This is a genomic window from Streptomyces sp. NPDC007901 (genome assembly GCF_042959465.1).
Lineage (GTDB): Bacteria > Actinomycetota > Actinomycetes > Streptomycetales > Streptomycetaceae > Streptomyces.
In genome coordinates this window covers 128,389-221,428 of record NZ_JBIBKW010000018.1, presented here as the reverse complement: position 1 = coordinate 221,428, position 93,040 = coordinate 128,389, and the positions used below count along the sequence as shown (strand labels likewise).

69 protein-coding genes, 1 other RNA gene and 1 pseudogene are annotated in these 93,040 nt (G+C 71.4%); 41 read left to right on the top strand and 30 right to left on the bottom strand.

The annotated features are described in order from the left end of the window. Positions 1–155: 155 nt before the first annotated feature. Genes ACFZDK_RS41680 through ACFZDK_RS41660 form a run of 5 tightly spaced genes read right to left on the bottom strand, consistent with a single transcriptional unit; the run spans position 156 to position 5,805 of the window. Positions 156–1,466, bottom strand: coding sequence for a DUF58 domain-containing protein (locus ACFZDK_RS41680; RefSeq protein WP_390980681.1), 1,311 nt, complete (start codon positions 1,464–1,466; stop codon positions 156–158). Then, positions 1,466–2,455, bottom strand: a complete 990-nt coding sequence (locus tag ACFZDK_RS41675) for a MoxR family ATPase (RefSeq protein ID WP_359221085.1) — start codon at positions 2,453–2,455, stop codon at positions 1,466–1,468. The genes ACFZDK_RS41680 and ACFZDK_RS41675 overlap by 1 nt, the downstream gene beginning before the upstream one ends. Continuing rightward, the gene (locus ACFZDK_RS41670; RefSeq protein ID WP_390980678.1) at positions 2,455–3,654 is read right to left on the bottom strand and encodes a DUF4350 domain-containing protein; all 1,200 of its coding nucleotides are present in this window, start codon (positions 3,652–3,654) and stop codon (positions 2,455–2,457) included. Before ACFZDK_RS41670 ends, ACFZDK_RS41675 begins: the two co-directional genes overlap by 1 nt. Further along, on the bottom strand, positions 3,651–4,436 hold the full coding sequence (locus ACFZDK_RS41665; protein WP_390980676.1) for a DUF4129 domain-containing protein: 786 nt from the start codon (positions 4,434–4,436) through the stop codon (positions 3,651–3,653). The genes ACFZDK_RS41670 and ACFZDK_RS41665 overlap by 4 nt, the downstream gene beginning before the upstream one ends. Positions 4,437–4,440: 4 nt before the next feature. After that, positions 4,441–5,805 (bottom strand): hypothetical protein, encoded by a 1,365-nt coding sequence (locus ACFZDK_RS41660; RefSeq protein ID WP_390980674.1) that lies wholly within the window; start codon positions 5,803–5,805, stop codon positions 4,441–4,443. A 140-nt stretch (positions 5,806–5,945) separates the two neighbouring features. Here ACFZDK_RS41660 and mtnA point away from each other — a divergent pair, with 140 nt between their 5' ends. The 7 genes from mtnA (at position 5,946) to ACFZDK_RS41625 (ending at position 15,127) form a co-directional block, all read left to right on the top strand. Continuing rightward, positions 5,946–7,067, top strand: a complete 1,122-nt coding sequence (mtnA, locus tag ACFZDK_RS41655; RefSeq protein WP_390980672.1) for an S-methyl-5-thioribose-1-phosphate isomerase — start codon at positions 5,946–5,948, stop codon at positions 7,065–7,067. 306 nt (positions 7,068–7,373) lie between these two features. Beyond that, the gene (mtrA, locus tag ACFZDK_RS41650; protein WP_150136091.1) at positions 7,374–8,063 is read left to right on the top strand and encodes a two-component system response regulator MtrA; all 690 of its coding nucleotides are present in this window, start codon (positions 7,374–7,376) and stop codon (positions 8,061–8,063) included. A 1-nt stretch (position 8,064) separates the two neighbouring features. Next, on the top strand, positions 8,065–10,119 hold the full coding sequence (gene mtrB, locus ACFZDK_RS41645; RefSeq protein ID WP_390980669.1) for an MtrAB system histidine kinase MtrB: 2,055 nt from the start codon (positions 8,065–8,067) through the stop codon (positions 10,117–10,119). Continuing rightward, positions 10,109–11,947, top strand: a complete 1,839-nt coding sequence (locus ACFZDK_RS41640; protein ID WP_390980667.1) for an LpqB family beta-propeller domain-containing protein — start codon at positions 10,109–10,111, stop codon at positions 11,945–11,947. Before mtrB ends, ACFZDK_RS41640 begins: the two co-directional genes overlap by 11 nt. 314 nt (positions 11,948–12,261) lie before the next feature. After that, a complete protein-coding gene (locus tag ACFZDK_RS41635) occupies positions 12,262–13,164 on the top strand; it encodes a ComF family protein (RefSeq protein WP_390980665.1) in 903 nt (300 codons plus the stop codon). Positions 13,165–13,479: 315 nt separating this feature from the next. Continuing rightward, the gene (gene hpf, locus ACFZDK_RS41630; protein ID WP_390980663.1) at positions 13,480–14,172 is read left to right on the top strand and encodes a ribosome hibernation-promoting factor, HPF/YfiA family; all 693 of its coding nucleotides are present in this window, start codon (positions 13,480–13,482) and stop codon (positions 14,170–14,172) included. Between the two features lie 205 nt (positions 14,173–14,377). After that, on the top strand, positions 14,378–15,127 hold the full coding sequence (locus ACFZDK_RS41625) for a response regulator (protein ID WP_390980661.1): 750 nt from the start codon (positions 14,378–14,380) through the stop codon (positions 15,125–15,127). Positions 15,128–15,148: 21 nt separating this feature from the next. Here the strand turns inward: ACFZDK_RS41625 and ACFZDK_RS41620 are convergent, their stop codons facing one another. Continuing rightward, entirely contained in the window at positions 15,149–16,339 is a 1,191-nt protein-coding gene (locus ACFZDK_RS41620; RefSeq protein WP_390980659.1) for a DNA glycosylase AlkZ-like family protein, read from the bottom strand. An 80-nt stretch (positions 16,340–16,419) separates the two neighbouring features. Then, positions 16,420–16,995, bottom strand: a complete 576-nt coding sequence (locus tag ACFZDK_RS41615; RefSeq protein ID WP_390980657.1) for a GNAT family N-acetyltransferase — start codon at positions 16,993–16,995, stop codon at positions 16,420–16,422. Positions 16,996–17,318: 323 nt separating this feature from the next. On the opposite strand from ACFZDK_RS41615, the gene secA reads away from it, so the two are divergent. After that, positions 17,319–20,165 (top strand): preprotein translocase subunit SecA, encoded by a 2,847-nt coding sequence (gene secA / locus ACFZDK_RS41610; RefSeq protein WP_390980655.1) that lies wholly within the window; start codon positions 17,319–17,321, stop codon positions 20,163–20,165. A 249-nt stretch (positions 20,166–20,414) separates the two neighbouring features. On the opposite strand, the gene ACFZDK_RS41605 is transcribed toward secA, so the two are convergent. Then, positions 20,415–20,876: an Rv3235 family protein gene (locus ACFZDK_RS41605; RefSeq protein ID WP_390980653.1), complete on the bottom strand. Its 462-nt coding sequence runs from the start codon at positions 20,874–20,876 to the stop codon at positions 20,415–20,417. Between the two features lie 325 nt (positions 20,877–21,201). Between ACFZDK_RS41605 and ACFZDK_RS41600 the strand changes: the two genes are divergently transcribed. The 3 genes from ACFZDK_RS41600 to ACFZDK_RS41590 all read left to right on the top strand — a co-directional run bounded on the left by ACFZDK_RS41600 (position 21,202) and on the right by ACFZDK_RS41590 (position 27,820). After that, positions 21,202–21,714, top strand: coding sequence for a DUF6912 family protein (locus tag ACFZDK_RS41600; RefSeq protein ID WP_390980651.1), 513 nt, complete (start codon positions 21,202–21,204; stop codon positions 21,712–21,714). 76 nt (positions 21,715–21,790) lie between these two features. Next, the gene (locus ACFZDK_RS41595) at positions 21,791–22,456 is read left to right on the top strand and encodes an HAD family hydrolase (protein WP_390980649.1); all 666 of its coding nucleotides are present in this window, start codon (positions 21,791–21,793) and stop codon (positions 22,454–22,456) included. 426 nt (positions 22,457–22,882) lie between these two features. Next, positions 22,883–27,820: an NAD-glutamate dehydrogenase domain-containing protein gene (locus ACFZDK_RS41590; RefSeq protein ID WP_390980647.1), complete on the top strand. Its 4,938-nt coding sequence runs from the start codon at positions 22,883–22,885 to the stop codon at positions 27,818–27,820. A 232-nt stretch (positions 27,821–28,052) separates the two neighbouring features. Here the strand turns inward: ACFZDK_RS41590 and ACFZDK_RS41585 are convergent, their stop codons facing one another. Both ACFZDK_RS41585 and ACFZDK_RS41580 read right to left on the bottom strand, forming a co-directional pair. Further along, on the bottom strand, positions 28,053–28,922 hold the full coding sequence (locus ACFZDK_RS41585; protein WP_390980703.1) for an ATP-binding cassette domain-containing protein: 870 nt from the start codon (positions 28,920–28,922) through the stop codon (positions 28,053–28,055). Positions 28,923–28,944: 22 nt separating this feature from the next. Next, on the bottom strand, positions 28,945–29,862 hold the full coding sequence (locus tag ACFZDK_RS41580; RefSeq protein ID WP_390980645.1) for an ABC transporter permease: 918 nt from the start codon (positions 29,860–29,862) through the stop codon (positions 28,945–28,947). A gap of 375 nt (positions 29,863–30,237) precedes the next feature. Between ACFZDK_RS41580 and ACFZDK_RS41575 the strand changes: the two genes are divergently transcribed. The 3 genes from ACFZDK_RS41575 (at position 30,238) to ACFZDK_RS41565 (ending at position 32,309) form a co-directional block, all read left to right on the top strand. Beyond that, positions 30,238–30,864 (top strand): TetR/AcrR family transcriptional regulator, encoded by a 627-nt coding sequence (locus tag ACFZDK_RS41575; protein WP_359221027.1) that lies wholly within the window; start codon positions 30,238–30,240, stop codon positions 30,862–30,864. 80 nt (positions 30,865–30,944) lie between these two features. Continuing rightward, positions 30,945–31,322: a DoxX family protein gene (locus tag ACFZDK_RS41570; RefSeq protein ID WP_390980642.1), complete on the top strand. Its 378-nt coding sequence runs from the start codon at positions 30,945–30,947 to the stop codon at positions 31,320–31,322. Positions 31,323–31,385: 63 nt separating this feature from the next. After that, positions 31,386–32,309 (top strand): RNA polymerase sigma-70 factor, encoded by a 924-nt coding sequence (locus ACFZDK_RS41565; RefSeq protein ID WP_390980640.1) that lies wholly within the window; start codon positions 31,386–31,388, stop codon positions 32,307–32,309. A 24-nt stretch (positions 32,310–32,333) separates the two neighbouring features. Here ACFZDK_RS41565 and galE read toward each other — a convergent pair whose 3' ends face one another. Together galE and ACFZDK_RS41555 are read right to left on the bottom strand one after the other, a co-directional pair. Further along, entirely contained in the window at positions 32,334–33,314 is a 981-nt protein-coding gene (gene galE, locus ACFZDK_RS41560; protein ID WP_390980638.1) for a UDP-glucose 4-epimerase GalE, read from the bottom strand. Between the two features lie 31 nt (positions 33,315–33,345). Further along, the gene (locus ACFZDK_RS41555; RefSeq protein WP_390980701.1) at positions 33,346–34,563 is read right to left on the bottom strand and encodes a glycosyltransferase 87 family protein; all 1,218 of its coding nucleotides are present in this window, start codon (positions 34,561–34,563) and stop codon (positions 33,346–33,348) included. A 370-nt stretch (positions 34,564–34,933) separates the two neighbouring features. Here ACFZDK_RS41555 and ACFZDK_RS41550 point away from each other — a divergent pair, with 370 nt between their 5' ends. Next, positions 34,934–36,499 carry a glycosyltransferase family 39 protein gene (locus ACFZDK_RS41550; RefSeq protein ID WP_390980636.1) on the top strand — a complete coding sequence of 522 codons (1,566 nt, stop codon included), beginning with the start codon at positions 34,934–34,936 and terminating at the stop codon, positions 36,497–36,499. On the opposite strand, the gene ACFZDK_RS41545 is transcribed toward ACFZDK_RS41550, so the two are convergent. Further along, entirely contained in the window at positions 36,496–36,996 is a 501-nt protein-coding gene (locus tag ACFZDK_RS41545; protein ID WP_390980634.1) for a MarR family transcriptional regulator, read from the bottom strand. The genes ACFZDK_RS41550 and ACFZDK_RS41545 overlap by 4 nt on opposite strands. Before the next feature lie 133 nt (positions 36,997–37,129). On the opposite strand from ACFZDK_RS41545, the gene ACFZDK_RS41540 reads away from it, so the two are divergent. Further along, positions 37,130–37,546 (top strand): organic hydroperoxide resistance protein, encoded by a 417-nt coding sequence (locus ACFZDK_RS41540; protein WP_355717165.1) that lies wholly within the window; start codon positions 37,130–37,132, stop codon positions 37,544–37,546. Here the strand turns inward: ACFZDK_RS41540 and ACFZDK_RS41535 are convergent. From ACFZDK_RS41535 to ACFZDK_RS41495, 9 genes are all read right to left on the bottom strand, one after another. After that, positions 37,533–39,107, bottom strand: a complete 1,575-nt coding sequence (locus tag ACFZDK_RS41535; protein ID WP_390980632.1) for a hypothetical protein — start codon at positions 39,105–39,107, stop codon at positions 37,533–37,535. The genes ACFZDK_RS41540 and ACFZDK_RS41535 overlap by 14 nt on opposite strands. Positions 39,108–39,196: 89 nt before the next feature. Further along, the gene (locus tag ACFZDK_RS41530; protein WP_390980630.1) at positions 39,197–40,468 is read right to left on the bottom strand and encodes a hypothetical protein; all 1,272 of its coding nucleotides are present in this window, start codon (positions 40,466–40,468) and stop codon (positions 39,197–39,199) included. 20 nt (positions 40,469–40,488) lie between these two features. After that, positions 40,489–42,678: a CDP-glycerol glycerophosphotransferase family protein gene (locus ACFZDK_RS41525; RefSeq protein ID WP_390980628.1), complete on the bottom strand. Its 2,190-nt coding sequence runs from the start codon at positions 42,676–42,678 to the stop codon at positions 40,489–40,491. A gap of 2 nt (positions 42,679–42,680) precedes the next feature. Beyond that, positions 42,681–44,873 (bottom strand): CDP-glycerol glycerophosphotransferase family protein, encoded by a 2,193-nt coding sequence (locus ACFZDK_RS41520; protein WP_390980626.1) that lies wholly within the window; start codon positions 44,871–44,873, stop codon positions 42,681–42,683. Between the two features lie 124 nt (positions 44,874–44,997). Further along, positions 44,998–47,256: a CDP-glycerol glycerophosphotransferase family protein gene (locus ACFZDK_RS41515; protein ID WP_390980624.1), complete on the bottom strand. Its 2,259-nt coding sequence runs from the start codon at positions 47,254–47,256 to the stop codon at positions 44,998–45,000. Positions 47,257–47,411: 155 nt separating this feature from the next. Further along, a complete protein-coding gene (locus tag ACFZDK_RS41510) occupies positions 47,412–48,251 on the bottom strand; it encodes an ABC transporter permease subunit (RefSeq protein WP_390980622.1) in 840 nt (279 codons plus the stop codon). Next, positions 48,248–49,579 (bottom strand): ABC transporter permease subunit, encoded by a 1,332-nt coding sequence (locus ACFZDK_RS41505; protein ID WP_390980620.1) that lies wholly within the window; start codon positions 49,577–49,579, stop codon positions 48,248–48,250. Before ACFZDK_RS41505 ends, ACFZDK_RS41510 begins: the two co-directional genes overlap by 4 nt. Before the next feature lie 7 nt (positions 49,580–49,586). After that, positions 49,587–50,966, bottom strand: a complete 1,380-nt coding sequence (locus tag ACFZDK_RS41500) for an extracellular solute-binding protein (RefSeq protein WP_390980618.1) — start codon at positions 50,964–50,966, stop codon at positions 49,587–49,589. 140 nt (positions 50,967–51,106) lie between these two features. Then, positions 51,107–54,748, bottom strand: coding sequence for an FHA domain-containing protein (locus ACFZDK_RS41495; RefSeq protein WP_390980615.1), 3,642 nt, complete (start codon positions 54,746–54,748; stop codon positions 51,107–51,109). 429 nt (positions 54,749–55,177) lie between these two features. On the opposite strand from ACFZDK_RS41495, the gene ACFZDK_RS41490 reads away from it, so the two are divergent. The 4 genes from ACFZDK_RS41490 to ACFZDK_RS41475 all read left to right on the top strand — a co-directional run bounded on the left by ACFZDK_RS41490 (position 55,178) and on the right by ACFZDK_RS41475 (position 60,447). Next, positions 55,178–56,890: a protein kinase gene (locus ACFZDK_RS41490; protein ID WP_390980613.1), complete on the top strand. Its 1,713-nt coding sequence runs from the start codon at positions 55,178–55,180 to the stop codon at positions 56,888–56,890. A gap of 111 nt (positions 56,891–57,001) precedes the next feature. Further along, on the top strand, positions 57,002–58,234 hold the full coding sequence (locus ACFZDK_RS41485) for a protein kinase (RefSeq protein WP_390980611.1): 1,233 nt from the start codon (positions 57,002–57,004) through the stop codon (positions 58,232–58,234). A gap of 174 nt (positions 58,235–58,408) precedes the next feature. After that, positions 58,409–59,515 (top strand): peptide chain release factor 2, encoded by a 1,107-nt coding sequence (prfB, locus tag ACFZDK_RS41480; protein ID WP_355717195.1) that lies wholly within the window; start codon positions 58,409–58,411, stop codon positions 59,513–59,515. Positions 59,516–59,838: 323 nt separating this feature from the next. Then, complete coding sequence (locus ACFZDK_RS41475) at positions 59,839–60,447, top strand: hypothetical protein (RefSeq protein ID WP_390980609.1); 609 nt, start codon at positions 59,839–59,841, stop codon at positions 60,445–60,447. 92 nt (positions 60,448–60,539) lie between these two features. On the opposite strand, the gene ACFZDK_RS41470 is transcribed toward ACFZDK_RS41475, so the two are convergent. Next, entirely contained in the window at positions 60,540–60,734 is a 195-nt protein-coding gene (locus ACFZDK_RS41470) for a hypothetical protein (RefSeq protein ID WP_355717199.1), read from the bottom strand. Positions 60,735–60,981: 247 nt separating this feature from the next. Here ACFZDK_RS41470 and ftsE point away from each other — a divergent pair, with 247 nt between their 5' ends. The 5 genes from ftsE (at position 60,982) to ssrA (ending at position 64,998) form a co-directional block, all read left to right on the top strand. After that, positions 60,982–61,671 (top strand): cell division ATP-binding protein FtsE, encoded by a 690-nt coding sequence (gene ftsE / locus ACFZDK_RS41465; RefSeq protein WP_059203505.1) that lies wholly within the window; start codon positions 60,982–60,984, stop codon positions 61,669–61,671. Between the two features lie 47 nt (positions 61,672–61,718). Beyond that, entirely contained in the window at positions 61,719–62,636 is a 918-nt protein-coding gene (gene ftsX, locus ACFZDK_RS41460) for a permease-like cell division protein FtsX (protein ID WP_355717202.1), read from the top strand. A gap of 68 nt (positions 62,637–62,704) precedes the next feature. Beyond that, positions 62,705–63,874, top strand: coding sequence for a S41 family peptidase (locus ACFZDK_RS41455; RefSeq protein WP_390980605.1), 1,170 nt, complete (start codon positions 62,705–62,707; stop codon positions 63,872–63,874). Between the two features lie 83 nt (positions 63,875–63,957). Then, positions 63,958–64,500 (top strand): SsrA-binding protein SmpB, encoded by a 543-nt coding sequence (gene smpB / locus ACFZDK_RS41450; RefSeq protein WP_390980699.1) that lies wholly within the window; start codon positions 63,958–63,960, stop codon positions 64,498–64,500. A gap of 111 nt (positions 64,501–64,611) precedes the next feature. Further along, positions 64,612–64,998: a transfer-messenger RNA gene (gene ssrA / locus ACFZDK_RS41445) on the top strand. A 433-nt stretch (positions 64,999–65,431) separates the two neighbouring features. Here ssrA and ACFZDK_RS41440 read toward each other — a convergent pair. From ACFZDK_RS41440 to ACFZDK_RS41415, 6 genes are all read right to left on the bottom strand, one after another. Then, a complete protein-coding gene (locus tag ACFZDK_RS41440) occupies positions 65,432–66,442 on the bottom strand; it encodes a substrate-binding domain-containing protein (RefSeq protein WP_390980603.1) in 1,011 nt (336 codons plus the stop codon). After that, positions 66,442–68,694 carry an alpha-xylosidase gene (gene yicI, locus ACFZDK_RS41435; RefSeq protein WP_390980601.1) on the bottom strand — a complete coding sequence of 751 codons (2,253 nt, stop codon included), beginning with the start codon at positions 68,692–68,694 and terminating at the stop codon, positions 66,442–66,444. Before yicI ends, ACFZDK_RS41440 begins: the two co-directional genes overlap by 1 nt. Positions 68,695–68,705: 11 nt before the next feature. Beyond that, positions 68,706–69,530 (bottom strand): ABC transporter permease subunit, encoded by an 825-nt coding sequence (locus ACFZDK_RS41430; RefSeq protein WP_390980599.1) that lies wholly within the window; start codon positions 69,528–69,530, stop codon positions 68,706–68,708. Further along, positions 69,527–70,414, bottom strand: a complete 888-nt coding sequence (locus tag ACFZDK_RS41425) for an ABC transporter permease subunit (RefSeq protein WP_390980597.1) — start codon at positions 70,412–70,414, stop codon at positions 69,527–69,529. Before ACFZDK_RS41425 ends, ACFZDK_RS41430 begins: the two co-directional genes overlap by 4 nt. Next, on the bottom strand, positions 70,411–71,697 hold the full coding sequence (locus ACFZDK_RS41420) for an extracellular solute-binding protein (protein WP_390980595.1): 1,287 nt from the start codon (positions 71,695–71,697) through the stop codon (positions 70,411–70,413). Before ACFZDK_RS41420 ends, ACFZDK_RS41425 begins: the two co-directional genes overlap by 4 nt. 111 nt (positions 71,698–71,808) lie before the next feature. Beyond that, positions 71,809–73,212: an MFS transporter gene (locus ACFZDK_RS41415; protein ID WP_390980593.1), complete on the bottom strand. Its 1,404-nt coding sequence runs from the start codon at positions 73,210–73,212 to the stop codon at positions 71,809–71,811. Positions 73,213–73,296: 84 nt separating this feature from the next. On the opposite strand from ACFZDK_RS41415, the pseudogene ACFZDK_RS41410 reads away from it, so the two are divergent. The 10 genes and pseudogenes from ACFZDK_RS41410 to ACFZDK_RS41365 all read left to right on the top strand — a co-directional run bounded on the left by ACFZDK_RS41410 (position 73,297) and on the right by ACFZDK_RS41365 (position 85,060). Continuing rightward, positions 73,297–74,185, top strand: a pseudogene (locus ACFZDK_RS41410) (LysR family transcriptional regulator). Positions 74,186–74,377: 192 nt separating this feature from the next. Beyond that, positions 74,378–75,280, top strand: coding sequence for a hypothetical protein (locus ACFZDK_RS41405; protein WP_390980591.1), 903 nt, complete (start codon positions 74,378–74,380; stop codon positions 75,278–75,280). Continuing rightward, a complete protein-coding gene (locus ACFZDK_RS41400; RefSeq protein ID WP_390980589.1) occupies positions 75,280–77,499 on the top strand; it encodes a glycosyltransferase in 2,220 nt (739 codons plus the stop codon). Before ACFZDK_RS41405 ends, ACFZDK_RS41400 begins: the two co-directional genes overlap by 1 nt. Beyond that, entirely contained in the window at positions 77,496–78,692 is a 1,197-nt protein-coding gene (locus ACFZDK_RS41395; protein WP_390980587.1) for an acyltransferase family protein, read from the top strand. The genes ACFZDK_RS41400 and ACFZDK_RS41395 overlap by 4 nt, the downstream gene beginning before the upstream one ends. 240 nt (positions 78,693–78,932) lie before the next feature. Further along, on the top strand, positions 78,933–79,592 hold the full coding sequence (locus ACFZDK_RS41390; RefSeq protein ID WP_390980585.1) for a hypothetical protein: 660 nt from the start codon (positions 78,933–78,935) through the stop codon (positions 79,590–79,592). Beyond that, positions 79,580–80,623, top strand: coding sequence for a hypothetical protein (locus ACFZDK_RS41385; RefSeq protein WP_390980583.1), 1,044 nt, complete (start codon positions 79,580–79,582; stop codon positions 80,621–80,623). Before ACFZDK_RS41390 ends, ACFZDK_RS41385 begins: the two co-directional genes overlap by 13 nt. Before the next feature lie 328 nt (positions 80,624–80,951). Continuing rightward, positions 80,952–81,407 (top strand): hypothetical protein, encoded by a 456-nt coding sequence (locus ACFZDK_RS41380; protein ID WP_390980581.1) that lies wholly within the window; start codon positions 80,952–80,954, stop codon positions 81,405–81,407. Positions 81,408–81,638: 231 nt separating this feature from the next. Then, the gene (locus ACFZDK_RS41375; protein WP_390980579.1) at positions 81,639–83,006 is read left to right on the top strand and encodes a NarK family nitrate/nitrite MFS transporter; all 1,368 of its coding nucleotides are present in this window, start codon (positions 81,639–81,641) and stop codon (positions 83,004–83,006) included. A gap of 88 nt (positions 83,007–83,094) precedes the next feature. After that, positions 83,095–84,261: a uroporphyrinogen-III synthase gene (locus ACFZDK_RS41370; RefSeq protein WP_390980577.1), complete on the top strand. Its 1,167-nt coding sequence runs from the start codon at positions 83,095–83,097 to the stop codon at positions 84,259–84,261. Between the two features lie 310 nt (positions 84,262–84,571). After that, positions 84,572–85,060, top strand: a complete 489-nt coding sequence (locus ACFZDK_RS41365; RefSeq protein ID WP_390980575.1) for a helix-turn-helix domain-containing protein — start codon at positions 84,572–84,574, stop codon at positions 85,058–85,060. Here ACFZDK_RS41365 and ACFZDK_RS41360 read toward each other — a convergent pair. Then, entirely contained in the window at positions 85,011–85,544 is a 534-nt protein-coding gene (locus tag ACFZDK_RS41360) for a peptidoglycan-binding protein (protein ID WP_390980573.1), read from the bottom strand. The two genes, ACFZDK_RS41365 and ACFZDK_RS41360, sit on opposite strands and share 50 nt — an antisense overlap. 281 nt (positions 85,545–85,825) lie before the next feature. On the opposite strand from ACFZDK_RS41360, the gene ACFZDK_RS41355 reads away from it, so the two are divergent. The 6 genes from ACFZDK_RS41355 (at position 85,826) to ACFZDK_RS41330 (ending at position 92,810) form a co-directional block, all read left to right on the top strand. Then, positions 85,826–86,434, top strand: coding sequence for an ABATE domain-containing protein (locus ACFZDK_RS41355; RefSeq protein WP_390980569.1), 609 nt, complete (start codon positions 85,826–85,828; stop codon positions 86,432–86,434). A gap of 352 nt (positions 86,435–86,786) precedes the next feature. Beyond that, the gene (locus tag ACFZDK_RS41350) at positions 86,787–87,308 is read left to right on the top strand and encodes a sigma-70 family RNA polymerase sigma factor (protein ID WP_010039908.1); all 522 of its coding nucleotides are present in this window, start codon (positions 86,787–86,789) and stop codon (positions 87,306–87,308) included. Beyond that, positions 87,308–88,129, top strand: a complete 822-nt coding sequence (locus ACFZDK_RS41345) for a zf-HC2 domain-containing protein (protein WP_390980567.1) — start codon at positions 87,308–87,310, stop codon at positions 88,127–88,129. Before ACFZDK_RS41350 ends, ACFZDK_RS41345 begins: the two co-directional genes overlap by 1 nt. 60 nt (positions 88,130–88,189) lie before the next feature. Continuing rightward, the gene (locus tag ACFZDK_RS41340; protein ID WP_390980565.1) at positions 88,190–90,517 is read left to right on the top strand and encodes a UvrD-helicase domain-containing protein; all 2,328 of its coding nucleotides are present in this window, start codon (positions 88,190–88,192) and stop codon (positions 90,515–90,517) included. A 340-nt stretch (positions 90,518–90,857) separates the two neighbouring features. Further along, positions 90,858–92,261 carry a malic enzyme-like NAD(P)-binding protein gene (locus ACFZDK_RS41335; RefSeq protein WP_390980563.1) on the top strand — a complete coding sequence of 468 codons (1,404 nt, stop codon included), beginning with the start codon at positions 90,858–90,860 and terminating at the stop codon, positions 92,259–92,261. 267 nt (positions 92,262–92,528) lie between these two features. Further along, complete coding sequence (locus ACFZDK_RS41330) at positions 92,529–92,810, top strand: HU family DNA-binding protein (protein ID WP_046733427.1); 282 nt, start codon at positions 92,529–92,531, stop codon at positions 92,808–92,810. The last annotated feature ends 230 nt before the right edge of the window (positions 92,811–93,040 follow it).

Sequence of the window (93,040 nt, the reverse complement as noted above, 5' to 3'; positions counted from 1 at the left end):
TGGTACTGCAGGGGGGACCCTGTGGGAGAGTAGGACACCGCCGAACAAATTTTGGGAAAGGCCCACGCCGTATGGCGTGGGCCTTTCTGCATTTACGGGCTTGGTTTGGGGAGCAATCGGCAGGCCCATCCATCGGCAGGCCTGCCCGTTGCGACTCAGAGTCGGCCGGCCGCCTTCAACGCCAGATACGCGTCCGCCAGTGCCGGAGCGAGATCATCAGGGGTGGCGTCCACAACCGTCACTCCATGCCGACGGAGTTGCTCCGCGGTCCGGTGCCGTTCGCTCTGCGCCTGTGCCGCGGCCGCTGCTTCGTACACCGCGTCGACGTCTCCGCGAGCCGTTGCCATACGGGCGATGTGCGGGTCGGCCACTGAAGCGATCAGAACCGTGTGGCGTTGGGTCAGCTGGGAGAGCACCGGAAGCAGGCCCTGCTCGACAGGGGCTGCGTCGAGCGTCGTCAGGAGGACGAGCAGTGAGCGGCGCGGAGCCGTACGGAGTGCTGTGGCGGTGAGGCCGCGTGCGTCCGTTTCGACGAGCTCGGGCTCCAGCGTGGCCATCGCGTTGACCAGGGACGGAAGTACGTCGCCGGCCGAGCGGCCCTGGACGAGGGCGCGGACTCGGCGGTCGTAGGCGAGTAGGTCCACGCGGTCGCCCGCGCGTGAGGCGAGGGCGGCGAGAAGGAGTGCCGCGTCCATGGAGGCGTCCAGGCGTGGGGCGTCGCCGACCCGGCCGGCGGAGGTACGGCCGGTGTCGAGGACCAGAAGGATGTGCCGATCGCGTTCGGGACGCCAGGTGCGTACGGCGACCGTCGACTGCCGTGCCGTTGCCCGCCAGTCGATGGAGCGGGTGTCGTCACCGGGGACGTACTCGCGCAGGCTGTCGAATTCGGTGCCCTCACCTCGCGTCAGAACGCTGGTGCGGCCGTCTAGTTCACGCAATCGGGCGAGTTTCGACGGCAGGTGCTTGCGGCTGGTGAACGGGGGCAGAACCCGTACGGTCCAGGGCACTTTGTGGCCGCTCTGGCGGGAGAACAGGCCGAGGGGGCCGTAGGAACGGATCGTGACGCGGTCCGCCTGGCGGTCGCCGCGGCGGGTGGGGCGCAGGCGGGTCGTGACGCGTCGGCGTTCGCCGGGCGGGACGGTGAGGCGGTGGCGTGAGGCCTCGACCTCTGTGCCGGACTGCCAACTGCTGGGCGGCCAGCCGTCCCTGAGGCGGGCCCGGAGCGGGCGTCCGGACGGGTTGGTCACCGTCAGGGTGACGTCCGCGGTCTCGCCGAGGCGCGCGGATGTGTCACCGGAGCGGGTCAGCACGAGGCGTCGTACCGGTGCCGCCAGGGCGAAGTCGCAGGCGCAGGCCAGGGCCAGGGGGCCGTCGACCGCGAGGATGCCTGTCCAGCTGGGTCCCCACAGGCCGATGGGGATCGATCCGATTGCCGCGAGGAGGGCGGCGCGACCGGTGAGGGGCATCAGCGGGGGACCGGGACGTGGGCGAGGATCGCGTTGATGACGGAGTCGGCGGTCACGCCCTCCATCTCGGCCTCGGGGCGGAGTTGGACGCGGTGGCGGAGGGTGGGCAGGGCGAGGGCCTTGACGTCGTCGGGGATGACGTAGTCGCGGCCGGTCAGCCAGGCCCATGCGCGTGAAGTGGCCAGCAGGGCGGTGGCGCCGCGTGGGGAGACGCCGAGGGTGAGGGACGGCGACTCGCGGGTGGCGCGGCAGATGTCGACGACGTAGGCGGTGATCTCGGGGGAGACGGTCGTCTTGGCGACCGCGGCGCGGGCGGCTTCGAGGTGGGCGGGGCCTGCCACGGGGCGTACGCCGGCGGCGCGCAGGTCGCGCGGGTTGAAGCCTTCAGCGTGCCTGGTGAGGACGTTGATCTCGTCCTCCCGGGAGGGCAGGGGGATCGTCAGCTTGAGGAGGAAGCGGTCGAGTTGGGCCTCGGGGAGGGGGTACGTGCCCTCGTACTCGACGGGGTTCTGGGTCGCGGCGACCAGGAACGGGTCGGGGAGCGGACGGGGTGTGCCGTCGACCGTGACCTGGCGTTCCTCCATGGCCTCGAGGAGGGACGACTGGGTCTTGGGCGGGGTGCGGTTGATTTCGTCCGCGAGGAGGAGGTTGGTGAAGACCGGGCCGGGTTGGAAGGAGAACTCGGCGGTGCGGGTGTCGTAGACGAGGGAGCCCGTGATGTCGCTCGGCATGAGGTCGGGGGTGAACTGGACGCGCTTGGTGTCCAGTTCGAGTGCGGATGCGAGGGCGCGGACGAGCAACGTTTTGGCGACTCCGGGGACTCCTTCAAGGAGTACGTGTCCGCGGCAGAGGAGAGCGACGACGAGGCCGGTCACGGCGGGGTCCTGGCCGACCACGGCTTTGGCGATCTCGGCGCGCAGGGCTTCCAGGGAGGCCCGGGCGTCGGCCGGGTTCCCGGTGGTCCCGGCGTTGTCAGTGGTCGGGTCCATCATGGACGGCGTACCTCTCTTTCGAGGGCGTCGAGCTGGTCGGTGAGGGTGATCAGGGCCTCGTCGTCGCCGGGCGGCGGTCCGAAGAGGAGGGAGTGCAGGGTCTGTCCGTCGCCGTGGAGGTGGGCGGACAGGGCGGGGAGCAGGGCTTCGGGCGCGTGCGCCTGGGAGATCGGGACGCCTACGAGGGGGGCGAGGCGGGTGCGAGTGGTGGAGCGAAGAGCGGTGGCCGCGCGGTCGCGGGCGTTGGCCTTGCGGTAGAGGCGGGAGCGGCCTTCGACGGTTTCGGAGGCGCGGATCACCACGGGAAGTTTTTCGGGCACGAGGGGGCCGAGCCGGCGTGCTCGCCAGAAGACGGCGAGGCCCGCGGCGATGAAGAGCTGGAGTGTGCCCCAGAGCCAGCCGGAGGGGAGCAGGTCGAAGAGGCTCTTCTGTTCGCCGGTGCCGGTGGCCGAGGAGTCGGAGAGCGAGGGGAGGTACCAGACCAGATGCGGGCGCGAGCCGAGGAGTTGCAGGGCGAGCGAGGCGTTGCCCTGCTGGTCGAGCCGGTCGTTGAGGAGGATGTCGGGCGCGCCGAGGACTACGGTGTCGCCGCCTCCGGAGGCCGCCGGGACGCGGATCAGGGTGGCCAGGCGCTGGCTGGGGTAGCAGGAGTCGGCGTCGAGGTGTGTGGTGGTGTAGCGGATGCCGCCGGTGTCGGCGCTGCCCGCCCGCCGGGCCGCGGCCAGGTCGCAGTGGGGGTTCAGCGTGGACTTCAGGCTGGTGGCGGGGTCGGCGGTGACGCCGGGGGCGAGCCGTTCGACGGACGTACTCCCGGCGGCGACCAGGACGGTGCGGCCGCCCGATCCTGCGGTCGACGCCCTCAGCCGGGACTGCTGACGCGGGGTCAGCAGGTCGGGGACGGCGACGAGGAGGGTGGTGTCGCGGCCGGCCGCGGCGCGGGCCTCGGCCAGGGTGGTGACCACGCGGGTGTCCACGCCCCGGTCGGCGAGGAGTTCGGCGACGGCGCGGCTGCCGTAGGTGTCGGCGGAGCGCGGGTCGAGGTCGCCGTGTCTGCTGTCGGAGCGGATGACGGCGATGGCGACGGCCCCGGCCAGCAGGAGCACGACGGCGAGGACGATGCCCCGGGCGCGGGTCCACACCTGGCGGGTGGTGGGCGCGGTGGAGGTGGTGGCCGGGAGGGCTGTGCCGATGGTCATTCGGCGGCTCCCTGGCGGGTGTTGTGGGCCGTGCTGTGGGTGCTGCTGACGAGCATCGGCTTGGTGCGTTCCAGGTCGCGGTCGAGTTCGGCGATGCGCTCGTACGACGCCTGGGTCGCCCTGCGGCCGCCGTACGTGACGTCGTCGAACTCCCGGGCGGCGGCGCGCAGCCGGTCCGTGTGGACGGGCAGGGCGCGGCCGGCTTCGGCGGCGGCCTCGTCGGCGGTGCGGCCGGGGCGGACGTCGAGCAGGGCGCGTTCCTCCAGGGCGCGGACGACGGCGCGCATGCGTTCCTGGAGGGCCTGGTTCCAGTGGCCCTGGGCGGCATGGGCCTCGGCGGCCGCGCGGTGTTCGGCGGCGCTGCGGGGGCGGTCGTCGAACAGGGCGGCGGTGGAGGTGGGTTGGCGGTGCGGGGTGCCCAGCCGCCACCACAGGGCGCCCAGGACGGCGATGACGGCCAGGACCACGACGACGAGGCCCAGCGCGCCGCCGGGCGTCGCGGACGCGGCTGTGGAGAGCAGGCGGTCGACCCAGTCCAGGATGGCGTTCACGGCGCGCTGGAACAGCCCGGGATCGTTCTCGTGGTACATCCGCTTGGACAGCTCACGGCGCGCCGCCTCCCGCGCGGGGTCGCGCGGAATGGTCACCGGCGGCTCGTCGCCCGAGCCTGTCAGCGACAGCAAGGCCGTGTCCCGGGCACGCAGCAGGCCACGTACCGCCTCGTCGGCGGCGCGCGGCAGGGCCGCCGGTACCGCCGTGAGGACTTCCCCCGTCAGGCTCACCCCATCAGCTCCCCGGGACGGTGCCTGGGGCGGCGGTGCTGTACTCCTGGACGCCGGCGGCGCGGGCCAGTTCGAGGTCGAGGGCCTCGCGGCGGATGCGCTGGTCGATGTAGAGGAGCACGGTGACGCCCGCGTTGATCGGGAAGGTGAGCATGGAGCCGATCACCGAGCCGATTCCGCTGATGACGAGGAACGTCCAGCCGTAGTTGTCGTTGGTGCCCTGGAGGAAGCCGGAGAAGCCGTCGCCGCTGAGGAAGGCGGCGAGCACGGTGAAGGGGATCACGGCGAGCGACGACACGATGTTGGCGATGATCGTCGCCAGCAGCTGGATGCCGAAGACCCGCCACCAGGAGCCGCGGACCAGCTTGGCGGAGCGGCCCAGAGATTTGACGATGCCCTGCTTCTCCAGCATCAGCGCGGGCGAGGCCAGGGAGAAGCGGATCATCAGCCACACGGTGACGACGACGCCGGCGAGGATGCCGAGAACGAGCAGGGCGGCGATGGCGTCGCCCGGGCCGCCGACGATCGCGACGACGATGCCGGGCAGTGCGCCGACGAGCAGGACGCCCACCGCGATGAGGCCGGTCAGCACGATGAGGCCGAACAGCTTCATGACCTGCGAGCGGGCGTCGCGCCAGGCTTCGCCGGTGGTCACGGACTTGCCGAGCACGGCGCGGCTGGTGACGGTCGTCAGCAGGGCGGTCGCGATGATGGTGCCGACCAGGGAAATCAGCAGGACGGCGCCCGAGCTGAGCATGACCTCGCCCGCGGCGCGGGACACCTCGCTGAGGGAGGCGCTCGGGTCGTTGAGGGCGTCGGTGGTCTCGGTGTCGTTCAGGACGAGGCCCTGAAGGAGGATCACCGCGACCTCGGTGACGACGGCGACCGTCAGGGAGATGCCGAGGACCGTGCGCCAGTAGGTGCGCATGGTGGAGACGGCGCCGTCGAGGATCTCGCCGACGCCGAGCGGGCGCAGCGGGATCACGCCGGGCTTGGCGGCGGGCGGGGGGCCGCCCCAGCCGCCGCCCCAGGCTCCGTATCCGCCGGGCGGACCGTAGCCACCCGGGGGGCCGTAGCCGCCGGGGCCGCCGTAGCCCCCGTATCCGCCGCCGGGGGGCTGGCCGCCCCAGCCGGGGCCGGGGGGTGGGGGCGGCGGTTCCTGGCCTGGTGCCGGGGGGCCCGTGGGCGCGGACCACTGGCCGGGCGGTGGCTGCTCCTTGGACCACTTCGAGTCGGAGCCCTGTGGGTCCGTACCCGGCTGATCGGCAGGCCCTGCGGGAACGGTGCGGTCGGCAGGGGCGGACGCGCCGGGTTCCCGCCCGTCGGACGGGGCGGATCCGGGCGAGGCCCAGCCCGGAGTGTCGTTCATCGAAGCTCCTTCACGGTGCCCGTCCGCGGTCGCGGTGGCAGGTTGGCTGCCATCGTGCCATGGGGATGTCGCCCAGTGACCGGCCGCGGTAGAGGCTGCGTACCTTCAATTGTCTGGCGGATACGGGGCAGACTGACCGCATGGCTGATCAGTACGCGCAAACCGGCGAGGACAAGCGGCCGACGGGGATACCGGTGATCCGATGGGAGGAGCCGCCCGAAGGGCCCGTTGTGGTCCTTCTCGACCAGACCAGACTGCCGGCCGAGGAGGTCGAGCTGGTGTGCACGGACGCGCCGGCGCTGGTCGAGGCGATCCGTTCGCTCGCGGTGCGTGGAGCTCCGCTGCTCGGGATCGCGGGGGCGTACGGCGTCGCGCTCGCCGCCGCCCGGGGCTTCGACGTGGACGAGGCCGCGACGGCGTTGTCGAGCGCGCGGCCCACCGCCGTGAACCTGTCCGTCGGCGTGCGCAGGGCGGTGGCGGCGTACCGGTCCGCTCTGTCCGGCGGTGCGGACAACAGGGGGCCGGCCGCGGCGGCGCTGGGTGCGGCGCGGGCGCTGCACCGGGAGGATGCCGAGGCCAGCGCGCGGATGGCCGAGCACGGGTTCGCGCTGCTGGACGAGCTGTTGCCGGGCGGAGGGCATCGGATCCTCACCCACTGCAACACCGGTTCGCTGGTGTCGGGAGGGGAGGGAACGGCGTTCGCGGTGGCCCTGCGGGCGCACCGGGCGGGGCGGCTCAGGCGACTCTGGGTGGACGAGACGCGCCCGTTGCTGCAGGGCGCTCGCCTGACGGCGTACGAGGCGGCGCGCAGCGGTATGGCGTACACCTTGCTCACCGACAACGCGGCCGGTTCGCTGTTCGCGGCGGGGGAGGTGGACGCGGTACTGATCGGGGCGGACCGGATCGCGGCCGACGGATCGGTGGCGAACAAGGTGGGGAGTTATCCGCTCGCGGTGCTCGCGCGGTACCACCATGTGCCGTTCATCGTGGTGGCGCCGGTGACGACGGTGGATCCGGAGACGCCGGACGGAGCGGCCATCGAGGTCGAACAGCGCCCCGGATATGAGGTGACCGAGCTCACAGCGCCGCAGGTGCCGGTGGTGGGGGCGGGAGGCGGGATGCCGGTGGCACCCCTGGGGACCCAGGCGTACAACCCGGCGTTCGACGTGACGCCGCCGGAGCTGGTGACGGCGATCGTCACCGAGGAAGGCGCCGTCTCGCCCGTGACGGCCGAGGCTCTTGCCGAGCTGCGTGCCAGGTGACGGTCGGCTGACCCGGTGGGCGGCGGTCGCGCGGAAGATCCCGGTGCGTTCCGTAGGAAGGCGACAGGCCACCGGGTCCCACGGCGAGAAGCTCACGCCCCGTACCTCCCAGCGCCATGGGCGTAGCGTATTGCTGGCCACCAGCTGCGGCCAGGTCGTACCGCGAGCGGTCTCGGCCCGAGGGCGGAGAGCCGTTGCCGATATCGACGTCTGCGGACGGGGGCAGACAGTGACGGTCCCCTGCGACTATGGTCACTGGCCGGTGACCCTGATCACCTGCGCAACCTTCACTGTTATGAGAATGGGATGATGTCGTTTATGAAGGGACGAGTCCTTGTCGTCGACGACGACACCGCACTGGCCGAGATGCTCGGCATCGTGCTGCGTGGTGAAGGTTTTGAGCCGTCTTTCGTAGCCGACGGTGACAAGGCGCTGGCCGCTTTCCGTGAGACCAAGCCTGATCTGGTGCTGCTGGACCTGATGCTGCCTGGGCGGGACGGTATCGAGGTGTGCCGTCTGATCAGGGCGGAGTCCGGGGTGCCGATCGTGATGCTCACGGCGAAGAGCGACACGGTCGATGTGGTCGTGGGCCTGGAGTCGGGCGCGGACGACTACATCGTGAAGCCGTTCAAGCCGAAGGAGCTGGTGGCCCGGATCCGGGCCAGGCTGCGGAGGTCGGAGGAGCCGGCGCCGGAGCAGCTCGCCATAGGTGACCTGGTCATCGACGTGGCGGGGCATTCGGTGAAGCGGGAGGGGCAGTCGATCGCGCTGACCCCGCTGGAGTTCGACCTGCTGGTCGCGCTCGCCCGCAAGCCGTGGCAGGTGTTCACGCGCGAGGTGCTCCTGGAGCAGGTCTGGGGCTACCGGCACGCGGCGGACACCCGTCTTGTCAACGTTCACGTCCAGCGGCTGCGCTCCAAGGTCGAGAAGGACCCGGAGCGGCCGGAGATCGTGGTGACCGTCCGTGGCGTCGGATACAAGGCGGGACCCAGCTGACATGTCCGGGGACAGTGCCGCTTCGGCCCCCGGCCGGTCCGGGGACCGTCCGGAGCGGCCTGTCGGCGGAAAGAGGCCCGGCTCGCGCTGGCGGCTGCTCTTCGAGGGCGGACTGCTCCAGGGCGGCGTTCAGGGCAGCCCGGTCCTGCGTCTTTTCATGCGCTGGGTACGTCGGCCGCTGCTGCCGGTCATGCGGCTGTGGCGGCGCAACATCCAGCTCAAGGTCGTCGTCACGACCCTGCTGATGTCGCTGGGCGTCGTCCTGCTGCTCGGCTTCGTGGTCATCGGGCAGGTGCGCAACGGCCTGCTGGACGCCAAGGTGAAGGCCTCGCAGAGCCAGGCCACCGGTGGTTTCGCGGTGGCCAAGCAGAAGGCCGACGAGGCCGCGACCGGCACCGGCGACACCGCGGTGTCGGCGGACGGCCGGCAGTCGCAGAACGTCACCTCGTGGATGAGCGACCTCGTCGAGTCGCTCTCCAGCGGCGGCCAGGGCGCCTTCGACGTGGTCACCCTGCCCGCGGGCGACAACAACAGCGGCGGCGGACGCACACGTGCCTCCGGGCAGGTCGACCCGACGGCCAGCGTGCCCGACGACCTGCGCGCGCGGATCAACGGCAATGCGACGGCCGCGCAGAGCTATACCCGGATCATCTATACGGACGACAAGGACTCGCAGCCCGCGCTGGTCATCGGCAAGCAGGTCAGCGATCCGAACAACGATCCGTACGAGCTGTACTACCTCTTCCCGCTCACCCAGGAGGAGAAGTCCCTCAGCCTGGTCAAGGGCACGCTGGCGACCGCCGGGCTGTTCGTCGTCGTACTGCTCGGAGCGATCGCCTGGCTTGTTGTGCGCCAGGTCGTCACACCCGTGCGGATGGCGGCCGGGATCGCCGAGCGGCTGTCGGCGGGCCGGCTGCAGGAGCGGATGAAGGTCACCGGCGAGGACGACATCGCGCGGCTCGGCGAGGCCTTCAACAAGATGGCGCAGAACCTCCAGCTGAAGATTCAGCAGCTGGAGGACCTGTCGCGGATGCAGCGCCGGTTCGTGTCGGACGTGTCGCACGAGCTGCGCACCCCGCTGACGACCGTGCGGATGGCGGCCGACGTCATCCACGAGGCGCGCGAGGACTTCGACCCGGTGACCGCGCGGTCCGCGGAACTGCTCGCCGACCAGTTGGACCGGTTCGAGTCGCTGCTCGCCGACCTGCTGGAGATCAGCCGCTTCGACGCGGGCGCGGCGGCGCTGGAGGCCGAGCCGATAGACCTCAGGGAGGTCGTACGGCGGGTGGTCAGCGGTGCCGCGCCGCTCGCGGAGCGCAAGGGCACGCACATACGCGTGGTCGGCGATCTGCAGCCGGTGGTGGCCGAGGCCGACGCCCGGCGTGTGGAGCGGGTGCTGCGCAATCTCGTCGTCAACGCGGTGGAGCACGGCGAGGGCAAGGACGTCGTGGTCAAGCTGGCCGCGGCCGGCGGCGCGGTCGCGGTCGCGGTGCGCGACTACGGCGTCGGGCTCAAGCCCGGTGAGGCGACCCGGGTCTTCAGCCGCTTCTGGCGGGCGGACCCGGCACGCGCGCGTACCACCGGCGGCACGGGCCTGGGGCTGTCGATCGCCCTGGAGGACGCGCGGCTGCACGGCGGCTGGCTGCAGGCGTGGGGGGAGCCGGGCGGCGGCTCGCAGTTCCGGCTGACGCTGCCGCGGACCGCGGACGAGCCGCTGCGGGGCTCGCCGATACCCCTGGAGCCCAAGGACTCACGGCGCAACCGCGGACTCGACGACGCCGGTCTGCCGAGCGGCGGCGGCGACAAGCGGGCGACCGTGCCGGTGCAGCCCGGCGGCCAGACGTCGCCGTTGGCCCCCATGACGCAGCGGCTGGCCGGCGCGGCCCCCACCGCCGACCCGACCGCGCTGCCCGGCAACGGCGCGCGCGTGGTGCCCCGGCCCACCGGGGGCGCGCGGCGCCAGGAGGGCACGTCCGAGACCGGTGTCGCCGACGACGGGAGCGTCGCCGGGCCGGAGCAGTCGAACAAGCCAGGGGAGGCATTTCGTGGGCGCTGACCGCGAGGGGAGCGCCCGGCCCGGACCGGTGCGCGCGGTGGCGTACGCCGCCTGTGGGGCCGTACTGCTGGCGGGCTGCGCCTCCATGCCGGACAGCGGCGACCTGCGGGATGTCGAGTCCACGCCACGGCAGGACACGCAGGTGCGGGTCTTCGCCATGCCGCCGCAGCAGGACGCCTCGTCCACCGAGATCCTCCAGGGCTTCCTGGAGGCGCTGACCAGCGACGATCCGCACTACGACACGGCGCGCAAGTATCTGACCACGGCCGCCGCGAAGACCTGGCGGCCGGATCTGCGGGCCACGGTGCTGACGAACGGGCCCAGCATCCAGACCGCCGCGCGCCCGGTCGGCCGGGAGGACGAGGACAGCATCACCTACGCGCTCCAGGGCAGCCGGGTGGCCACCGTCGACGCGCAGCAGGCCTACTCGCCCGCCGACGGGTCGTACCGCAAGACGGTGCATCTGACGAAGGACGCCAAGAGCGGGCAGTGGCGGATCGACACGCTGCCGCAGGGTGTCGTGATGGGCAAGTCCGACTTCCAGCGCAACTACACGTCGGTCAACAAGTACTACTTCGCGTCGGACACCTCGGCCGCGGGAACCGGGCAGCCGGTGGCGGTCGCCGATCCCGTCTTCGTGCGCACCCGGGTGGATCCGACCACCCAGCTGGTGCGTTCGGTGCTCAACGGGCCCACCAGCTGGCTCGGCCCGGTGGTGTGGTCGAGTTTCCCGACCGGTACGGCGCTGAAGAAGGGCGTGTCCGGGCTGGTACCGGACGACCAGAACCGGCTCACCGTGCCGCTGAACGTCAAGGCGTCCCGGATCGGCACGGCCAAGTGCACCGAGATGGCGACCCAGCTGCTGTTCACGCTGCGGAACCTGACACCCACCGTGGACACGGTCGCGCTGCAGTCCGTCAACGGCGGTCATATGTGCGATGTCGGCGAGGAACAGGCCGAGACCACCGCCTGGCGCCCGTCCACCAAGCGGCCCGACTACCTGTACCTCCTCGACAGCAAGCACCGGCTGGTGCGGATGACGACCGGCGGTACGGGTACCAGTGCGGTCGCGGTACCGGGACCGTTCGGTGCGGGCACCAAGCCGCTGCGGTCGGTGGCGGTCGCCCGCGACGAGCGGACCGCGGCCGGGGTCACCAGCGACGGCAGGTCGCTGTACGTCACCTCGCTCGCCTCTGCGGGTTCGCTCGGGGACGCCGTGCTGACCAGCCACGGCGCGACCGAGGACGACCGGCTGACGGCGCCGAGCTGGGACGCCCGGGGTGACCTGTGGGTGGCCGACCGGGATCCCGCCAAGCCGCAGCTGTACATGCTGGCGCAGGGTGTGGGCCAGCCGCTGACCGTGCAGGTCCCCGAGCTGAACGGCCGTATCGAGGACGTGCGGGTCGCCGCCGACGGGGTGCGGATCGCGCTCGTCGTGGAGAAGGACGGCAAGCAGTCGCTGCTCGTCGGGCGGATCGAGCGCACCAAGTCCGATGACCAGCAGGAGGTTTCGGTCCTCGAACTGCGCTCCGCCACGCCCGGCTCCGAGGAGGTCACCGCGATGTCCTGGGCCGGGGACAGCACGCTCGTGGTGGTCGGTCGTGAGCAGGGTGGAGTGCAGCAGACGCGGTACGTCCAGGTCGACGGCTCCACGCCGGACGGTCCGGCGCCCGCCGCCCTCACGGGCGTCCTGGCGATCGCCGCGTCCGAGGACGACCGGGTGCCCCTGGTGGCCGACTCGCAGGACGACGGGATCGTCCGGCTGCCGTCCGGGGACCAGTGGCAGAAGCTCCTCAAGGACGGGTCGGCGCCGGTCTATCCGGGCTGAGTGCGGAGAGCAGTGTGAGCGGCCGTCCCGGTCCGGCGTCGAGCCGGCGGGGCGGCCGATTTGTCGTGTGCGGCGGGTCGTGTGCTTCGGTCGTGCGGGCCGGGACGTGTGGGCCGGGACGTGTGCGGCAGGCCGTCTACGTCGGGTCGTGTGCTTCGGGCAACCGTCGTTGAGGGTGCCCGGGCGGCCTCTCTTGGCGCAGCGCCGGTCTTCTCACTCGTGTGAGGGACGTGCTGTGCGGGTCGCGTGGAGTTGTCCAGAGGTGGTTGTCCACAGGGGTGGCCGGTCCGGCCGGGTGTTGGCACAGTGGGCACATGCGGGGGTGGTGGCAGGACCTCACCGACCTGGTGCTACCGGCCGAGTGCGGAGGCTGTGGGACGCCTCGCACGGTGCTCTGCGCAGAGTGCCGTGCCGCCCTGAGCGGGGCCGTACCGGGCCGGGTGCGTCCGGCGTCGGAACCGCCCGGGCTGCCGGCGGTGTACGCGGCGGCGCCTTACGCGGACGAGGTGCGGGCGGCTCTCCTCGCCCACAAGGAACGGGGCGCGCTGGCACTCGCGGGAGCCCTGGGCGCGGCGCTGGCGGAAGCGGTGCGGGCGGGGCTCCGGGAACACCGGACCGTGCGTGTCGTCGGCTCGTGGAGCGACCTGGCGGATCCGGAGGGTGCCCCGGCGCCCGGGCCCGTGCTGCTGGTCCCGGTGCCCTCCGCCCCGTGGGCCGTGCGGGCGCGGGGACACGACCCGGTGCGACGGATCGCGCTCGCGGCGGCGGCGGAGCTGCGGCGCACCGGGACCTCGGCCCGGGTGGCCCCGGTGCTGGGGCAGCGGCGGGCCGTGGCCGACCAGTCGGGGCTCAACTCCCGGCAGCGGCGGGCGAATCTCGCCGGTGCGCTGGAGGTGACGGCAGGCGGCGCGCGGCTGCTCGCGGGCGGCCGGGTCGTCCTCGTCGACGACCTCGTCACGACCGGCGCCACGCTCGCGGAGGCGGCGCGTGCGGTGCGGGAGGCGATGGGGCCCGGCGGGGCAGGAGAGGGGACAGCGGCTGTGTATCGGCGCGCGGCTTGGGAAGGAAGGGAGGAACGGACGGCCGGACCGAGGGAAGTACGAACGAAGTGGACACGGGACGCACCGGGAATGGGCCAGGGGAACGCCCCCACGTGGCCGCTCCGTGCGGCGGTGGTCGCGGCCGCACCGGATTCTTTCGAAATGAACCGGAACTGAGTGTGAACGTGCATCGTTGCAGCTAGTGACCGGACCAATCCACCTGAATGGAGGTACGCATCAGTAGAGGGTGACGACATCCGTCCGGGCGAGATATGTTCGGTTGTGAGGGAGAAAGCCGCAGGCCATACCTCCCGTATCCGAATGCCGTGCCGCGGGTTTTCCGTAATCATCGCGGTGCTGGGGTGCAGATCTTGCCCATGGGGGAGGAGGAGGTGAAGTCGCCGAGTCCGAGGCTCCGGGGTTCACCGGAGTTGGGTGCAAAAGGGAGATGCTCCGCCAGTGGAGCGGAGCGATCCGGGAACGGAGTTCTGCGTGGACATCGTCGTCAAGGGCCGCAAGACCGAGGTGCCCGAGCGGTTCCGCAAGCACGTGGCCGAGAAGCTGAAGCTGGAGAAGATCCAGAAGCTCGACGGCAAGGTGATCAGCCTCGACGTCGAGGTGTCCAAGGAGCCCAACCCCCGACAGGCCGACCGTTGCGACCGAGTGGAGATCACGCTCCGCTCCCGCGGTCCGGTGATCCGGGCGGAGGCAGCGGCCAGTGACCCGTACGCGGCGCTCGACCTGGCGGCGGAGAAGCTGGACGCACGCCTGCGCAAGCAGCACGACAAGCGGTTCTCGCGCCGCGGCGCACGGCGGATCCCGGCCGCCGAGGTCCCCGACCACGTCCCGGGCGCGGCGACGCTCAACGGGAACGGCAGCCCCGTCCACCCCGGGGACACGGACGGCGTGCCCACCACGAAGATGGGCTCCCTCGAGGTGCAGGGCGAAGGCCCCCTCATCGTCCGCGAGAAGACGCATGTCGCCGCCCCGATGACCCTCGACCAGGCTCTCTACGAGATGGAACTGGTCGGACACGACTTCTACCTGTTCGTCGACTCCGAGACCAAGGAGCCGAGTGTCGTCTACCGGCGGCACGCGTACGACTACGGCGTCATCCACCTCAACACGGACCCGATGGTCGCCCAGGCGCAACCGCCCGCGGCGGGAGGCACGCTGGGCGGCTGACCGGCTCGGCCGGCAGGTGAGCCTGTGCCCCTGGAAGCGCGTGTGCGCCCCAGGGGCATCGGTGTGCGACCACTTCGCGCCCCGCTCGGTCACCGCGTTGTCACCCGGGCATGGAATCATGGCCGCAACGGCCCAACCGGTGGGCCGCTGCCTTGGGTTGGCGATGGCACAGCACCACAGGCCACAGCCTTCAGGGGGAGGAACGATGGCGGACAGCTTCGGACCGATGCAGGACGGGGATGCCGACGGCGGCGTCGTCGGCATGGGCCCGGACGTGGGCGGTACTCCACGCAAGGAGCCGATCAGAGTCCTTGTGGTGGACGACCACGCCCTCTTCCGCCGTGGCCTGGAGATCGTGCTCGCCGCGGAGGAGGACATCCAGGTCGTCGGCGAGGCGGGCGACGGCGCGGAGGCCGTCGACAAGGCCGCCGATCTGCTGCCCGACATCGTGCTGATGGATGTCCGGATGCCCAAGCGCGGCGGAATCGAGGCCTGCACCTCCATCAAGGAGGTCGCACCCAGCGCGAAGATCATCATGCTGACGATCAGCGACGAAGAGGCCGATCTCTACGAGGCGATCAAGGCGGGCGCGACCGGATATCTCCTCAAGGAGATCTCCACCGACGAGGTGGCCACCGCCATTCGCGCGGTGGCCGACGGGCAGTCGCAGATCAGCCCGTCCATGGCGTCGAAACTCCTCACCGAGTTCAAGTCGATGATCCAGCGCACCGACGAGCGCCGGCTGGTGCCGGCGCCGCGGCTCACCGACCGTGAACTCGAGGTGCTCAAGCTCGTCGCCACGGGGATGAACAACCGCGATATCGCGAAGGAGTTGTTCATCTCCGAGAACACCGTGAAGAACCATGTGCGCAACATCCTGGAGAAGCTGCAGCTGCACTCCAGGATGGAGGCGGTGGTCTACGCGATGCGGGAGAAGATCCTCGAGATCCGCTGAGGCCGACGGCGTCGGCGCCGGTCAGCGGAGCGCGGCCATCAGCGCGCGGGTCACCTCGCGCAGGAGGGGCTCGCGCAGCTCGGGGGCGTCCACCCGCTCCACGCGGACCGTCGTGCAGTCCACCCAGCTCGCCGCCTCGACCAGCGCCTCCGCCACCGCCGGGACCGCCTTCGGGCCGTCCAGCGTGACCTGGCGGGCCACGAGGGTGTCGCTGCCCTCGCGCGCCGGGTCCACGCGGCCCACGAGACGGCCGCCGGCCAGCACCGGCATCGCGTAGTAGCCGTGCACCCGCTTCGGCTTCGGGACGTAGGCCTCCAGGCGGTGGGTGAAGCCGAAGATCCGCTCCGTGCGCGCCCGGTCCCAGATCAGGGAGTCGAACGGGGAGAGCAGGGTCGTACGGTGCCGGCCGCGCGGGGGCGTGGCGAGGGCCGCCGGATCCGCCCACGCGGGCTTGCCCCAGCCCTCCACCTCCACCGGGACCAGACCCGAGTCGGCGATCACCGCGTCGACCTGCTCGCCCTTGAGGCGGTGGTAGTCGGCGATGTCCGCGCGCGTGCCGACGCCCAGCGACTGCCCGGCCAGCCGGACCAGGCGGCGCAGGCACTCGGTGTCGTCCAGCTCGTCGTGGAGGAGCGCCTGGGGGACCGCGCGCTCGGCGAGGTCGTACACCCGCTTCCAGCCACGCCGCTCGACGCACACCACCTCGCCGTACATCAGCGCGCGCTCCACGGCGACCTTGGTGCCGGACCAGTCCCACCACTCGCTGGTCTTCTTGGCGCCGCCCAGCTCCGTGGCGGTCAGCGGGCCCTCGGTGCGCAGCTGCTTGATGACCTGGTCGTAGACGCCGTCGGGGAGCTCGTGCCCCCAGTGCGGGCGGTCGCGGTAGGCGCGGCGGCGGAAGGCGAAGTGCGGCCACTCCTCGACGGGCAGGATGCAGGCCGCGTGCGACCAGTACTCGAAGGCATGCGTGTCCGTCCAGTAGGCGGACTCGACCGTCCTGCGGCCGACGGCGCCGAGACGCGCGTAGGGGATGAGCTCGTGGGAGCGGGCGAGGACCGAGATGGTGTCGAGCTGGACCGCGCCGAGGTGGCGGAGCACGCCCCGGACGCCCGAGCGGCGGTCGGGAGCGCCGAGGAAGCCTTGTGCCCTCAGGGCGACACGGCGGGCTTCGTCCGCCGAGAGGGCGGCAGTGGGGCGCGGGAGGGTCGTCATGGCCCGGACGATAGAGGGTGGCACTGACAGTGCGGTGTGAGCTGGGACTACGGCTCGGACGTCAGCCTGCGAATCGGACGTCAGCCCTGCGAGGGGGCCGGCAGGTAGGGCGCGGCCGAGGGCAGGCCCAGGTCCGAGGGCAGCAGGGATCCCACCCAGCAGTCGCGTCGTACACCCTTGTTGTTGAGGGAGGAACGCAGTGTGCCCTCGATGGTGAAGCCGGCGCGTTCCGCGACCGCGCGGGAGGCGTGGTTGCCCACCTCGGCACGCCACTCGACCCGGTCGATCGCCATCCGCGTGAAGGCCCAGTGGGCGGTCGTGCGGGTGGCCTCGGTGGTGTAGCCGTGGCCGCGGTGCTCCTTGGCGGTCCAGAAGCCGACCTCGGCCGTGCCCAGGGAGCGCATGGTGAGGGCGAGCATCCCGGCCAGCTCCCCGGGTGTCAGGAAGACACCGAAGGTGAACATCGAACCCTCGGTCCAGCCGTCGGGGACCATCTGCTCGGTGAAGCTGCGGGCGTGCTCCGGGAGATAGGGCGAGGGGATCGTCGTCCAGCGCTGGATGTCGGGGTCCTGGACGGCCGCGTACACCGCGTCGGTGTCCTGCGGGCCGACCGCGCGCAGCAGCAGACGCGGGGTGGTGAGCGTGACGGGTTCCATCGGCCGATTCTGCTCGCCCGGGCGTCCGGGGCGCCACGTGTTTCGCGGTCTGTGAGCCCGTGATCACATTTCGCGCAATTCCTCGCCCCGGCGCGGCACTATCCGCGGGGCCCGGCCGTTGTCCTCGGTGAAGCGGCAGACAACCTGCGACCACCCGGACCGGTCATACGAAACGGGCTCACAGGGCCCGCTGGAAAGCGGCGGACGGTCGTCGGGTCGACAGGCCTCCCGGCGCGCCCGGGTCCTCGCATACGATGGCCGTTGCTCAGTACGTCCAAGGAAACCGACCGTCCCAGGCCCGACCGGCAAGGAGACAAACCCCCGTGTCCGTCCTCTCGAAGATCATGCGTGCAGGCGAAGGCAAGATCCTGCGCAAGCTGCACCGCATCGCGGACCAGGTCAACTCCATCGAAGAGGACTTCGTCGACCTCTCCGACGCCGAGCTGCGGGCCCTCACCGATGAGTACAAGCAGCGCTACGCCGACGGCGAGAGCCTCGACGACCTGCTCCCCGAGGCGTTCGCCACCGTCCGCGAGGCCGCCAAGCGCGCCCTCGGTCAGCGCCACTACGACGTGCAGATCATGGGCGGCGCGGCCCTCCACCTCGGCTACGTGGCCGAGATGAAGACCGGTGAGGGCAAGACCCTCGTCGGCACCCTGCCCGCGTACCTCAACGCGCTGGCCGGCAAGGGCGTCCACCTCATCACGGTCAACGACTACCTGGCCGAGCGCGACTCCGAGATGATGGGCCGCGTCCACAAGTTCCTGGGCCTCGAGGTCGGCTGCATCCTCGCCAACATGACGCCGGCCCAGCGTCGCGAGCAGTACGCGGCCGACATCACGTACGGCACGAACAACGAGTTCGGCTTCGACTACCTGCGCGACAACATGGCGTGGGCCCAGGACGAGCTCGTCCAGCGCGGCCACAACTTCGCCATCGTCGACGAGGTCGACTCCATCCTGGTCGACGAGGCCCGTACGCCGCTGATCATCTCCGGTCCGGCCGACCAGGCCACCAAGTGGTACGGCGACTTCGCCAAGCTGGTCCTGCGCCTGAAGAAGGGCGAGGCGGGCAACCCGCTCAAGGGCGAGGAGGAGACCGGCGACTACGACGTCGACGAGAAGAAGCGCACGGTCGCCATCCACGAGTCCGGCGTCTCCAAGGTCGAGGACTGGCTGGGCATCGACAACCTCTACGAGTCGGTGAACACCCCTCTGGTGGGCTACCTGAACAACGCCATCAAGGCGAAGGAGCTCTTCAAGAAGGACAAGGACTACGTCGTCCTCGACGGCGAGGTCATGATCGTCGACGAGCACACCGGCCGTATCCTCGCCGGCCGCCGCTACAACGAGGGCATGCACCAGGCGATCGAGGCGAAGGAAGGGGTGGACATCAAGGACGAGAACCAGACCCTCGCCACGATCACCCTGCAGAACTTCTTCCGCCTCTACAAGCGCCACGACCACAACGGCAAGGAACAGCCCGGTCTGTCCGGCATGACCGGTACGGCCATGACCGAGGCTGCCGAGTTCCACCAGATCTACAAGCTCGGTGTGGTGCCGATCCCCACGAACAGGCCGATGGTCCGCAAGGACCAGTCGGACCTGATCTACCGCACCGAGGTCGCCAAGTTCGAGGCGGTCGTCGACGACATCGCGGAGAAGCACGAGAAGGGCCAGCCGATCCTGGTCGGCACGACCTCCGTCGAGAAGTCGGAGTACCTCTCGCAGCAGCTCTCCAAGCGCGGCATCCAGCACGAGGTGCTCAACGCCAAGCACCACGAGCGCGAGGCGACGATCGTCGCGCAGGCCGGACGCCGGGGCGCCGTCACGGTGGCCACCAACATGGCCGGCCGTGGTACCGACATCAAGCTCGGGGGCAACCCCGAGGACCTCGCCGAGGCGGAGCTGCGTCAGCGCGGCCTCGACCCCGAGGAGCACATCGAGGAGTGGGCGCAGGCGCTGCCCGCCGCCCTGGAGAAGGCCCAGCAGGCGGTCAAGGCGGAGTTCGAGGAGGTCAAGGACCTCGGCGGGCTCTACGTCCTCGGCACCGAGCGGCACGAGTCGCGCCGGATCGACAACCAGCTGCGCGGTCGTTCCGGCCGTCAGGGCGACCCCGGCGAGTCCCGCTTCTACCTCTCCCTCGGCGACGACCTGATGCGCCTGTTCAAGGCCCAGATGGTCGAGCGCGTGATGTCCATGGCGAACGTGCCGGACGACGTGCCGATCGAGAACAAGATGGTCACCCGCGCGATCGCGTCCGCGCAGTCGCAGGTCGAGCAGCAGAACTTCGAGACCCGTAAGAACGTCCTGAAGTACGACGAGGTGCTCAACCGGCAGCGCGAGGTCATCTACGGCGAGCGCCGCCGCGTCCTGGAGGGCGAGGACCTGCAGGAGCAGATCCAGCACTTCATGGACGACACCATCGACGCGTACGTCGGCGCGGAGACCGCCGAGGGCTTCCCGGAGGACTGGGACCTCGACCGGCTGTGGGGCGCCTTCAAGCAGCTCTACCCGGTGAAGGTCACCGTCGACGAGCTGGAGGAGGCGGCCGGCGACCGCGCGGGCCTGACCGCCGAGTACATCGCCGAGTCCATCAAGGACGACATCCACGAGCAGTACGAGTCGCGCGAGACGCAGCTCGGCTCCGAGATCATGCGTGAGCTGGAGCGCCGCGTCGTGCTGTCGGTCCTGGACCGCAAGTGGCGCGAGCACCTCTACGAGATGGACTACCTCCAGGAGGGCATCGGCCTGCGCGCGATGGCCCAGAAGGACCCGCTGGTCGAGTACCAGCGCGAGGGCTTCGACATGTTCACCGCCATGATGGACGGCATCAAGGAGGAGTCCGTCGGCTACCTGTTCAACCTGGAGGTCCAGGTCGAGCAGCAGGTCGAGGAGGTCCCGGTCGAGGACACCGAGACGGTTTCCGACAGCGTCCAGGACGCGGTGCCGGCCCAGGCGGGCTCACGTCCGGAGATCCGCGCCAAGGGCCTGGAGGCGCCGCAGCGTCGGGGCATGCACTTCTCCGCGGCCACCGTGGACGGAGAGGCCGGTCTCGTCGAGGGCGACTTCATCTACGACGACGAGGAGCCGGCCCGCTCCGAGGCGGACGGCCTGACCCGCGCGGAGCGCCGCAAGCAGGCGAAGGGCAGCCGCCGCCGCAGGAAGTGACGGCGACGGAATCACGTCGGAAGGGCCGGTCACCCCGGAAGGGGGCCGGCCCTTCGGCTTGCCCGGCCCAGCCTTCTTCGGCTTGCCGGGCGGGCCTTCCGGGGCTTGCCCAGGGCCCCTCCGGGTTCTGGCCACGCCGGGCCCCCTCCCAGGCTTGCCGCGAGGCCCCCTTCGCGCTTGCCAGGCAGGCCCAGGCCCTCTTAGGTCTGTGTCCGGTCCCTGGAACCCCTGGGACCGGTCCGGCGCCCCCTAGCTGCCGTGTGGCGCTCGGGGGCCGCCCAGTTCCACCGCCGTGCAGCGCCAGCGCAGGTCCGCGCCCTGTTCGATGCGGAAGGCCATGGCGCGCAGCTGGTCGCCCGCGGCGATGCGGGCGAAGACCTCCAGGGCGCCGGCGCGGGGGACGTAGTAGCCGATGTCGCGGACGACCGGGTCGGCGCCGCGGGTGCGCAGGGGGCCGCGTTCGGCGAGGCGGGCCAGGTCGTCGTAGGCGGGACCCGCGGTGTGCCGGAGCATCCAGTGGACCGGTCGGCGGCCGCTGAGGACGGCCAGCAGGCGCTCCGCGAAGAGGTCCGTGGGGCGGGGGCTCGGCGGCGCCGCCGGAGGGGTGAGCGGCCGGCGGGACGAGGGCGCTCCGGGGCGGCGGGAGTCCCGGCGGCCGGGCGGGCGGGTGCCCGGGCGGAGCTGGCCGGTCCTGGTCATGACCTTGTTCATGGGGATCCCCGTTCGGCGAGCCCGGAGTACCGGGCGGTAACTTGCGGTCGGGGATCTTGTACGGGGCCGGGACGGCGGCAGCAAGGCGCCGGCGGCCCGTGTCGGGGGCCCGGGAATGTTCACCTATCCGAGTGATCGGGGGCGCCCGAACCCGGCCGGGCGGCGGGCGGCACCGGGTGAACCGGAGGGTGTCGGGTGGACGCTCCCGACGTCACCGCCCGGGACCCGAAAGGGGACGCCCGCACGTATCCTGAAGGCCCTCCGGGAGGCGCCACGACCTTCGGGGGACCCGCGGAGTCGAAGAGTCGAGAAAAGAGCGGCCAGCATGCGCGTCTATGTCCCCCTGACCCTCCCCGGGCTTGCCGAGGCGCACAAGACGGGCGAGCTGGGGACCGGTCCGTTCGTCGCCTACGCCGTCACGCCGGCGCTGCGCGAGTGGTACCTCTCCGACGACATGGAGGAGCTGGAGTACGCGGCCCTCAGCCGGGCCGCCCTGGCCTCGCTGCGGCTGCTGGCCGCCGAGCCGGGCGCGGCGCGGCGCCGGGTCGTGGTGGCCGTGGACGTCCCCGACGGCACGGCGGCGGCCGACCCGGACCGCGGGCTCGACCCGGCGGCGCTGGGCGAGGTGCGGGTGACCGGGACGGTGGCACTGGCCAAGGCGGCCGCGGTGCACGTCGACTCCGACGACGCGGAGGAGGACGTGACCGCCGCGGCCGGGGCGCTGGCGGCGGCGGACGGCGGGGACGACGACGCGCAGTTCGTCGTGGACGGGGCCGAGGACCATGAGCTGCTCTGGTACGCCACGCAGGAGATCCCGAACCTGATGGGGCTCGGCTGAGCCGATGGGGCGCGCGTGACCTGCGGTGATGTACCCGTGGTCTTGATTGTCAGTGGCGGCGGGTAGCGTTTTTTGCATGGGGAAGCACGAAAGCGCACACATTGTCTGGGACTGGAACGGCACGCTGTTCCACGACAACGACGCGATCATCGGGGCGACGAACGCGGCCTCGGCCGAGCTGGGCCTGGCGCCGATCACGCTGGAGCAGTACCGGGCGCTGTACTGCGTGCCGGTGCCGAAGTTCTACGAGCGGCTGATGGGGCGGCTGCCGACGGACAGCGAGTGGGAGGTCATGGACGAGATCTTCCACCGGTACTACGCCGAGCACCGTGGTCTGTGCGGGCTGACCGACGGGGCCGCCGAGCTGCTGGCCGGGTGGCGTTCGGCGGGACGCAGCCAGTCGCTGCTGAGCATGTATGTGCACGACGAACTCGTACCGCTGGTGCGGGGGTTCGGGATCGAGCCGCACTTCGTACGGGTGGAGGGCCGGGTCGGGCCGTCCGGGGGCAGCAAGGCCGAGCACATGGTCCGGCATCTGCGGCGGCTGGGGGACGTGGCGCCGGGGCGGACCGTGGTGATCGGGGACGCGGCGGACGACGCGGTGGCGGCGCACGCCGTGGGCGCGAAGGCGGTGCTGTACACCGGGGGGTCGCACGGCCGGGCGAGCCTGGAGGAGGTCGGGGTCCCGGTGGTGGACTCGCTGGCGGAGGCGGTCGAGGAAGCGGAGCGGATGGTGGCGTGAGCCTCCCCGGGGCCGCCGTCCCTGTGCAGAGTGTCAAAGTTCGCCCCCCTGTTTTGTACACATACGGCTCATGACGGGCCCCGGGTGGGGAGCGATAGCCTGGTGGCGTGATCAGCGCGATAGTTCGCGGGGGCGTCACCGCCCCTGCCCTGCGCCCGGTGAGCACGGAACACCTCCGTGACCGGGCGGCGGTCGCTGGTCCTCCCGGGCGGAGGGCGCCGAAGGCGGCCCTGGCAGGGGCGCTGCCGAGAGCAGCATCACACCTGCGGAGCAGCTCGAATATGGCTCAATACCCCCCGCTCGTCTCACCTTGCGGCATAGCGTCGGAGCAGACCGGACACCCCGGCCGTGGCGTCGAGCCGCAGGGGGAAGATCCCGTACTTCCTTCTACGTCACGCAATGGCGCGCGACAGGAGCCAGAGGACAATGCAGACCAAGCTGGACGAAGCCAAGGCCGAGCTGCTCGATCGGGCCGCCCGGGTAGCTGAGAACAGCCCGGCAGGGGGGCACCTACCGACTGGGACGACGGGAGAGGCGGACCAGGAGTCCGTGTTCGCGTTCCTCCAGCGCTACTACCTGCACACCGCACCGGAGGACCTCGCCGACCGCGACCCGGTCGACGTCTTCGGCGCCGCCGTCTCGCACTACCGTCTTGCCGAGACCCGTCCCCAGGGCACCGCCAACGTCCGGGTCCACACCCCGACCGTCGAGGAGAACGGGTGGACCTGCAGCCACACCGTGGTGGAGGTCGTCACCGACGACATGCCGTTCCTCGTCGACTCGGTCACCAATGAGCTGACCCGGCAGGGCCGGGGCATCCATGTGGTCATCCACCCCCAGTTCGTCGTCCGCCGCGACCTCACCGGCAAGCTGATCGAGGTGCTGCCGACCCCGGCCACGGACGGGGAACTGCCGCACGACGCGCACATCGAGTCCTGGATCCACGTCGAGATCGACCGCGAGACCGACCGCTCCGACCTCAAGCAGATCACCGCCGACCTGCTGCGCGTGCTCTCCGACGTCCGGGAGGCCGTCGAGGACTGGGAGAAGATGCGGGAGGCCGCCGCCCGCATCGCCGAGGAACTCGGTGACGAGCCCGTGCCCGGCGACCTGCCGCGCCCCGAGGTCGAGGAGGCCCGCGAACTGCTGCGCTGGCTGGCCGCCGACCACTTCACCTTCCTCGGCTTCCGCGAGTACCAGCTCCGCGAGGACGACTCCCTGGCCGCCGTGCCCGGCACCGGCCTCGGCATCCTGCGCTCCGACCCGCACCACGCCGTCGACGAGGGCCATCCGGTCAGCCCCTCCTTCGAGCGGCTCCCGGCCGACGCGCGCGCCAAGGCCCGTGAGCACAAGCTCCTCGTCCTGACAAAGGCGAACAGCCGGTCGACCGTGCACCGGCCGTCGTACCTGGACTACATCGGCGTCAAGAAGTTCGACGCGGACGGCAACGTGGTCGGCGAGCGCCGCTTCCTCGGCCTGTTCTCGTCCGCCGCCTACACCGAGTCGGTGCGCCGGGTGCCCGTCATCCGCCGCAAGGTCGACGCGGTCCTGGACCGGGCCGGCTTCTCGCCCAACAGCCACGACGGCCGCGACCTGCTCCAGATCATGGAGACCTACCCGCGCGACGAGCTGTTCCAGACCCCGGTCCCCGAGCTGGAGTCGATCGTCACCAGCGTCCTCTACCTGCAGGAACGCCGTCGGCTGCGGCTGTACCTGCGCCAGGACGAGTACGGCCGCTACTACTCGGCCCTCGTCTACCTCCCCCGGGACCGCTACACCACCGGCGTCCGGCTGCGGATCATCGACATCCTGAAGGAGGAGCTCGGCGGCACCAGCGTCGACTTCACGGCCTGGAACACCGAGTCGATCCTCTCCCGGCTGCACTTCGTCGTCCGCGTCCCGCAGGGCACCGAGCTGCCCGAGCTGTCCGACGCCGACAAGGACCGCATCGAGGCCCGCCTGGTCGAGGCGGCCCGCTCCTGGGCCGACGCCTTCGGCGAGGCGCTCAACGCAGAGTGCGGCGAGGAGCGCGCGGCCGAACTGCTGCGCAAGTACACCAACTCCTTCCCCGAGGGCTACAAGGCCGACCACACCCCGCGCGCGGCGGTCGCCGACCTCGTGCACCTGGAGCGGCTCACCGAGGAGGCGGGCAACGACTTCGCGCTCAGCCTCTACGAGCCGGTGGGCGCCGCCCCCGACGAGCGCCGCTTCAAGATCTACCGCAAGGGCGCGGCGATCTCCCTGTCTGCCGTGCTGCCGGTCCTCAACCGGATCGGCGTCGAGGTGATCGACGAGCGGCCGTACGAACTGCGCTGCGCGGACCGGACGACCGCCTGGATCTACGACTTCGGCCTGCGCGTGCCGAAGGTCCAGGGCAGCGCGAACGGCGACTACCTCGGCGAGGACGGCCGTGAGCGGTTCCAGGACGCCTTCGCGGCGACCTGGACCGGCCAGGCGGAGAACGACGGCTTCAACGCGCTGGTGCTGAGCGCCGGGCTGAGCTGGCGGCAGGCGATGGTGCTGCGGGCGTACGCCAAGTACCTGCGGCAGGCCGGCTCCACGTTCAGCCAGGACTACATGGAGACCACGCTCCGCCACAACGTCCACACCACCCGGCTGCTGGTCTCCCTCTTCGAGGCGCGGATGTCGCCGGACCGGCAGAAGGCCGGCCTGGAGATCACCGACGCCCTGCTGGAGGAGCTGGACGCGGCGCTCGACCAGGTGGCCTCGCTGGACGAGGACCGCATCCTGCGGTCCTTCCTGACCGTCATCAAGGCGACGCTGCGCACCAACTTCTTCCAGGAGACGGTCGAGGGCAGGCCGCACTCCTACGTCTCCATGAAGTTCGACCCGCAGGCCATCCCCGACCTTCCGGCGCCCCGCCCGGCGTACGAGATCTGGGTGTACTCGCCGCGTGTCGAGGGCGTGCACCTGCGGTTCGGCAAGGTCGCGCGCGGTGGTCTGCGCTGGTCCGACCGCCGCGAGGACTTCCGCACCGAGATCCTCGGCCTGGTCAAGGCGCAGATGGTGAAGAACACCGTCATCGTGCCGGTCGGTGCCAAGGGCGGCTTCGTCGCCAAGCAGCTGCCGGACCCGGGCAAGGACCGGGACGCGTGGCTCGCGGAGGGCATCGCCAGCTACAAGACGTTCATCTCGGCGCTGCTCGACATCACCGACAACATGGTGGCCGGCGAGATCGTGCCCCCGCAGGACGTGGTCCGGCACGACGAGGACGACACCTATCTGGTGGTCGCGGCCGACAAGGGCACGGCGACGTTCTCCGACATCGCCAACGAGGTCGCGGGCAGCTACAACTTCTGGCTCGGCGACGCCTTCGCCTCCGGCGGCTCCGCGGGCTACGACCACAAGGGCATGGGCATCACCGCGCGCGGCGCCTGGGAGTCCGTGAAGCGGCACTTCCGGGAGCTGGGCGTCGACACCCAGAGCGAGGACTTCTCGGTCGTCGGCATCGGTGACATGTCCGGTGACGTGTTCGGCAACGGCATGCTGCTCAGCGAGCACATCCGCCTGGTCGCCGCCTTCGACCACCGGCACATCTTCATCGACCCGAACCCGGACGCGGCCACGTCCTACGCCGAGCGCCGCCGCCTGTTCGAGCTGCCCCGCTCCAGCTGGGGCGACTACAACACGGACCTGCTCTCGGCGGGCGGCGGGATCTTCCCGCGCAGCGCCAAGGCCATCCCGGTCAACGGCCACATCCGTGAGGCCCTCGGCATCGAGGACAAGGTCGCCAAGGTGACCCCGGCCGAGCTGATGAAGGCGATCCTGGCGGCGCCGGTCGACCTGCTGTGGAACGGCGGCATCGGCACCTACGTCAAGGCGTCGACCGAGTCGAACGCGGACGTCGGCGACAAGGCCAACGACGCCATCCGCGTCGACGGCGCCGACCTGCGCGTCAAGGTCGTCGGCGAGGGCGGCAACCTGGGCCTGACCCAGCTCGGCCGGATCGAGTTCGCCCGCCAGGGCGGCAAGATCAACACCGACGCCATCGACAACAGTGCGGGCGTGGACACCTCGGACCACGAGGTGAACATCAAGATCCTGCTCAACGGTGTGGTCGCGGACGGCGACATGACGGTCAAGCAGCGCAACAAGCTGCTGGCCGAGATGACCGACGAGGTCGGCGCCCTGGTGCTGCGCAACAACTACGCGCAGAACGTGGCGATCTCCAACGCGCTGGCCCAGTCCGGGGACATGCTCCACGCCCAGCAGCGCTTCCTGCGCCACCTGGTGCGCGAGGGTCACCTGGACCGCGCCCTGGAGTTCCTGCCCACGGACCGCCAGATCCGCGAGCGCATCGGCACCGGCCAGGGCCTGACCGGGCCGGAGACGGCCGTCCTGCTGGCGTACACGAAGATCACGGTCGCCGACGAGCTGCTGGCGACCTCGCTGCCGGACGACCCGTATCTGAGCAGCCTGCTGCACGCCTACTTCCCGACCGCCCTGCGCGAGCAGTTCGCCGCCGCGCTCATCAGCCACCCGCTGCGCCGCGAGATCACGACCACGGTCCTGGTCAACGACACGGTCAACACCGGTGGTACGACGTATCTGCACCGGCTCCGCGAGGAGACCGGGGCCTCCCTGGAGGAGATCGTCCGGGCGCAGACCGCGGCCCGCGCGATCTTCCGCTCCGCTCCGGTGTGGGACGGTGTCGAGGAACTGGACAACAAGGTGGACGCGGCCGTCCAGACCCGGATCCGGCTGCACTCGCGCCGCCTGGTCGAGCGCGGCACCCGCTGGCTGCTGAACAACCGCCCGCAGCCGCTGGAGCTCGCCGAGACCGTCGACTTCTTCTCCGAGCGGGTCGAGCAGGTCTGGCAGCAGCTGCCCAAGCTGCTGCGCGGCGCGGACCTGGAGTGGTACCAGCACCTGTACGACGAGCTGTCCGCGTCCGGTGTCCCGGACGAGCTGGCGACCCGCGTGGCCGGCTTCTCCTCCGCCTTCCCGGCGCTGGACATCGTCTCGGTGGCCGACCGCATGGGCAAGGAACCGCTGGATGTCGCCGAGGTCTACTACGACCTCGCCGACCGGCTCGGCGTCACCCAGCTGATGGACCGCATCATCGAGCTCCCGCGTGCCGACCGCTGGCAGTCGATGGCCCGCGCCTCCATCCGCGAGGACCTGTACGCGGCCCACGCGATGCTCACCGCCGACGTGCTCGCCGTGGGCAACGGCACCTCGACGCCCGAGCAGCGCTACGCGGCCTGGGAGCAGAAGAACTCGGCGATCCTGGGCCGGGCCCGGGCCACCCTGGAGGAGATCCGCAGCTCGGACTCCTTCGACCTGGCCAACCTGTCGGTGGCCATGCGGACGATGCGGACGCTGCTGCGCACGCACTCATAGCCCTGCAGAGCAGTAGTACGACAGAAAAGGCGCCCCGAGCCGGTGACGGCTCGGGGCGCCTTTACCGTAAATGCGGGGTCGTCGGCGGCAGCGGTGTGCTCGTCAACGTCCTGGCCTTCAACCTGCTGTTGCACGGGCCGCGTTGGCCGGCCATGACGGCGACGGTGGTGGCCAGCTGTATCGCGCGAGCCGCGCCGTGTAGCACGGCGCGGCTCGCGGTCGTAGGTCTGCGTCAGGAGGGAGACGGGGCGACCTTGGGCTTGGGCTTGGGCTTCGCCTTGGTCTTGTCGGACTTGTCGCCGGTGAAGGCCTCGTACTCGGCGAGGACGTCCTCGGTGGGTCCGTCCATGCGCAGCACCCCGCGCTCCAGCCACAGCACCCGCTCGCAGGTGTCGCGGATGGACTTGTTGTTGTGGCTGACCAGGAACACCGTGCCCGCGTGCTGGCGCAGCTCGCGGATGCGCTCCTCGGACCGCATCCGGAAGGACGCGTCACCGGTGGCCAGGGCCTCGTCGATGAGCAGGACGTCGTGGTCCTTGGCGGCGGCGATGGAGAAGCGCAGCCGGGCGCCCATGCCGGAGGAGTAGGTCCGCATCGGGAGGGTGATGAAGTCGCCCTTCTCGTTGATGCCGGAGAAGTCGACGATGTCCTGGTAGCGCTCCTTGATCTCCTCGCGGGACATGCCCATGGCGAGGCCACCGAGGTAGACGTTCTTCTCACCGGTCAGGTCGCCCATCAGGGCCGCGTTGACGCCGAGGAGAGAGGGCTGGCCGTCGGTGTAGATGGCGCCGTTCTCCACCGGGAGCAGGCCGGCGACGGCCTTGAGCAGGGTGGACTTGCCGGAGCCGTTGGTGCCGATGAGGCCGATCGCCTCGCCCTTGTAGGCGACGAAGGAGACGTTCTTGACCGCGTGCACCTTGCGGACGCCCGCCGCGTTCTCGGTCCGCTTCTTGCCGCGCAGCATGCGGTTGAGGGCGGCGGTGGCGGAGCCGCGTCCGGCTCCGGTGCCGTTGACCCGGTAGACGATGTCGACGCGGTCGCAGACGACGGTGGGGATGTCGCTCACGATGCGGGGCTCACGCTCGATGGGTGTCTCGTCCATGCTGGGGGTGTCGCTCACGTTCTCAGCCACGGCCGTACGTCTCCTCAGCCTTCCAGAAGTAGATGAACCCGCCGACGCCGACGACCACGGCCCAGCCGGTCGCGACGAGCCACACGTGCGGCGGCAGCTGGCTGGAGTGGAAGCTGTCGATCAGGGAGTAGCGCATCAGGTCGATGTAGACGGCGGCCGGGTTGTCCTTGAGTACCGGCGCCACCCAGCCCGGCAGCCCCTTGTGGTTGCCGGTCAGCTTGTCGATGCTCCACATGACGCCGGAGATGTACATCCAGGTGCGCAGCACGAACGGCATCAGCTGGGAGATGTCCGGGGTCTTGGCGCCCCAGCGGGCCATGATCAGCGACATGCCGGTGTTGAACATGAACTGCAGGAGCAGCGCCGGGACGGCCAGCAGCCAGGAGGCCGCCACCGGCACGCCGAAGCAGAGCAGGATGACGATCAGGGCGCACATGGAGAACAGCAGCTGCTGCAGCTGCTGGAGGCAGAAGGAGATCGGGAGTGCTGCCCGCGGGAAGTGCAGGGCGCGGACGAGGCCGAGGTTGCCGGCGATCGCGCGGGTGCCGGTCATGATCGAGCTCGACGTGAACGTCCAGATGAACACACCCGTGACCAGGAACGGGATGTAGTCCGGCACGCCCCTCTTGGTGCCCAGCAGGATGCCGAAGATGAAGTAGTACACCGCGGCGTTCAGCAGCGGGGTCATGACCTGCCAGACCTGGCCGAGCTTCGCCTGGGCGTACTGGGCGGTGAGCTTGGCGGTGGCGAACGCGACGATGAAGTGCCGTCGGGCCCACAGCTGGCGGATGTACTGGGGCAGGGAGGGACGGGCGCCGCTGACCGAGAGGCCGTGCCGGGCGGCGAGCGCCGCGAGGTCGTCCTCGGCCGAGACCGGAGTCGGGGGCGGTGTGTGGAGAACCTGGGTCACATCCGCTGCTTTCACTCGGGGGGGTGGGGGTGCTGCGGCGTCCGGCTGGGCGCCGGGCCCGTCATCCGAAGTTTCCTTACGCTTCTCTTCACGTTTTCTTACGTCGGGACGGGACCGTATCGTCGCAACGGGAGCGTAGGCCGAGTTGGCGTCGGAACGCAACCGTTTCGTCGTCACGGGTGCGTGTGTGCCGTGACACTTCCGAGGTCGGGGCGCGACCGATTCGTTGTGCGAGAGGGTGGGGCGCGTGTTCGGGTACGGCGGTGAACTGGGGCGTGTTCAGCGCGACCGCGTTGCGGCGATCGGGTGGCGGCCCGGTGTCGGGGACTCGTCGGGACGCAACCGTTTCGTCGTTACGCCCCTATGCTGGGTGACATGACGACGAACGCCGAGGAGTCCCAGACGCGTCCGCGCCGACGAGCCCCCGCCGGGGCGGCCGTCCTCCGCGAGGACGTGACCGAGGCCATCCGGGCCGCCGTCTTCGAGGAACTCGCGGCGGTCGGCTACGCCCGGATGTCCATCGAGGGCATCGCGCGCCGCGCGGGCGTCGGCAAGACCGCCGTCTACCGTCGCTGGCGCTCCAAGCTGCACCTCGTCCTCGACGTCGTCTCCGCCCTCGCCGTGCTGGGCCTGCCGGTGCCCGACACCGGCTCCCTGGAGGGCGACCTGCGGCTCCTGTACGAGGTCACGTCCCGTGCGCTGCGCCACCCCGTCGCCTCGCAGATCATCCCGGACCTCCAGGCCGAGGCGGCCCGCAACCCCGAGATCGCCGAGGCCATGCAGAAGACGCTGCGCGAGGGCCAGGAGGGCGTCGCCAGCAAGATCATCGAGTCGGCGCAGCGGCGCGGCGAACTCGCCGCCGACCTCGACGACGACCTGGCCATGGACCTGATCTCCGGCCCGCTGTACTGGCGGTCGGTGGTGATCCGCACCCCGAAGCTGCCGAAGGGCTATCTGGGGGCGCTGGCCCGCGGGACCACGGAGGCGCTCAAAGCGCTGTGAACCACTCGGCCGGGGATGTCACAGGCGGGCCGGCCGTCTCGTCGTAGGGGGCGCAGACATCCTCGACCTGGGAGTGGACGATGAACCTCGCCCTGTGGATCGCCGCCGGACTGCTGGCCGCGGTGGCCCTGACCGGTGGCATCAGCAAGACGTTCGTGCCGAGGGAGAAGCTGGCCGCGGCCCACGGCGGCGGCTGGACCGGTGAGGTCGGCGACGGCTTCGTGAAGACGCTGGGGGTCCTCGAACTCCTGGCCGCGGCGGGCCTGGTCCTGCCGGCCGTCACCGGCGTCGCACCGGTACTGGTGCCGGTGACCGCCACCGCCTGGACCCCGCTGATGATCGGCGCGATGATCACCCACGGCCGGCGCGGCGAACGGGCGTTCGTGGCGCTGAACCTGGTCTATCTCGTGATCGCGCTGGTCGTCGCGGTGGGCCGGTTCGGCCCCGGCGCGTTCTGATGCCGAAGGGGCGAAGGGGCGAAGGGCCGACGGGCCGAACGATCGAAGGGGAGGGAACGGGACATGAACAGGACCGAGGAGTTCCAGGACCTGCGGCCGCTGCTGTTCTCGATCGCGTACCGGATCCTGGGCAGCGTGAGCGAGGCGGAGGACGCGGTCCAGGAGACCTGGCTGCGGTTCGAGGCCTCACCGACGGAGGTCAGGTCGCCCAAGGCCTTCCTGTCGGCCGCGGTGACCCGGATCTCCATCGACGTACTGCGCTCGGCCCGCGTCCGGCGCGAGGCGTACGTCGGCCCGTGGTTCCCCGAGCCGCTGCTCACCGACCCCTACGAGGACCCGGAGCGCTCGGCGGAACTGGCCGACTCGCTCTCGATGGCGGCCCTGCTGCTCCTCGAACGCCTCAGCCCCCTGGAACGTGCCGTCTTCGTCCTCCGCGAGGTGTTCGACTTCGGCTTCCCTGAGGTCGCGGCGGCGGTGGGTCGCTCGGAGGCCGCCTGCCGTCAGCTCGCGGTCCGCGCCCGCCGCCACATGGCCGAGGGCCGCCCCCGCTTCGAGGCGGACCACCGCGAACGCGACGAACTGGCCGCACGCTTCTTCGAGGCCCTCCACGAGGGCGATGTCGCCGCCCTCCAGGACCTGCTCGCCGCCGACGTCTCGCTGGTCGGCGACGGCGGCGGCAAGGCCCCGCAGCTGGCCCGCGCGGTCGCCGGCGCCCAGAACGTGGCCCGTCTCCTCGCCGCTGTCTTCCCCGCGCTGGCCCGGGTCCAGGTGACCTGCGAACCCCACGAGGTCAACGGCCAGCCCGGCGCGGTCTTCCGCGACCGCGACGGCAAAACCCTCCAGACCTTCTCCCTCGACATCCTCGACGGCCGCGTCCAGACCATCCGCCTCGTCCTCAACCCCGACAAACTCGCCCACCTGGGCCCGGCCGCCGACGCCTGGACCCTCTCCGAAGAGCTCAAACGGGCCCGCCGGGAGCGGGACTGACGGCAGCTCACCGACCGCTGCGGCTCAGTCCCGGGGCGTTTCCGGGTGGAGGCGGGTCCAGCCGTGCCAGGCTGAGGTGATCATGTCGTGGATGTCGTGTTTGGCTTTCCAGCCGAGTTCGGTGGTGATGCGGTCCGCGGAGGCGACGACGCGGGCGGGGTCGCCGGGGCGGCGGGGGGTGACGGTCGGGGGGCGGTCGTAGCCGGTGACGGAGTTGATGCGGTCGATCATCTCGCGGACGGAGACGCCTTCGCCGCGGCCGATGTTGAGGGTGAGTTCGCGGCCCGGGTCGGCCTGGAGGGCGCGGGCCGCGGCCACGTGTGCCTCGGCGAGGTCCACCACGTGGATGTAGTCGCGGACGCAGGTGCCGTCCGGGGTCGGGTAGTCGTCGCCGAAGACGCGCGGCGGGGCGTTCTCCGTGAGCTTCTCGAAGACCATCGGGATGAGGTTGTAGACGCCCACGTCGGCGAGTTCGGGGCTCGCCGCGCCCGCGACGTTGAAGTAGCGCAGCGACGCGGTCGAGAGGCCGGTCGCCCGGCCCGTCGCGCGGACCAGCCACTCGCCCGCCAGCTTCGTCTCGCCGTACGGCGACATCGGCAGGCAGGGTGTCTCCTCCGTCACCAGGTCGACGTCCGGCATGCCGTAGACGGCGGCCGAGGAGGAGAACACGAAGGACGGGACCCGGGCCTCCGTCACGGCCTCCAGGAGGACGCGCAGGCCCTCGACGTTCTCGTGGTAGTAGTGCAGGGGACGGTCCACCGACTCGCCCACCTGCTTCTTCGCCGCCAGATGGACGACCCCGGTCACCTCGTGCTCGGCCAGGGCGTGTGCGACCCTCTCGCCGTCCAGGGTGGAGCCGACCACCAGGGGCACGTCCTCCGGCACGCGCTCGGCGATGCCGGTGGACAGGTCGTCGTACACGACCGTCCGCTCGCCCGCCTCGGTCATCGCGCGGACGACATGCGCCCCGATGTAGCCGGCGCCGCCGGTGATCAGCCAGGTCATGTGTGGCGGTCCCCTCCGTCATGGGTGTGCTTCAGCCGCGGTCGTCTCCCAGTGAAGCAGCTGCGACGGACATCCGGGGACGGCCGGGACGGCTCCTGGTGATCGAGGGGTCGCTCACCGTGTCCGTACGGCGGCGGGTGGCGCGCCACAGGCGGGTGAGGGAGAGGACGGCCGCCGCGGCCAGCAGCCCGTTGCGGGCCAGCATCAGCAGGCAGCCCGTCCAGGTGCAGCCGACGACCTCCGTGTAGAAGGCGGGGTAGGCGACGGAGCTGAGCGCGGTCGCCGTCACGACCAGCGCGGCGACCGGGCGCTGGGTGGTGTGCCGGGAGGTCAGGCACACGGCGGCCAGTCCGAGCAGCCAGATCATGTACTGCGGGCTGATCACGCGGCTGGTGACGGTGAAGAGGAGCACGGCGCTCAGTGCCGCGTCGTAGGGGGTGGCCTCGGTCCAGTGCCGGGCGCGGACGCGCCACAGCAGCAGGAGCGCGAAGGCGACCGCGGTGAGCGCGAGGGAGGCGGTCGCGACGGCGTGCACATGCGGGCCGACGAGCTCCATCGCGCCGTACTGGTAGCGGACCGTGCCGTGCCAGCCGGCGTGCCGCGCGAGGCTGAGCGCGGTGCCGCCGAGGGACTCGATCTGCACGCCCCGGCCGCCCTGTTGACGGAGGAAGGCGAGGGGGTTGCGGAACGCCAGCACGAAGAAGGCGAGCGTCGCGCCTCCGGTGACGGCCGCCCAGGTCCATGCCGTGCGGGTGGGGCGTCCGCGTTCGACGCCCAGCAGCACCAGCGCCGGCCACACCTTCACCAGCGCGCCCAGCCCCGCGAGCACCCCGCACGCGCGCGTGGAGCGCGACAGCGTGAGCAGGGAGAGCACCGCGAGGGCGGTGACCACCACGTCGTAGCGGGCGAGCGGGAGGTGCAGCAGGAGGGGGAGGCCGCCGGTCCACAGGGCCGCGCCGAGCAGGGTGCGGCCGGGGCGCGTGCCCGCGCGGGCGAGCGCCGCCGTGATCAGCGCGTCGGTGGCCAGGGTGAACCCCACGAACGCCTGGAAGTAACTGAGCCCGGGCACCAGCCCCGGCGCGAGCAGCACCGCGCCGGCGCCCGGCGGGTACTGCCACAACGTGTCGTGCGCCGGGAACGCGCCGTGCGACAGCACGCCGTACCAGTGGAAGTAGAGCCGCCAGACTTCGCGCGCGACCGCTCCGTGTCCCAGCACTCGCTCGTTGTTGTGGGCGAGGAGCCACAGCATCAGCGCGCGCGTGGCGATCCAGAAGGCGGTGAGGCAGAGGAGACCGGGGAGCCGGAGGGGCCGTGGGAGACCCGGGAGTCGAACAGCCGAGGCGAACGGGACGCGGGGGAGCGGGAAGTACGAGCGGCGATTCATCAACCGTGAGCGTAAGCCGCGCGGATGGTGTATCCATGCCGATACGCCGTCAATACCCGGCAAAGGTTGGCTAATCGCAAAAGATCGGGCCGTGGTGAGTATCGGGCCTCTCGTAAAAGCACATCCGCGGACCTCGCGAACGACGGACACCGGACGGCCGACTCCATCGAGTCGGCCGAACCCGTTGGGCGGATCGCCGCGCGGGCGTCCCGGCCGCGGCCGCCGCGGAGCGGTCGTGGCCGTCCCGGCCGCGGTGATGCTCGCGGTCGGGCTCTGGAGGCTGCACCGCGGCGGGATGTGGCGCGACGAGGCCGTCACCTACCAGGTCGCCCGGCGCACGGTGCCGCAGATCTGGCGACTGCTGCACGAGGTCGACGCCGTGCACGGCCTGTACTACCTGCTGATGCACGTCGTCCTCGGCGCCGCCCCCGGCCGCCCGGGCGAGGTCGACCTCCGGCTGCCCTCGGTGTGCGCGGCCGCCGTCACCGCGGGCCTGGTGGCCGCCCTCGGCACCCGCCTGGCCCGGCCGCGCGTCGGCCTGTGGGCCGGGCTGATGTACGCGCTCACCCCGCTGGTCGGCCACTACGCGCAGGAGGGCCGCTCGTACGCCCTGGTCGCCGCGGGCGCGACCGGCGCGACGCTGCTCCTCGTGCGGGCGGCGGAACGGGGCGGGCGGCGGGCGTGGTGCTGGTACGGCGCCGTCCTCGGACTGACCTGCTGGCTGCACGAGTTCGCCGTCCTGCTGCTGCTCGCGCACGCGGGAACTCTGGCGCTGGCCCGTTCGTCGGGAAGGGTGTGGCGGGGGTGGGGCTGCGCGGCCGGGGGTGTGGCGCTGTCGCTGCTGCCGATGGTCGTCGTCTCGCACAGGCAGTCGGCTCAGGTGGCGTGGTTGCGGGAGCCGGACGTGGAGACCGCGCAGGAGCTGCTGCGCCAGTACCTCGGACCGACCGACGGGGTGTACTGGGCGTGCCTGGCGCTGGGGCTGCTCGGGCTGACCCGGCTGGTGGGCCGGCGCGGTGAGCTGACCCTCGTGGCGGTCGCGCTGCCGCTCGCGGTGCTGCCGCCGGTGGCGCTGATGCTGGCCTCGCAGCTCACACCGCTGTACGTCGACCGCTATGTGCTGTACGCGCTCGCCGGCGCACCTCTGCTGGTGGCGCTCGGCGCGGACCGGGTCGCCGGGCTGCTGGGCCGGCTCTGGAGGCACGGCACGGCGACGGTGTCCCGGTCGCCCGTGTTCACCCTGGCCGGGGTCCTGGCACTCGTCCTCGCCTTCACCCACCAGCTTCCGCTGCTGCGGCACGACCGGGTCGCGGGCACCCGGCCCGACGACCTCGGCGCGGTCGCGGAGGCGGCGGCGCGGGCGCTGCGGCCGGGCGACCCGGTGCTGTACCTGCCGGCGCACGCCCGCGGGACGCAGCTCGCCTATCCGGCCGACTTCAGCACCACGTGGGACGTCGCACTGGCCGAGCCGGGGCCGGCCTCGGGGACGTTGTACGGGCGCGAGGTGGGGGCCGGGACGCTGCGGCGGCGGTTGGCCGGGGTGGATCAGGTGTGGGCGGTGGTGGAGAAGTACGCGCTGGTGAGCGGGTATCGGCCGCGGCTGTCGACGGAGCGGGCGAAAGTGGCGGTGCTGAACCAGCAGTTCGTGCTGCGGGAGGAGATCGTGGTGGATCGGGTCGCGCTGCGGTTGTATGTGCGGCCGATCAGGGGGGAGGAGGGTCGTGCCCAGGGCGCGGGCCGGTGGGGGCTGGTCGCGCCCACGCGGCGGCAGCCGCATATCGATACACCGCCGCGCCCCTAGGGGGCGTCCGCTGCCGCCGCGTCCAGTGTTCCCGTCAGTTGGTCCAGGCGGGCCTTCAGGTCGCGGATCTCGTCGACGTCGAAGCCCGTCGCCGAGACGATGCGGCGCGGTACCTGCAGTGCGCGCTCACGGAGCGCGGCGCCCGCCTCCGTGAGCCGTATCTCCACCGAGCGCTCGTCGCGGGCGCTGCGCTCCCGGTGGACCAGGCCCGCCGTCTCCAGGCGCTTGAGCAGCGGGGAGAGGGTGCCGGAGTCCAGTCGCAGGTGTTCGCCGAGCTTCTTGACCGGCAGGTCGCCCTGCTCCCACAGCACCAGCATCACCAGGTACTGGGGATAGGTGAGCCCGAGGTCCTTGAGGATCACGCGGTAGACGCCGTTGAAGGCGCGGGACGCGGCGTGCAGGGAGAAGCAGATCTGGCGGTCCAGGTGGAGCCACTCCGACTCGGCGGCGGAAGCAGGGGTGGGGGCCGGGGCTGGGGTCGGGGTCGTCGCGGTCATGGCTCAATCGTAGCCCTTGCGAGCCATTCAGTTGTACACAACTGAGTTGTGTGCTCTACTTATGGTCGTGAGGGCGGCCGGAACAGGGCCGCCGGAACACCGAACCAGCGAATTTCGAGAGGGATGGTCTTCCATGGACGCGCTCTACACCGCAGCCGCCACCGCCACCGGCCGGGAGGGACGGGCGGTCAGCTCGGACGGGCAGCTGGACCTGGCGCTGGCGTTCCCGCCGGCGCTTGGCGGCAACGGCCAGGGCACCAACCCCGAGCAGCTCTTCGCCGCCGGTTACGCCGCCTGTTTCGCCAGCGCCCTCGGCGCCATCGGCCGTCAGGCCAAGGTCGACACCGGCGAGATCTCCGTGACCGCCGAGGTCGGCATCGGCAAGGACGAGTCCGACGGCGGCTTCGCGCTCAAGGTCACCCTGCGCGTCGAGCTTCCCGAGGAGCTCGCCAACGAGACCGGCGAGAAGCTGGTCCACCAGGCCCACGAGTACTGCCCCTACTCCAAGGCCACCAAGGGCAACATCCCGGTCGAGCTCATCGTCGAGTAGTCGGTCGAGCAGACACCGGTACCTCCCTCGTACGGGTGAGCCGCGCGAGCACCTCCCCGGTACGCCGGCTCCAGTCCACGACCACCGCCCCCGCGGGCAGCCGCTCCCGCCGCGTCAGCAGCAGCCAGCGCACCCGGGGGCGGTGGTCGTGGCCGTCGTCCAGTTCGATGCCGTATCCGGGGAGCAGTCGGACGGCGTAGTAGGCGTCCGTGGTCACCGGCTCGCCGGGGCCGATGTGCCGGGCCGCCCAGTCGTACGACGGCCAGCGCGGCGGCTGGACGAAGCCGACCGGGTCCACCGAACGCGGTACGACCGCCCCGGCCTGCGCGGCCAGAAAACCCAGGCAGGCCCCGCCCGCCGCGGCCCAGCCGAGCGCCCGCCGCCACCCCGGCCAGGGACGTTCCGCCGCCAGCTCCACCGCGAGCGCGCACTGCGGTGCCAGCAGGGCCAGTTCGAGCAGCTCGCCCAAGCCGTGTCGGCCGTATCCCGCGAGCAGAGACTCCAACGCGAACAGCAGTACGAGCGGATCGCGCCAAGCCGCAAGCCACGCCGCCCGCCGCCACGCCGCCCGCCGCCACGCCGACGGTCGCCGCGCCGCCCGCCCTCCGGCGGCCTGCCCGCGCATCGCCTTCCCGGCCGCACGCCGCGCCCGCAGCCACAGCGCCGGCACCCCGATCAGCGCCAGCCAGCACTGGCCGACCACCCCGTCGTACGACCCGTGGGACCCGTACAGCCCGTAGGACCCGTACGACCCATGGGCCCCGTACGACCAGTAGGACTGCGGCAGCACACCCGCATGCATCCCGAGGACGACCACCCCGGCCGCCACCCCGCCCAGCACCCCCCACCGCCACCGCACCGCGCCCCGCCACGCCCGCTGCCACCCCGCCGCGAAGGCCACCGCCCCGGCCCCCGCGCCGACGCCGATCACCGGGTCGACCAGCGCCACCGTCCCGTACAGCGCCCCGAGCACCGCGTACCCGGAGAGGCTGCGCAGCCCGCTCGGGCCGACATAGCGCACCCGGCGCAGATCGCGGGACCGGGCGCCGGTCAGGGCCCAGGCCCAGAACGTGAGGCCGAGGGCGAGCGCGGACGGGTAGCCGAGGCTCCCGGTCAGCGGCAGCAGGGCCAGCGAGCCGGCGCCCGGGGCCGGTTCCGTACCGCACAGCACGGCCAGGAAGGCCAGGGCCAGCACCGGTGCCCAGGGGCGCGGGGTGAGCACCCGGACCAGTCGGCCCAGGCCGGTCAGCAGCACCAGCAGATGGACCGGGCCGCAGACGCGCAGCAGCTGCCACCCCGTCAGTCCGGTCAGCCGGGCGAGCGCGCCCTGGGCGAGCACGTACGGCGACCCGGAGGCGTCCGTGAGACCGGCCCGCAGCCGTTCCACCGCCGCCGCGTGCTGCCCGGCCTCGCAGCACGGCGGCACCCGCCAGTACGCCAGCGTCATCAGCAGCCAGAACAGCAGGCCGAAGACCTGGTACGGGGTGAGTCTGCGGACCCGGCCGCCCCGCAGGGCGGTGGAGCCGCCGGTGGCGCGCCGGACCAGGGCGCCGGTGCTCACCGGAGGGAACGGACAGGGCGGACCATTTGCCGAGTCTTCCCGCCCGCCCCGTCGGCCTTGCCGACCTTCACCTCATCGGGTGATGCCGATCATCGGGTGATGCCGACGGCCCGGGGAGCGCCCTGCGCCGGCACCGCCGCCCCCCGCTGCACCAGCGGTTCGAGCAGCAGCGGCACCCCCACCACCGGCAGCAGCCAGGCCAGCACGATCAGCCGGTCGCCCCCGATGGTGATGTCCGGATGGGCGGCCTGGGTGAGGATCCCGGTGCCCGCCGCCGCCAGCAGGAAGATCCCGAAGGCCGGCCGTCGCCGTGCGCCCCGCGCCCCGGCCGCCAGTGCGGCGAGGAACAGCGGTGCCGTCAGCTGCCGGCGCAGCCACTCCACCCAGAAGTCCCACTCCAGATGGAGGAACTCCCACCACGGGTGGACCCGGTCCGGATGGGTGTAGTGGCTGGTCAGCAGGTCCTGCATGCTCTCCGCCTCGGAGGGGTAGCGCAGCAGCCGGACCAGCAGCAGCGTGCCCACGACCGCCCCGCACCCCACCGCCGCGATCGTCACCACCCCGCGCCCGGGCGCCCGCCCGTGCCGGCGCCGCCACAGCGCGACCACCGCACCGGCCCCGGCCAGGCACACCCCGAGGAACAGCGCCTGCGAGTGCTTCACCGCGCACAGCGCGAGCAGGGCGCCCGCCAGCAGCGCCGTGCCCGCCCGGACCCGCCCGGTGAGGGCCAGCGCGCACCCCCACAGGGCGGTCAGGGTCAGCGCCAGCAGCAGGCCCTCGGTCATCGGCCGCATCGCGGTCGCGCTGACCGGCAGGACGAAGTACAGGGCCTGCCCGGTCAGCGCGAGCGGCACCGGCACCGACACCGTCCGCAGGACCCGGAAGACCAGTACCCCGCCCGCCACCGTGACCAGCACACTCGCCAGCCACACCCCCCAGGTCACCCCGAGCACAGTGACGAACGGCACCAGGAAAACCGGATAGCCGGGGCGCACCTCGAAGATGGCCCGCAGCCGGGGGCCGACGAACGGCACGATGTGCCCGTCCGTCGGCCCGGCCTCCAACCGCCGATCCACGCGGCCCAGTTCACCGTCCCGGCAGTCCGCGAACACCCGCCCCGCCGGGCTCGGCGCATGGAAGCGCACCACGTCCACGCGCTGCGCGCGCGCCGCTGCCGACGCCTCGCCGGCGCACACCCAGTCGACCGTCTCGGCCGCCGCCCGCCGTTCCCCCGCCCCGCCCAGGGCCAGCGCGTACGACACGTAGTTCTTGGAGTCGGGCGTGTCCCGGCCGGTGACGTCGGCGAGCTGGCACAGCGCGAACACGGCGGCCAGCAGCAGCACCCAGGCGCGCGGCCTCATGTGCGGCCTCATGTGCGGCCTCATGTCGATGCCGGCAGGCGGTGACCCGAGGCCGGTTCCGGCAGCCGCACGCCGTCGGCGGGCATCGGCTCGCCGAGCAGCAGCGTCCGTACGACCCGTTCGGCGGCCCGTCCGTCGTCGAACTCGCAGAACCGGGACCGGAAGTCGGCCCGCAGCCGCGCCGACTCCTCGTCCCGCCAGCCGCCCGAGGCGAACAGCCACGCCAACTCCCGGTAGGAGTGCGACACATGGCCCGGCGCCTCGGCGGTGACATCGAGGTAGGCGCCCCGGCTCGCGGTGAAGGTGGCCCAGTCGTCGGCGTGCACCACGATCGGGCGGTCCAGGTTGGCGTAGTCGAACATGAGGGACGAGTAGTCGGTGACCAGGACGTCCGCGGCCAGCATGACCTCCGCGGCGTGCGGTTCGCCGGTCGCGTCGACCACGATCCCGCGCCGGTGCAGCTCGGCCAGGCCCAGGCCGCGCGCGGGACCGGTCGCCAGGGACGGATGCAGCCGGACCACGAGGGTGTGGCCCGCGCCGAGGTCGGCCGCGAACCGGGTCAGGTCGATCCGGTCGACGTGGCCGCCGCGGACGTAGTCGCGGCGGGTCGGCGCGTAGAGCACGACCGTGTGGTCGGCGGGGATGCCGTGCCGGTCCCGGAAGTCCGACCGGCCGCCCCTGACCAGCACGTCGTTGCGCGGGCTGCCGGTGCGGGCCGAGGCGAAGCGGCAGGGGTAGGCCCGCTCCCACACCAGCTCCGAGTGGCGGTTGGCGACCAGGCTGTGGTCCCAGCGGTCGGCCCGGCGCAGCATCTGCGGAACGTCGAAGCCGAGCCGGGCGCCGGGCTTGCCCAGCAGATCGGCGCCCAGGTACTTCAGCGGGGTGCCGCGGTGGGTGTGGATGTGCACGCTGCCGGGGCGTTTGACCAGCGCGCCCGGCCAGTTGACGTCGTTGACGAAGAACTTCGCCCGGGCGGTGAGCCGGCGGTAGTCCGGGGAGTCCAGCAGTACGTGCTCCACGTCCGCCGGCAGCTCCGCCGCCACCTCCGCGTCCTTCACCACCCACACCCCGCGCAGGCGCGGGGCGATCTCCCGGGCCGTGCGGTACACGGCCGCCGGGTCGCCCAGCAGGCCGCGGTGCGAGGACGCGGAGTACAGGACCAGGTCCTCGTCCAGGGCGCGCAGGCCGCGCAGTTGGGTGAGCGCCCGGCGGGCCGGTGCCCCCGCCGTCCGCCGTACCCGCTGCGCCTGCCGGCCGCCCTCCCGGCCGAGCCGCCCGGCCCGCTGCCGCAGCAGGTACGCCGCGTACGTGCCGCCCAGTACTCCCAGGTCGGCCCCCTCGGGCCGGAACGCCCGGTACAGCTCCGCCGTACGCCGGAAGAACTCGGCCTTGGCGGCGGGCGGCAGCCGGTCCGGCTTGGCCAGGATGTCCAGGCAGTGCTCGCCCATCTTCCGGTGCAGACACGGCCGCCAGTGAGCCAGTTCGGGACGGGAGCCGAGGAAGGCGAAGACCCGCCGGTACTGGTCGAGGACGTCGAAGTGCTTGCGGCTGGTGGTGGAGAGGATGTTGCCCTGGCGGCGCTGGCGGTAGTTCAGGCAGATCCGGTCGAGGGTGGCGATGCGGGCGGCGCTGAGCAGGACCGGGAAGGTCCAGGGGGTGTCCTCGTAGTAGCCCGGCGGGAAGCGGAAGCCGTTCTCCTCGACGAAGTCCCGCCGGTAGACCTTGTTCCACACCACCATCAACAGGTCGAGGATCGCCGGGTGTTCGGCCGCCGTGAACACCTCCGAGGTCGCGCCGAGGACCTCCGCGAGCGCGTTGCGGCGCGTGCCGCCCCACCAGTAGGTGCGGGCGTAGTCGAAGACCAGCACGTCCGGGTCGCCGGTCTCCGCCAGCCGGTCGGCGATCGCGCCCAGCGCGCCCGGTGTGAGGGTGTCGTCGCTGTCGAGGAAGAGGACGAAGTCCCCGGTGGCGTACGGCAGCCCGGCGTTGCGGGCGCGGCCGAGGCCGACGTTCTCCGGCAGGTGCAGGACCTTCACCCGCGGGTCGCGGGCCGCGTACTCGTCGAGGATCGCGCCGCAGCCGTCCGGGGAGCGGTCGTCGACGGCGATCACCTCGATGTCGTGGAAGGACTGCTCCAGGACCGAGTCGAGGCACTCGCGCAGGAAGCCCTGCACCTGGAAACAGGGGACGATCAGACTGAGTCGGGGCACGGTCAGCTCCTGACGAGGGTCGTGGCCGGGGCGGGCAGGCGCTCGGCGAGCGGGATCACCGCCGGGACCGCCTCCGGCGGCCGGCCGAGGAACACCCGCCGTACCACCCGCTCGGCGGCCAGCCCGTCGTCGAACTGGCAGAACCGGGACCGGAACTCGGCCCGCAGCCGCCGGGACTCCGGGCCCAGGTAGGAGCCGTCGCGGAAGATCCGGGCCAGTTCCTCCGGGGTGCGGGCGACCGGACCCGGCGGCTCGGCCATCAGGTCGAAGCAGACGCCCCGGGTCTGCCGGTAGACCTCCCAGTCGTCGGCGTACACGACGATCGGCCGGTCCAGGTTGGCGTAGTCGAACATGATGGAGGAGTAGTCGGTGATCAGCGCGTCCGCCGCGAGACACACGTCCTCGGCCGAGCGGTGCGCGGTGACGTCGATGACCCGGCCGCTGCCCGCCCGCGGCCCCCGGTCGTAGAAGTAGTGCGCGCGCAGCAGGACGACGACGTTCTCGCCGGCCGCCGCGCAGAACGCCTCCAGGTCCAGGCCCGGTTCGAAGCCGGTGTGGTGGTCGCGGTGGGTGGGGGCGTACAGGACGGCCGTCTTCCCGTCCGGGACGCCCAGCGCGCGCCGGACGCGGACCACGTCGTGGGCGGTGGCCGTGTAGTAGACGTCGTTGCGCGGATAGCCGTACTCCAGCGTCCGGTACGAGCCCGGGAAGGCCCGCTCCCAGGTCTGGGTGGAGTGGCGGTTGGAGGAGAGGTTGAAGTCCCAGCGGTCGACCCGGCCGAGCAGCTTGCCGAAGCTGCCGGTCTGCGCGGCGACCACCGGGTACGTGGACTGGTCGACGCCCATCCTCTTCAGCGGGGTGCCGTGCTGGGTCTGCAGATGCACGCTGCCCGGCCGCTTGACGACCCCCTCGGCGAAGTTGGCGTTGTTGACCAGGTACTTGGCGCGGGCCAGCACCTGCCAGTAACGGCGGCTGCCGATCACCGCGTACTCGACGTCCTCGGGCACGGCGTGTTCCTGGCCGGCCTCGACCAGGAACACCGAGCGGATGTGCGGGGCGAGCACGCGGGCCACGGCGTGGATCGCGGCCGGGTTGCAGACATAGCCGCGCCCCCAGTACGCGCAGTACACGGCGAGGTTCGGGTCCAGCGGGCGGCGCAGGTCGAGGGCGTAGCGCAGCCGGGTGAGCGGCATCCGCGGGCGGGGCAGCCGCTCGGCCGCCCGCGCCGCCATGCGGTTGGCGCCGCGCAGCGCCCGGAACGCCGTGTACGCGCCCGCCGCGAGGAGCCGGTGCTGGATCCCGAGACTCCCGCCGGGCATCCGGAACCCGGCCGGCCGGTGCCTGCGGTGCAGTCGCCCCGCCCGCCGGAAGAAGGCGCGGTGCCCGGACGGCAGCCGGTCCGGTTGCGCGGCCGTCTTCAGCACCACCCCGAAGAGCTGCTCGAACAGCGGCCGCGCCCGCTCGCCGGGCAGCGCGGCGGCCCGCTCCAGCACCAGCTCCACCTGGTCGAGGAGGTCCCGCTGGTGCGGCCCCGGCAGATTCAGCCGGCTGCCCTGCCGACGCGGCCGGTGCCGTACGACCACCGAGCGCAGCACCGCCAGACGGGAGGCGGCGATGCCGGTCAGCCCGCCCCAGCCGAGGTCCGTGAAGTGGCCGTCGGGGAACAGCAGCCGCTGGTCCGCGAGGAACGCCCGGCGGTAGGCAGCGCTCCACGCCGGCAGCGCCACACCGGTCAGCGCCGGCGCCCGGTCCGGGGCGAATCCGCCCTGCGGGGCGCCCGCCAGCAGCGGCGCCGCCGGGTGGGTCGGCTCGCCCTCCCACCAGGGCGTCCGCTCGTGCTCGAAGTACAGCACGTCCACGTCGCCGGTCTCGGCGAGCCGCGCGTCGAGCGCCGCCAGCGCACCCGGGACCAGCATGTCGTCGCCGTCGAGGAAGAGCAGATACGTGCCGTTCGCCGCCCGCAGCCCCGTGTTGCGGGCCCCGCTCAGCCCGGCGGACGGCGGTGAGTGCACCGGGGCCACCCGGGAGTCGCGCTCGGCGTAACCGGCGGCGACCGAGGCGGCCGGGGCGTCGGGCGCGTCGCAGACCGGGATCAGCTCCAGGTCGCCGAAGGACTGGGCGAGGACCGAGTCCAGTGCCTGGGACAGCCGGCCGGCGACCCCGTGGGACGGGACGATGATGCTGAAGCGGGGCATGCTGCTCTTTCTCAGGTGTCCATGCGGCCCGGCCTCCCCGTGGGTCGCCAGGTGGACGGCCGGGACGGAGTGGGCCGCGAGGTGTTGGGGGGCACGAGGAGACTCCCTGGAAGGCAAACGGTGTTCAGCGGCCCTCGGTGACGGGCAGATGGCCGGAAGGTTGCGGAACGGTGGCCAACGGGGAGTGTGCGAGCCCCGCGGCGGCCGAGGGGACGGGGTGGCGTTCGGCGAGCGGGATGAACTCCGGCAGCCCGGCCGGCTCGCCGAGCACCACATGCCGTACGACCCGCTCGGCGGCGCGTCCGTCGTCGTACCGGCAGAACCGCTCGCGGAAGGCGGCCCGCAGCTGGGCGGAGCGGGAGCCGCGCCAGTGGCCGCCGGCGAAGATGTCGATCAGCTCGTCCTCGGTGCGGGCGACCGCGCCGGGCGGGCTGGAGCGCAGGTCGAAGTAGGTGCCGCGGGCCGCGTGGTAGGCGTCCCAGTCCTCGGTGTGCACGACGATCGGCCGGTCCAGGTTGGCGTAGTCGAACATGATCGACGAGTAGTCGGTGATCAGCGCGTCGGAGGCCAGACAGAGGGACTCCACGCCGGGGTGGTCGCTGACGTCGATCACCCGGCCGCCGGACCCGAGGGGGCCGCCGTGCCAGTAGTGGGCGCGGGCCAGGACCACGAAGCGCGGGCCGAGCCGGCGCACGATCCGGTCCAGGTCGAGGGCGGGGCGCTGGGTGCGCCGGTAGTCGCGGTGGGTGGGCGCGTAGAGGAGGGCGACGGCGCCCTCGGGGACGCCGAGCGACTCCCGGATCCGGGCCACGTCGGCCGAGGTGGCCTGCTGGAAGACGTCGTTGCGCGGGTAGCCGTATTCGAGGGTGGTGTAGCCGCCGGGGTAGACCCGCTCCCAGGTCAGGGTGGTGTGGCGGTTGGCGGAGAGCAGGTAGTCCCACTTGTCGACGCCCCGCAGGAGTTCCTCGAAGTCCATGTCGGCGGCGGCCGCCGGGTGTTCCTGGAGGTCGAGGCCCATGTGCTTGAGCGGGGTGCCGTGCTGGGTCTGCACGAACACCTGGCCGGGGCGCTTGCGCAGCCGGCGGTCGAAGTTGACGTTGTTCACCAGGTACTTGGAGCGGGCCAGCGCCGTCCAGTAGGCGAAGCTGCCCGGGCGCAGCCGGCGCGGACCCGGCGGGACCGTGTGCTGGTGCTCGGGGCGGGCGATCCAGGCGGTGCGGATGTGCGGGGCGTGGTTGCGGAACGCGGCCTCCAGCGCGCCCGGGTTGCAGCCGTGGCCGCGGTTCCAGTAGGCGGCGAAGACCGCGCGGTCGGCGCGCAGCGGGAGGCGCAGCTGGACCCGGTAGTGGAGTTGGAGGAGGGCCGAGCGCAGACCGCGGAGGGACTTGACGCCCGCCTTGACCGTGCGGCGGCGGACGGACACCGCCAGCTGGAGGGCGCGGTAGGTGCGGTGCAGGCCGTAGTGGACGAGGGCATGGCGGAGCCGGGTGCGCAGCGGGACCGGGGCGCCCTTGGTCCGGTGGCGGCGGCAGTGGGCGCGGGCCGTGCGCAGGAACTCGGCGCGGGCGCCCTTGGGGAGCCGGTCCCGGCGGGTGAACACCGTCGAGAAGTGGTCGATCATCCGGCGGAACAACACCGGCCGCCAGCGCGCGAGTTCGGGCCGCTCGTCCAGGAACGCGAAGACCCGGTCGTACTGGTCGAAGATGTCGAAGTGCCGGCGGCTGGTCGTGCCGAGGATGCTGCCCCGCCGCTGCCGGTAGTGGACGCACACCCGGTCGAGGGTGGCGATCGACCCGGCGGTCATCAGGACCGGGTAGGTCCAGGGGGTGTCCTCGTAGTAGCCGGGCGGGAAGACGAAGTCGTGCTCCTCGACGAACTCCCGCCGGTACGCCTTGTTCCAGGCCACCATCAGCACCCGGAGCAGCCCGGGCCGGTCCTCCAGCCGGAAGGGCGCCGGGCCCTGCTCGGTCAGCTGCGGCGCGAGCTTGTTGCGCTCCGCCCGGCCGGTCCAGAACGTCCGCGCGTAGTCGTACACGAGGACGTCCGGCTCGCCGGTCTCCTTGATCCGGTCGGCGATCGCACGCAACGCGTCGGGGGTCAGGGTGTCGTCGCCGTCCAGGAAGAGCAGGTAGTCGCCGCGCGCCTGCGCCATCCCGGCGTTGCGGGCGCCGCCCAGGCCCTGGTTCTCCGGCAGGTGCACGGGCCGGACGCGCGCGTCGCGGGCCGCGTACTCGTCGATGATCGTGCCGCAGGCGTCCGGCGAGCGGTCGTCCACGGCGATCAGTTCGAGATCGGGGTACGACTGCGAGAGCACCGAGTCCAGGCACTCGGGCAGATACGCCTGGACCTGGTACGCGGGGACGATGACACTGAACCTGGGCAAGGGGCATCCATGGGTCGGTCGGCGCGGGCGTTCTGCCCGGGAACGGCCAATGGAGTGATTCGGTTACGGTTCGTTACGTCATGTGAGTGACTCTGTGTGAACGGCAGAGGGCGAGCCGATGGCCGACTCGCCCTCCTTCGATGCCTCTTGTGGGGTTATTTGACCGCGCCCGCCATCACCCCGGTCACGAACTGCCGCTGGAACGCGAAGAACACGGCCAGCGGGATCACCATCGAGATGAAGGCGCCGGGGGCCAGGACGTCCACGTTGTTGCCGAACTGGCGGACCTGGGTCTGGAGCGCGACCGTGATCGGCTGCGTCCCGGACTTGGTGAACAGCAGCGCCACCAGCATGTCGTTCCACACCCACAGGAACTGGAAGATGCCCAGGCTCGCGATCGCCGGCCCGCCGAGCGGCATCACGACCCGCGCGAACAGCCGCAGTTCGCCCGCGCCGTCCAGCCGGGCCGCCTCCAGCAGCTCGCGCGGGATCTCGGCGAAGAAGTTCCGCAGCAGGAACACCGCGAACGGCAGCCCGAAGCCGACATGGAACAGGACCACCCCGAGGATCGTCCCGAACAGGCCGATCTTGCCGAAGAGTTCCGCGATCGGGATCAGCGCCACCTGCACGGGCACCACCAGCAGACTGACCACGATCAGGAACCACCAGTCCCGGCCCGGGAACTCCATCCACGCGAACGCGTAACCGGCCAGCGCCCCGATGACCACCACCAGGATCGTCGCCGGGACGGTGATCAGGACGGTGTTCCAGAGGGAGCTGGTGATGTCAGGGTTCTCGAGGAGCTTCTGGTAGCTGTCGAAGGTGAGCTGGGACGGCTTGCTGAAGACGTTCCACCAGCCGCTCGCGCTCATGTCCTCCGGGGAGCGCAGGGAGGAGGCGAGCAGACCGATCGTCGGGACCAGCCAGAACAGGGCGACGACGATGAGGAAGACCCGGACCAGACCGCTGTTGAGCTTCTCCAGCACCCAGCTCATCGCCGCTCCTCCCGCCGCAGCCTGCGCACGTTGAACCACATCACCGGGATCACCAGGAGCAGCAGGAAGACCGCGATGGCGCTGGCGATGCCCGGCTGGCCCTCCGAGAAGCCCTTGCGGTACAGCTCCAGGGCGAGCACGTTCGCGTCGTCCTGCGAGGAGCCCGGCGCGATGATGTACACGAGGTCGAAGACCTTCAGCACATTGATCATCAGGGTGACGGTGACGACCGCGAGGACCGGCGCCAGGAGCGGCACGGTGACCTTGCGGAACACCTGCCACTCGGTGGCCCCGTCGACGCGGGCCGCCTCCAGGAGCTCCCGGGGGACACCCGCCAGCCCGGCCGCGATCAGCACCATCGCGAAGCCCGCCCACATCCAGACGTACGACCCGATGATGGCGGGCGTGACGAGGGACGGGCCGAGCCAGTCGACCCCGTTGTAGGGCTGCTTGAAGTTGCTCGCGGGCAGTCGGAGCTGAGCCCCGTCGGCGGCGGCCGGGAGCGTGAAGGTGCCGTCGCCCGCCGCCTTCGCCGTGGCCACCACCTTGCCGCCCTTGACCGCCTCGATGCGCATACCGGAGTAGCCGAGCTCGGACGGGTCGGGGGCGCCGAGTTTCCCGACGCCCTTGCCGCGGGTGAAGTCCTGCCAGGTGGTTCCGGTGATCTTCCCGGGGTCGGCCTGCGCCGCGACGGCCTTCTTGGCGCCGTCGGGCATCTGGTCGGGGGCGACACCGACGAGCGGAAGGGTGACCGTCTGGCCGGTGTGGACGGTGGCCGTGGTGATGAAGCCGCCGCCGTCCGCCTTCAGGGGCGACTCGCGGCCCGGGTGGGCGTTCGGGAACGCCGAGGACTGGGCGAAGGTGTCGTGGACGCCGACCCAGACCGCGTTGGCGACGCCCTTGTCCGGGTCCTGGTCGTAGACCAGCCGGAAGATGATGCCGGCGGCCAGCATCGAGATCGCCATCGGCATGAAGACGACCAGCTTGAACGCCGTTCCCCAGCGCACCCGTTCGGTCAGCACCGCGAAGATCAGGCCGAGGGCGGTGGAGACCGTCGGCGCGAACACCACCCAGATGATGTTGTTCTTCAGGGCGGTGCGGATCCCGTCGTCCGTGAAGATCGCCTTGTAGTTGTCGAAGCCGGCGAAACCGTCGCCGTTCGCGTTGTAGAAACTGCGGATCAGCGAGTACCCGATCGGGTAGACCACGAGCGCGCCGAGCAGCACCAGGGCGGGGAGGAGAAAGAGAGCCGCCACGGTTCTGCGGGTGCCGGTCACGCTCCTGCGGCGGCCCGGTGGAGCGGGGGCCGTCGTCGTGGGTGCGGCCATCGCCGGGTCAGCTTCCGCTGCCGTAGGCGGCCGCCGCGTCCTTCTCGAGCTTCGCCTGGGTGCCCGCGACGTCCTTCGGGTTCTGCAGGAAGTCCTGCAGGTCCTTCCACTCGCCCTTGCCCGGGGTGCCGCCGAACGCCTGCGGGGCCTGGTCGGACATGTCGAAGCGGAAGTCGTCGCCGGAGGCGATCAGGGACTTGGCGATCGTGCGCTGCACCTCGTTCGGGTACGCCGAGTTCGGCACGTTCTTGTTCGGCGAGAGATAGCCGCCGAGCTTCGCCTGGATCGTCGCCGCGTCCGGGGAGGCCAGGAACTTCGCGAGCGCCTGGGCGCCCTTGGAGTCCTTGAAGATCACCGCCGCGTCACCGCCGGAGACCACCGGCGCCGTCGAGCCCACCGTCGGGAACGGGAACACCTTGGCGTCTGTGCCCACCTTCGCCTTGGTCTCACCGATGTTGACCTGCACGAAGTCGCCCTCGTAGACCATCGCGGACTTCGGCTGGTCGCCGCCGGTGAAGGTCTGGGTGACCGAGGCCGGGAACTCCGTCTGCAGTGCGCCGCTCGCGCCGCCCGCGAGGTACCCCTTCTTGCCCCAGACCTGGGCGAGCGTGGTCAGCGCCTGCTTGACGCTCGGGTCCGTCCACTTGATCTTGTGCTGGGCGAGCTGGTCGTACTTCTCCGGGCCCGCCTGGGAGAGATACACGTTCTCGAACCAGTCGGTCAGCGTCCAGCCGTTCGCGCCGCCCACCGAGAACGGGGTGACACCAGAGTCGTACACCGCCTGCGCCGTCGTCAGCAGGTCCTGCCAGGTCTTGGGCTCCTGGGCGCCCGCGTTCTCGAAGACCTTGGCGTTGTACCAGATCAGCGACTTGTTGGCGGCCTTGTAGTAGACGCCGTACTGCTTGCCGCCGACCTTGCCTATGTCCTGCCAGCCCTGCGAGTAGTTCTTCTGCACCTCGGAGACCGTGTCGGCGCTCAGCGGCTTCGCCCAGCCCTTCTGCACGGCCTGCTTGATCGCACCCGGCTGCGGCAGCAGCGCGATGTCCGGCGGCTGGCCGCCCGCGATCTTCGAGCCGAGGAAGTTGATGATCGGGTCCTGCGCGGGCACGAAGGTGACCTTCGCACCGGTGCGCTTCTCGAACTCCGCGAGCACCTGCTTGAAGTTCTTCTGCTCCTGCCCGGTCCACACGGCGGCCACCTCGAGGGTGGTGCCGTCGAGTTTCGGGAGGGCGAGGGTGGAACCGGGCGTACTGGCGCTGCTCGTCGCGCCGTTGTCGTCCTTCTTGTCGTTGCTTCCGCACGCACTGAGCGCGAGGGCTCCCGCGAGAAGTGCGGCGAGTGTCGTGACGGCCCTGCCTGTCCGGATGGTGCTGCTGTTACCGCGCATCACTTCCCCGTTCGTCGTTCCTCGTTGAACGTCAGAACTCTGTCCCGTGCGCTCCGGTCTACGCGGGGGCCGCCTGCGCGGCAAGGGTGCCTACGGGTGAGGGCGGGGGATCGTGATCTCGTTGTGATCAGTGACCCCGCTCACAAAAGCGAAGGAACCTCCGCCGCGGAAACCTCCTTCGCCGCCCGCTCCACCGCGCTCGCCAGCAGCGCCAGGTCGGTCGGGCCGTTGCCCAGCTCCCGGACCGGGCGGCGGGTCGGCGGGTCGCCCATGCGCTGCCAGTCGAGGGGGACGACCGTGGGGCGCTGGGTCGCGGTGCGGGGGATGCGGCCCGTGACGCGGCCCGCCTGGAAGGCGGTGGCGCGGCCGTCGGGGGTGGTGAGGCGGCCGCGGCCCGGGGCCGGTTCGTCGGGGCCGGTGGCCGGTGGGTCGAGGGCGACGCGCAGGGTGGCCTGCCGCGCCGGTTCCGTCTCCGCCGTACGGCCGCCCGTGCCGGACGCCGCGATCAGGTGGACACCCAGCCGGTCGCCCTCCTTCGCCACCGCCTCCAGCGCCCGCATCACGGAACCGGCGGCCGGGCGGCCCGGGGAACCGAGGGCGGGGGAGACCAGGGCGTCCAGGTCGTCGACCACGACCACCAGCCGGGGCAACGGCGGGGGCGCCTCGGTGCGCTGCCGGGCGGTGGCACCGGCCGACGGGCGCAGCCGGAGCGTCGAGCTCGGCGGGGCTTCTATGTCCCCGGCGCCCGCGGCGGTGCCGCGCGTGCGCTGGGGGACGATACGGCCCGAGATCTCCCGCTGTCCGTGCCAGCCGGCGAAGTCGGAGCGGCCCAGCAGCTCGGCCCGCCGCTTCAGCTCGGCGCTCAGCGACTGCGCGAACTCCCGCATCCGGACCGGGTCGTTGGCGGTGAGGTGGGTGGTGACATGGGGTATGTCCGTGCAGACCCGCAGGCCCTCCCCGTGCCCGGCGCCCGTGCCGACGCCGTCGCGGCCGTCGATCAGGACGATCCCGAGCCGGTCGGGGCGCTCGGCGGCGGCCAGCGAGGCGACCATCGCCCGCAGCAGCTCCGTACGGCCGCTGCCGGTCGGCCCCTCGATCAGCAGATGCGGTCCCTCGGTGACCAGGTCGGCGGTGAGCGGGCCGCGCGGTCCGGCGCCGAGCACCGCGCGGGCCCGGCCGCCCAGCGACTCGGTGTCGTCGGCCGCGTCCGCCCAGCGGGCCATCAGCGAGGCCGGGGTGGCCCGGGCCAGCCCCAGCTCGTCCAGCAGCCGGGCGGACTGGGGGAGCGGGGCGGCCACGCGCGTGTGCCGGTCGCCGGCCGGGCCGTCGGGGCGCAGCGGCGCCAGCGCCCTCGCGAACCGCTCCGCCCAGGCGGGGGAGACCGCGTCCACCGCGGCGAGGGTGCCGGGGCCGACGGGGCCGCCGGAGACCCGCATCAGGTGCAGCGCCGTCGCCACGTCCCCGCTGAGCAGGGCCACGGCCCCGCACTCCCGGAACGTCGGCGTCACCGCACACGCCTCCTCGTAGGTCCGGTCGACCGGGGAGGTGGGCGAGGCGGGTGCCGTCTCCGCCAGGCAGATCACATGCACCCCGGCGCGCGGTCCGGCGACCGTCAGCCGCGCCACCGCGTCGCGCAGGGCCGAGCCGCCGGGATCGCCGTCCACGACGACGATCGTGTACGGCCCCGGGAAGCCGCCCTTGTCGTCCTCGGCGAGGGCGTCGCGGGCCCAGGAGGGGCGGTGGGCGGTGTCGGCGGGCGGGGCGCCCGCCGTCGTACCGGCCAGGTCGGGGCGGTCGGACGGGGTGGCCGGCCGCCGGGGGGCGGACAGGTCCTCCACCCGCCGCAGCAGCTCCTCCACCCGGGCTGCCGCCTGTTCACGGTCGTAGGCCAGCAGAAGACGGCAGTCCTGGCCGTGGCCCGGACGGACGTGCGGGAGCCAGCCGAGCCAGGACCACTCGGCGGTGCGCTCCTCCAGAGGGCGGGCCCGGTCCGCGCTGATCAGGACGATCTCCAGCAGGTCGGGCGAGTGCAGCGCGGTGAGCTGGGCCAGCACCGCGCGGGTGAGGCCGGCGAGGCGGGTGCGCGGGCCCGCGAGGCCCAGCGCCCCGGCCTCGCGCAGGTCGGCGGTGACCGGCACGGCGGGCAGCAGTCCCGGGCCGTCGGGTGTCGGGCGGTCCGCCGTGCCGAGCCGGACCGTGAGCGCCTCGGGGTGGGCGGGGCCGCGCTCCCAGAGGCGGGGGCCGGGGCCGAGCACGGTCAGCAGGAGGGCGGCGGGGTCGGGCCAGGTGTCGGGCTGGGCCGGAGCATCCGGAGACGCGGCGATGTCCTCGGCGGCCGTGGTCTCGCCGTCGGCGGCCGACGGGGGTTCGCCGCGACCGCCGGCCAGCCGCCGCGCCCACGCCCCGAGGCTGCCGCGCCTGCGGGCGCCGGGCAGGGCGGGGGCGTCGGTGCCGCGGAGGGGGGTGCCTTTGCGCCTGCCGGAGAGGGCGGGGCCGTCGGCGGACGTGTCGTCGGAGGAGGCGCCGTCGGCCGGGTGCCCGGTCGGGTGTCCGGTCGAGGAGGCGTTGCCGGTCGGGTGTCCGGCCGACGGGGCGGAGGCCGTGGGCCCGGCGGAACCGGGGGCGCCGGTGGTGCCCGTGGCACCGGTGGTCGTAGCGCCTCGGGGGCCCGGGCCCCCGAGGACTCCGGCGCGGCCGGCGTGGGTGTCGCCGTAGGCGTGTACGGGGCCGGAGCCGGTACGCGGGCCGGGGAGCCCGCCGTGGCTCCCGGCCGCCTCGCCGGCCGACGGCGACGCGTCCGCGCGTCCGGCCGACGGGAACCCCTCCGGGTACCCGGCGCGCGGCGATCCGACACCGCTCCCGGCCGCCGGTCCGCTTCCGCGCCCGGCCTGCGGCGCCCCGCCGCCGCGCCCGTCGGGCGGCAGCCCGCCCCGGCTCTCGATCCGCGGCGCCTCGCCCTGCGCGGGCACGACCGCCGGCTCGGCCGGGCCGTACCCCTGGCCGCCCGCGGCACCCCAGCCCGCCGTGCCGTAGCTGTGATGGGTGCGGCCCGCCGGCGCCGTCACGCCGGCGTCGGCAGTGCCGTCGCCGTCCGCCCCTTCGCCGCCCGTCAGCACCCGCACGCAGCCCTCGCCGTCGGGCGCCGTGCCCACCCGCGCCCCCGGTCCCCCGGACGGGGTGAGCCGCAGGGCCGATTCCCCGATGCGCAGGAGCGCTCCCGGGGTGAGGCGGACCGGGCGGTCGGTGACGCGGGTGCCGTCCAGGGCGGTGCCGTTGGTGGAGTTCAGGTCGGCGACCGCGACCCGGCCGTCGGCGGCGACGGTGACCGCGCAGTGCAGCCGGGAGACGTCCGGGTCGTCGAGCGGGACGTCGGCGTCGGCGGAGCGGCCGATGGTGATCTGGCCGCCGTGCAGCAGGTGGACGCCGCCCGCGTCGGGGCCGGCGATCACATGCAGCTGGGTCGGGGCGTCGTCCAGCTCGGGATGCGGCTCGGGGGCGGCGGGCGCGCCCAGGGACAGCACGGCGCCGTCGACCAGCGGGGGCTCGCCCAGGATGCGGCGGCGGGCGTCCAGCCGCTCCACCCCGGCGTACAGCACGACCGGGGCACCGCTCGGCTCACGGCCGCCCAGGCTGCCGTCCCCGGTGACGGCCGCGGCCAGCGCCGACGCCACCGCGGCCAGGTCGGTGCCCGCCGGGGCTGTCACCAGCACGTCGCGGCTCACGGCCCGGCCCCGCTGCGCGGCAGGGCCCAGGGGGTCTACGACGGTCAGCCGGATCTGCATCGCCGTCAGCGGTCCCTTCTGCGCGGGCGCGGACTTCCCCCCACCACCACTAGCGCGTCGGCCAGTTCTGCTGTCGCACGCATCCTCGCACCTGCCACTGACAACACGCCCACGACCCGGTGGTAAGTGATCTTGATTGGTCAGCTCTGCCCCCAAAAGTGCCTGACCAATACCGCGCGGACGATCACTTGAGATCGGTCACGTCCGGCCTCGGCAACCGGCGGAGCGAAGCGAGCGTCTTTCCATCGAACACGTGCGGGAACGTCTACGTATGGGGATACGTCCGCAACGCTTACCGGCCGCCTACACGGCAGGGGAAAGCACAGCCGGACGACAGCTCCGTGCCAGGCGGCACGGCACTACAGTGGGTCGGACACGAGGTTGGACACAGGGTTCGGACGGACCAGCAAGCAGCAGGGAGCGGATGACGTGCGGCCGGTAGGCAGCAAGTACCTCCTGGAGGAGCCGCTAGGACGCGGCGCCACCGGTACCGTCTGGCGTGCCCGCCAGCGGGAGACCGCGGGCGCCGAGGCGGCCGTGCCCGGCCAGCCCGGTGAGACCGTCGCGATCAAGGTCCTCAAGGAAGAGCTCGCGAACGACCCCGACATCGTGATGCGCTTCCTGCGGGAGCGTTCCGTCCTGCTCCGGCTGACCCACCCGAACATCGTCCGGGTCCGGGACCTCGTCGTGGAGGGCGATCTCCTTGCCCTGGTCATGGACCTCGTCGACGGTCCCGACCTGCACCGCTACCTGCGCGAGAACGGCCCCTTCACCCCCGTCGCCGCCGCGCTGCTCACCGCCCAGGTCGCCGACGCGCTCGCCGCCAGCCACGCCGACGGCGTCGTGCACCGCGACCTGAAGCCCGCCAACGTGCTGCTCCAGCAGTACAACGGCCAGATGCACCCGATGCTGACCGACTTCGGCATCGCGCGCCTCGCCGACTCCCCGGGCCTGACCCGCACCCACGAGTTCGTCGGCACGCCCGCGTACATCGCGCCGGAGTCCGCCGAGGGTCGCCCGCAGACCTCCGCCGTCGACATCTACGGCGCCGGCATCCTGCTGTACGAGCTGGTCACCGGCCGCCCGCCGTTCTCCGGCGGCAGCGCCCTGGAGGTCCTCCACCAGCACCTCAGCGCCGAACCCCGCCGCCCCTCGACCGTGCCCGACCCGCTGTGGACGGTCATAGAGCGCTGCCTGCGCAAGAACCCCGACGACCGGCCCAGCGCAGAGAACCTCGCGCGCGGGCTGCGGGTCGTCGCCGAGGGCGTCGGCGTGCACGCGAACTCCGCGCAGATCGCGGCGGCCGAGGGCGTCGGCGCGCTGCTCGCCCCCGACCCGGCGCCGGCCGCCGTACCGGGCGCGGCCGACCCGACCCAGGTGCTGCCGAACACGGGTGTCGGCGCGGGGTCGTACGACCCGAACGCCGCGACCAGCGTGCTGCCGCACACGGGTGGCCCGATGGGCGCCGCCGACCCGACCGCCGTCCTGCCGAACACCGGCGCCGCCGACCCGACCGCCGTCCTGCCGCCGATGCCCCAGGGCCAGCCGGGCGGCCAGCAGCAGCCGGAACAGCCGCACCCCTGGCAGACCCAGCTCCGCGCGGCCCGCGACCGCAACGAGCAGACGCAGGTCCAGTACCTCGACCCGAACGACGACCCGCTGCGCCGCCGCCCGCAGCGGCAGGTGGCCCGGCCGCAGCAGCAGCCGCAGCGCCAGGCCCCGCAGCAGCAGCCGGTACGCCGGCCGCAGCCGCGCGGGCAGGGCGGACAGGGCGGGTACGGGCAGCAGCCCGCCGGTTACGGTCAGCAGCAGCCCGGCGGGTACGGCCACCAGCCGCAGCAGTACGCCCCGCCCCAGCAGCCGCAGCAGCGTTACGCGCCCCCGGCCGAGCCGCAGCGCGCCCCGCGCGAGCCGCGGCAGCGCAGCGCCAACCCGATGAAGATCCCCGGCCTGGGCTGCCTCAAGGGCTGTCTGTTCATGGTCGTCGTCCTGTTCGTCGCGGGCTGGCTGATCTGGGACCTGACCCCGGTGCACACCTGGGTCGGGCAGGGCCGCGGCTACTGGAACCAGCTGAGCGACTGGGCGGGCACGGTCAGCAGCTGGATCGGCGATCTGGGCAACGGCGGCGGCTCCGGCAACTGATCGCGAGTTTGGGGATTTGTCGACACCTGGCGGGTGATTTCCGCCTCCGTGGTGAAGGTTGGCTCTTCGGACGCGTACTTTTATCGGCAACACGCGTCGGTAGGAGCAGTCTTGGCACGGAAGATCGGCAGCCGGTACACCGCGAACCAGATCCTGGGGCGGGGCAGCGCCGGCACGGTGTGGCTGGGCGAGGGGCCCGAGGGGCCCGTCGCCATCAAGCTGCTGCGCGAGGATCTCGCGTCCGACGAGGAGCTGGTGGGCCGCTTCGTACAGGAGCGCACTGCGCTGCTGGGCCTGGAGCACCCCCATGTCGTGTCCGTCCGTGACCTGGTCGTCGACGGCAACGACCTGGCCCTCGTCATGGACCTGGTCCGTGGCACGGACCTGCGCACCCGCCTGGAGCGGGAGCGGCGGCTCGCCCCCGAGGCGGCCGTCGCCATCGTCGCCGACGTCGCGGACGGGCTGGCCGCGGCGCACGCGGCGGGCGTGGTCCACCGGGACGTGAAGCCCGAGAACGTCCTCCTCGACATGCAGGGCCCGCTGGGCCCCGGCGGCTCCCACCCGGCCCTGCTGACCGACTTCGGTGTCGCGAAGCTGATCGACTCCCCGAAGCGCACCCGCGCGACGAAGATCATCGGCACGCCGGACTACCTGGCCCCCGAGATCGTCGAAGGCCTGCCGCCGCGCGCCTCGGTGGACATCTACGCGCTCGCGACCGTCCTGTACGAGCTCCTCGCGGGCTTCACCCCCTTCGGCGGCGGCCACCCGGGCGCGGTCCTGCGCCGCCACGTCACCGAGACGGTCGTCCCCCTCCCCGGCATCCCCGAGGAGCTCTGGCAGCTGCTCGTCCAGTGCCTGGCGAAGGCGCCGGCCTCCCGGCTGCGGGCGTCGGAGCTGGCCGCGCGGCTGCGGGAGCAGCTGCCGACGCTGGCGGGGATGCCGCCGCTGGACGTCGACGAGCCGGAGGCGGAGACGCCGGAGGAGGCCGAGGAGGCGGCAGCCGCCGCACCGGCCACGGACGAGCAGCGGGTACGACGCAGGGGGGCCGTCCCCCTGGTGCCGGGCGCGAAGCCGGACTCCAACCGGGACACGCACACGTCGATGCGGGTGCCCGGGGCCGACGAGCTGGCGGGCGGCGCCCGGGGCACCGCCCGCGCGCCGAGGGCCTCGGGGGCGCCGCGGCCGGGGTCGGCGCGGCACCGGGTCGCCGCGCGGCGACGCAAGGTGACGTTCGCGGTGGCGGGGGTGGTGGTCGCGGCGGTGGTGGGGGTCGGAGCGTGGCTGGCGTCGTCCGGTTCCGACGACTCCCCTTCGCAGGAGACGCACAGCACGTCGACGCCGTGAGAGGGGGGCGGGTGCGGGCTGTGGCTCCGCCGGTTTGTTTCCCGCCCGCCCACCGGACTCGCTAGGCCACGAGCGAGCCGCCGCGGGGCTCGGCCCCGGACCCCGAGGGGAAGGAGGAAGGGCGGGCGAGGCCCGTCGGCCATCCTCGGTTGGCGGAGCCGTTACGCTGGAGGCGTGGCAGTCGTCGATGTATCCGAAGAGCTCAAGTCCCTCTCCTCGACCATGGAGTCGATCGAGGCCGTTCTGGACCTCGACAAGCTGAGGGCAGACATCGCCGTGCTCGAGGAGCAGGCGGCCGCGCCGTCCCTGTGGGACAACCCGGACGAGGCGCAGAAGATCACCAGTAAGCTGAGCCACCTGCAGGCCGAGGTCAGGAAGGCCGAGGCGCTGCGCGGGCGGATCGACGATCTTGCCGTGCTCTTCGAGATGGCCGACGAGGAGGACGACCCGGACACCCGTGCCGAGGCCGAGTCCGAGCTTGCCACCGTCAAGAAGGCGCTGGACGAGATGGAGGTCCGGACGCTGCTCAGCGGGGAGTACGACTCCCGCGAGGCGCTCGTGAACATCCGCGCCGAGGCGGGCGGTGTCGACGCCGCCGACTTCGCCGAGAAGCTGCAGCGCATGTACCTGCGGTGGGCGGAGCAGAAGGGCTACAAGACCGAGCTCATCGAGACGTCGTACGCGGAAGAGGCCGGCATCAAGTCGACCACCTTCGCCGTGCAGGTGCCGTACGCCTACGGGACCCTCTCGGTGGAGCAGGGCACGCACCGGCTGGTGCGGATCTCGCCGTACGACAACCAGGGCCGCCGCCAGACCTCCTTCGCCGGTGTCGAGGTGCTCCCCGTGGTCGAGCAGACCGACCACATCGAGATCGACGAGTCCGAGCTGCGGGTGGACGTGTACCGGTCGTCCGGGCCCGGCGGCCAGGGCGTCAACACCACCGACTCCGCGGTGCGCCTGACCCACATCCCCACCGGCATCGTCGTCTCCTGCCAGAACGAGCGGTCGCAGATCCAGAACAAGGCCACCGCGATGAACGTCCTCCAGGCCAAGCTCCTCGAGCGGCGCCGGCAGGAGGAGCAGGCCAAGATGGACGCCCTCAAGGGCGACGGCGGCAACTCCTGGGGCAACCAGATGCGGTCGTACGTCCTGCACCCGTACCAGATGGTCAAGGACCTGCGGACCGAGTACGAGGTGGGTAACCCCGAGGCCGTGTTCAACGGCGAGATCGACGGGTTCCTGGAGGCCGGAATTCGCTGGCGCAAGCAGCAGGAGAAGTAAATTTGTCGACTTGCCCATGGTGAGTCGGACGACCCCGAACTGCCGCCCCCGTGGCGGCAGTTCTCTTTTTCCCTCGCCGTGTACGGCAGTTGTCTGGGTTTTACATCACACTCACACGCTTCAACTCCGCGCATTGGGTGCGCAACTGGACATCGCGTACGCAACGGCCTTGACGTTGCTTTGAAAAATGGGAAGGGTGAAGCGTGGCATGCGTATCTCTGGGGCGCATGTGAACCGGGGGCCCTCCGCATTCGTAGCTGTCTCCGTCGAGCACGGCCCCAGCGCCGCCAACCTGACATTCAGCTACTGGGGGTAGCAACCAGATGACCAAGAAGACGCGGATCCGGGTCGCGCGGATAGCCGCCGGCGTCGTGATCGCCGCCGGTGCCTCGCTGACGGCCGCCGGTGCGGCCTCCGCCCTCTCCATCGGCGTCGAAGCCGACGAGACCGGCGTGCAGGTGAACGCCGACCTGGACGGCGACGAGTCGCCCAGCCCGAGCAACACCATCTCCGAGATCCCGACCGACCCGGCGAGCAGTACGCCGTCGTCCACGCCGAGCAGCTCGGCGCCGTCCGAGTCGAGTGAGCCCACGGACGAGCCCACCCAGCCGACCGACGAGCCCACCGAGCCCACGGACGAGCCGACCGACGGCAGCACCAGCACCAGCGGTACCGGCACCACCGGTGGCAACAACAACACCGGCACCGACGGCAACTCCGGCACCTCCGCCCAGGAGGAGGGCTCCTCCTCCCTCACCGACACCGGTTCGGGCTCGAACACCGAGGCCCAGGGCGGTGGCGACCAGCTCGCCGAGACCGGTGCCGCGCAGACGACCTTCCTGATCGTCGGCGCCGCCACCATGATCGCCGGTGGCATCGGCTTCCGCATCCTGCCGCGCCTCATGAGCGGCCGCGGCGGCGCTGCCGCCTGACGGTAGCCGCCCGCCCACGGAGCGTGTGCGCAGCATGGAAGAAGGGCCCGGAGCTTGCGCTCCGGGCCCTTCTTCTCGCTCCTGCGTGCTTCCTACGCCGTCTGGTGCGCCGCCAGCAGCGCCACCGCGGCGATCAGCACCGCCAGCAGCGCGATCAGCGCCATCGGGTTCAGACCGCCCAGGAAGTTCTCCTGCTGAAGACGCTCGCGGTTGGCACGGCACACAGGGCACCGGCCTTCGTTCACAGGCGCCGCGCAGTTCGCGCACACCAACCGGTCGTACGTCATGCGCTCGCCCTCCTTGCACCGGCCACTACCTACACAACGCTCCGCGGAACGAGAACGTTCCCCTCCCACTGTGCCAGGTTCCCCCGGAAAGAGCGCGGCCGTCCACCGACCTCGCCCCGGCACTCCGGGGACACCACCCCGGAACAAAAGCACACAAGCCTCACCCAACCGTGACCGGCGCCTGCGCTTCCTCACCGGACTCGCGTATGGTCACGCTCATCTACCCCCGGCGACCCGTGGTGCATCCGTGATCCGATTCGACAATGTCTCCAAGGTCTACCCCAAGCAGACCCACCCCGCACTCAGGGATGTCTCCCTGGAAGTGGAGAAGGGTGAGTTCGTCTTCCTCGTGGGGTCCTCCGGCTCCGGAAAGTCCACCTTCCTGCGGCTGATCCTCCGCGAGGAGCGGTGCAGCCACGGCCAGGTGCACGTCCTCGGCAAGGACCTCGCCCGTCTCTCCAACTGGAAGGTGCCGCAGATGCGCCGCCAGCTCGGGACGGTCTTCCAGGACTTCCGCCTGCTGCCCAACAAGACGGTCGCCGAGAACGTGGCCTTCGCGCAGGAGGTCATCGGCAAGTCGAAGGGCGAGATCCGCAAGTCCGTGCCCCAGGTGCTCGACCTCGTCGGGCTCGGCGGCAAGGAGGACCGCAGGCCCGGCGAGCTCTCCGGTGGTGAGCAGCAGCGCGTGGCCATCGCGCGCGCCTTCGTGAACCGGCCCAAGCTGCTGATCGCGGACGAGCCCACGGGCAACCTCGACCCGCAGACCTCGGTCGGCATCATGAAGCTCCTGGACCGCATCAACCGCACCGGCACCACCGTGGTGATGGCCACCCACGACCAGAACATCGTGGACCAGATGCGCAAGCGCGTCATCGAGCTGGAGAAGGGCCGCCTCGTCCGCGACCAGGCCCGCGGCGTCTACGGCTACCAGCACTGACCGCCATCGATCCCGCAGACGTCCACGGAAAGGCATAACCCGACGCCATGCGCGCCTCGTTCGTAATGTCGGAGATCGGAGTCGGTCTCCGCCGCAATCTGACGATGACCTTCGCGGTCGTCGTCTCGGTCGCCCTGTCCCTGGCGCTCTTCGGCGGCTCGCTCCTCATGAGCGACCAGGTCAACACCATGAAGGGCTACTGGTACGACAAGGTCAACGTCTCGATCTTCCTCTGCAACAAGAGCGACGCCGAGTCGGACCCCAACTGCGCCAAGGGCGCGGTCACCGAGGACCAGAAGAAGCAGATCCAGGCCGACCTCGGCAAGATGTCGGTGGTCGAGAAGGTCACCTACGAGTCGCAGGACGAGGCCTACAAGCACTACAAGGAGCAGTTCGGCGACTCGCCGCTCGCCGACTCCCTCACGCCGGACCAGATGCAGGAGTCGTACCGGATCAAGCTCAAGGACCCGGAGAAGTACCAGGTCGTGGCGACCGCCTTCGACGGCCGGGACGGCGTCCAGTCCGTCCAGGACCAGAAGGGCATCCTCGACAACCTCTTCGGCCTGCTCAACGGCATGAACTGGGCGGCCCGCATGGTCATGGCGCTGATGCTGGTGGTCGCGCTGATGCTGATCGTCAACACCGTGCGCGTCTCCGCGTTCAGCCGTAGGCGCGAGACCGGCATCATGCGTCTGGTCGGCGCCTCCGGCTTCTACATCCAGGCCCCGTTCATCGCGGAGGCCGCCGTCGCCGGCCTGATCGGCGGCACGGTCGCCTGCGGATTCCTGGTGGTCGCCCGCTACTTCATCATCGACCACGGCCTGGACCTGTCCCACAAGCTGAATCTGATCAACTTCATCGGCTGGGACGCGGTGTTGACCAAGCTCCCGCTCATCCTCGCAACGAGCCTGCTGATGCCCGCGCTTGCGGCGTTCTTCGCGCTGCGCAAGTACCTGAAGGTGTGACGCATGCCAAGAGGGCCGTACGGGCAACCGCCCGTGCGGCCCTCTTGCGTTGTCCTAGACTCACCGGCATGTCAGGCCGTGAGCTGTTCTGTCAGCCCCGCCGGGTTCGCCGGGGGGCGGCTCTGACGTTGGTGTTCGCAGGGCTGTTGGTGACCGGAGCGGCCACCGGGGCGTTTCCCGACCCCGGGCAGTCCGACCGGAAGACGCCCACCGGAGCCGCGCGTTCGGCCGACGGGCACGAGGACGTCGCCAAGGCCGCGGCCGACGCGATGGCCGACGGCAAGTCCCCCATGGAGGCGGCCGAACGGGCCGTGAGCCGCAGCGGGGACCGGTGGGCCGCGGTCTACTCCGAGGGCGAGTACCAGGAGTTCGAGGAAGCGCTCGACGGCCAGTACACGGGTGTGGGGCTGTGGGCCCGGCGGGAGCGGGACGGCCGGATCGAGGTGACCAAGGTGCAGACCGGGTCGCCGGCGGCCGAGGCGGGGGTGAAGAAGGGCGACCGGCTGCGCAGTGTCGACGGGGAGGACGTCGACGGGCGGCCCGTCACCGACGTCGTCTCGTTACTGCGCGGTGACGCCACCGACGCTCGCGCCGGTACGACCGTCACCCTCGGTCTCGAACGCGGCACGCGCGCGTGGAGCGAGACCGTGCGCCGGGCGCTGCTGTCCACCGACTCGGTGAGCGTGCGCAAGCTGGCCGCCGGTATCACCGTCATCAGGATCTCCGCCTTCACCCGGGGCTCCGGGGAGCTCGTCCGCACCGCCGTACGGCAGGCCCCCGCCGACGCCGGCATCGTCCTCGACCTGCGCGGCAACTCCGGCGGCCTGGTCAGCGAGGCCGTCACCGCCGCCTCCGCCTTCCTCGACGGCGGCCTGGTCGCCACCTACGACGTCGACGGCGCCCAGCGCTCCCTGCACGCCGAGCCCGGCGGCGACACCGCGAGACCCCTGGTCGCGCTGGTCGACGGCGGCACGATGAGCGCGGCCGAGATGCTCACCGGCGCCCTCCAGGACCGCGGCCGCGCGGTCGTCCTCGGCTCCCGCACCTTCGGCAAGGGCTCCATCCAGATGCCCACCCGCCTCCCCGACGGCTCGGTCGCCGAGCTCACCGTCGGCCACTACCGCACCCCCTCGGGCCACACCGTCGACGGCCGGGGCATCACCCCCGACCTGGAGGTGAGCTCCGGGGCGCTGGAGCGGGCCGAGACGGTCCTGAGCGGCCTGGGCGATCCGTCGTAGGGGCGGCTGCGGAACCCGCCGCTAATCCGCTTCCCCCGCACCCCCTCCGTAGTGCGAAAATGGAGGGCACTATGGCCAAGGGAATGTACGTACCGAAAGAGTCCCAGCAGAAGCAGCAGGGGACGGCCGCCAAAGCCAGGGACGGCGAGAAGGGCGGCAAGCGCAAGATCGTCGCGCAGAACAAGAAGGCGCGGCACGACTACGCGATCGTCGACACCTACGAGGCCGGCATCGTGCTGTCCGGCACCGAGGTGAAGTCGCTGCGTGAGGGGCGGAGCTCGCTGACCGACGGCTTCGTCCAGATCGACCGGGGTGAGGCGTGGCTGCACAACGCCCACATCCCCGAGTACCACCAGGGCAGCTGGACCAACCACTCCGCGCGCCGCAAGCGCAAGCTGCTGCTGCACCGGGAGGAGATCGACAAGCTGGAGGTCAAGTCCCAGGAGACCGGCCACACGATCGTGCCGCTCGCGCTGTACTTCAAGGACGGCCGCGCCAAGGCCGAGATCGCGCTCGCGCGAGGCAAGAAGGAGTACGACAAGCGGCAGACCCTGCGCGAGCAGCAGGACCGGCGGGAGTCGGACCGCGCGATCGCGGCGGCCAAGCGCAGGCAGCGGGGCGCGTAGGGCGGAACACCGCCGGAATACGGTGGCCACGTCGCTCGTTGTTCACGTACGATGGCACTGCACCTCACAGCGGGTGCGCACCCTCCTCGGAGGGGTTTGAAAAAACAACATGGGGATGATCGGTTTCGACAGCGGATGTCGAAGCAGGGGAAGCGTGTCGAGGAAGCGGCAATGATCTCGTTAACCATATGTCGCAACCAATAATCGCCAATTCCAAGAGCGATTCCCGCGCCTTCGCCCTCGCTGCCTAATAAGCAGTGAGTGAAGGCCCTAACGGGTGTCAGACCGGGGATGTTCCCGACCCGGACCCTGGCATAATCTAGGGGACTAAACCATTCGGCCCGGTCACGGGGTCGGATGGGAAATCAAACAGTGACTGGGCCCGTCGGCGACTTGTTCGCGTGATTGCCGGGGCCGAGAAAATCACAGCGAACTGCACACGGAGAAGCCCTGATTCCGCACCGTTGGACGCGGGTTCGATTCCCGCCATCTCCACTCATCCCATGTGGGCCGAGGCCCCGGCGCTCCTCCGCGGAGCACCGGGGCCTTTGTCATGCCCGAAGGGCCCGTTCACTCGTACGGGCGGCGCTCACGGATTCCGTCTCAGCAGCCCCGTCGGCTTCATTAGCGTTTTGCCCCGTGACGCGCTCTATGGGCGCGTCCTCCCGGCTGATCCGGCTTCTGCCGGAGCGAGCGGCGAGGCACGCGAGGAGGTGGCTGCTCTGGTGGCTCACCAGGTAGCCGGATATCCCCATCACAGCTGGGGACATCCGACGGGCTCCTGCTGGGCGGATATCCCCACACAGCCTGGGGACATCCGACGGGCTCCTGATGAGCCTGAGCCACCGTCCGGACTGGGTCCGGGCGGGGACCCTTCTCGTCTCCGAGTACAGCACAGCGGCCCCCGGCACGGCACCAGGACCGGTGACCGTCACGCTAACCGGGGAGCCGTGCTCTCACGTTCGGTCAGCCGAGGCACGAGCAGCGTCGCCTCCGGCACCTCTCCCTCCCCGCCCAGCTTCCGCATCAGCAACTCCGCCGCCCGCTCGCCGAGTTCCGTGGCCGGGAGAGCCACCGAGGTCACCGGGACGCGCAGCCCCGCCGCCAGCTCGTCCGGGCAGATCGCGGTGATGGACAGATCGGTCGGGACGCGCAGGCCCAGCTGCTCGAAGGCGTCGATCAGGGGCTCCAGGGCCGCCTCGTTGTGGACGACGACCCCCGTCAACGCCGGTTGTTCGCGGAGGAGTTGCTCGGCGACCTGCCGCGCCCCCGCCGGAGTCGCCGCGCACGGGTGGACGGAGGACGCCATGCCGTTGCGGTCGGCGGCGGTCGTGAAGCCCTGGACGACGCGCTGGGCGAACGCGGTCTCCCGGACGTACACCTCGGGCGGCGAGCCGACCAGTGCGACCACCCGGTGTCCGAGTTCCGCCAGTCGTTCCACGCACAGCTCACCGGCTGCCTTGAAGTCCAGGTCGACGCAGGTCAGGCCGGCCGCATCAGAAGGAAAGCCGATCAGCACCGACGGCCGTTCCAGGGCGCGCAGGAGGGGCAGACGCGGGTCGTGGAGCTGGACGTCCATCACGATCAGGGCGTCGACGAGGGCCGTGTCGGCGACCCGGTGCAGGCCCTCCTCGCCCTCCTCCTGGGTCAGGAGGAGCACGTCGTGGTCGTAGCGGCGGGCCGTGGTCACCACGGACACCGCGAACTGCATCACCACCGGGACGTGGATGCCGGTGCGCAGCGGGATCACCAGGGCGAGGACGTTGGAGCGGCTGCTGGCGAGGGCGCGGGCGCCGGCGTGCGGGCGGTAGCCCAGTTCGCGGATGGACGCCTGGATACGGCGCCGGGTCTCGTCGGAGATGGGGCGCTTGCCGCTGAGCGCGTAGGAGACGGTGCTGGGGGAGACCCCGGCGTGCCGGGCCACGTCGGTGATCTTCACCATCAGCCCAGCTCCAGGGAGAGGAACCCGGTCCCGGCCGCGGCCCGTGCCGTTCGCTCTCCGGCCGCCAGCGCCCAGGGCGCCGCCGGGTCGCTGCAGGAGGCCCGCAGGGTGTCCCCTTCGCGTACGACGGTGAAGGTGACGTCCCCGACCGGGACCGTGACCTGCGCGCCCCGGTCGAGACCGAACGCCCGCAGGGTCACCCCGTCGGCATGGTCGTAGTCGGGGCGGTCGGCCACCGCGCCGACCGGGATCACCGCGCCGGGACGGACCAGGAGGGGGACGCTGAGGAAGTCGTGCTGCTCACGGACCCAGCCGGGGCCGGTGACCGTCCGGCCGGTCAGGAAGTGGGTCCAGGTGCCTCGCGGACAGTAATATGTCACATACCCCTCGTCGTCGAACACCGGCGCCACCAGCACATCCGCCCCCAACATGTACTGCCGCTCCACATGCGCGCACCCCGGATCGTCCGGGAACTCCAGCACCATCGCCCGCATCACCGGCACTCCCTCCGCCGCAGCGGTGCGCGCCGCCTCGTACAGGTAGGGCATCAGGCTCAGCTTCAGCCGCGTGAAGTGCCGCAGCACGTCCACGGCCTCCTCGTCGAACAGCCAGGGCACCCGGTACGACGACGAACCGTGCAGCCTGCTGTGCGAGGACAGCAGTCCGAAGGCCAGCCACCGCTTGAACAGCGCCGGTGTCGGGGTGCCCTCGAAGCCGCCGATGTCGTGGCTCCAGTAACCGAAGCCGGACAGGCCGAGCGAGAGCCCGCCGCGCAGTGACTCGGCCATCGACTCGTAGGTGGCCTCGCAGTCGCCGCCCCAGTGCACGGGGAACTTCTGGCTCCCGGCCGTCGCCGACCGTGCGAAGACGACCGCCTCGCTCTCCCCGCGCTGCTTGCGCAGCACCTCGAAGACGGTCCGGTTGTACAGGTACGTGTAGTAGTTGTGCATCCGCTCCGGGTCCGAGCCGTCGGACCAGGCCACGTCCACCGGGACCCGTTCCCCGAAGTCGGTCTTGAAGCAGTCGACCCCCTGGGCGAGCAGTGCCTCCAGCTTGGCCGCGTACCAGTCGCGCGCCGCCGGGGACGTGAAGTCCACCAGCGCCATCCCCGGCTGCCACAGATCCCACTGCCACACGCTCCCGTCCGGTCGCCGCAGCAGGTGTCCCAGCTCCTTCCCCTCGGCGAACAGCGGCGACCGCTGCGCGATGTACGGGTTGATCCACACGCACACCCGCAGCCCGCGCTCGTGCAGCCGCCCCAGCATCCCCTCGGGATCCGGGAACACCCGGGGATCCCACCGGAAGTCGCACCAGTTGAACTCCCGCATCCAGAAGCAGTCGAAGTGGAAGACGGAGAGCGGGAGTTCGCGCTCCCGCATGCCCTCGATGAAGGAGGTCACCGTCTTCTCGTCGTAGGAGGTGGTGAAGGAGGTGGAGAGCCACAGGCCGAAGGACCAGGCGGGCGGGAGGGCCGGGCGGCCGGTGAGGGCCGTGTACTTGCGCAGGATGTCCTTGGGGGTGGGGCCGTGGATGACGTAGTACGTCAGCTGCTGCGACTCGACGCTGAACTGGACCCGCGACACCGCCTCCGAGCCGACCTCGAAGGACACCTTCCCCGGATGGTCGACGAAGACGCCGTAGCCCGAGTCCGTGAGGTAGAAGGGGACGTTCTTGTAGGCCTGTTCGGTGGCCGTGCCGCCGTCGGCGTTCCAGATGTCGACGACCTGGCCGTTCTTGACGAGCGGGCCGAACCGCTCGCCGAGCCCGTAGACCGAGGTGCCGACCCCGAGGCCCAGCTGCTCCCGCAGATAGTGGGCGCCCGTCGACGCGTCCCGCATGATGCCCATGCCCTTGGGGCCGCTGGAGGTGAGGGTGCGGCCGCCGGCGAGGAAGTCCAGCCGCCAGGGCGCGGTCCGGCTCAGCCGCAGCGTCAGGGAGCCGGAGGTCAGGGTCGCGTACTCGTCGTCGTACGACACCTGGGACGCGAGGTCCTCCTTCGCGAGCTCGAAGTGCGGGCCGCGCGGCTGCTCGCCCTCGAAGTGGGTGAAGGTGACGCCGATGACGTCGGGCATCGGTGTGTGCGCGCTGATCGTCACGACCGGTCCCTTCAGCAGGTCGCCCCGGTGGCGGATGGGCTGGGTCGGCGCATGGATCTCCAGCGCGCCCTCCGCGGCGGTGACGTCGAGGACCTCGACCGGGTGGGCCGCGGTGACGCCCTCCCGGAGCAGCCAGTAGCCGTCGGTGAACTTCACGCACGTACCTCCTATTTGACGGCGCCCACGGCGATGCCCCGGGTGAGCGTGCGCTGGAAGACGAGGAAGAAGACGATGGCCGGGAGGACGCCGAGCAGGGCGGCCGCGTTGGTCATCGTGGCGTCCATCAGGCGCTGGCCCTGGAGGACGCCGAGGGCGACGGACACCGTCTGGTTGTCGTTCGAGATGAGCATGACCAGCGGGAGCAGGAACTCGTTCCAGGTCCAGATGAAGAAGAAGACCAGGAGCACGCCGAGGGTCGGGCGGCTGACCGGGACGACGATCCGGACCAGGATCTGCCACTTGTTCGCGCCGTCGATCCGGGCCGCCTCGACGATCTCGCGCGGGAACTGCCCGAGGACCGAGGAGAGCAGGTACGTGCCGAACGCCGACTGGATCACCGTGAACACGATGATCACGCTGAGCCGGGTGTCGTAGAGGCCTGCCTGCTTGCTCAGGTAGTAGAGCGGGTAGACCAGCGCCTCCTGCGGCAGCATGTTGGCGAGCACGAAGAAGGCCAGCACCCAGGTGCGGCCCCGGATCCGGCCGATGCCGATCGCGTAGGCGTTGAGGACGGACAGGGCGGTGGCGAGCAGGGCCACCGAGCCGCTGATCAGGGTGGAGTTGATCAGCTTCTGGGTGTAGTCGACGCGTTGCCAGAAGTCCTTGAGGCCGTCGAGGTAGAGGCCGTGGGGGAGGCTCAGCGGGCCGTGCTGGGAGTACTCCGACGGGGACTTGACCGCGTTCACCGCCACGATCAGGAACGGCACGATCATGAAGAGGGCGGCGAGGCAGAGGGCCACGAGGACGGGGTAGCGGCGCAGGGCGGTGGTCATGCGTCCCCCGTGCGGCTCTGCAGCTTCAGGCCGAGCACGGCCAGGGCCAGGATGATCACCGTGAGGACCGTGGAGATCGCCGAGCCGTAGCCGACCTGGGTCTTCTCGAAGAACGTGGTGAAGGAGAAGTAGGAGGGGACGTCGGTGGCGCCGCCCGGGCCGCCTTTGGTCAGGACGTACACCGCGCCGAAGACCTTGAGCGCGGCGATCGTGCACCAGGTCAGGACGACGTACACCTCGGGGCGGATCTGCGGCAGCGTGATGTGCCGGAAGCGGCGCCACCAGCCGGCACCGTCCAGCTCGGCCGCCTCGTACAGCTGGGGGTCGACGCGGCCGAGCCCGGCCATGAACACGACCAGCGGGAAGCCGATCTGCACCCAGACCAGCACTCCCATCACGGTGTAGAGGGCGAGGTCCGGGTCGCCGAGCCAGTCCTGCTGCCAGCTGCCGAGACCGACGGCCTTCAGGAGGGCGTTGAGGGAGCCGTTGTCCGGGGCGAGGATCCAGCTCCAGACGATGCCGGCGACCGCGACCGGCAGCACCTGGGGGAGGTAGAAGCAGGCGCGCAGGACGGCCGCGATCCGGGTGCCGAAGTGCTTGCCGACGTAGTCGAACAGGGCCGCGGCCAGGACCAGTCCGAGCGCGGTCGGCAGCACCGCCATCGCGACGACCATGAAGAGGCTGTGCCGGAACGACGCCCAGAACTCCGTGTCGTGCAGCAGCTCCCGGTAGTTGGCGAGCCCGGACCAGTGCGGGCTCCCCACGCCCTGCCAGTCGGTGAGGCTCACGCCCGTGTTCATCAGGAACGGGACGATCACGACCGCGAGGAAGGCGAGGGCGCCGGGGAGGAGGAAGAGGGCGTACGAGTCCCGGCGCACCCTCACTTGGTGCCCTTGTCGTACGCCGTCTGGAGGTTGCTCAGACAGGCATCCGGTTTCTCGCTGCCCGTGATCAGCTTCTGGGTCTCGGAGACGAGGGTGTCGTAGAAGCCGGCGACCGGCCAGTCCGGGTAGAAGGCCAGGCCGTCGCGGGCGCTGAGGGTGTTGAAGTCGGCGATCAGCATCTTGGACTTGGGGTCGGTGATGGCGGCCGGGTCGGCGGCGACCGGGACTCCGCCCTTGTTGCCGAGCAGGTTCTGGATCTTCTTCGACATGGTGATGTCGATGAAGTCGTAGGCCAGGTCCTTGTTCTTGGAGTTCTTCGGTACGACCCAGAGGTTGCCGCCGGAGCCGAGGGTGAGGTTCGAGCCCGGCCACAGGAAGCTGCCCCAGTCGAACTTCGCCTCCGACTGGAAGCGGCCGTACCACCAGCTGCCGGAGAACAGGATCGGTGCCTTGCCCTGGATGAAGGAGACCCCGGCCTGCTCGGCGGTCGTACCGGAGGACGTCTTCGCGATGTAGCCCTTCTTCACCCAGTCGGCGAAGGTGTCGGCCGCGTACGTCCAGGCGCTGTCGTGGAAGTCGACCTTGCCCTGGTACAGCTCGTACTTGTCGACCCACGAGCGGTCGGCCCTGGAGAGCGCGAGCTGGTACAGGTACTGCTGGGCCAGGTACTCGGAGCCCGCGTTCGCCAGCGGCGTGACCTTGTTCTCGACGAACTTGTCCATCGCCGCGGTGAGGTCGTCGAACGTCTTCGGCTCGGCGATCCCGTACTTCTTGAACAGGTCCTTGTTGTAGTAGACCATCGTGTATTCGGCGTAGTTGGGCACTCCGTACCACTTGCCGGAGCCCATCACGCCGTCGGCGTCGTACTGGCTGGTGGTGCGCACGCCCGCGCTGAGCTTCTTGTCCCAGCCGCGCTGGGTCGCCTCGGCGGTCAGATCGGTGAGGAGTCCCTGCTTGGAGAGGAGTCCCGCCGTCGCGTTGCCCTTGTTGTACTCCATGATGTCGGGGGCGTCGGAGGAGTTGAGGACCATCTGCGCGGTCTTCTGGATCTGCTCGAAGCTCTTCTCCTCGTACTTCACCTTGACGCCCGGATGGGTCGCCTCGAACTCCTTGATGGCCTCGTTCCAGGCGATGCCCATCGCGCTGGTGGGGCCCTCGTAGTGCCACAGCCGCAGCGTCTTCGCGTCGGACGTGCTGCCGCCCGAGCCGCCGCAGGAGGTGAGGAGCAGTGATCCGGCGAGGATCACCGCCGCGGTCGCCGTTCGCCTTCGTGCCGTCAACATCCAGTGCCTCCCAGGGAGTCGGATGGATGGTGCTCGTCCGGTGTCGAATGGGTTCGATACCGGACGTCGAAGCGCTTCGACGCAGGAAGGTAGGTGCGGGCTATGAGATCGTCAATAGGTCAGGCGGGAATTGCCGGAAGCGATTCGACTGAGGGCGCCGACCAGAAGGGCCGTGACGGCCGCCGCGACCGGCGTGGTGAACGCGGCCGCCGGCGAGAGGTGCTCCGCCGCCCAGCCGCCGAGCGCGGAGCCGCAGGCGATACCGGTCAGCAGGGCGGTCACGACCAGGCTCATCCCCTCGTTGAGCCGGTCAGCGGGGGTGCGGTCCTGGACCAGCGTCATCGCGGTCACCATGGTCGGGGCGGTCGCCATCCCGGCCGCGAGCAGCGCGGGGGCGAGGGCCCAGAGGCTGTCGAGGGTGCGGGCGGCGAGCAGGGGGAGGGACATCAGGGCGGCCATCGCCAGCAGGCACACCGGCAGCCGTCGTTCGGCCGGCCCCGCCGGCCTGAGGGCGCCGTACATCAGGCCCGCCGCGCAGGAGCCGGCCGCCTGCAGGGCGAGGACGGCACCGGCCGCCGAACGGTGGCCCTGGGCGTCGGCGTAGGCGATCGTGACGACCTCCATCGAACCGAACACCGTGCCGGTCGCGACGAAGCAGGCGAGGAGGGGCAGGAGGGAGGAGAAGCGAAGGGGTGTTCTCGCGGTGCCCGTCGCGGTCCCGGGCGGGGGCTCGGTGGCCCGCTGGGCGGTGAACAGCAGCATGCCGGCGAGCAGCAGCACCGCGCCGACCAAGGTGCCGGCCTCCGGGAAGAACGTGCCGGTCAGGAAGGACGCCAGGACCGGGCCGAGCATGAAGCACAGCTCGTCGGCGGCTTGTTCGAAGGAGTTCGCGGTGTGCAGGGCGTCCGGGTCCTCGCGCAGCAGGTGGGCCCAGCGGGCCCGGGACATCCCGCCGAGGTTGGGGGTGGAGGCGGTGGCCGCGTAGGCGGCGAACAGGGTCCAGTCCGGGGCGCCGTAGCGCACGCAGAGCAGCAGGGCGAGGCTGCCGAGCACGGCGGCGAGCGTGGCGGGCACGGCGACCCTGGCCTGCCCGTACCGGTCGACGAGCCGCGCGATCCACGGCCCGGCCACCCCCGTGGCCGCGAGGCCGGTCGCGGTGACGGCGCCGGCGAGGGCGTACGAGCCGCGCGCACCGGCGATCATCACGACCGCGCTGATGCTGAACATGCCCATGGGGAGGCGGGCCAGCAGGTTCCCGGCGGTGAAGGCACGGGTGCCGGGGAGGGCGAAGAGACGGCGGTAGGGGCCGGGCGGGCGGCGAGGGAGGCGTAGGCGATCGTGGCTGCCGTCGGCGTCGCGGTCGCGGTGGCGGTCGGGTGCGCGGTGGCGGTCGCGGTCGCGGTGGCGGTCGGGTGCGCGGTCGCGGTGGCGGGGGGTGAAGTCGATGGCGACGAGGGAGTCGGCGGTGACGGTGTAGAGCGTCTTCTGGGGCGTCGGTTCGGTCGGTTGCGGCATGGGCACCACCGTCGCCCGGAGCCGATCAAGGGGTCCAACACCTGCTCGGCGCCGATTCACGCACCTGTGTTGTAAGTTCGCGTGATGTCAGCGCCCCGCCACATCGACCCCCGTCTGCTGCGCGTCTTCGTGACGGTCGCCGAGGAACTGCACTTCACCCGTGCCGCCGCCCGGCTGTACGTCGCCCAGCAGGCGCTCAGCCGTGATGTACGGCGACTGGAGCGGGAGTTGGGCGCCGAGCTGCTCGTCCGGACCACCCGGCAGGTCGCCCTGACCGCCGACGGCGCCCGCCTGCTGCCGTACGCCCGCCGGGCGCTGGCCGCCCAGGACGCGCTGCTCGCCGCGTTCGGGCAGGCCCGGCCGCTGCTGGTGGACCTCAACTCGCCGGGCCTGGAGACCGGCCGCCGAACTGCTCGCCGGGCGGCTCGACGCGTCCTTCGGACGGTTCGCGGGACTGGATCCGGCGCTGCGCTCCGGGCTCGAACACCAGCCCGTACGGTTCGAACCCATGGCCGTAATTCTCCCCTCCGAGCACCGGCTGGCGGCGCTGGAATCGGTGCCGCTGGCCGCGCTGGCGGGCGAGACGGTCTACGCCGGCGCCGGGAACGAACGCACCCTGGAATGGACTGACCTGGCCTTTCACCTGTTCGAAGGGCGAGGTATCGCGGTCGCGCCACCGGCGCCGCTGGCCGTCGGGGAGGAGGAGTTCCAGCGCATCATGGCCAAGACCCGGAATCCGATCCTCGCGGTAGTGGGGTTTCCGGCCATACCTGGGACGGTCTCGCGGCCCCTGATCGATCCGGTGCCGTTGTCGCCCGTGTCGCTCGTGTGGCGAAAGGGGCTGGTCCATCCGGGAGTGGACGCCTTGCGGCGGGCGGCCGCCGAACTCGGGCGGGCGGAAGGGTGGCTTCAGCGGCCGGCCGACGGATGGATTCCGGCCAGTGATCAAGAGGTGATGGACGACCGCAAATGACACATCGAGAACACGGCATCCCCGCGTGCGCTAGCTTCATGGCCCCGAGCACGGAGAGCTGGAAGGGGGCGCTCGGACCTGGGTGGGGGCCCGGTTCCGACGACGTGTGCTCGGGTTCGTCAACGCGCCCGGAACAGTCCCGTGGGGGGATGTACACGCGTGAAAAGTTGGCGAGAAGAAACCCAATCAGAATTGCCCGAGGTGGTCCTGGACGCCCGGGATGTGCCGATGGCCGGGGGAGACGAGTCGGAGTCACCCGCTGCGGACCCTGACGGCGCCGAGCCGACCGAACTGCTGCCGGTCGGCTTGTTACGGGACCCGTGGGGTGGTGGGGGCGGGGGTGACAGCGGCGGTGTCAGTGGCAGCGGCCGTGGCGGTGATCAGCCGGTCGAGGCGTCCGCGCAGGAACCCGGTGGGAGTCCGGCGCCCGTGCACGACCCCGCTGAAGTGACCGTGCAGAACGATGTCGGGGCGGTGCGGATCCGGCCCGGTGCGGCGGATGCCGCCGACGCGCCGGTGTTCGTCGACGCGTCCGGGCGTCGCAGCCGCCGGTTCCGCAGGCTCGGGATGGCCGTCGCCCTCGCCTGTGCGGTGTACGCGGTCGTCATCGTCGTCACCCTGCTGTCCGGGAGTTCCGACGCGCCCTGGCTGCCGGTGCCCGGGCAGGACGTCGACAAGCCGGCCGGCCGGGTCCACGACTCCCCGCGGCCCGGGCGGTCCGGCCGGTCCGCGGACGACGGCTCCTCGGTGGTCGGCCCGGTCGCCGGTGCCGGTACGACCCCGTCGGCCGGCGTCTCCTCCTGGGCGACGGGTACCGGAGGGCCGGCGGTCCGGCCGAGCCCCTCCTCGGACGTACGGCCGACGGCGTCCGCCGGGGGCACCGCGGGCGCCGTGGCCTCGCCGCAGCCCGGTTCGTCGTCCGGGTCCGCCCCGCCGTCCTCGGCGGCGCCCTCCCCGGACGCCCCGGCCTCGCCCGCGTCCTCGCCCCCGGCCTCGCCCAGCGAGTCGGCCGCCCCGACCGGCGGTCCGGTCGCGGAGGGTGCGGCCCCGCGTACCGCAGCCGGCGCCGGCCCGTCCGCCGCCCCCGTCCTGTGATGGCGCCCCGCTCCCGCCGCCAGAGGCCCGCCGCCGCGGCCCGCGCCGGCGGTCCCCGGCGCCGCCGCCTGCCCGCGCGCCTTCCGATGGGTCTCCCGACGCGCCTCCCGATGCGTCTGGCCCTGCCCGTCCTGGTGCTCGTCGCCGTGATGGCGATGCTGATGCTGCGCGGTTACGTGCACAGCGAGATCCTCGCCGACCACCGGGTCCGCCCCGAGGCCGCCACCGACAGGGTCCCCGAGAAGATCCTGGACGGCGGTCCGGTCATCGACACGCGGGGCGGCCGTACGACGTCACTGCGCATCCCCGACCACCACCTGGTCCTCACCTTCGACGACGGCCCCGACCCGACCTGGACCCCGAAGGTCCTGGACGTCCTGAAGAAGCACCACGCGCACGCCGTCTTCTTCGTCACCGGCACCATGACCTCCCGCTATCCGCAGCTGGTCCGGCGCATGGTCGCCGAGGGCCACGAGGTCGGGGTGCACACCTTCAGCCACCCCGACCTGTCGTACCAGTCGAAGAAGCGCATCGACTGGGAGCTGTCCCAGACCCAGCTGGCGATCACCGGCGCGGCCGGTATCCGTACCTCCCTCTTCCGGCCGCCGTACTCCTCCTTCGCCGACGCGATGGACGACCGTTCCTGGCCGGTGACCGAGTACATCGGCAGCCGTGGCTACATCACCGTCGTCAACGACACGGACAGCGAGGACTGGCGCAAGCCGGGCGTCGACCGGATCATCCGCAACGCGACCCCGCACGGCGGCAAGGGTGCGATCGTCCTGATGCACGACTCGGGCGGCGACCGCCACCAGACGGTCCGGGCCCTGGACGCGTTCCTGCCCCGGCTGGAACGGCAGGGCTACACGTTCGACAACCTCACCGAGGCCCTGAACGCACCGAGCGCGCACACCCCGGTCACCGGCTCCGACCTGTGGCAGGGCCGGTCCTGGATCCTCCTGGTCCAGGCGGCGGACACCATCACGGACGTGCTGGTGGTCGCCCTCGCGGTGATCGGCGCGTCGGTGCTCGCCCGGTTCGCCCTGATGCTGCTGCTCTCCTTCGCGCACACCCGCAGGGTCCGCCGCAAGGGCTTTTGCTGGGGTCCGCCGGTGACCGAACCGGTCTCGGTGCTCGTCCCCGCGTACAACGAGGCCAAGTGCATAGAGAACACGGTCCGTTCACTGAGCGCGGGCGAGCACCCGATCGAGATCCTCGTCGTCGACGACGGTTCGACGGACGGCACCGCCCGGATCGTGGAGGACCTCGGCCTGCCCGACGTCCGGGTGATCCGCCAGGTGAACGCGGGCAAGCCCGCCGCCCTCAACCGGGGCCTGCTGAACGCCCGTCACGACCTCGTCGTGATGATGGACGGCGACACTGTCTTCGAACCGGCCACGGTACGGGAGCTGGTCCAGCCCTTCGGCGACCCGCGCGTGGGCGCGGTGGCCGGCAACGCGAAGGTCGGCAACCGGGACTCGCTGATCGGCGCCTGGCAGCACATCGAGTACGTGATGGGCTTCAACCTGGACCGCCGGATGTACGACGTCCTGCGCTGCATGCCCACCATCCCCGGCGCGGTCGGCGCGTTCCGCCGTACCGCCCTCGAACAGGTCGGCGGGATGAGCGACGACACCCTCGCCGAGGACACGGACATCACCATGGCGATCCACCGGCACGGCTGGCGGGTGGTGTACGCGGAGCGGGCCAAGGCCTGGACCGAGGCCCCGGAGTCCGTCTCCCAGCTCTGGTCCCAGCGCTACCGCTGGTCGTACGGCACGATGCAGGCGATCTGGAAACACCGCGGGGCGCTGCTGGACCGGGGCCCGTCGGGCCGCTTCGGCAGGGTGGGCCTGCCGCTGGTCTCGCTGTTCATGGTGGTCGCCCCGCTGCTGGCACCCCTGATCGACGCGTTCCTCCTCTACGGCATCCTCTTCGGCCCCACCCGGCAGACGATCGGGGCGTGGCTGGGCGTACTGGCCGTCCAGGCGGTCTGCGCGGCCTACGCCTTCCGGTTGGACCGCGAACGCATGACCCACCTCATCTCCCTCCCGCTCCAGCAGATCCTCTACCGCCAGCTCATGTACGTCGTCCTCCTCCAGTCCTGGATCACGGCCCTCACCGGCGGCCGGCTGCGCTGGCAGAAGCTGCGGCGCACGGGCGTGGTCGAGGCACCGGGCGGAGCGGCGACGGCCGGTCAGGGGAGGCGGGCGGCATGACACAGACAGAGGCCACGACGACGGCTTCCGCGGAGCGCGGGCCGGGCCGGGACCGCTACCTGGACCTCCTCCGCTCCCTCGCCCTGCTCCGAGTGGTGATCTACCACCTCTTCGGCTGGCCCTGGCTGACCGTCCTCTTCCCCTCCATGGGCGTGATGTTCGCGCTGGCGGGCGCACTGATGGCCCGCAGCCTGAACCGTCCGGCGGCGAGCGTGATCCGAGGACGGCTGCGGAGGCTGCTGCCACCGCTGTGGCTGTTCGGCGCGGTGCTGCTGACCCTGATGTTCGCGGCGGGCTGGAACCCGCTGCGCGATCCCGACCTGGGCGGCGGCTGGACCGGCTGGGGGCAGCTGCTCGACTACGTCGTCCCGGTCGGCGCCCCGCCCTACCCCGAACACCTGGGCTCGGCGTCGGGCCTGCTGGACGACACCTGGGCGGAACAGGCGGCGGGCCCCCTGTGGTACCTGCGCGCATACCTGTGGTTCGTCCTGCTCTCCCCGCTGCTGCTCCGGGCGTTCCGCCGGGCACCGCTGCCGACGGTCCTGGCCCCCCTCGCCCTGACCGCGGTGGTCGGCACGGGCCTGGTCACGATCCCCGGCGAAACCGGCAACGCGGTCACGGACTTCGCCGTCTACGGCGGCTGCTGGCTCCTCGGCTTCGCCCACCGGGAAGGCGTCCTGGCGAAGGTTCCGCGGTACGCGGCGGTCTCGCTGGCCTGCGTGGTGATGGCGGTCGGCCTGTGGTGGGCGTCAGGCCACCAGGGCCCCGACGGCTGGGACCTCAACGACATTCCCCTGGCCCAGGCGTGCTGGTCGTTCGGCGCGGTCGTGCTGCTGCTCCAGTACGCCCCGTCCTGGTCGGAGTTGCCCGGCCGCCTCCGCCGCTGGGACCGGCTCGTCACCCTCTCCAACAACCGTGCGGTCACGATCTACCTCTGGCACAACATGCTCATCATGGCCACGGTCCCGATCATCGACCAGGCCTACAACCTGCCCTTCCTGGAGTCCGACCGCGCGGCCGGCTGGCTGGACTCGACCTACAGCCTCTGGATGTTCGTCGTCGTCTGGCCCCTGATCGCGCTCGCCATCCTGGCGTTCGGCTGGATCGAGGACGCGGCGGCGGGCCGCGCCCCCCGGCTGTGGCCGTCCGGACCGCCCAGGCCCCTCAGGACAGGTTCCCGCCGCCGGACCTGACGGACCTCTGAACCTGACGGACCCTTTGCAGCGGCCAACAGCCCGGCCACGGACCGCTGCCGCAATGTCACAGGAACGCACCAATGGCCGCCGCCGGGACCCCAGTTGCCCCCTCAATGCCCCGCTTCTTGCCACTTTGCGCGGAGCGGACGCGACCATTCGCTCTGGTGCCGTCGGTGCCCTCCCGGCTACCGTATCGGCTGCTTTCTTCGACATCACCCGCCCCGTCAGGAGCCCACCGTGACCCGCCGTCTCCGCCTGCTCACGACTCTCACCGCCGGCACGGCGACGGCACTTCTGCTCGCCGGCTGCGGCGGAGGGGGAGACGACTCCAAGTCGAACGACAAGATCGCGGGCGCGGACACCGACGCGTCGTCCTCGGCTTCGCCGAGCGCTTCGGCCTCGACGGCGACGTCGGGGCGTCCGAAGATCGAGCTGCCCTCGGATCTCTCGTACACCTTTGAATGGCCCAAGACCGGTGATGCGGTCAAGGATGCCGTGCTGGCGGACAGCGAGCAGAACATCCAGTCCGTCGACCTTGCCATCGCCAACCAGGATCCGTTGGACAAGGCCTACCTGTACTACTTCGAGGGCGAGGCCGCTGCGCAGATCGAGACGTATGTCAAGGCCTATGTGAAGGCCAAGGCGCGGACGACGGGGCACTTCCGCTACTACGACCCGGTAGTGAACGTCAGCAGTTCGAATCAGGCTTCACTCGTGTACTGCGAGGACCAAGGCAAGGCCTACGACCTCTATCTGAAGACGAAGAAGGTCGACAAGACGCCTGTCTCCAAGGACAGTTACGTGCTGTACAGCACCCAGTTGCACAAGAACGACAAGGGCGTTTGGGCCGTCGAAAAGCTCATGTCTGTGAGGGGGAGTTCCAAGTGCCAGCCATGAGGCCAGGCGCAAGACCGCTGGTCGCTCTGCTTCTGGTCGGCTCGACTCTGGCGGGCGCGGGACCCGCGCTGGCCAACACCGGGGTGGGTGGGGGTGCGAAGACTCCCCCACCCACAGGAGGGAACGAGTCGGGTGGTGCCGATGGGGACAAGATCAATTCCTCAGTGGGCTTGATCGTCTACGACCGGTCCAAGAACGGCTCAGGCACTTCCGTGGGCCCAATTGCCTCCACGACGTCCTGGACCCCTCCGGCTTGCTGGTACGCGCCGAAGTACACCCCGGCCGCACTCCAGGCGTACCTGGAGAACATCTGGGCGCAGGACTCGACGGGATACGAGTGGGACGCGACCCAGCGCGACCGATACGTCAACGGTCACCCCTACAAGGACTTCAACAAGGACAAGACCGGCAAGGGGTACTGGTGGGACTCGTACGTCAACGAGTCGTTCCCGCCCGGCTGGGACCAATGCAAGGAGCCCTACTTCTGGGTGGACACCGGCGACGCGCCGCCGGCCAACATCAAGAACGCCGTCACGCCGGAGATCCTCGCCCAACTCGCCTACAACGAGATCCGGGTGCCCTCCAAGGACGTGAGCCTGGCTCCCGCCGGCACTACGAAGGTGAACCTCCCCACGTGGGCGTGGCTGGACGGGGCGACCTTCAAGCCGGTGTCGGTCACCGCGCGGATCGACGCGCTGGGCATGTGGGCCACGACCACCGCCACACCCGTCTCCCTCAAGATCGAGCCGGGTACCTCCGACGCGGTCACCTACCCGGCCTCGGGGGTCTGCGAGTTCAACGGCGACGGTGCCGGGGAGAAGTACACCGCGGGGGACGCCGACAAGACGCCACCCTGTGGAGTGAAGTACCTCCGCTCGTCCGGCAACGGCTCGTACCAGCTCAAGGCCACCATCACCTGGGACATCAGCTGGACCGGCAGCGACGGCGGCGGCACACACGACCTGGACCCCGGTTCCTTCGGCCGGTCGCAGGATGTGACCGTGCAGGAGATCCAGTCCGTCAACAGGTGAGTCGTACCGCCATCGGCACTGACGGGGACCTGGCTGCGTGATGCGAGAGCAACCGCAGCCGGGTCTGTCTCTTCGTGCGCCTTGCCGCGGTCTTCCGTATGCGCCAACCCACTACTTTTCACTGGAGTTCGGAGTGATCCGCTGGTCCCGTCCGTTCGTGGGCACACTCGCGGGAGCCGCAGTCGCGGTCCTTGTCGGTGGTTGCGGTGGGGGCGGGGGCTCTGTGGCGGATGACAACGCGACCGGTGAGAAGACGGGTGGCAGCGCATCGGCGTCCCCGAGCCCGTCGGCCGGGACGGACCGTCCGCGGGTCACCCTGCCGTCGGACGTGAAGGACGAGTATACCGCCTGGAAGGCCGACGACGCCACGAAGGACGCCGTGCTCGACGACGTCGCCGCACGGATCGACTCGACGAACGAGGCCATCCTGCGTGGCGACACAGCCGCGCCGACCCTCTCCTTCTACTACCGGGACAAGGCGTTGAGCGGCGCTGTCGCCTGGATCCAGGCGTATCTGGATGCCGGCCTCTCCTTCACCGGCACCACCCGCTACTACGACCCCAAGGTCACTCTGGCACCCGGAGGGACGACGGCGACCGTCCGCTACTGCTCCGACGAGAGCAAGGGCTTCAACAAGCACCGCAAGACCGGGAAGGTCGACCGGACCCCCTCCGACCAGAGCCCGTACGTGCTGTACGACACGCGCGTCGAGAAGAACGGCTCAGGCGTGTGGCAGACCACCGCCCTGACCTCTCACCGCGGGAACAAGGCCTGCACCGGCTGACCGAGGAGTCGTGTGTTCCCGCTCCCTCGTCCGTCATCCCGGCCGCCCTTCCTGATGTGGCGCCCTGGCCTCAGTCCTTCGCCCGCCCCGACCTCTCAACCGCCCTCCCCCCAGGGTGAGAGCAACGTTCCTTTCCGGTCACTCGCAGGCACAGGGTGGAAACGACGCGTCCCTACCTTCGGGCCTAGTCACTCGTAGCAGCCCGAGCACGCGGAGCACCGTGGAGGCGTCATGACAGCCCCAGCCCCTACTTCCCGTAGTCGCTGGATCCAGGAGTGGGATCCGGAGGACGAGGCGTTCTGGAACGCGACCGGCGAGAAGGTCGCACGTCGGAACCTGATCTTCTCGGTTCTCTCCGAGCACATCGGGTTCTCGATCTGGACCATGTGGTCCGTGCTGGTGCTGTTCATGGGCCCGGAGTACGGGCTCACCCCGGCCGACAAGTTCCTGCTGACGTCGATGGTCACCCTGGTCGGCGCGGTCGTCCGGGTGCCGTACACCTTCGCCGTCGCGCTCTTCGGCGGCCGGAACTGGACGATCATCAGCGCCGGACTGCTGCTCGTCCCCACCGTCGCCGCCTTCGCGGTGATGAAGCCGGGGACGTCGTTCAACACGTTCCTGCTCGTCGGGCTGCTGGCCGGCATCGGCGGCGGCAACTTCGCGAGCAGCATGACCAACATCAACGCCTTCTTCCCGCTGCGGAAGAAGGGGTGGGCGCTGGGGCTCAACGCGGGCGGTGGCAACATCGGCGTGCCGGTCATCCAGCTGGTCGCCCTCGCGATCATCGGGGCGAGTGGCGGGCCGCGCGTGCTGCTGGGCATCTACATTCCGCTGATCCTCGTCGCCGCCGTTCTCGCCGCGCTCTTCATGGACAACCTCGCCACCGTGAAGAACGACACCGGCGCCGCGATCGACGCCGCCAAGGACGCCCACACCTGGATCATGTCCTTCCTCTACGTCGGGACGTTCGGGTCGTTCATCGGGTACGCCTTCGCCTTCGGGCAGGTGCTGCAGGTGCAGTTCGGGCGTACGCCGCTGCAGGCCGCCTACCTCACCTTCATCGGTCCGCTGCTCGGCTCCCTGATCCGGCCCGTCGGCGGCTGGCTCGCCGACAAGTACGGCGGTGCGAAGATCACCCTGTGGAACTACGTCGGCATGGCCACCGCCACCGGCCTCCTCGTCATCGCCAGCATCGAGAAGTCGCTGCCGTTCTTCGTCACCGTCTTCGTCGTGCTGTTCGTGCTCAGCGGTCTGGGGAACGGGTCCACGTACAAGATGATCCCCGGCATCTTCCAGACCAAGGCGCTCGCCAAGGGACTCACCGGTGACGAGGCCGCGGCCTACGGGCGGCGGCTGTCCGGGGCCTCCATGGGGCTCATCGGGGCCGTCGGCGCGCTCGGCGGTGTCGGCATCAACCTCGCCTTCCGGCAGTCATACCTCTCCTACGGCAGCGGCACCGGGGCCTTCGTCGCCTTCCTGGCCTTCTACGGCCTGTGCTTCGCGGTCACCTGGGCCGTATACCTTCGCCGGCCCGCCGCGCAGGGGCAGGCCGCAACCGCCACCGAGACAAAGGCGCAGCTCAGCTACGCCGAGGTGTGACGTAACACTGGTGACATCAAGTCGAACCGAGCCTGTCACGGAGCGTTGACAGGCTCGTTCGGCATGCGGGTCAGCTAGGAGAGCAGCCATGTACGAGGAACAGCAGCGGTCGGGCGACGGCGGCGGTCAGCACGGTCCCCTCGCGGGATTCACCGTGGGGGTCACGGCCGCGCGCCGCGCCGACGAGCTCGGGGCACTGCTCCAGCGGCGCGGTGCCGCCGTGCTGCACGCCCCCGCTCTGCGCATCGTGCCGCTCGCCGACGACGGCGAACTGCTCGCCGCCACGAAGGAGATCATCGACCAGGCACCGGACATCGCGGTGGCGACCACCGCGATCGGGTTCCGCGGATGGGTCGAGGCCGCCGACGGCTGGGGCGTCGGCGAGCAGCTGCTCGGGCGGCTGCGGGACGTGGAGCTGCTGGCCCGCGGGCCCAAGGTGAAGGGGGCGATCCGGGCCGCCGGGCTGACCGAGGAGTGGTCGCCGTCCTCCGAGTCGATGGCCGAGGTGCTCGACCGGCTCCTGGAGGAGGGCGTCGACGGCCGCCGGATCGCCGTACAGCTGCATGGGGAGCCGCTGCCCGGGTTCGTGGAGTCGCTGCGGGCGGCGGGCGCGGAGGTGGTGCCGGTGCCGGTGTACCGGTGGATGCCGCCGGAGGACCTCGGGCCGGTGGACCGGCTCCTGGACGCGGTCGTCTCCCGCTCCGTCGACGCCATCACGTTCACCAGCGCGCCCGCCGCGGCCTCGCTGCTCTCGCGCGCCGAGGACCGGGGGCTGCGGGGCGACCTGCTCGCCGCCCTCAACCACGACGTCGTACCGGCCTGCGTCGGACCGGTCACCGCGCTGCCGCTGCAGGCGCTCGGCGTCGACACGGTCCAGCCGGAACGCTTCCGGCTCGGCCCGCTCGTCCAGCTCCTCTGCCAGGAACTGCCGTCCCGGGCACGGGCGTTGCCGGTCGCCGGGCACCGGGTGGAGATCCGCGGGCACGCCGTCCTCGTCGACGGCGCGCTGAAGCCGGTGCCGCCGGCCGGGATGTCCCTGCTGCGGGCACTCGCCAGGCGGCCGGGCTGGGTGGTGGCCCGCGCCGAACTGCTGCGCGCGCTGCCGGGCGCCGGCCGCGACGAGCACGCGGTGGAGACGGCGATGGCCCGCCTGCGCACGGCCCTGGGCGCCCCGAAGCTGATCCAGACGGTGGTCAAGCGCGGCTACCGGCTCGCACTCGACCCGGCGGCGGACGCCAAGTACGCCGACGCGTGAGACCGGCGGCCGACGACACGGCCGTGGAGTGGTTCGGGGGAGAGAGCGGGCTGCGGTGCGTTTTTCGCCGCCGGGGATGGGCGGACCGGCTGACCGTCGTACGACGTTGTGGGGACCGCCTCCCGGCAACGGGCCGTAGGGGGCGGTCCCCGGATCACCACTCGGGTCCGTTCCTGCCCGTGTGAGCCGGGCCGTCCCGTGCGGACGCGCGTGTGCGACCGTGCGTGCCCCGGGACCGCGCGTATGCGCTCTGCCGGATCTTGCCGCCAGGGCGCCAGGCTGGCGCCGACACGGCACACGGGGGGACGGTATGACACGCTGGCAGCCCTTGCCGGCCGCACTGCCGGGGGAGGCCCGGCACCTGGTCGAGCACCTGCGCGTCCTGAAGGGCCGCACCGGACTGAGCCTCGCCGAACTGGCCCGGCGCACCGCGTACAGCAAGTCGTCCTGGCAGCGCTATCTGAGCGGGGACAGACTGCCGCCGAGGAGCGCCGCGCAGGTGCTGTGCCGGCTCGGCGGCGGGGACCAGACGCGGCTGCTGGCCCTGTGGGAACTGGCCGAACAGGCCTGGCCGCAGGGCGCTGCGGAGCCGCCCGCGGAAGCGGTACCCGAGCCCTCCACAGGACAGCGGCGATGGCGGACCGCCGCTCTCGCCGCGTCCGCCCTCGCCGCGTTGCTGGCCGCCGGGCTGCTGTGGGCGCTGCCCCGCAGGGCGGGCGACCGGCAGGCCGCCCGCCCCGGGGGTGCGCTCAGCCGAGCTGGTCGTAGTACGCGATCTTCCAGGACCCGGTGCCCTTGATCCGCACCCGGTACTTGTTGCTGACCCGCTTGAAGGTGGCCTTCCGCACGGTGCCGTTGTAGGTGACGATGCCGCCGGAGGCCGGGCCGGTGAGCCGCTGCTGGGCGAACGTCCAGGTCTGGTCGGTGACGACGCCGTCGTTGTCCGACAGATTGAAGTGGTCCTGCCACCACTGGGTGGCCGATTCGGTCTCGGGGCCGAACGAGCCGTCGATCAGGCTCTTGGTGAACGGGTGCGAGTCGCCGTCGTCGTCCTGCCACTGGGCGCCGTCCGCCCACAGGACGGTCTCCCACAGGGCCGTCGCGTTGCTGCTGGCGTAGTCGTCGACGCCGAGGTTCTCCTCGTCCTGCCAGTCGTCGAGGACGGAACCGCCGCCGTCTATCCCGTGGTACGGGGCGGCGCTCGCGGCCGGTGCCAGGGCCAGGCCGCCGGCCCCCAGCAGTACGGCCGTCGCCAGCGCGACGACCCGGGTGCGCATGCTCATGAACGTGTCCTTTCTGAACCGCCGTCCCCCGGCGGGGTCCCCCCTGGGGCGGCTCGCTGTGCTTTCGCAGGAGACAGAGTCACGGTCACGGGCGGGGGCGGCGAGGCCTGCCGGGGTCCCCGGACCGAACGGGGACGACCCGTGCGCCGTGCTCCGGTGTCCCCGCCGGGTGCGGGTCGGACGGGAACCTCGTGGAACACCGGTACGAGGGCTTCCGGCCGCCCGCCGCGCCGGGCACTGTGAAGGAACACGGTTCCCTGTCCTAAGGCGGTGGCAGGCACATGGCACTGGGTACGGCCGCGGCCCCCTACGAGCTGCGCTTCGACGCCGGGCGGGTCTGCCTGGACCTGCTGGCGACCACGCACCCCGGCGAACGGCTCGACGCGCTCGGGCCGTTGCGAGCCTGGATCACCGGATCGGGGCTCGTCCCGCCGGGCACGCCGCTGCCGCACGCCGACACCGGCTGGCTCGTGGGCTTCCGCGAACTGCGTGCGCATGTCGAGCGGTTGGTGCGGGACCGGAACACCGGCAGGAACACCGGCGGCGCACGGCCGTACGATCTCGCGCTCGCCCGCGTCAACGACCTGGCCCGCGCCGCCGCGCCCCCGGCCCCACGCGCCGTGCCGGGCGCGGGCGGCGTCCTGGTGCGGGAGTTGGCCGGCCCGGCCGAGTGCGCGGCCCTGCTCGCGGCCGTCGCCCGGGACACCGTGGAGCTGCTCACCGACCCCGTCGCGCGGGCGGCGATCAGGGAGTGCGAGGGCGACAACTGCCCCCTCGTGTACCTGGACACGTCCCGGGGACGCAGGCGCCGCTGGTGCTCCAGCGAGGTCTGCGGCAACCGTGAGCGGGTGGCCCGGCACCGGCGGCGCGCCGCGCTCGCCCGCGCCTGACCCGGACGGGATCTCCCCAACTCCTGTCCCTTTCACGGCTTCTGTCGGATCTTCATCGAAGCTTCTTCAAAGTGATTTCGACAACACTCCGTTTGATGACGGGCGCGTACGGGCAGCTCGACCGCCGTCGACGTTGTGTCGGAAATGTAAAGATCACGCGGTGGGAATGTGCGGTCATGTCCCGCTCGTCATGTCACCCCGCCAAAAAATGTGGGGTCTTGTTGAACACCCCGCATGCCACTTCCGTACCGGTGGGGGAGCGACCGACTGGGGGAACCCCCGGACACCGGAGGTGGGCGTGCGCAAGGATGCGGCCGTGGCCAATGAACGTGGATCGAGGGCCCGACATCGCATGTCCCAGCCCTCGGAACCAGATGAGGAGCTGATGCGTGCCCTCTATCGAGAGCACGCCGGACCACTCCTTGCGTATGTCCTTCGGCTGGTCGCCGGTGATCGGCAACGCGCCGAGGACGTCGTGCAAGAGACACTCATCCGTGCCTGGAAGAACGCCGGCCAGCTCAATCGAGCGACCGGATCGGTACGCCCCTGGCTGGTGACGGTCGCTCGCCGCATCGTCATCGACGGTCACCGCAGCCGGCAGGCCCGGCCGCAGGAGGTCGATCCGTCGCCGCTGGAGGTCATCCCCGCGGAGGACGAGATCGACAAGGCGCTGTGGCTGATGACGCTGTCTGACGCGCTCGACGACCTGACCCCGGCCCACCGGGAGGTGCTCGTCGAGACGTACTTCAAGGGGCGTACCGTCAACGAGGCGGCCGAAACGCTGGGTATACCCAGCGGCACCGTCCGTTCGCGGGTCTTCTATGCCCTCAGGTCGATGAAGCTGGCTCTGGAGGAGCGGGGGGTGACGGCGTGATGAGTGTGTACGGGGGGCACGGCGGGTTCGGCACAGGTGGTTCGGGTATGTCTGGTGCTATGCAGGAATCTCCGGTGCCCAATGAGCACGAGACGGTCGGCGCGTACGCGCTCGGCATTCTCGACGATGCCGAGGCAACCGCTTTCGAGGCCCATCTGGCCGGATGTGAGTGGTGCGCCCAGCAGCTCGACGAGCTGGCCGGAATGGAGCCCATGCTGGCCGCCCTGGCCGATCTGCCGGGCTCCGGATCGACACCGTCCATCGGTGAGTCGCTGTCCGCCAAGCCCAGCCCGCGGATGGTGGAGAAGCTCGTCGTCGAGGTCGCCGAGAAGCGGAAGGTCCGCAGTCGGCGCAGCCTCTTCGGCCTGGCCGCCTCGGTCGTGCTGATCGCCGGCGGCGCGGCGGCCGGCGTGGCGCTGAGCGGCTCGGACAGCGGCAGCGGCGGCGACATCGCCATGGGCCCGGCCCAGCAGGCCTTCCAGACGATGTCCGACAAGAAGACGGCCACGGACCCGACGACCCACGTCACCGCGACCGTCGCCGTCGAGAAGAAGGACTGGGGCACCCACGCGGTCCTCCAGCTCGAGAACGTCACCGGCCCGAAGAAGTGCTCGCTGATCGCCGTCGGCAAGAACGGCGAGCGCGAGACGGTGACCTCCTGGTCCGTCCCGAACTGGGGCTACGGCATCACGGACGCCAAGACGGAGAAGGCCAAGGAGCCCCTCTACGTGCACGGCGGCGCCGCCTTCACCCCCAGCCAGATCGACCACTTCGAGGTCATGACCTTCGACGGCAAGAAGCTGGTCTCGGTCAGCGCGTAGCTTCAGCGGGCCCCTTTCGCGTACGGTTGACGGCTGCCCAGCACGTCAGAAGGGGGCCCGGTGGCCGCTCAGGCTCAACAATCCGCGGTCGGCTCTCACGGCCCCGAACAGGATGCCGTCCAGGACTCGGTCCAGGACTCCGTTCGGGACCGTGAGATCAGCGTCGAACAGGAACACCTCGACCGGGTGTACCGGCGCCTCGAGGAGAAGATCCACGAGGCGGAGTTCCTGATGAACGACGCGGCCAAGCGCGGTCAGGTAGGTACGCCCGGCGCACTCGCGGAGCGGGACGCGCAGGTCTTCCGGGCGGGCGTCCACCTCAACCGGCTCAACAACGAGTTCGAGGACTTCCTCTTCGGCCGGATCGACCTGCTCCTCGGCAAGGACGGCAAGAAGGGGCCCGACGGCGCCTACACCGCCGTGGAACCCGCCGAGGGCGCGGTCCGCGCCGACAACACCGCCGACATCGCCGAGACCCTGCACATCGGCCGCATCGGCGTCCTCGACCAGGACTACGCCCCCCTGGTCATCGACTGGCGCGCCCCGGCCGCCGCCCCCTTCTACAGGTCCACTCCGGTGGATCCCGGGCGTGTCGTACGACGCCGGGTCATCCGCTCCAAGGGCCGCCGGGTCCTCGGTGTCGAGGACGACCTGATGCGCCCCGAGCTCACCGCCCGCCTCGACGGCCACGAACTGCCCGTGATCGGCGACGGCGCCCTGATGGCCGCCCTCGGCCAGGCCCGCACCCACACCATGCGGGACATCGTCGCCTCCATCCAGGCCGAGCAGGACCTGGTCATCCGCGCCCCCGCCGCCTCCGTCACCTACGTCGAGGGCGGCCCCGGCACCGGCAAGACCGCCGTCGCCCTGCACCGCGCCGCCTACCTGCTCTACCAGGACCGGCGCCGCTACGCGGGCGGCATCCTGATCGTCTCCCCGACCCCGCTCCTCGTGGCGTACACCGAAGGGGTCCTGCCGTCCCTCGGCGAGGAGGGCCAGGTCGCCATCCGCGCCATCGGCTCCCTCGTCGACGGCGCCGAGGCCACCCTCTACGACACGCCGGCCACCGCCCGCGCCAAGGGCTCCTCCCGGATGCTCCGGGTGCTGCGCAAGGCCGCCCGCGGAGCCCTGGAGCTGAACGATTCACCGACCCGGCTCAGAGTCGTCGCCTTCAACCGCCGGCTGGAGCTGGAGGCCGAGGAACTGGACCGCGTCAGACACAACGCGCTCGGCGGCACCGCCCCGGTCAACCTCCTGCGCCCGCGCGCCCGCAAGCTCCTGCTGGACGCCCTCTGGGCCCGCTCCGGCGCGGCCGGCCGGCACAGCGACCCGGAACTCGCCGCCGAACTGCGGGCCTCCTTCGACGAGGACATCGTCACGGAGGACTCCTTCATCGAGTTCCTCGACGCCTGGTGGCCCGAGCTCACCCCGCAGACCGTCCTCACGGCCATGACCGACGAACGCCGGCTCGGCCGCTGGGCCCGCCGCATCCTCAACCCCGGCGAGGTCCGCCGGGTCGCCCGCTCCCTGAAGCGGGACGGCCGCACGGTGCACGACATCGCCATGCTCGACGAGCTCCAGGCCATCCTCGGCGCCCCCGTCCGCCCCCGCAGGAAGCGCGAGGCGGACCCGCTGGACCAGCTCACCGGCCTGGAGGAGCTGATGCCGGTGCGCGAGGAGTCGCAGCGCGAGCGCGCCGAACGGCTGGCGGCCGAACGGGTCGAGTACGCCCATGTCATCGTCGACGAGGCCCAGGACCTCACCCCGATGCAGTGGCGCATGGTCGGCCGCCGCGGCCGGCACGCCACCTGGACGGTCGTCGGCGACCCCGCCCAGTCCTCCTGGTCCGACCCCGACGAGGCGGCCGAGGCCCGCGACGAGGCGCTCGGCTCCCGCCCGCGCCGCCGCTTCGAGCTCACCGTGAACTACCGCAACCCCGCGGAGATCGCCGAACTCGCCGCCAAGGTGCTGGCCCTCGCCATGCCCGGCTCCAAGTCCCCCTCGGCCGTCCGCTCCACCGGTGTCGAACCCCGGTTCGCCACCGTGCGCGACTCCCTGGAGAAGACCGTGCGCGCGGAGGCCGAGCGCCTGCTCGACCTGGTGGACGGCACGGTCGGCGTGGTCGTCGCCATGGACCGGCGCGCCGAGGCCGCCCGCTGGCTCGCCGGGCTCGGCGACCGGGTGGTGGCCCTCGGCAGCCTGGAGGCCAAGGGCCTGGAGTACGACGCGACGGTCGTCGTCTCGCCCGCGGAGATCGCCGACGAGTCCCCGGCCGGGCTGCGCGTGCTGTACGTGGCCCTCACCCGGGCGACCCAGCAGCTGACGGTGGTCTCCGGCGAGCGGGACGAACCGGACGCGGCCGGGGTGCCGGACCTGCTCCGGGACTGAGCACGGGGCCGGCGACAGACCCGTTCGGCTGGAGGTTTCCTGTGAAGTCCCCGGACGGGAATGGCCGTACGGGATCCGTTTGTTAGCCTTGTCGTGACACCGGCCCGATCCAAGCCCCCGGGCCCAACCTTCGTCGCTACGAGCGACCACTTGCCGCGAGGCGAGCATGGCGGGTCGGTGTCATAAACGGAGAAGAGGCCCACGTCACGGTGTGACGTGGGCCTCTTTTTTGCGCGAACAATACGCACGTAATAAGGCCCGGCTAACGCCTACCCGGCGGTAGGTGCGACGATCGGACGGCAAAACCAGCGACACGGTGAAACAACGAAGGAAGTCGGCCATGGCAACGGCGCCCAGCGTCTCCTACTCGATGACCATCCGGCTGGAGGTGCCCGCGAGCGGAACCGCCGTCTCGCAGCTCACCACCGCCGTGGAGTCCTCCGGGGGCTCGGTCACCGGCCTCGACGTCACCGCGTCCGGCCACGAGAAGCTCCGTATCGACGTCACCATCGCGGCCAGCTCGACCGCGCACGCCGACCAGATCGTCGAGCAGCTGCGCGGCATCGAGGGCGTCACCCTCGGCAAGGTCTCCGACCGTACGTTCCTCATGCACCTCGGCGGCAAGATCGAGATGCAGTCCAAGCACCCCATCCGCAACCGTGACGACCTCTCCATGATCTACACCCCGGGCGTGGCCCGCGTGTGCATGGCGATCGCGGAGAACCCCGAGGACGCGCGCCGCCTCACCATCAAGCGCAACTCCGTTGCGGTCGTGACGGACGGCTCCGCGGTCCTCGGCCTCGGCAACATCGGCCCCAAGGCCGCCCTGCCCGTCATGGAGGGCAAGGCGGCCCTCTTCAAGCGCTTCGCCGGCATCGACGCCTGGCCGCTCTGCCTCGACACCCAGGACACCGACGCGATCGTCGAGATCGTCAAGGCGATCGCCCCGGGCTTCGCCGGCATCAACCTGGAGGACATCTCCGCCCCCCGCTGCTTCGAGATCGAGGCGCGGCTGCGCGAGGCCCTCGACATCCCCGTCTTCCACGACGACCAGCACGGCACCGCGATCGTCGTCCTCGCCGCCCTGACCAACGCACTTCGCGTCACCGGCAAGGCGATTGAGAACATCCGGGTCGTCATGTCCGGGGCCGGCGCGGCCGGTACGGCCATCCTCAAGCTGCTGCTCGCGGCCGGCCTGAAGAACGCCGTCGTCGCCGACATCCACGGGGTCGTGCACTCCGCCCGCGAGGACCTGGTGGGCGCCCCCGCCGACTCGCCGCTGCGCTGGATCGCCGACAACACCAACCCGGAGAACCTCACCGGGACGCTGAAGGAGGCCGTGCGCGGCGCCGACGTCTTCATCGGCGTCTCCGCCCCGAACGTCCTCGACGGCGACGACGTGGCCGCCATGGCCGAGGGCGGGATCGTGTTCGCACTCGCGAACCCCGACCCCGAGGTTGACCCGGCGATCGCCCGCCAGACGGCCGCCGTGGTGGCCACCGGCCGCTCCGACTTCCCCAACCAGATCAACAACGTGCTGGTCTTCCCGGGCGTCTTCCGCGGCCTCCTGGACGCGCAGTCCCGCACGGTCAACACCGACATGATGCTCGCGGCCGCGAAGGCCCTCGCGGACGTCGTGACCGAGGACGAGCTGAACCCGAACTACATCATCCCCAGCGTCTTCAACGAGAAGGTCGCGGGCGCGGTGGCGGGCGCGGTCAGGGAAGCGGCGAAGGGCGCCTGAGAAGCGCCCTGTCAGGGGCGCGGGGAACTGCGCGAGCAACCCCCATCGGCCGTCCGCCGAAACCCAGCCGGGGCAAACGTTTGTGAAACATGCCACGCCATCCGACCGGCGCGTCGTGAAACCCCTCCTTCGGCCCACCCGTAGGGTAATGGGCGGCACCCGGATTGGCGTTCCCGCCGCAGGTGGGGGCAGGATGCGTCCCGGCCCAAACATGCGGCATCGCCGCGTGGCACGCCTCAATGGCAAGAAGAACACGGGAGTAACAACATGAACCGCAGTGAGCTGGTGGCCGCGCTGGCCGACCGTGCCGAGGTGACTCGCAAGGACGCCGACGCCGTGCTGGCCGCGTTCGCCGATGTCGTCGGCGACATCGTCTCCAAGGGCGACGAGAAGGTCACCATCCCCGGCTTCCTGACCTTCGAGCGCACCCACCGTGCCGCTCGCACCGCGCGCAACCCGCAGACCGGCGAGCCGATCAACATCCCCGCCGGCTACAGCGTGAAGGTCTCCGCGGGCTCGAAGCTCAAGGAAGCCGCCAAGGGCAAGTGACCTTGCAGTCCGCAGGCCACGGGACGGCCTGCGGCCCGTAACACGACGATGGGGCGGCCCCTCCACCAGGGGCCGCCCCATCGTCGTACCGCTTCGCCAGGCGCTACCCGAGCGCCTTGCCCGGCAGCTCCACCTTCGCGCCGAGCTCGACGAGCTTCTCCATGCTGTGCCTGCCCGGGGGATAACCCCCGGACCCCCAGCCGGAGGGCGTCGCCCTGGGCCGGGGACGG

Excerpts from the sequence above, each read along its gene's own strand:
- ACFZDK_RS41565 (WP_390980640.1), top strand. The coding sequence starts at position 31,386 with ATGAACAGGACCGAGGAGTTCCAGGACCTGCGGCCGCTGCTGTTCTCG.
- smpB (WP_390980699.1), top strand. The coding sequence starts at position 63,958 with ATGTACGTACCGAAAGAGTCCCAGCAGAAGCAGCAGGGGACGGCCGCC.
- ACFZDK_RS41520 (WP_390980626.1), bottom strand. The coding sequence starts at position 44,873 with ATGCCCCGCTTCAGCATCATCGTCCCGTCCCACGGGGTCGCCGGCCGG.
- ACFZDK_RS41585 (WP_390980703.1), bottom strand. The coding sequence starts at position 28,922 with ATGGACGAGACACCCATCGAGCGTGAGCCCCGCATCGTGAGCGACATC.
- ACFZDK_RS41400 (WP_390980589.1), top strand. The coding sequence starts at position 75,280 with ATGGCGCCCCGCTCCCGCCGCCAGAGGCCCGCCGCCGCGGCCCGCGCC.
- ACFZDK_RS41345 (WP_390980567.1), top strand. The coding sequence starts at position 87,308 with ATGAGTGTGTACGGGGGGCACGGCGGGTTCGGCACAGGTGGTTCGGGT.
- ACFZDK_RS41375 (WP_390980579.1), top strand. The coding sequence starts at position 81,639 with ATGACAGCCCCAGCCCCTACTTCCCGTAGTCGCTGGATCCAGGAGTGG.
- ACFZDK_RS41365 (WP_390980575.1), top strand. The coding sequence starts at position 84,572 with ATGACACGCTGGCAGCCCTTGCCGGCCGCACTGCCGGGGGAGGCCCGG.
- ACFZDK_RS41395 (WP_390980587.1), top strand. The coding sequence starts at position 77,496 with ATGACACAGACAGAGGCCACGACGACGGCTTCCGCGGAGCGCGGGCCG.
- ACFZDK_RS41635 (WP_390980665.1), top strand. The coding sequence starts at position 12,262 with ATGCGGGGGTGGTGGCAGGACCTCACCGACCTGGTGCTACCGGCCGAG.
- ACFZDK_RS41530 (WP_390980630.1), bottom strand. The coding sequence starts at position 40,468 with ATGAGGCCGCGCGCCTGGGTGCTGCTGCTGGCCGCCGTGTTCGCGCTG.
- ACFZDK_RS41455 (WP_390980605.1), top strand. The coding sequence starts at position 62,705 with ATGTCAGGCCGTGAGCTGTTCTGTCAGCCCCGCCGGGTTCGCCGGGGG.
- mtrA (WP_150136091.1), top strand. The coding sequence starts at position 7,374 with ATGATGTCGTTTATGAAGGGACGAGTCCTTGTCGTCGACGACGACACC.
- ACFZDK_RS41620 (WP_390980659.1), bottom strand. The coding sequence starts at position 16,339 with ATGACGACCCTCCCGCGCCCCACTGCCGCCCTCTCGGCGGACGAAGCC.
- ACFZDK_RS41545 (WP_390980634.1), bottom strand. The coding sequence starts at position 36,996 with ATGACCGCGACGACCCCGACCCCAGCCCCGGCCCCCACCCCTGCTTCC.
- ACFZDK_RS41615 (WP_390980657.1), bottom strand. The coding sequence starts at position 16,995 with ATGGAACCCGTCACGCTCACCACCCCGCGTCTGCTGCTGCGCGCGGTC.
- ACFZDK_RS41350 (WP_010039908.1), top strand. The coding sequence starts at position 86,787 with ATGTCCCAGCCCTCGGAACCAGATGAGGAGCTGATGCGTGCCCTCTAT.
- ACFZDK_RS41505 (WP_390980620.1), bottom strand. The coding sequence starts at position 49,579 with ATGGCCGCACCCACGACGACGGCCCCCGCTCCACCGGGCCGCCGCAGG.
- ACFZDK_RS41500 (WP_390980618.1), bottom strand. The coding sequence starts at position 50,966 with ATGCGCGGTAACAGCAGCACCATCCGGACAGGCAGGGCCGTCACGACA.
- ACFZDK_RS41355 (WP_390980569.1), top strand. The coding sequence starts at position 85,826 with ATGGCACTGGGTACGGCCGCGGCCCCCTACGAGCTGCGCTTCGACGCC.
- ACFZDK_RS41605 (WP_390980653.1), bottom strand. The coding sequence starts at position 20,876 with ATGAACAAGGTCATGACCAGGACCGGCCAGCTCCGCCCGGGCACCCGC.
- ACFZDK_RS41360 (WP_390980573.1), bottom strand. The coding sequence starts at position 85,544 with ATGAGCATGCGCACCCGGGTCGTCGCGCTGGCGACGGCCGTACTGCTG.
- ACFZDK_RS41420 (WP_390980595.1), bottom strand. The coding sequence starts at position 71,697 with ATGTTGACGGCACGAAGGCGAACGGCGACCGCGGCGGTGATCCTCGCC.
- ACFZDK_RS41470 (WP_355717199.1), bottom strand. The coding sequence starts at position 60,734 with ATGACGTACGACCGGTTGGTGTGCGCGAACTGCGCGGCGCCTGTGAAC.
- ACFZDK_RS41680 (WP_390980681.1), bottom strand. The coding sequence starts at position 1,466 with ATGCCCCTCACCGGTCGCGCCGCCCTCCTCGCGGCAATCGGATCGATC.
- ACFZDK_RS41335 (WP_390980563.1), top strand. The coding sequence starts at position 90,858 with ATGGCAACGGCGCCCAGCGTCTCCTACTCGATGACCATCCGGCTGGAG.
- ACFZDK_RS41540 (WP_355717165.1), top strand. The coding sequence starts at position 37,130 with ATGGACGCGCTCTACACCGCAGCCGCCACCGCCACCGGCCGGGAGGGA.
- ACFZDK_RS41555 (WP_390980701.1), bottom strand. The coding sequence starts at position 34,563 with ATGCTGTGGCTCCTCGCCCACAACAACGAGCGAGTGCTGGGACACGGA.
- ACFZDK_RS41570 (WP_390980642.1), top strand. The coding sequence starts at position 30,945 with ATGAACCTCGCCCTGTGGATCGCCGCCGGACTGCTGGCCGCGGTGGCC.
- ACFZDK_RS41430 (WP_390980599.1), bottom strand. The coding sequence starts at position 69,530 with ATGACCACCGCCCTGCGCCGCTACCCCGTCCTCGTGGCCCTCTGCCTC.
- ACFZDK_RS41440 (WP_390980603.1), bottom strand. The coding sequence starts at position 66,442 with ATGGTGAAGATCACCGACGTGGCCCGGCACGCCGGGGTCTCCCCCAGC.
- ftsX (WP_355717202.1), top strand. The coding sequence starts at position 61,719 with ATGCGCGCCTCGTTCGTAATGTCGGAGATCGGAGTCGGTCTCCGCCGC.
- ACFZDK_RS41510 (WP_390980622.1), bottom strand. The coding sequence starts at position 48,251 with ATGAGCTGGGTGCTGGAGAAGCTCAACAGCGGTCTGGTCCGGGTCTTC.
- ACFZDK_RS41675 (WP_359221085.1), bottom strand. The coding sequence starts at position 2,455 with ATGGACCCGACCACTGACAACGCCGGGACCACCGGGAACCCGGCCGAC.
- ACFZDK_RS41600 (WP_390980651.1), top strand. The coding sequence starts at position 21,202 with ATGCGCGTCTATGTCCCCCTGACCCTCCCCGGGCTTGCCGAGGCGCAC.
- ACFZDK_RS41330 (WP_046733427.1), top strand. The coding sequence starts at position 92,529 with ATGAACCGCAGTGAGCTGGTGGCCGCGCTGGCCGACCGTGCCGAGGTG.
- ACFZDK_RS41590 (WP_390980647.1), top strand. The coding sequence starts at position 22,883 with ATGCAGACCAAGCTGGACGAAGCCAAGGCCGAGCTGCTCGATCGGGCC.
- mtnA (WP_390980672.1), top strand. The coding sequence starts at position 5,946 with ATGGCTGATCAGTACGCGCAAACCGGCGAGGACAAGCGGCCGACGGGG.
- mtrB (WP_390980669.1), top strand. The coding sequence starts at position 8,065 with ATGTCCGGGGACAGTGCCGCTTCGGCCCCCGGCCGGTCCGGGGACCGT.
- ACFZDK_RS41575 (WP_359221027.1), top strand. The coding sequence starts at position 30,238 with ATGACGACGAACGCCGAGGAGTCCCAGACGCGTCCGCGCCGACGAGCC.
- ACFZDK_RS41625 (WP_390980661.1), top strand. The coding sequence starts at position 14,378 with ATGGCGGACAGCTTCGGACCGATGCAGGACGGGGATGCCGACGGCGGC.
- ACFZDK_RS41595 (WP_390980649.1), top strand. The coding sequence starts at position 21,791 with ATGGGGAAGCACGAAAGCGCACACATTGTCTGGGACTGGAACGGCACG.
- galE (WP_390980638.1), bottom strand. The coding sequence starts at position 33,314 with ATGACCTGGCTGATCACCGGCGGCGCCGGCTACATCGGGGCGCATGTC.
- ACFZDK_RS41660 (WP_390980674.1), bottom strand. The coding sequence starts at position 5,805 with ATGAACGACACTCCGGGCTGGGCCTCGCCCGGATCCGCCCCGTCCGAC.
- ACFZDK_RS41370 (WP_390980577.1), top strand. The coding sequence starts at position 83,095 with ATGTACGAGGAACAGCAGCGGTCGGGCGACGGCGGCGGTCAGCACGGT.
- ACFZDK_RS41475 (WP_390980609.1), top strand. The coding sequence starts at position 59,839 with ATGACCAAGAAGACGCGGATCCGGGTCGCGCGGATAGCCGCCGGCGTC.
- ACFZDK_RS41670 (WP_390980678.1), bottom strand. The coding sequence starts at position 3,654 with ATGACCATCGGCACAGCCCTCCCGGCCACCACCTCCACCGCGCCCACC.
- ACFZDK_RS41495 (WP_390980615.1), bottom strand. The coding sequence starts at position 54,748 with ATGCAGATCCGGCTGACCGTCGTAGACCCCCTGGGCCCTGCCGCGCAG.
- ACFZDK_RS41415 (WP_390980593.1), bottom strand. The coding sequence starts at position 73,212 with ATGCCGCAACCGACCGAACCGACGCCCCAGAAGACGCTCTACACCGTC.